General features: G+C 38.3%; 101 protein-coding genes and 1 rRNA gene (1 of these 102 running past the window's edge). 74 read left to right on the top strand and 28 right to left on the bottom strand.

Features of this window, described 5'->3' with window-relative positions:
* Nucleotides 1-170 carry the 3' portion of a hypothetical protein gene (locus tag BUC16_RS06210; protein WP_073368966.1) on the top strand. 784 nt of this gene lie to the left of the window's left edge, so only the last 170 of its 954 coding nucleotides appear in the window; its start codon lies off the left edge, out of view; its stop codon occupies nucleotides 168-170.
* Nucleotides 171-271: 101 nt separating this feature from the next.
* On the opposite strand, the gene BUC16_RS06205 is transcribed toward BUC16_RS06210, so the two are convergent.
* Nucleotides 272-1333, bottom strand: coding sequence for a glycoside hydrolase family 130 protein (locus tag BUC16_RS06205; protein WP_073368964.1), 1062 nt, complete (start codon nucleotides 1331-1333; stop codon nucleotides 272-274).
* A gap of 251 nt (nucleotides 1334-1584) precedes the next feature.
* Here BUC16_RS06205 and BUC16_RS06200 point away from each other — a divergent pair, with 251 nt between their 5' ends.
* The 5 genes from BUC16_RS06200 (at nucleotide 1585) to BUC16_RS06180 (ending at nucleotide 8083) form a co-directional block, all read left to right on the top strand.
* Nucleotides 1585-3447 (top strand): ABC-F family ATP-binding cassette domain-containing protein, encoded by a 1863-nt coding sequence (locus BUC16_RS06200; RefSeq protein WP_073369500.1) that lies wholly within the window; start codon nucleotides 1585-1587, stop codon nucleotides 3445-3447.
* 262 nt (nucleotides 3448-3709) lie between these two features.
* A complete protein-coding gene (locus tag BUC16_RS06195; protein ID WP_073368962.1) occupies nucleotides 3710-5302 on the top strand; it encodes a DUF4435 domain-containing protein in 1593 nt (530 codons plus the stop codon).
* Nucleotides 5303-5476: 174 nt separating this feature from the next.
* Nucleotides 5477-5977, top strand: coding sequence for a YdeI/OmpD-associated family protein (locus BUC16_RS06190; RefSeq protein WP_073368960.1), 501 nt, complete (start codon nucleotides 5477-5479; stop codon nucleotides 5975-5977).
* A 149-nt stretch (nucleotides 5978-6126) separates the two neighbouring features.
* Nucleotides 6127-7080 carry a Fic family protein gene (locus BUC16_RS06185; RefSeq protein WP_073368958.1) on the top strand — a complete coding sequence of 318 codons (954 nt, stop codon included), beginning with the start codon at nucleotides 6127-6129 and terminating at the stop codon, nucleotides 7078-7080.
* 325 nt (nucleotides 7081-7405) lie between these two features.
* Entirely contained in the window at nucleotides 7406-8083 is a 678-nt protein-coding gene (locus BUC16_RS06180) for a hypothetical protein (protein ID WP_141226094.1), read from the top strand.
* Between the two features lie 143 nt (nucleotides 8084-8226).
* On the opposite strand, the gene BUC16_RS06175 is transcribed toward BUC16_RS06180, so the two are convergent.
* Nucleotides 8227-11706, bottom strand: coding sequence for a PPi-type phosphoenolpyruvate carboxykinase family protein (locus BUC16_RS06175; RefSeq protein WP_073368955.1), 3480 nt, complete (start codon nucleotides 11704-11706; stop codon nucleotides 8227-8229).
* 407 nt (nucleotides 11707-12113) lie between these two features.
* Between BUC16_RS06175 and BUC16_RS06170 the strand changes: the two genes are divergently transcribed.
* The 3 genes from BUC16_RS06170 (at nucleotide 12114) to BUC16_RS06160 (ending at nucleotide 14731) form a co-directional block, all read left to right on the top strand.
* Nucleotides 12114-12584 (top strand): FKBP-type peptidyl-prolyl cis-trans isomerase, encoded by a 471-nt coding sequence (locus BUC16_RS06170; protein WP_073368952.1) that lies wholly within the window; start codon nucleotides 12114-12116, stop codon nucleotides 12582-12584.
* Between the two features lie 180 nt (nucleotides 12585-12764).
* The gene (locus BUC16_RS06165; RefSeq protein WP_073368950.1) at nucleotides 12765-14021 is read left to right on the top strand and encodes a BamA/TamA family outer membrane protein; all 1257 of its coding nucleotides are present in this window, start codon (nucleotides 12765-12767) and stop codon (nucleotides 14019-14021) included.
* A gap of 227 nt (nucleotides 14022-14248) precedes the next feature.
* Entirely contained in the window at nucleotides 14249-14731 is a 483-nt protein-coding gene (locus tag BUC16_RS06160; RefSeq protein WP_073368948.1) for an FKBP-type peptidyl-prolyl cis-trans isomerase, read from the top strand.
* Between the two features lie 104 nt (nucleotides 14732-14835).
* On the opposite strand, the gene BUC16_RS06155 is transcribed toward BUC16_RS06160, so the two are convergent.
* Nucleotides 14836-16386 (bottom strand): SDR family NAD(P)-dependent oxidoreductase, encoded by a 1551-nt coding sequence (locus BUC16_RS06155; RefSeq protein ID WP_073368946.1) that lies wholly within the window; start codon nucleotides 16384-16386, stop codon nucleotides 14836-14838.
* Between the two features lie 214 nt (nucleotides 16387-16600).
* Here BUC16_RS06155 and BUC16_RS06150 point away from each other — a divergent pair, with 214 nt between their 5' ends.
* The 3 genes from BUC16_RS06150 to BUC16_RS06140 are packed head-to-tail and all read left to right on the top strand — an operon-like array spanning nucleotide 16601 to nucleotide 19874.
* Nucleotides 16601-18376, top strand: coding sequence for a hypothetical protein (locus BUC16_RS06150; RefSeq protein ID WP_073368945.1), 1776 nt, complete (start codon nucleotides 16601-16603; stop codon nucleotides 18374-18376).
* Between the two features lie 58 nt (nucleotides 18377-18434).
* Nucleotides 18435-19214 (top strand): O-methyltransferase, encoded by a 780-nt coding sequence (locus BUC16_RS06145; protein ID WP_073368943.1) that lies wholly within the window; start codon nucleotides 18435-18437, stop codon nucleotides 19212-19214.
* 30 nt (nucleotides 19215-19244) lie between these two features.
* A complete protein-coding gene (locus BUC16_RS06140) occupies nucleotides 19245-19874 on the top strand; it encodes a carbonic anhydrase (protein WP_073368941.1) in 630 nt (209 codons plus the stop codon).
* A 94-nt stretch (nucleotides 19875-19968) separates the two neighbouring features.
* On the opposite strand, the gene BUC16_RS06135 is transcribed toward BUC16_RS06140, so the two are convergent.
* Nucleotides 19969-20628, bottom strand: coding sequence for a DUF6565 domain-containing protein (locus BUC16_RS06135; protein ID WP_073368939.1), 660 nt, complete (start codon nucleotides 20626-20628; stop codon nucleotides 19969-19971).
* A 329-nt stretch (nucleotides 20629-20957) separates the two neighbouring features.
* On the opposite strand from BUC16_RS06135, the gene BUC16_RS06130 reads away from it, so the two are divergent.
* The 9 genes from BUC16_RS06130 to BUC16_RS06090 all read left to right on the top strand — a co-directional run bounded on the left by BUC16_RS06130 (nucleotide 20958) and on the right by BUC16_RS06090 (nucleotide 31879).
* Entirely contained in the window at nucleotides 20958-21644 is a 687-nt protein-coding gene (locus BUC16_RS06130) for an ABC transporter ATP-binding protein (RefSeq protein WP_073368937.1), read from the top strand.
* Nucleotides 21645-21690: 46 nt separating this feature from the next.
* Nucleotides 21691-22260, top strand: coding sequence for a cob(I)yrinic acid a,c-diamide adenosyltransferase (locus tag BUC16_RS06125; RefSeq protein ID WP_073368935.1), 570 nt, complete (start codon nucleotides 21691-21693; stop codon nucleotides 22258-22260).
* 218 nt (nucleotides 22261-22478) lie between these two features.
* A complete protein-coding gene (locus BUC16_RS06120) occupies nucleotides 22479-22700 on the top strand; it encodes a DUF2795 domain-containing protein (RefSeq protein WP_007138072.1) in 222 nt (73 codons plus the stop codon).
* An 85-nt stretch (nucleotides 22701-22785) separates the two neighbouring features.
* Nucleotides 22786-26133, top strand: a complete 3348-nt coding sequence (gene secA / locus BUC16_RS06115) for a preprotein translocase subunit SecA (protein WP_073368932.1) — start codon at nucleotides 22786-22788, stop codon at nucleotides 26131-26133.
* A gap of 276 nt (nucleotides 26134-26409) precedes the next feature.
* On the top strand, nucleotides 26410-26652 hold the full coding sequence (locus tag BUC16_RS06110; protein WP_073368930.1) for a hypothetical protein: 243 nt from the start codon (nucleotides 26410-26412) through the stop codon (nucleotides 26650-26652).
* Nucleotides 26653-26756: 104 nt separating this feature from the next.
* The gene (locus tag BUC16_RS06105) at nucleotides 26757-28940 is read left to right on the top strand and encodes a TonB-dependent receptor (protein WP_073368928.1); all 2184 of its coding nucleotides are present in this window, start codon (nucleotides 26757-26759) and stop codon (nucleotides 28938-28940) included.
* Between the two features lie 65 nt (nucleotides 28941-29005).
* Nucleotides 29006-30607 (top strand): PepSY domain-containing protein, encoded by a 1602-nt coding sequence (locus tag BUC16_RS06100; protein ID WP_073368927.1) that lies wholly within the window; start codon nucleotides 29006-29008, stop codon nucleotides 30605-30607.
* Between the two features lie 91 nt (nucleotides 30608-30698).
* Nucleotides 30699-31226, top strand: coding sequence for a hypothetical protein (locus tag BUC16_RS06095; protein WP_073368925.1), 528 nt, complete (start codon nucleotides 30699-30701; stop codon nucleotides 31224-31226).
* A 23-nt stretch (nucleotides 31227-31249) separates the two neighbouring features.
* The gene (locus tag BUC16_RS06090) at nucleotides 31250-31879 is read left to right on the top strand and encodes a hypothetical protein (RefSeq protein ID WP_073368924.1); all 630 of its coding nucleotides are present in this window, start codon (nucleotides 31250-31252) and stop codon (nucleotides 31877-31879) included.
* Nucleotides 31880-31950: 71 nt separating this feature from the next.
* Here the strand turns inward: BUC16_RS06090 and BUC16_RS06085 are convergent, their stop codons facing one another.
* Genes BUC16_RS06085 through hutH form a run of 3 tightly spaced genes read right to left on the bottom strand, consistent with a single transcriptional unit; the run spans nucleotide 31951 to nucleotide 35547 of the window.
* A complete protein-coding gene (locus BUC16_RS06085) occupies nucleotides 31951-33303 on the bottom strand; it encodes an inorganic phosphate transporter (RefSeq protein WP_073368923.1) in 1353 nt (450 codons plus the stop codon).
* A gap of 36 nt (nucleotides 33304-33339) precedes the next feature.
* Nucleotides 33340-33984 carry a DUF47 domain-containing protein gene (locus BUC16_RS06080; RefSeq protein ID WP_073368921.1) on the bottom strand — a complete coding sequence of 215 codons (645 nt, stop codon included), beginning with the start codon at nucleotides 33982-33984 and terminating at the stop codon, nucleotides 33340-33342.
* A 48-nt stretch (nucleotides 33985-34032) separates the two neighbouring features.
* A complete protein-coding gene (gene hutH / locus BUC16_RS06075; protein WP_073368919.1) occupies nucleotides 34033-35547 on the bottom strand; it encodes a histidine ammonia-lyase in 1515 nt (504 codons plus the stop codon).
* A 378-nt stretch (nucleotides 35548-35925) separates the two neighbouring features.
* Here hutH and thrA point away from each other — a divergent pair, with 378 nt between their 5' ends.
* The 3 genes from thrA to thrC all read left to right on the top strand — a co-directional run bounded on the left by thrA (nucleotide 35926) and on the right by thrC (nucleotide 40747).
* Nucleotides 35926-38373, top strand: a complete 2448-nt coding sequence (thrA, locus tag BUC16_RS06070; RefSeq protein WP_073368918.1) for a bifunctional aspartate kinase/homoserine dehydrogenase I — start codon at nucleotides 35926-35928, stop codon at nucleotides 38371-38373.
* A gap of 89 nt (nucleotides 38374-38462) precedes the next feature.
* Entirely contained in the window at nucleotides 38463-39383 is a 921-nt protein-coding gene (locus BUC16_RS06065) for a homoserine kinase (protein ID WP_073368916.1), read from the top strand.
* A gap of 74 nt (nucleotides 39384-39457) precedes the next feature.
* On the top strand, nucleotides 39458-40747 hold the full coding sequence (gene thrC / locus BUC16_RS06060) for a threonine synthase (RefSeq protein ID WP_073368914.1): 1290 nt from the start codon (nucleotides 39458-39460) through the stop codon (nucleotides 40745-40747).
* A 180-nt stretch (nucleotides 40748-40927) separates the two neighbouring features.
* On the opposite strand, the gene BUC16_RS06055 is transcribed toward thrC, so the two are convergent.
* From BUC16_RS06055 to BUC16_RS06045, 3 genes are all read right to left on the bottom strand, one after another.
* Nucleotides 40928-41311 carry a DUF3037 domain-containing protein gene (locus tag BUC16_RS06055; protein WP_073368912.1) on the bottom strand — a complete coding sequence of 128 codons (384 nt, stop codon included), beginning with the start codon at nucleotides 41309-41311 and terminating at the stop codon, nucleotides 40928-40930.
* Nucleotides 41289-42083, bottom strand: coding sequence for a HipA family kinase (locus BUC16_RS06050; protein WP_073368910.1), 795 nt, complete (start codon nucleotides 42081-42083; stop codon nucleotides 41289-41291). Before BUC16_RS06050 ends, BUC16_RS06055 begins: the two co-directional genes overlap by 23 nt.
* Nucleotides 42084-42307: 224 nt before the next feature.
* Nucleotides 42308-43153: an NAD(P)H-hydrate dehydratase gene (locus BUC16_RS06045; protein WP_073368908.1), complete on the bottom strand. Its 846-nt coding sequence runs from the start codon at nucleotides 43151-43153 to the stop codon at nucleotides 42308-42310.
* Nucleotides 43154-43274: 121 nt separating this feature from the next.
* Here BUC16_RS06045 and BUC16_RS06040 point away from each other — a divergent pair, with 121 nt between their 5' ends.
* The 5 genes from BUC16_RS06040 to BUC16_RS06020 all read left to right on the top strand — a co-directional run bounded on the left by BUC16_RS06040 (nucleotide 43275) and on the right by BUC16_RS06020 (nucleotide 50832).
* On the top strand, nucleotides 43275-45515 hold the full coding sequence (locus BUC16_RS06040; protein ID WP_073368906.1) for an AAA family ATPase: 2241 nt from the start codon (nucleotides 43275-43277) through the stop codon (nucleotides 45513-45515).
* 259 nt (nucleotides 45516-45774) lie between these two features.
* Complete coding sequence (gcvT, locus tag BUC16_RS06035; protein ID WP_073368904.1) at nucleotides 45775-46857, top strand: glycine cleavage system aminomethyltransferase GcvT; 1083 nt, start codon at nucleotides 45775-45777, stop codon at nucleotides 46855-46857.
* A 123-nt stretch (nucleotides 46858-46980) separates the two neighbouring features.
* Entirely contained in the window at nucleotides 46981-49020 is a 2040-nt protein-coding gene (locus tag BUC16_RS06030; protein ID WP_073368902.1) for a carboxy terminal-processing peptidase, read from the top strand.
* Between the two features lie 5 nt (nucleotides 49021-49025).
* Nucleotides 49026-50060: an LIC11966 family surface protein gene (locus tag BUC16_RS06025; RefSeq protein WP_073368900.1), complete on the top strand. Its 1035-nt coding sequence runs from the start codon at nucleotides 49026-49028 to the stop codon at nucleotides 50058-50060.
* A 61-nt stretch (nucleotides 50061-50121) separates the two neighbouring features.
* Entirely contained in the window at nucleotides 50122-50832 is a 711-nt protein-coding gene (locus BUC16_RS06020; RefSeq protein ID WP_073368898.1) for a YebC/PmpR family DNA-binding transcriptional regulator, read from the top strand.
* Between the two features lie 130 nt (nucleotides 50833-50962).
* Here BUC16_RS06020 and capA read toward each other — a convergent pair whose 3' ends face one another.
* Complete coding sequence (gene capA, locus BUC16_RS06015; protein ID WP_073368896.1) at nucleotides 50963-52003, bottom strand: cysteate synthase; 1041 nt, start codon at nucleotides 52001-52003, stop codon at nucleotides 50963-50965.
* A gap of 72 nt (nucleotides 52004-52075) precedes the next feature.
* Nucleotides 52076-54136: a S9 family peptidase gene (locus tag BUC16_RS06010; protein WP_084546109.1), complete on the bottom strand. Its 2061-nt coding sequence runs from the start codon at nucleotides 54134-54136 to the stop codon at nucleotides 52076-52078.
* Nucleotides 54137-54280: 144 nt separating this feature from the next.
* Here BUC16_RS06010 and BUC16_RS06005 point away from each other — a divergent pair, with 144 nt between their 5' ends.
* Nucleotides 54281-54601, top strand: a complete 321-nt coding sequence (locus BUC16_RS06005) for a YbaB/EbfC family nucleoid-associated protein (RefSeq protein WP_073368893.1) — start codon at nucleotides 54281-54283, stop codon at nucleotides 54599-54601.
* 19 nt (nucleotides 54602-54620) lie between these two features.
* The gene (locus tag BUC16_RS06000; protein WP_073368891.1) at nucleotides 54621-55034 is read left to right on the top strand and encodes a DUF1003 domain-containing protein; all 414 of its coding nucleotides are present in this window, start codon (nucleotides 54621-54623) and stop codon (nucleotides 55032-55034) included.
* Nucleotides 55035-55069: 35 nt separating this feature from the next.
* Here the strand turns inward: BUC16_RS06000 and BUC16_RS05995 are convergent, their stop codons facing one another.
* A complete protein-coding gene (locus tag BUC16_RS05995) occupies nucleotides 55070-56089 on the bottom strand; it encodes a threonine aldolase family protein (RefSeq protein WP_073368889.1) in 1020 nt (339 codons plus the stop codon).
* An 86-nt stretch (nucleotides 56090-56175) separates the two neighbouring features.
* Here BUC16_RS05995 and prfB point away from each other — a divergent pair.
* A protein-coding gene (prfB, locus tag BUC16_RS05990) for a peptide chain release factor 2 (protein WP_141226093.1) occupies nucleotides 56176-57274 on the top strand; the annotation gives its coding sequence in 2 pieces (ribosomal slippage) (nucleotides 56176-56238 and nucleotides 56240-57274; 1098 coding nt in all).
* Nucleotides 57275-57364: 90 nt separating this feature from the next.
* Here prfB and BUC16_RS05985 read toward each other — a convergent pair.
* Nucleotides 57365-58270 (bottom strand): phospholipase A, encoded by a 906-nt coding sequence (locus BUC16_RS05985; RefSeq protein ID WP_073368887.1) that lies wholly within the window; start codon nucleotides 58268-58270, stop codon nucleotides 57365-57367.
* 187 nt (nucleotides 58271-58457) lie between these two features.
* Here BUC16_RS05985 and lpxD point away from each other — a divergent pair, with 187 nt between their 5' ends.
* The 3 genes from lpxD to BUC16_RS05970 all read left to right on the top strand — a co-directional run bounded on the left by lpxD (nucleotide 58458) and on the right by BUC16_RS05970 (nucleotide 61802).
* The gene (gene lpxD, locus BUC16_RS05980) at nucleotides 58458-59462 is read left to right on the top strand and encodes a UDP-3-O-(3-hydroxymyristoyl)glucosamine N-acyltransferase (protein WP_073368885.1); all 1005 of its coding nucleotides are present in this window, start codon (nucleotides 58458-58460) and stop codon (nucleotides 59460-59462) included.
* Between the two features lie 192 nt (nucleotides 59463-59654).
* Nucleotides 59655-61280, top strand: a complete 1626-nt coding sequence (locus tag BUC16_RS05975) for an acyl-CoA carboxylase subunit beta (protein WP_073368883.1) — start codon at nucleotides 59655-59657, stop codon at nucleotides 61278-61280.
* 90 nt (nucleotides 61281-61370) lie between these two features.
* On the top strand, nucleotides 61371-61802 hold the full coding sequence (locus BUC16_RS05970) for a DoxX family protein (RefSeq protein WP_073368881.1): 432 nt from the start codon (nucleotides 61371-61373) through the stop codon (nucleotides 61800-61802).
* Nucleotides 61803-61871: 69 nt separating this feature from the next.
* On the opposite strand, the gene BUC16_RS05965 is transcribed toward BUC16_RS05970, so the two are convergent.
* A complete protein-coding gene (locus BUC16_RS05965) occupies nucleotides 61872-62930 on the bottom strand; it encodes an AMP-binding protein (protein WP_073368879.1) in 1059 nt (352 codons plus the stop codon).
* Nucleotides 62931-62955: 25 nt separating this feature from the next.
* The gene (locus BUC16_RS05960) at nucleotides 62956-63873 is read right to left on the bottom strand and encodes a CPBP family intramembrane glutamic endopeptidase (RefSeq protein WP_073368877.1); all 918 of its coding nucleotides are present in this window, start codon (nucleotides 63871-63873) and stop codon (nucleotides 62956-62958) included.
* A 113-nt stretch (nucleotides 63874-63986) separates the two neighbouring features.
* On the opposite strand from BUC16_RS05960, the gene arsC reads away from it, so the two are divergent.
* The 4 genes from arsC (at nucleotide 63987) to BUC16_RS05940 (ending at nucleotide 68433) form a co-directional block, all read left to right on the top strand.
* Nucleotides 63987-64328, top strand: coding sequence for an arsenate reductase (glutaredoxin) (gene arsC, locus BUC16_RS05955; protein ID WP_073368874.1), 342 nt, complete (start codon nucleotides 63987-63989; stop codon nucleotides 64326-64328).
* 98 nt (nucleotides 64329-64426) lie between these two features.
* Nucleotides 64427-66865, top strand: coding sequence for a TonB-dependent receptor (locus BUC16_RS05950; protein ID WP_073368872.1), 2439 nt, complete (start codon nucleotides 64427-64429; stop codon nucleotides 66863-66865).
* Nucleotides 66866-67038: 173 nt separating this feature from the next.
* Nucleotides 67039-68184 (top strand): saccharopine dehydrogenase family protein, encoded by a 1146-nt coding sequence (locus BUC16_RS05945; protein ID WP_073368870.1) that lies wholly within the window; start codon nucleotides 67039-67041, stop codon nucleotides 68182-68184.
* Between the two features lie 42 nt (nucleotides 68185-68226).
* Entirely contained in the window at nucleotides 68227-68433 is a 207-nt protein-coding gene (locus BUC16_RS05940) for a GldL-related protein (RefSeq protein ID WP_073368861.1), read from the top strand.
* Nucleotides 68434-68508: 75 nt separating this feature from the next.
* On the opposite strand, the gene BUC16_RS05935 is transcribed toward BUC16_RS05940, so the two are convergent.
* Nucleotides 68509-69744, bottom strand: a complete 1236-nt coding sequence (locus BUC16_RS05935) for an ammonium transporter (protein WP_073369498.1) — start codon at nucleotides 69742-69744, stop codon at nucleotides 68509-68511.
* Nucleotides 69745-70022: 278 nt separating this feature from the next.
* Between BUC16_RS05935 and rlmH the strand changes: the two genes are divergently transcribed.
* Together rlmH and BUC16_RS05925 are read left to right on the top strand one after the other, a co-directional pair.
* On the top strand, nucleotides 70023-70496 hold the full coding sequence (gene rlmH / locus BUC16_RS05930) for a 23S rRNA (pseudouridine(1915)-N(3))-methyltransferase RlmH (protein WP_073368859.1): 474 nt from the start codon (nucleotides 70023-70025) through the stop codon (nucleotides 70494-70496).
* A 229-nt stretch (nucleotides 70497-70725) separates the two neighbouring features.
* Complete coding sequence (locus BUC16_RS05925) at nucleotides 70726-71193, top strand: CHRD domain-containing protein (protein ID WP_073368857.1); 468 nt, start codon at nucleotides 70726-70728, stop codon at nucleotides 71191-71193.
* Between the two features lie 150 nt (nucleotides 71194-71343).
* Here BUC16_RS05925 and BUC16_RS05920 read toward each other — a convergent pair whose 3' ends face one another.
* Together BUC16_RS05920 and folP are read right to left on the bottom strand one after the other, a co-directional pair.
* Entirely contained in the window at nucleotides 71344-71955 is a 612-nt protein-coding gene (locus tag BUC16_RS05920; RefSeq protein ID WP_073368856.1) for a hypothetical protein, read from the bottom strand.
* The gene (folP, locus tag BUC16_RS05915; RefSeq protein WP_073368854.1) at nucleotides 71942-72781 is read right to left on the bottom strand and encodes a dihydropteroate synthase; all 840 of its coding nucleotides are present in this window, start codon (nucleotides 72779-72781) and stop codon (nucleotides 71942-71944) included. The genes BUC16_RS05920 and folP overlap by 14 nt, the downstream gene beginning before the upstream one ends.
* Before the next feature lie 87 nt (nucleotides 72782-72868).
* Here folP and BUC16_RS05910 point away from each other — a divergent pair, with 87 nt between their 5' ends.
* From BUC16_RS05910 to BUC16_RS05885, 7 genes are all read left to right on the top strand, one after another.
* Nucleotides 72869-73417: a DUF1599 domain-containing protein gene (locus BUC16_RS05910; protein ID WP_073368852.1), complete on the top strand. Its 549-nt coding sequence runs from the start codon at nucleotides 72869-72871 to the stop codon at nucleotides 73415-73417.
* Between the two features lie 51 nt (nucleotides 73418-73468).
* Nucleotides 73469-74569: a BT_3928 family protein gene (locus tag BUC16_RS05905; RefSeq protein WP_073368850.1), complete on the top strand. Its 1101-nt coding sequence runs from the start codon at nucleotides 73469-73471 to the stop codon at nucleotides 74567-74569.
* A 21-nt stretch (nucleotides 74570-74590) separates the two neighbouring features.
* Nucleotides 74591-74863: a hypothetical protein gene (locus BUC16_RS17575; protein WP_141226092.1), complete on the top strand. Its 273-nt coding sequence runs from the start codon at nucleotides 74591-74593 to the stop codon at nucleotides 74861-74863.
* 133 nt (nucleotides 74864-74996) lie between these two features.
* Nucleotides 74997-75494, top strand: coding sequence for a TlpA family protein disulfide reductase (locus tag BUC16_RS05900; RefSeq protein ID WP_073368848.1), 498 nt, complete (start codon nucleotides 74997-74999; stop codon nucleotides 75492-75494).
* A gap of 60 nt (nucleotides 75495-75554) precedes the next feature.
* Nucleotides 75555-76307 (top strand): triose-phosphate isomerase, encoded by a 753-nt coding sequence (tpiA, locus tag BUC16_RS05895; RefSeq protein ID WP_073368846.1) that lies wholly within the window; start codon nucleotides 75555-75557, stop codon nucleotides 76305-76307.
* A 153-nt stretch (nucleotides 76308-76460) separates the two neighbouring features.
* Complete coding sequence (locus BUC16_RS05890; protein WP_073368844.1) at nucleotides 76461-77624, top strand: phospholipase D-like domain-containing protein; 1164 nt, start codon at nucleotides 76461-76463, stop codon at nucleotides 77622-77624.
* Nucleotides 77625-77825: 201 nt separating this feature from the next.
* Nucleotides 77826-78734 carry a DnaJ C-terminal domain-containing protein gene (locus BUC16_RS05885; RefSeq protein WP_073368842.1) on the top strand — a complete coding sequence of 303 codons (909 nt, stop codon included), beginning with the start codon at nucleotides 77826-77828 and terminating at the stop codon, nucleotides 78732-78734.
* Between the two features lie 88 nt (nucleotides 78735-78822).
* On the opposite strand, the gene BUC16_RS05880 is transcribed toward BUC16_RS05885, so the two are convergent.
* Nucleotides 78823-79257 carry a winged helix-turn-helix transcriptional regulator gene (locus BUC16_RS05880; RefSeq protein WP_073369496.1) on the bottom strand — a complete coding sequence of 145 codons (435 nt, stop codon included), beginning with the start codon at nucleotides 79255-79257 and terminating at the stop codon, nucleotides 78823-78825.
* 99 nt (nucleotides 79258-79356) lie between these two features.
* Between BUC16_RS05880 and BUC16_RS05875 the strand changes: the two genes are divergently transcribed.
* From BUC16_RS05875 to BUC16_RS05865, 3 genes are all read left to right on the top strand, one after another.
* Nucleotides 79357-80121 carry an SDR family oxidoreductase gene (locus BUC16_RS05875; protein ID WP_073368840.1) on the top strand — a complete coding sequence of 255 codons (765 nt, stop codon included), beginning with the start codon at nucleotides 79357-79359 and terminating at the stop codon, nucleotides 80119-80121.
* 25 nt (nucleotides 80122-80146) lie between these two features.
* Nucleotides 80147-81151: an NADP-dependent oxidoreductase gene (locus tag BUC16_RS05870; RefSeq protein WP_073368838.1), complete on the top strand. Its 1005-nt coding sequence runs from the start codon at nucleotides 80147-80149 to the stop codon at nucleotides 81149-81151.
* Between the two features lie 150 nt (nucleotides 81152-81301).
* Nucleotides 81302-83212 (top strand): SPFH domain-containing protein, encoded by a 1911-nt coding sequence (locus BUC16_RS05865; RefSeq protein WP_073368836.1) that lies wholly within the window; start codon nucleotides 81302-81304, stop codon nucleotides 83210-83212.
* Nucleotides 83213-83276: 64 nt separating this feature from the next.
* On the opposite strand, the gene BUC16_RS05860 is transcribed toward BUC16_RS05865, so the two are convergent.
* Complete coding sequence (locus tag BUC16_RS05860; RefSeq protein ID WP_073368834.1) at nucleotides 83277-84401, bottom strand: cysteine desulfurase family protein; 1125 nt, start codon at nucleotides 84399-84401, stop codon at nucleotides 83277-83279.
* 224 nt (nucleotides 84402-84625) lie between these two features.
* On the opposite strand from BUC16_RS05860, the gene BUC16_RS05855 reads away from it, so the two are divergent.
* Nucleotides 84626-85594: a hypothetical protein gene (locus BUC16_RS05855; protein WP_141226091.1), complete on the top strand. Its 969-nt coding sequence runs from the start codon at nucleotides 84626-84628 to the stop codon at nucleotides 85592-85594.
* Nucleotides 85595-85707: 113 nt separating this feature from the next.
* Here the strand turns inward: BUC16_RS05855 and BUC16_RS05850 are convergent, their stop codons facing one another.
* Entirely contained in the window at nucleotides 85708-86259 is a 552-nt protein-coding gene (locus tag BUC16_RS05850) for a DUF8465 domain-containing protein (protein ID WP_073368830.1), read from the bottom strand.
* 447 nt (nucleotides 86260-86706) lie between these two features.
* Between BUC16_RS05850 and BUC16_RS05840 the strand changes: the two genes are divergently transcribed.
* On the top strand, nucleotides 86707-87498 hold the full coding sequence (locus tag BUC16_RS05840; protein WP_073368826.1) for a serine O-acetyltransferase: 792 nt from the start codon (nucleotides 86707-86709) through the stop codon (nucleotides 87496-87498).
* A 1-nt stretch (nucleotide 87499) separates the two neighbouring features.
* Nucleotides 87500-88387 carry a cysteine synthase CysM gene (cysM, locus tag BUC16_RS05835; RefSeq protein ID WP_073368824.1) on the top strand — a complete coding sequence of 296 codons (888 nt, stop codon included), beginning with the start codon at nucleotides 87500-87502 and terminating at the stop codon, nucleotides 88385-88387.
* A gap of 147 nt (nucleotides 88388-88534) precedes the next feature.
* Here the strand turns inward: cysM and BUC16_RS05830 are convergent, their stop codons facing one another.
* On the bottom strand, nucleotides 88535-88945 hold the full coding sequence (locus BUC16_RS05830) for an OsmC family protein (protein ID WP_073368822.1): 411 nt from the start codon (nucleotides 88943-88945) through the stop codon (nucleotides 88535-88537).
* Between the two features lie 198 nt (nucleotides 88946-89143).
* Here BUC16_RS05830 and BUC16_RS05825 point away from each other — a divergent pair, with 198 nt between their 5' ends.
* The 4 genes from BUC16_RS05825 to BUC16_RS05810 all read left to right on the top strand — a co-directional run bounded on the left by BUC16_RS05825 (nucleotide 89144) and on the right by BUC16_RS05810 (nucleotide 92182).
* Nucleotides 89144-89788 (top strand): SGNH/GDSL hydrolase family protein, encoded by a 645-nt coding sequence (locus BUC16_RS05825; RefSeq protein WP_073368820.1) that lies wholly within the window; start codon nucleotides 89144-89146, stop codon nucleotides 89786-89788.
* Nucleotides 89789-89959: 171 nt separating this feature from the next.
* Nucleotides 89960-90445 (top strand): hypothetical protein, encoded by a 486-nt coding sequence (locus BUC16_RS05820; RefSeq protein WP_141226090.1) that lies wholly within the window; start codon nucleotides 89960-89962, stop codon nucleotides 90443-90445.
* An 85-nt stretch (nucleotides 90446-90530) separates the two neighbouring features.
* Nucleotides 90531-91517, top strand: coding sequence for an aldo/keto reductase (locus BUC16_RS05815; protein ID WP_073368817.1), 987 nt, complete (start codon nucleotides 90531-90533; stop codon nucleotides 91515-91517).
* A 224-nt stretch (nucleotides 91518-91741) separates the two neighbouring features.
* Nucleotides 91742-92182 carry a hypothetical protein gene (locus tag BUC16_RS05810; RefSeq protein WP_073368815.1) on the top strand — a complete coding sequence of 147 codons (441 nt, stop codon included), beginning with the start codon at nucleotides 91742-91744 and terminating at the stop codon, nucleotides 92180-92182.
* A 79-nt stretch (nucleotides 92183-92261) separates the two neighbouring features.
* Here BUC16_RS05810 and yidC read toward each other — a convergent pair whose 3' ends face one another.
* The 4 genes from yidC to BUC16_RS05790 form a co-directional block, all read right to left on the bottom strand.
* A complete protein-coding gene (gene yidC / locus BUC16_RS05805) occupies nucleotides 92262-94169 on the bottom strand; it encodes a membrane protein insertase YidC (RefSeq protein ID WP_073368813.1) in 1908 nt (635 codons plus the stop codon).
* A gap of 95 nt (nucleotides 94170-94264) precedes the next feature.
* Nucleotides 94265-95878: a CTP synthase gene (gene pyrG / locus BUC16_RS05800; RefSeq protein ID WP_073368811.1), complete on the bottom strand. Its 1614-nt coding sequence runs from the start codon at nucleotides 95876-95878 to the stop codon at nucleotides 94265-94267.
* Nucleotides 95879-96121: 243 nt separating this feature from the next.
* The gene (gene nifJ, locus BUC16_RS05795; protein WP_073369495.1) at nucleotides 96122-99658 is read right to left on the bottom strand and encodes a pyruvate:ferredoxin (flavodoxin) oxidoreductase; all 3537 of its coding nucleotides are present in this window, start codon (nucleotides 99656-99658) and stop codon (nucleotides 96122-96124) included.
* A gap of 134 nt (nucleotides 99659-99792) precedes the next feature.
* The gene (locus BUC16_RS05790) at nucleotides 99793-100146 is read right to left on the bottom strand and encodes a 4Fe-4S dicluster domain-containing protein (RefSeq protein WP_073368809.1); all 354 of its coding nucleotides are present in this window, start codon (nucleotides 100144-100146) and stop codon (nucleotides 99793-99795) included.
* Between the two features lie 152 nt (nucleotides 100147-100298).
* On the opposite strand from BUC16_RS05790, the gene BUC16_RS05785 reads away from it, so the two are divergent.
* The 16 genes from BUC16_RS05785 to BUC16_RS05710 all read left to right on the top strand — a co-directional run bounded on the left by BUC16_RS05785 (nucleotide 100299) and on the right by BUC16_RS05710 (nucleotide 114990).
* A complete protein-coding gene (locus BUC16_RS05785) occupies nucleotides 100299-102152 on the top strand; it encodes a 2-oxoacid:acceptor oxidoreductase subunit alpha (protein WP_073368807.1) in 1854 nt (617 codons plus the stop codon).
* Between the two features lies 1 nt (nucleotide 102153).
* Nucleotides 102154-103167, top strand: a complete 1014-nt coding sequence (locus BUC16_RS05780) for a 2-oxoacid:ferredoxin oxidoreductase subunit beta (RefSeq protein WP_073368805.1) — start codon at nucleotides 102154-102156, stop codon at nucleotides 103165-103167.
* Between the two features lie 26 nt (nucleotides 103168-103193).
* The gene (locus BUC16_RS05775; protein ID WP_073368802.1) at nucleotides 103194-103544 is read left to right on the top strand and encodes an NADH-quinone oxidoreductase subunit A; all 351 of its coding nucleotides are present in this window, start codon (nucleotides 103194-103196) and stop codon (nucleotides 103542-103544) included.
* Nucleotides 103535-104095 (top strand): NADH-quinone oxidoreductase subunit B, encoded by a 561-nt coding sequence (locus BUC16_RS05770; RefSeq protein WP_073368800.1) that lies wholly within the window; start codon nucleotides 103535-103537, stop codon nucleotides 104093-104095. Before BUC16_RS05775 ends, BUC16_RS05770 begins: the two co-directional genes overlap by 10 nt.
* A 67-nt stretch (nucleotides 104096-104162) precedes the next feature.
* Nucleotides 104163-104624: an NADH-quinone oxidoreductase subunit C gene (locus tag BUC16_RS05765; protein WP_073369493.1), complete on the top strand. Its 462-nt coding sequence runs from the start codon at nucleotides 104163-104165 to the stop codon at nucleotides 104622-104624.
* Between the two features lie 355 nt (nucleotides 104625-104979).
* Nucleotides 104980-106101 (top strand): NADH-quinone oxidoreductase subunit D, encoded by a 1122-nt coding sequence (locus BUC16_RS05760; RefSeq protein ID WP_073368798.1) that lies wholly within the window; start codon nucleotides 104980-104982, stop codon nucleotides 106099-106101.
* Nucleotides 106102-106111: 10 nt separating this feature from the next.
* Entirely contained in the window at nucleotides 106112-107164 is a 1053-nt protein-coding gene (gene nuoH / locus BUC16_RS05755; protein WP_073368796.1) for an NADH-quinone oxidoreductase subunit NuoH, read from the top strand.
* 5 nt (nucleotides 107165-107169) lie between these two features.
* Nucleotides 107170-107646: a 4Fe-4S binding protein gene (locus tag BUC16_RS05750; protein ID WP_073368794.1), complete on the top strand. Its 477-nt coding sequence runs from the start codon at nucleotides 107170-107172 to the stop codon at nucleotides 107644-107646.
* A gap of 4 nt (nucleotides 107647-107650) precedes the next feature.
* Nucleotides 107651-108172 carry an NADH-quinone oxidoreductase subunit J family protein gene (locus BUC16_RS05745; protein ID WP_073368792.1) on the top strand — a complete coding sequence of 174 codons (522 nt, stop codon included), beginning with the start codon at nucleotides 107651-107653 and terminating at the stop codon, nucleotides 108170-108172.
* The gene (gene nuoK / locus BUC16_RS05740) at nucleotides 108169-108486 is read left to right on the top strand and encodes an NADH-quinone oxidoreductase subunit NuoK (protein WP_073368790.1); all 318 of its coding nucleotides are present in this window, start codon (nucleotides 108169-108171) and stop codon (nucleotides 108484-108486) included. Before BUC16_RS05745 ends, nuoK begins: the two co-directional genes overlap by 4 nt.
* A gap of 12 nt (nucleotides 108487-108498) precedes the next feature.
* Nucleotides 108499-110424, top strand: a complete 1926-nt coding sequence (gene nuoL, locus BUC16_RS05735; RefSeq protein ID WP_073368788.1) for an NADH-quinone oxidoreductase subunit L — start codon at nucleotides 108499-108501, stop codon at nucleotides 110422-110424.
* A gap of 12 nt (nucleotides 110425-110436) precedes the next feature.
* On the top strand, nucleotides 110437-111933 hold the full coding sequence (locus BUC16_RS05730; protein ID WP_073368786.1) for a complex I subunit 4 family protein: 1497 nt from the start codon (nucleotides 110437-110439) through the stop codon (nucleotides 111931-111933).
* Between the two features lie 10 nt (nucleotides 111934-111943).
* Complete coding sequence (locus BUC16_RS05725) at nucleotides 111944-113374, top strand: NADH-quinone oxidoreductase subunit N (protein ID WP_073368784.1); 1431 nt, start codon at nucleotides 111944-111946, stop codon at nucleotides 113372-113374.
* 3 nt (nucleotides 113375-113377) lie between these two features.
* Complete coding sequence (locus BUC16_RS05720; protein ID WP_073368782.1) at nucleotides 113378-113704, top strand: hypothetical protein; 327 nt, start codon at nucleotides 113378-113380, stop codon at nucleotides 113702-113704.
* Nucleotides 113705-113805: 101 nt separating this feature from the next.
* Complete coding sequence (locus tag BUC16_RS05715; protein ID WP_073368780.1) at nucleotides 113806-114450, top strand: endonuclease III domain-containing protein; 645 nt, start codon at nucleotides 113806-113808, stop codon at nucleotides 114448-114450.
* Nucleotides 114451-114456: 6 nt separating this feature from the next.
* Nucleotides 114457-114990 carry a 2'-5' RNA ligase family protein gene (locus BUC16_RS05710; protein ID WP_073368778.1) on the top strand — a complete coding sequence of 178 codons (534 nt, stop codon included), beginning with the start codon at nucleotides 114457-114459 and terminating at the stop codon, nucleotides 114988-114990.
* Nucleotides 114991-115080: 90 nt separating this feature from the next.
* On the opposite strand, the gene rrf is transcribed toward BUC16_RS05710, so the two are convergent.
* Nucleotides 115081-115190, bottom strand: a 5S ribosomal RNA gene (gene rrf / locus BUC16_RS05705).
* Between the last annotated feature and the right edge of the window lie 153 nt (nucleotides 115191-115343).

Genomic DNA, 115343 nt, shown 5'->3' with positions numbered 1-115343 from the left:
GAAACCAACGAAAAATAGGGCTGTCATTTCCTTTTCATCAAATCGAAGGAGTCACTACCGAAGACGGCAAACTATTTTATGTGACCAATGAATCCTTCATCAGAAAGCCGTTTGTAAATATTGCCCAACAAATATCTACGGTAGATTTGGGTTCGTTTTTAAAAAATTAGTCTTCTCAAGACAATTAAAAAATTTAAACCATATAAGACATCTAAGGTCATCTAAGTTTTAGCTTGAAAAATATTTCTCAAAATAATCTACTAATATCCCTTTATATTTCCTCGTTAAAACTCAAAGCCGATAAAATTTCCGCAATTGAAAAATGGGCACCGCAAACAAATTCATCTGCAGCTCCGTAATAAACCGTTAACTTGTCGCCGTCTACAATATGTCCGTTGGTGAAAACGACATAACCAAAAAATCCGTTCAATTCGTAATTTTCTGTGGGAACCATTATTGGATCCAGTGTGCGGGCAAGAACTTTTGAAGGATCATCACTATCCATCAAGAATGCCCCCAGACAATATTGGTGTTCGGCATTGGCACCATGATAGATTTCCAGCCATCCTTGTTCAGTCTTGATTGGTGCTGCTCCTGCTCCCACTCTTCCACTGTCCCACATATTCTTTCGGGTTTTCACGATACATTTGTGATTCCCCCAGTGTACACCATCTGGCGATTCGGCTATCCAAATATAATTCCCGCCAATTTGTGGACTTGATGGGCGATGCAAAGCGTAAAATTTATTGTTGATTAATTCCTCAAAAAAGGCACAATCCTTATTATGTGGCGGAAAAATCATTCCTTTGTTTTCAAAAGTTTTCCAGTCTTTCGTAGTGCGCAATCCAACGCCAACACCATTCTCTGAAACTGCCGTATAAGTCAGGTAATAGGTTTCGGCTAATTTGCTTACCCTGCAATCCTCTATTCCAAACTTCTCCAGCGAACCAATACCCATTACTAATGAGTTTTCCAGCGGTTCATAAAAATGAACCCCATCATCACTGCACAACAACCGCAAATGCGAAAGCGTTGTGAGATAATCCAGTCCTTTATACTGAATTACCCGTGGATCACTCGCTATCAGATCGGGATCGTTGAGTGGTATTTCGATGATTTCTATTTTGCCCAACGGATTCATGACAGGAAAAAACACGACGCCTTCCTTCTGCACAACACCTTCCGCTACGCGTACTAAAAGCCACGTCTTTTGTTCATACACAAAAACACCCGGATTCAGCAGGCTGATTATCTGCAATTCACTACTGCTTGGCAGTAAATCTTTAGGCATCAGTAGTGGGTTTTCGGGAAATCGGCGGGCTATATCACTCATAACAAGTTTTTTAATCAAATAAATTTACGCCTTAAAATTATATAAGTAACCCGCTGGGTGCAATTATTTTCAACATATGGAAACAGGGTGAATAAGCATCTTATAAAGATTCAACCAGAACCTGAATGACCTTATATGCCTTATATGGTTCACAAAATAAATCTGCTTTTTTACAAACCCAATTCCGTTTCAAAATAAACTATTTCGTTAATAGTGTTATAAAAGCTTACTTTTGCAAAAAAACTACACTTGTGAATTACTTATCAGTCGAAAATATCTCAAAATCTTTTGGAGAGCGCACGCTTTTTAAAGACATATCCTTCGGAATCAACAAAGACCAAAAAATTGCTTTTATAGCCAAAAATGGTTCCGGAAAAACCACCATTATGAACATCATCAATGGTTTTGACGAACCTGATACTGGACAAGTCGTGCTTCGCAAAAGCATTAGAATGGCATTTCTTTCGCAAGACAATAAATTGCAGGACGAATTGACGATTGAAGAAAGTATTTTCGCTTCGGACAATGAAACTTTGAAAGTGATTCAGGCCTACGAAAAAGCATTGGAAAATCCGGAAGATGAAGAAGCTTACCAAAAAGCTTTTGATGGAATGGACCAGCACAATGCCTGGGATTTTGAAACCCAATACAAGCAAATTTTGTTCAAATTGAAATTGGAAGATTTCAAACTGAAAGTAAAAAACCTTTCGGGTGGACAGAAAAAACGTTTGTCGCTGGCCATCATTTTGATTAACCGTCCCGACTTGTTGATTCTGGATGAGCCCACAAATCACCTGGACTTGGAGATGATCGAATGGTTGGAAAGTTATTTTGCCAAAGAAAACATCACGTTGTTTATGGTGACGCACGACCGTTTCTTTTTGGAACGTGTTTGCAACGAAATCATCGAATTGGACAACGGAAAAATATACCAATACAAAGGAAACTATTCCTATTATTTAGAGAAAAAAGAAGAGCGAATCGCCTCCGAAAATTCGAGTGTGGACAAAGCCCAAAACTTGTTTGTAAAAGAATTGGAATGGATGCGTCGCCAACCGAAAGCGAGAACGACCAAATCGAAATCGCGTCAGGATGATTTTTACGTGATTAAGGAAAAAGCACAAAGTCGCCGTCGGGAGAACAAGGTCGAACTTGAAATCAACATGGAACGAATGGGAAGCAAGATTATCGAGCTTCACAAGATTTCCAAGAAATTCAAGGATCACGTAATTTTGGATAATTTCAGCTTTGATTTTCAACGTGGCGAACGCATCGGAATCATTGGAAAAAACGGAACCGGAAAATCGACTTTCTTGAATTTGTTGACAGGAACCATTCCTTTGGATTCTGGAAAAGTAGTTATTGGCGAAACTATAAAAGTCGGATATTATACCCAAAGCGGAATCAACCCAAAACCGGGACAGCGCGTGATTGACGTAATCAAGGAATATGGGGAATTCATTCCGTTGACAAAAGGCAGATTGATTTCTGCTTCACAATTGCTGGAACGTTTTCTTTTTGACTCCAAAAAACAATACGATTATGTAGAAAAATTGAGCGGTGGCGAGTTGAAACGATTGTATTTATGTACCGTTTTAATCCAAAACCCGAACTTCCTGATTCTGGATGAGCCCACGAATGATTTGGATATCGTGACCTTGAATGTACTCGAAAGTTTCTTGATGGATTATCCGGGTTGTTTGCTTGTGGTGTCGCACGACCGTTATTTTATGGACAAAATCGTGGATCAATTATTTGTTTTCAGGGGTCAGGGCGAAATTGAAACTTTCCCCGGTAATTACTCTGATTTCAGGTCTTACGAAGACAGTGCCGATGTTGCCCAAAAAGAAGACAACAAAGCAGAAAAGAAAGACTGGAAACAAAACAATCCAACTGGAAACCTGACTTTCAACGAGCAAAAAGAATTCCAGAAAATCGAGAAAGAAATCAAGGATTTAGAAAGCAACAAAGCCAAAATTGAACAACTCTTTTCTGACGGAAAAGTAGCCGACGCCGATATTGCTGCCAAAGCCAAAGAACTGGAAAATATCATTAAAAAAATAGAAGAAAAAGAAGAGAGATGGTTTGAGCTGAGTGCAAAAATAGAAGGATAAAAAGCATACCATTTGTCATTTCGACGAAGGAGAAATCTCATTAGTTGCTCTCTATATGTGATTTCTCCTTCGTCGAAATGACACAAAAATACCCCAACACTTTTAGTAGTAATACTGAAATTGTTGGGGTTGTTGTTTTATAAAAATATAATAGTTAGTACAATGATTTGTAATCTTTTATTGCTATTTTAGCAAAAGAAAAGTAACGTTTGTTTGACCAAACCATCCTAAATATTATGATAGATGGGAATTATTAAAAAATATGAGTTATAATATAATTTTTCCTAAAAAAGATGGAACCAGTGGTCAAGAAGTAATTCAAACAGAAAGCAACATTGTTTTAATCGGAGCAAATGGCGCCGGAAAGACTAGGTTTGGAGTATATGTTGAACAATTAGTTTCGTCTAATATGAATGTTCATCGAATCAGTGCACAAAAAGCTTTAAATATTCCCGAATTTGCTCCAATCAAGAATTTGGAGCAGGCTGAAAACGCCTTGAAATTTGGAAATGCTGATTATCCTACCCTACAATATAAAACAACATTCAGATGGGGGAAAGACCCAGCTACTTTTTTACTGAATGATTACGAAAAATTACTTTCACTTTTATTTGCTAAATCATCTGAAAGAGATAGGATACATACACAGCAAACAAGACAGACTCAGACATATATTTCCGTACCAAACTCCCCAATTGATATAATTATTAAGATTTGGAATAGTCTTTTACCACATAGAAACATATCCTTTAATGATGGTAAAATAACCGTTTCTACTTCGAGTGGCGATAACTATCACGGAAAAGATATGAGTGATGGAGAAAGAGTGATTCTTTACTTAATAGGTCAATGCCTATGTGCTCCTTCTAATTCTATAATAATTGTAGATGAACCCGAAATTCATATACATAAATCACTCGTTGACAAACTATGGAATAAAATAGAAGAATTGTCACAGGACAAACTAATTATATATATCACACATGACTTAGAATTTGCAACTTCAAGAACAGATGCTTCCAAATTCTGGATAAAAGAATATAATGGTAAAAACCGCTGGTTATGGCAAGAAATCCCTTCAGATGATAATATACCTGAAAGTTTAATGTTGGAAATCATAGGAAATAGAAAAAATGTAATTTTTTGCGAAGGGGAAATGGGAAAATTAGATTCAACCATTTATCAATTAGTTTATCCAAATTTCCATATTATTTCAAGAGGTGGTGGTTCAAAAGTTATAGAGGCAACAAAAGCGTTTAGGGAGAATACTGAATTACACCATTTAACAGCATTTGGCATCATCGATAGTGACTATAAAGAACAAGAAGAAATTACAATCCTTAGGAAGCATGGTATTTTTACTATTTCTGTTGCAGAAGTTGAAAACCTCTTTTGTATTGAGCCGCTTATAAGAATAATATCTAACCATCTACATTTAGATGCAGATATTAAAGTTAATGAAGTAATTAACTTCCTTATTGATGCACTATCTACTGAATTTAACACGCAAGTATCTTCAAAAGCCGAAAAAATAATCGAGTATAAACTGGGAGCTTTTTCAAAAGAATCAAACTCAGAACAAGGATTAGTAGACGGATTTAACACAACGATTGGCAGAATAAATATTCCTCTTGCATATGAAACAGCTAGAGTACAATATCAATCCGCAATAGACAATAGAGATATAGAACAATTACTTTTATTATACAATAGAAAATCTCTACCAAACCGAATTTCGAGCATTTTTGGCTTAACTAATGGCGAGTATGGTAAACTATTGGTTCGCCTTTTGAAAGGTAATCAACAAAACGAAATTATTACAGCACTTAAAAATTATTTGCCTAAATTAGAATAAAAACTATCGCGACAGATCATATATATAATAGCCACCCAGACAAGCAGAGATTTACTGTACGAAGTCACCCGACTTCGTCCCCAACCGCGCAGATATCTCTTCACGGCGTTAGCGCAGAATTGCATTCTGTGCCCACAAACGAGAGCAGTAAAGAACTACATCACAAAGCTAAAAATGGAACAAAACGAGACTCCACAATTCGAAGCCAAAATCGAAATCATCGGAATAAATCCTTTTGTTTTTGTTCCTGATGCCATTCTTCAAATCATTTTTAAGCAAGCCGGAAAAGACAAAGGATTCATTCCCATAAAAGGCACCATCAATGATAATCCATATCGACAAACGTTGGTTCGTTATAGTGGCGAATGGCGTCTTTACATCAATACCATCATGCTGAAGAATTCGCCAAAACGAATTGGAGAAATCGTGACACTTACCATTACATTCGACCCCGAAAGCCGCGCCATCGAGATGCCGGATGATTTTGCAAAAGCTTTGGCAGCAAACCAGGAAGCCAATCTGGTTTTCGAACAATTGTCTGCTTCCCGCAAAAATGAAATTGTGCGTTATTTGGCCAGATTGAAAACCAAAGAAACTCTTGACAGAAATATTGCAAGAGCCATCAACTTCCTTTTGGGAAAAGAAAAATTTGTTGGAAGAGATAAACCTCAATAAAAATCCAGCTGTGCGAAGTCTCCCGACTTCGTACCCATTCCGATGTTCCATAACAACTTTTTAGAAATTGTTATTAACTAACAATACTCCCAAACAATTGCCATTTCAAATAAAAAACCTACTTTTGATACTATCAAATGACACTATCAATGAAGCCGCCTTACGACATTAGTCCCAAAATATTAAAATTGATTACTGCCATTTCTGAAAAAATTGGAGAAGTCAATGCCAATTATCTGACCAAACAATCGCCTCAATTAAGAAAACAAAACCGAATCAAAACCATCCATTCGTCTTTGCAGATTGAAGGAAACACATTGACCGAGGAACAAATTACCGCCTTAATTGAAAACAAAAGAGTAATTGGTCCCGAAAAGGAAGTATTGGAAGTACTAAACGCCATCCGAGTTTATGAAAAGCTGGAAGATTATAAATTGGATTCGGATAAAAGTTTCTTGAAAGCGCATCAGGAATTGATGCAAGGTCTAATTGAAAGTGCCGGAAAATATAGGAAGCAAGGTGTCGGAATAATGAAAGGTTCGAAAGTGGAACACATTGCACCTCCGTATGAAAATGTTCCGTATTTGATGAAGGATTTATTTGAATATGTGAAAGATTCCGAAGAACTCACTTTAATAAAAAGTTGTGTTTTTCATTATGAAATGGAATTTATTCATCCTTTTCTCGACGGAAACGGCAGAATGGGAAGACTGTGGCAGACTTTAATTTTAATGTCCGAATATCCCGTTTTTGAATTTTTACCATTTGAAACCTTGATTAGCCAAACACAGAATGAATATTACCAAGCCTTGGCGATGAGCGACAAATCGGGAAAATCAACTTTATTTATTGAATATATGTTGGAGGTAATTGATAAATCATTGGGCAATTTACTGAATTACAACAATAGAATTTTGAAAGACATCGACAGACTGGATTATTTTTTAAAACTTGGCATCAAAGAATTTACTCGAAAAGATTACATGAATACTTTCAAGGATTTGTCTTCGGCAACCGCCAGCAGAGATTTAAAAAAAGGAGTTGAATTACAACTTTTTGAAAGCAGTGGAACTCAAAACAAAACAAAATATAGTGTAAAGTAAACTTTAATCATCCTAACCCAGCTGAGCAAAATCTCTCGACTTCGCACCCATTCCTATATGTTTTTACAATTCTCTAAGTTTATTTAGAATTGTAATAATTGCAAATTGTTGTAGCTACAAAGTCGGGAGACTTCGAAGAGCAAATTGCATTCTGTGACCACAAACACAAGCTACAGCCCTAAAAAGTTGTAGCTTTCTGTTTTTTAAAGAAATTTAAAATTATCCGGATTTATCCAATTTGTCCGGATTTCCCTCATTTACATAATCTTGGATATTAGTTTTTATTCATCATTCTAACTTTGAAATGAATTTAAAACTTTTAGCCATGAAAAATATAATTATCCTTTCAATTTGTGCCACATTAATTGGATGTGCCCCTGTTTATTATGTGCCGAATACCCAAAATGTGCCCGTAATAAAAGAAAAAGGCCAAACCAATTTAACTCTTGGCCTCAACGCTTCGGAAAGCACCGACGGATTTGAATTTCAAGGTGCGTATGGATTGACCGACAAAATTGCCTTGCAACTGAATGCCGACAGGGTGAAATCTTCGGAAGGCAGCTCAAATGGTTCTGGTTATTTTGTGGAATTTGGCCCTGGTTATTACAAAAAATTATCAGAACACGTTGTTTTTGAAACTTATGGACTATTGGCCTTTGGTGGTTTAAAATATGAAGAGGACGGTACTAACATTAATGCCAATTTCTTCCGTATTGGCGCACAACCCTCTATCAGTTTTACCAGCAAATACTTTATCGCTTCTTTATCTGGAAGATTGGCCAACCTAAATTACAATTCTGTTAACGGAAATTATTATGACGTTGAATACTTGAAAGCCAATAATTCCTATTGGTTAATCGAACCCGCCTTAACACTGCAAGCAGGCCTTGAGAATGTTAAATTATTCATCCAACTTCAACTCAGCGAAAATCTGACGGACTCCTATTTTTTACAAGATGAAACTCTCGTTTCCATAGGTTTGAAAGTCAACATAGATCCTTAATCGGATGCACGCCAAATTTACGGAACACAGATAGTAAAAATTCACTTTTAGCCGTCAGGCAAAGGATTTTACCATTATTCCAAAAACAAAAAAACGTCCAAGAATCACTTCTTGGACGATTTTTAAATTAAAATCCTTTCGGATTATTTTCTATACAATGGATCGGCTCCGATGGTTCCCACCAAACTGTTGATATAGTCGGGTGAACTGGCCACTTCCAGCATATTTTTCACGTTTTGCAAGCGCGTGTTCAAATCCATTTCTGCAACCAACAAGTTATTTTCGGCATTGGAAATAAAACGCTCCAAATAGCTGATTTGATTGGTGTAGAAATTGATGTCTTTTTGTTGCTTCAATTTCAATCGCTCTTTGTACCAATCGCTGTTGATTACGTACTCTCTTTCGAAATAACTTCTCAATCCGGCATCGCTCATCTCTTTGCCTTCATAAGTCCCGTAAGCCATTATGTGCAACAATATTTTCAATGGTGGAATGGCAGCCTCGATGCTTCCGTCTTCAAAATAACTCAAGGCCACTTTTTGTTGGGCTTCGACAATATTGGCAATTCCATCCACGTAATCTTCGATTCCTTGGAGTTCGGGTTTCAACATTTTCTCGTTGAAAACAGCATTCGGTTCATCAAATAGACGGTTCAAGCACAACAACGAGAAAGTACTCGTGATGCGATACCCCAATCTACTGGCCAATACTTTTTTGCCTTGATATTCAAAATCTTCCAGTTTTTCCAAGGAACCATTGGCAATCAATACTTTTGGATCGCGATCTTTGGCATTTAATCGCGCCCAAATTTCCGGTATTAAAAGACTGATGTCGTGATCTACCTTGTTTTCTCCACCCACATAACCAGCTGCCGTGCTAAAAGCATTGGATTCTGTCAAAATGTGCGACAGCAAGGCATTGTTCAAGTCGGATGTTGGCGTCATCATGTTGAAAGGGCCTTTGGTCAAGGCACCTTCGGAACCGGCTCCTGTAGTCGAAGGCGATTTTCCGGTAAGGCTGCAAATAAAATCCATGAACAATTCAGGGGTTTCCTGATAATGGATTGGATTATAAACCGCCAACGGACGAATGCCCGCTTTTTTGTCTATCGGGTTGTTTCTTCTTCCCGGCAAAACGGCGTTCACCACATTGATGACAGGATCTTCCGATTTAATTTTTCGGTACAAACGAACCCCGACTTCGCCCAAATAACTGGCTTCGGTTTCATCGATAAAAATATTGGGTTCCAAATAACGCGGGTTTTTCGTTGGTTCTCCATCCACGATTCGGGTGTGGGAAGGCAATGAAAAATATTCCTCTTCGTTTGGACTATTGACAATACTTAGAATTAAATCTTTTACAGGCTGCGTATATTTATCATAATTGATGGTATCTTCAAAAATTTCGATAGCATCTTTTTTCGTCAAAAGTTCGTAATTGGTCAAAAATACATTGTCGCTCACGATATCTTTTTCTGCGCCTTTATCGTAGCCTCTTATGATGGCTTCGTCGGGTCTTTGGAACAAATGCGATTCGCAGTTGGCAACCACTTTCAAACTTGGGTTGGTGTATTCGGGATTCAAGTTTTTGAACTGCGCTCTTGGCAAGGTAATGGAAGCCGAAATATCGTCTTCCATCTGGATTTTTTGGCAAGCAGAAAAATCAGATCTCAATTTATTCAACAACCACACCCCTTTTTGGTTGAAGCCGATACGAACGTAACTTCCCACAACAGGCGTGTTGTTGTATTGTAAACCCGTACCGTTTTTGCCGTTGATGATTTCAACCGACATGCAATCTTTCCAGTTCAAGGCAGCATGATCTTGTCGGTACAAACGTTTTACAAACAATACCAACGATCTGATGTGAACCGGGATGTTTTTAATGAATGCGTTAAATTCATCGCTGTTTTCTTCCGAAGGTGTCAATAATTTTACTGCAGAACCCAAAGTTCTTCTTTCGTCCAAAAAGGTTCTTGACGGCGGCAATGAAGCATCACGTTTTTTCCATCTGTTGGAATAATTGTATTCTATGATTTCATCCGCTTTTTTAAAATCTTCGTCAATATCCAAAATATTGAAGGCATTGTACGTAATGGCATTTTGCATCGATTTGGAAATCTCGGACTTGCCACCACCCGAAACCGTGCAAGGTTTATGGCAAAAAACACCTTCTGGGGAAGTATTCACGATTCGCCACAAAGCAATGGCATTGTGTTTTTCCAATTTGAATTTATTTCCCGTTGGATGAACATAGGTTTTATTTGGAGATAAAATCAATTTTTGTTCTGCATTGTCATAATTCCAGGTAATGCTGTTGGTATTGGTATTGATATGCGCATTCTCTGGAATATAAACCAAGTTGGGATATTTTTTGTCCACTGCATAATTCCCCTGTTTTACATCGATTCTGTCGCCCAGAAAAGTTTTCACCTCTTCAAAATTATATTGATTCCCGAATTTCCCTGAAAAAGTGCTTCCATCAACAATGTCGCCCATGACACCTCTAGGATAGGCTATGGCTCCTCCAGAATGTTCTTCTTCCACCAACCCAAATAAATTGGCAGAATAACTGATTTGCGTTTTGATTTCTTTTTTGGAATAACCATAATAGTTGTCGGCAATAATGGTCACGACAACTCCTCTATCGTCTCGGCAAGTCACTTTAAATGCACCTCCGTTATTATACAGTTCATTTTCGTCTTTCCAGCACATTCCCTCACTTTTTTGACGATCCGTAGCGTTATCAAAATGCGGCAAGCCAATATCTTTTTTCTTCAACAAACGCAATTGTGGCGCAAGAATGACACAACCCGTGTGCCCTGTCCAATGTTCCGTATCCAAAGCCGCATCATTTTGGGCCAGATAAGGATCTCCTGCGTTTCCAAAAATATTTTCCACAAAATCCAGGTTACTCACCAAACTTCCAGGCGCAAAAAAGCGAACTTCCATTGATTTTTTTGAAACAACCCCTTTCACTTCAGGACAAACCATTGGTCGCATCAACAAGGAAACGATTAATTTGGCTTTGGCTGACTGATTGGAAGTAAAAGGCACTATTTTCAGTTCCTCTGGAGGACTGAATGCCGCGTTCAAGAAATGGGCAAAAGCAATTTTAGGCACTTCCTTTTTATCCAAAGGCACCGGCAAATTTCCTTCCACAATATGAAAAGTACCAACCGTGGTTCTTTTGTCATTCGTTGGGTTGTTCAAAATCCCTTGCTTGATTCTATAGGAAGTAACATCTTGCCCCTTAAAAGTTTTTCCGTTAGGTGGCAAGCTCAATTCTCTTGCATGACCGCTTTGCGTCAACACCAAAGTATCGTTTGGCAAAACATAAGGCTTGTCGAACTTCAGCTCTTTGAGATAATCATTCAGAAAGTTTTGGATTCTGGTATCGGCTGGTGAAAGATGATTGGACAATAATCGAGATTTTTCTCGAAAACTTTTAATCAAACCGTTGGTCAAGGCTTGAAATTTAGGATTGCAAAATTGCTCTGCAGCATTTTCGTCATCTTGATAAATAGGTTGTCCTAATGAGGCTAATTGAAGATTTATATACTGGACAGTATCTTTTCTACTTTGCTTGATTGGTTCTTGATTGGGGTTAATTTCTGTACTCATCTATTAAAATTAATATAAGGATATGTTTTATACGTTTTTGTGTGCTTGAAAAAATTGGATAAAATTATTTTTCTCCTTACAAAGATGGAGAAAACTGGCTTATAATTAAAGAAAAAAATGCATTAATTTTCAAAAAAATCGTTTTTTTTGAAATCACGTAAATCCAACAAAATCAAATACTGTGTACGCAAACGAGATAGTTTGGAAAAAGATGGACAAAACCTTGAAATCCTATTTTTTTGACAAATAAATCCATTCAAAAACAGCGTAAAAAAATACTCCAAAAAAGAAGTTAAAAAACAATATCTGCATAAACATATTGCGAGGGAATGATTTCAAATCCTGAAAACTTGTTATATTTGCACTTTTTTTAAACATATTTACACATTTTTTAAACACATTCCCCAATGAAACACCTACTATCTTCAATACTGATTTTAACTCTTTTTGTCTCTTGCACCAAAGAAGATTCAACAGCAGTACCCGAACCAGTTGATTACACTGTCCAAAATGAAAAAGAAATTAGCGATTTTATAACCACCAATAACTTAACTGCCCAAAGAAGCGACACTGGCTTGTATTATGTCATCAAGGAACCGGGAACTGGAGCCCAACCCACTGCCACTTCTAATGTAACTGTTGCCTACAAAGCAACTTTTCTCAATGGACAAATATTTGACCAAAGCACTACTGCCGGCATTTCGATAGGTTTGAATCAAGTGATAAAAGGTTGGACGGAAGGTATTCCGTATTTTAAGGAAGGCGGAACCGGAATACTGTTGATACCTGCCCATTTAGGATATGGAAGCTACGCTTACAGAGGTATTCCAGGAGGTTCAGTACTTATTTTTGAGATTAACCTAATTTCGGTAAATTAGAATTAATCCACATTATCAAAACAAAAAAACGCGACAAAATTAATTTTGTCGCGTTTTTTTTGTTTACAATTCGGCAACCTAATAATAAAAACATTTTATCGTTTTAATCAAATACTTACAATGGAATTTTGTTTAGTTTTATAATCTGTTAGAAATACGTCAAAGTATAGACACTCTTTAATGAATTTTACAACTATTTTGAAATCGAGAATCCTGTTACTGCTTATTCTTTTCCTATCTCAAACCACTTTTTCACAGGAAGAGAAAAAAGAAGGCGAAAAAAAACTCCATCTGCGCTCCATAGTTGATTTATTCACAAAAGAAGACACCCTAAAAATAAGCAAACCTGATTCCAAAAGAAAATTAATCGCATTTCCCACATTGGGTTACCAGCCTGCAAATGGTTTCACTTTTGGATTCATCAGCCAATTCAGTTTCAAAATAAAGCCGGAAAACAAAGTTTCATTGTGGTCGGGAGGAGCTTCTTATAGCACGCAAAAACAAGTCCTGACCTATCTAAAAAACAATATGTACATCAACAACGACCGGTTGTTTTTTAGCGGTGATTTTCGATATTATGTTTTCTCGCAATCCAATTATGGCCTAGGAACCAACATTATTCCTTGGGGAACCGAATTCCAAGAATTTGATTTCAATTCCATTGAGCAACCCATGGATTACAATTATTTCAAATTTCACGAAACAGTTTCCTACTATGTCTTTCGTGATTTCTTTATAGGAGCAGGAATTCATTTCGATAGTTATACCGATATCCGTGACAAACTGCTGGATGCTGCCAATAATAAATATACCTATCACTATAATTATTCAAAAAATTATGGATTCAGCGACAAGAATTATGCTGTCAACGGGATGAGTTTCAATATGATTTATGACACCAGGGACAACTTGATAAACACCAATACCGGTTTGTTCTTGAACATGAATTACCGTTACAATCCCAAAACAGATCTTAACACACACCGCAGTGCAACGATATTATTTGAAGGCAGATATTTTTTACCGCTCAGCAAAATCAACAAACAGCACGTTCTTGGTTTTTGGGCTTATGGCCAATTTCAATTAAGAGGCAGGTTGCCTTATTTAAATCTTCCAGCGATAGGTTGGGACCAAAACAGCCGTAGCGGAAAAGGGTATACGCAAGGACTTTTAAGAGGTACAAACCTGATGTTTTTTGAAAGTGAATACCGTTTTCCAATTACCAAAAACCAAATGATCAGCGGAACAGTATTTGCCAATGCCACAACAGCAACCACTACCAGCAAAAACCTTACCTCATTCGAAGCTGTTCAGCCCGCAATTGGAGTTGGGCTAAGAATCCTGCTTGACAAAACAACCTTGACCAATTTCATCGTTAATTTTGGATTGGGACGTGATTCCCAAACCTTCTATTTTAATGACGGCGAAGGATTCTAACACCAATGATTTACTCAATAAACTTAGCAATTTGGCTCTACTGGAAATGTTGTTAATATCTTTATTTTTTACAATCAAGAAAATCAAGAACACTTCGAATCTTAATTTTCTTAATGACCTTAATGGTTTAAGACAAACTATTTTCCAATTTTGAGGACTTGTATTTTTAACAAAAATCACAATCCGTTTTTACTATATTTGCGAACTTAAAAAAATAACCTATTTCCATGAAACATTTATTATCTACCTTAGTGGTCTTGACTCTTTTCATTTCTTGCAACAAAAGCAAAGAAGAGACAAACGAAGTACCAAAAGAAGCAACCGTTGATTGCGTTGCCAAAAACGACAAAGAAATCACCGATTACATAGCCAAAAATAAATTAACCGCGCAAAAAAGCGATTCAGGTTTATATTATGTGATAAACGAACCTGGAACTGGAGCCCAACCGACTGCAACATCAAATGTAACCGTGGCCTACAAAGGGTATTTCACCGATGGAAACGTATTTGACCAAAGCGGTCCTGAAGGAATTTCTTTTGGCCTGGATCAAGTGATAAAAGGCTGGACAGAAGGCATTCCCCTTTTAAAAGTTGGAGGCAGCGGAATTCTTTTTGTACCTGCTCATTTAGGATATGGAAATGACACGATGGGACCTATTCCCGGAGGTTCATCACTTGTTTTTGAAGTAAAATTAGTTTCGGTTAATTAAGCGTATTCGTCCAAAAGGAATTAAATTAAACCCACGATAAAAAATAAAAACCACAACGAAATCAGATTCTGTTGTGGTTTTTATTTTTTCAAAACAATTAAGTTTTACCAGGCAATTGGTCTGTAATCTTTCAAAAATTTCCCGCACCAATGTTTTCCTGTATTGATTCCGTCAAACAAAGGATCCATTACACGAGCAGCACCGTCAACAATATCCAAAGGCGGTTGAAAATCTTGTTCTTCCTGTTTTCTTTTGGCTAATTCTGCGGGATCTTCGTCGGTTACCCAACCCGTGTCCACGGCATTCATGAAAATACCGTCTTTTGCAAGAGTTCCTGCGGCAGTATGCGTCAACATATTCAACGCTGCTTTCGCCATATTGGTATGCGGATGGCGGTCTTCCTTGAAATCGCGGTAGAACTTCCCTTCCATCGCCGAAACGTTAATAATGTGTTTTTTGCCCGTATTGTCTTTCTTCATCACTTCCGAAAGGCGGTTGCATAACACAAAAGGTGCAACCGAATTGACCAATTGTACTTCAATCATTTCGGTAGTTTCGATTTGACCTAATTTTAATCGCCAGCTGTTTACCTTTCGTAAATCTACCTGTTGCAAATCGGCATCAAGTTCTCCTTCCGGAAAAACTTCCTGTGCCACCAGTGCATTATCAAACGAATACGGAATCTGGGACAACTTGGCGGAAGCCCGTAAACCAATTCCGGGTTCCGGTCCGTGCCAGGTTACCGGCATATTCTGATTGGAAGAAGCTCCCGAAGTCAATACTTTCAATTCATCCAAACAATTGGTGTGATCCAATAACAACTCTTGTGCCTGCTGTGGCAAAGTGCCAATCGGACGCTCTTCATTTTCCATCAAATGGGTATAAAAACCAGCAGGGCGTCTCACAGTTTGTGCCGCATTGTTAATCAGGATATCCAATCGCCCGTATTTTTGCTCTATGAAATTGCAGAAAATTTCCACACTCGGAATATGGCGCAAATCCAATCCGTGAATTTTCAGGCGATGTCCCCATTCCATAAAATCCTCTTCCTTGGAAAAACGCAAAGCCGAATCCACCGGAAAACGGGTCGTTGCAACAACTGTCGCTCCACCACGCAAAAGCATCAATGTAATATGATAACCAATTTTCAGGCGAGAACCTGTAATCACGGCAATTTGTCCTTTTACATCGGCAGTTTGAAAGCGTTTGGCGTAATTAAAATCACCACAATCCGAACACATTGTATCGTAAAAATGATGCATTTTAGTAAACTCCGTTTTACAGACATAACATTTTTTTGGCGTTTCCAGCTCCAACTGTTCCTTACTGGCAAGATCATTCAATGCCAACAATTTTGGAGCCACAAAAATACTTGCTTCCCGAGCAGAACGAATTCCTGTTTCTTTGCGAGCTGTTCGGTCTTTCTTTTCCTGTTTGCGTTTGGCAACCGCTTTTCCATCTTTCTTTCTCTTCGCAAACTCATCCCGATCCGGCCGTGAAAATTGTCCCGCTGCTTTGATTAAAGCAATTCGCTGGTCTTTTGGAATTTCAAATATTTGGTCGGTATCGCTGTTCAATTGTGCCAAAACAGCAATGCATCTATCAATTTCTTCCGAACTTATTACAATCTTTTCTTCTATTTCTTCCATCATCATTATAAAAACAGGTTTTTCATTTGCGAAAATACCAAGGTTGCAAAGATAGTGTTTAAAGTGAAGCGTGTAAGGCTTGTATTTTTACAAAACAATTAAAAAAACTCAATTTTACTCGTTTGATAAATTCTTACAAACTTGTTAAAAACTAAAAAATTTAACTCTTATTTATTGCACATACTTTACTAATTTTAGAGATTAAACTTTTTGAAGAAAAATGAATAATATACTAAATTTCAAATTCATTATTTATCCAATTTTTATAATTTTTATAGGAGGATTTGTATATTATAATGCCCCTCCTTTTATTCCAGATTATTTAAGTATTGAAAATTACACAAAAATCTATGAGCTATTTAATTTGATTATTAGTTCTTTGGTTTCTTTTATTGGGATTTACATTACTGTTTCTCTAGTTGCTTATGAATTTTTTAAACAAAAATCAGGAGTCGATTTCCAAAAATCTTTTTTGATAAATCCATTAAGTGCATATTATATCAGTTTTTCGGTATCGACAATTATTGTAGCAATTATATCTAGCATAATAATTCCAACTCAAAATCTATCCTCTCATGAAATTTCGATTGTTTATTTTAATGCAATCCTTTTTATTACAATTATTTTATTCCTTATTCCAGTTGCGTTTAATTTGTTTTCATCTTTAAAACCTGAAAAAATAGCTTCAGAAGAAATTCATAAAATCGATTCTAAGTCAATTTTCATAAACAATAATGGAATTAAAGACATCGATAAATCAGCAGAAATATATGAAAATGACCATTTAATAAAGGTAACTAATATTACAATTGCATTGATTAGTGTTTCTGAAAGTGTAAAAGCACAGTTAATTATTAGGAAAGTAACAATAAAATTATCTAGTCTTATTATTGATGAAGAAAATCTAAAAAGCAAACAGTATATAACAGAACGACTAATATCTTTTTACATCAAAATAATTGATTTTTCTTTACTGCAACCTAATAACGCTGGAATATTAAGAGGTATTTTGAACTCAATTGAAAGTATGTATTTTGATTTAATTGAAAAAAAAGAAACTTCATATCATTATCAGGAATTCCGAGAAAAATTCTTTGAGAGATATATAAATAGACTTTTTAATTATAACAAAGAGGAAGAAATTATTGAATGTATAGAAACAGTTAAAAGGATTATAGAAAATCAGGTAATATCTAATATGCCTGATGATAAAGATATAATTACATTAAATGGATTTATAAAATCGGTTGAAGCTGATTTTAAATTTTCCACTGATTATTCTGAAAAAAACGGTACTGACTCCATACATTGGAGAGAAATAGCTTTTAAAATTTTTAATATATTTTCAATCATCCTTAGCAAATCGATTACATCTAAAAATTCTAATTTAATAAATACCTGTTTTAAAAATTTAGAAGATTTAAGTTTTCAAATTTATACTAAAAAGACAGGAAAATATAAATCAGCTTTTCTTCAAATTAAAATTGCATCAACAATTTCTGACTATACTTATCTCGCTTTTGAAAAAAATGTTTTTGAAGAAGGAAGCGATGCTACAAATATACTATCCTTTCATCTTGAAATTCTTATTAAAAATGAAGCACTTGCTTCAAGAAACGTTTTACAAAAATATTGCTATTTACTAATTAATTTACAAAAGATAAACAAACTAGACAGGCGGTTCTTGGGTGGCATTAATATAAATAATATTATGATTTCGGAAGGGGATTTAGGATATATAGCTAGAAGATGTGCTCACAATTATAATGAAAACACAACTACTCAAAATTGTTTAAATGATTGTATAGAAACTTATATTATTTTGAAAGAATATTATGAATCACATACAAATGATAATTTCGATTTATATATGATTTTAAAAGATAGGTTAAGTGCTATTTTAGAAATTTTGACAAAGATTAAAATTGAAGATAAAAATATTATCAAAAGATTAAAAACTCAAATAAGAAGTTTTAAAACAAAAAAAGATTATTAACTATAAGATTTAAACCAAATTAATTATCGCTTATTTTTTTCAAAAAACACAAAAACCTATGCTCTTCCAAATTAAATCCTATCTTAAATTCCTTTGGCACTCCAAAAACGAACACGCTGTGCATTCGCCGTTTGTGTTTCAATTGATTACCAAATGTTTTTATGACAAGAAACCTAAACCGGAATATGAAATTTTAAAAACCTACCGAAAATCGCTTTTAGAAAATAAAAACACCATTGAAGTCACCGATTTTGGTGCCGGTTCCAAAGTTTTCAAATCAAATACAAGACAAATTAACCAAATTGCCAAAACCGCCGGAATCACTCCAAAACGTGCGGAATTATTGTTTAGAATTACCAATTATTTTCAACCGGACACTATTTTAGAAATTGGAACTTCATTAGGATTAGCCACTTCTGCCCTGGCTTTGGGAAATTCAAAAGCATCCATTACCACATTGGAAGGTTGTCCAAATACAATGGCAATGGCAAAAAATCAATTGCAATTATTGAATGGCAACAATGTGGAATTAGTACTAACCGAATTCGGCGAATATTTACAATCCCAAAATCTAAAATCCAATATCTACAATCTAATATATATAGATGGCAACCATTCCAAAACCGCCACTTTGGAGTATTTTGAACTTTTATTGCCTACAATTACCAACGACACTGTTTGGATTTTTGACGACATTCATTGGTCACCCGAAATGGAAGAAGCTTGGGAAATTATCAAAAAACATCCGAAAGTAACCGTAACGATTGATACATTTCAGTGGGGATTGGTTTTCTTTAGAAGAGAACAACCGAAAGAGCATTTTGTGATTAGAACCTAGATTTGTACCTTTAAAATTCAAATTTGCAATATGGATATCAAAAAAATATTTGAGAACAACCGAAATTGGATTGTCAAACAACTCAAAACAGACGAGAATTATTTCAAGAAACTGTCAAAAGGACAATCTCCCGAATTTCTGTACATTGGTTGTTCCGATAGTCGTGTTTCTGCCGAAGAGCTTATGGGCTTGGAACCGGGAGACGTTTTCGTGCATCGCAATATTGCCAACATGGTTCCCAATACCGACCTCAACTCGATGTCGGTCATTAATTATGCCGTAGTGCATTTGAAAGTAAATCACATCATCGTTTGCGGACATTACGGCTGCGGCGGTGTGTATGCCGCCATGCAACAATCGGATTTGGGTATCTTGAATCCTTGGTTGAGAAACATTCGCGATGTGTACCGAATTCACCAAAAGGTTCTTGACACCATCACCAACGAGGAGGAAAAATATAAAAAATTAATCGAATTGAATGTACAGGAACAGTGCATCAACATCATTAAAACTGCCGAAGTCCAGAAAGCTTACAACGAACGAGATTTGAAAGTATATGGATGGATTTTTGACATTCACAGCGGCAAACTAATCGACCTGAACATCAATTTCACCGAAATACTGAAAGACATTACCAAGATTTACAAAATATCGAATTAAATCAATGTTTGTTTATAAAGCTTAAAAAAAAATGACAGCCATCACTGACCATCATTTTTCCCGAATTAATAATTAACTATTATTTTTTAACCAACTATTCTTTTGCTTCCTTCATTTCTTCCGATTTCGCTCCCATTCGGTTGACTTTCAACATTGGAGCAAATTTGAATTTTAAACCTGCAATTTCCCTGTTGTCTTCTTTGCTAAGACCTTCTTTTTCAACAGTGTTTTTTCTGCTGTCCAAGGCTTCATACATCAACTTGATTTCGTCCCAATCTTCACGGGAATAACTGTCTTTATTGTCTTCGGCAGTATGAATAAAAGTTTGGTACACACCGTGAATATTTCCTGCATTAACCCAATCAAAATTCATGTCGTCTCCAATTTTTCCTTCACCAAACAAGGCATTTCTCAATTGCTGTTTAGAATCCACGACAACAGGAGCAGCTACAACAACCATTTTGGTTCGTATTACTTCATACCTGTCTCTACTCGCGATTATTCTTTCCCTTGCTTTTATGCTGTCTTTTAAATTGGCTAAATTAGCCTCAGCTTCGCTCATTCTCAATTGATAAACTGCATCAATTCCTTCCCAGTTTTTTTGGGCATCTTCAATGGCAACTTTTTCCACTGAATCTACATAAACAACATAACTGTCAACCGCTTTCTCGGCTTGGGCTTCTTTCTCGTCTTTACAAGATGTAAATCCTAAAGCGATTAATGCAACTCCAAATAACCATTTTGTACTTTTCATAATTTTTGTTTTTTTTTAACATTACCCAACAAATCTATATCGAATTGCAGCACATTCAATATAAAACCAAAAATTATGAAACTATTTGAAAAAATTGTGATAACATACTGAAAAACAAGTAAATTACACAAAACACAATTCTAATTATATAAGTACTAAAAACCTGTTTTTGTGTATTAAAAAGTTCGAAATGAAACGAATTTAGATTTTAAAAAAATGTAACAAATTTTAAAAAAAGCCTACTTACCTGTAATTCAAAAGTCTTTTGTACTTTTAAACCAAACTTTAATGTCACGCTGGGCCTGCTAAAGCGGTAAATCTTATATAAAATGTCAAAACCATTAATAAAAATAACCAACATCAAAAGGGATTTTATCCTTGGAAATGAAATCGTGTATGTGCTTAAAGGCATCAATTTAGAAATTAAAAAAGGCGAATACGTGGCACTCATGGGACCATCGGGTTCCGGAAAATCTACCTTGATGAACCTTTTGGGATGTCTGGACACACCTACTTCGGGAACTTACATTCTCAACGGAAAAGACGTGAGCCAAATGCACGATGACGAATTGGCCGACATCCGCAACAAGGAAATTGGTTTCATTTTTCAAACTTTCAACCTTTTGCCTAGAACCACGGCATTGGACAACGTGGCTTTGCCGATGATTTATGCAGGATATTCCAAGGCAGAAAGAAAAGAGAGAGCCACCAGTGTATTGCATCAAGTAAATCTGGCCGACAGAATGGACCACCAACCCAACCAACTTTCGGGAGGACAACGCCAGCGGGTTGCCATCGCAAGAGCCTTGGTCAACAAACCATCAATCATTCTTGCCGATGAACCCACGGGAAATTTGGACAGCAAAACGTCCGAAGAAATCATGAAACTTTTGGAAGAAATCCACGGCAACGGCAACACCATCATTGTGGTAACCCACGAGGAGGAAATTGCGGCCCACGCCAAAAGAATTATCCGTTTGCGTGACGGAATGATTGAAAGTGACACAACAAAGTAATCAGTATTCAGTCGCAGTTGGCAGTTTATAAAATCTTATTATCAAAATGAAAATCTACACCAAAACAGGCGATAAAGGAACCACCGCACTTTTTGGCGGCACACGAGTTCCAAAAGACCACATCCGCATAGAAAGCTACGGCACGGTGGATGAATTAAACTCCTATATTGGGTTAATTCGAGACCAAGAAATCAATCCACATTACAAAAACATCCTGATAGAAATCCAGGATCGATTGTTTACCGTTGGCGCCATTCTAGCCACTCCACCCGAAAAAGAAGTAATGAAAAACGGGGAATTGCGTTTGCAAAAACTCGTAATAACGGAAAGCGACATCGAATTGCTCGAAAAAGAAATCGACACGATGGAAGAAGCACTTCCGCCAATGACGCATTTCGTGTTGCCCGGCGGACACACTACCGTGTCATATTGTCATATATCCAGATGCGTTTGTCGCCGCGCAGAACGTTTGGCGGTACATTTAGACCACAATGAAGCCGTTGCCGAAATAGTAATCAAATACTTAAACCGACTTTCTGACTACCTTTTTGTATTGGCACGAAAGTTGTCCAACGATTTAAACGCCGAGGAAGTAAAATGGATTCCGAGAAAGTAATCAGCTTGCAGATTTCAGGTTACAGAAGGCAGAATTCAAATATTTAGACAACAGATTTACAGCAATTCAAATAGATTTTCCTGCCAACAATCTGAAATCTGTAAACTGAAATCTGCTGTCTGAAAAAACGTTCTTAACTTTAATTAAAAATAAATAAATTTTTACTTGTCTTATTCAGTAAAAAATTTATTTTTGCACAAACCTAAAATAGACAAAAGATGTATTGGACATTAGAATTAGCATCCTACTTAAGCGATGCCCCGTGGCCTGCTAACAAAGATGAACTTATCGACTACGCTATTAGAGCTGGAGCACCATTAGAAGTGGTGGAAAACTTACAGTCTATAGAAGATGAAGGGGAGATATATGAATCAATGGAAGAGATTTGGCCAGATTATCCTACTGACGAAGATTATCTTTGGAACGAGGACGAATATTAAAAAAATATCTCAAGAAAAAAGTCTCAAAAGAGGCTTTTTTTTTGTTTAAATTTACGCACATTATAAAATAAAATACATAAACATTATGAGTTTCATAAATAGCATTATCAAAGCCTTTGTAGGGGATAAATCGCAAAAAGATGTCAAGGCTTTACAACCCTATTTAGCCAAAATTAAAACGTTCGAAAGTGTTCTTGCAGCCTTGTCGAATGATGAGTTAAGAGCTAGAACAACTTTCTTCAAAGAAAAAATAAAAGAGGCTCGTGCCGAGAAAGACGCGAAAATTGCTTCTCTTCAACTAGAAGCTGAAAAAACCGAAGACATCGACAAACGCGAAGACATTTACTTGGCCATCGATGCCTTGGAAAAAGAAGCTTACGAAATCTCGGAAAAAACCTTGATGGAAATTCTTCCGGAAGCTTTTGCAGTGGTTAAAGAAACAGCCAGACGTTTCAAGGAAAACACACAAATAGAGGTAACTGCAACGGCCAAAGACCGCGAACTTTCGGCTACAAAAACCTACATCACCCTTGATGGCGACAAATCGATTTGGGCCAACTCGTGGAGCGCAGCCGGTAAAGCCATCACTTGGGACATGATTCACTATGACGTCCAGTTGATAGGTGGAATGGTGTTGCACGAAGGTAAAATTGCCGAAATGCAAACTGGGGAAGGAAAAACATTGGTGGCCACCCTGCCGCTATATTTGAATGCCTTGACCGGAAACGGAGTGCATTTGGTAACAGTGAATGATTACTTGGCCAAGCGTGACAGCACTTGGAAAGCTCCTTTATTCGAATTTCACGGTTTGACCGTGGATTGTATCGACAACCACCAACCGAATTCCGAAGGAAGAAAAAAAGCCTACGATGCCGACATTACTTACGGAACCAACAACGAATTTGGTTTTGATTATTTAAGAGACAACATGGCGCATTCGCCAAATGATTTGGTGCAACGCAAACACAATTATGCCATTGTCGACGAGGTCGATTCGGTTTTGATTGATGATGCCCGTACACCGTTGATTATTTCTGGTCCAGTGCCGGAAGGAGATCGCCACGAATTTACCGAGTTGAAACCAAAAATCGAAAATTTGGTCAGTCTGCAAAGACAATTGGCGAACGGATTCTTGGCCGAAGCCAAAAGATTAATCAAGGAAGGAAACACAAAAGATGGTGGTTTCATATTATTGAGAGCCTACAGGGCTTTGCCTAAAAACAAGGCTTTGATCAAGTTTTTGAGTGAAGAAGGAATCAAACAATTGCTTCAAAAAACCGAGAACTCCTATATGGAGAACAACAACAAAGAAATGCCGAAAGTGGATGAGGCATTGTACTTTGTAATTGAAGAAAAAAACAACCAAGTAGAATTGACCGACAACGGAATTAAATTCCTTTCAGGCGACACCGACAGCGGATTTTTTGTACTTCCAGACATTGGAACCGAAATTGCCGCCATCGAAAAGAAAAACTTGGAAAAAGACGCTGAAGCCGAAGAAAAAGAAAGATTATTCCAAGATTTTGGTGTAAAAAGCGAGCGTATCCATACGTTGACACAACTTTTGAAAGCTTACACGCTTTTCGAAAAAGACGTGGAATACGTGATCATGGACAACAAAATCATGATTGTAGACGAGCAAACCGGTCGTATCATGGACGGTCGTCGTTATTCTGATGGTTTGCACCAAGCCATTGAAGCCAAGGAAAACGTAAAAATTGAAGATGCCACCCAAACCTTTGCAACGGTAACGCTGCAAAATTATTTCAGAATGTACAGCAAATTAGGCGGCATGACTGGAACAGCCGTTACGGAAGCTGGCGAGTTATGGCAAATCTATAAATTGGACGTGGTTGAAATTCCTACCAACAGAGGAATGGCTCGTATCGACAAAGAAGATTACATCTATAAAACAACCCGTGAAAAATTCAACGCCGTAATCGAGGATGTAACTCAATTATCGAATGCAGGAAGACCCGTGTTGATCGGGACAACTTCGGTAGAAATTTCGGAATTATTGAGCCGAATGTTGAAAATGCGTGGTGTTGTGCACAACGTCTTGAATGCAAAAATGCACAAGCAAGAAGCACAAATCGTGGAAGAAGCAGGAAAACCGGGAGTGGTAACCATCGCTACCAACATGGCTGGTCGTGGAACCGACATCAAATTGACTCCAGAAGTGAAAGCAGCTGGTGGTTTGGCAATTGTTGGTACGGAACGTCACGATTCTCGTCGTGTGGACAGACAGTTGCGTGGTCGTGCCGGTCGTCAAGGAGATCCGGGAAGTTCCCAATTTTATGTTTCTCTTGAAGACAACTTGATGCGTTTGTTCGGTTCTGAAAGAGTTGCAAAAGTAATGGACAGAATGGGATTGGAAGAAGGCGAAGTAATCCAACATTCGATGATGACCAAATCTATCGAACGTGCGCAGAAAAAAGTGGAAGAAAACAACTTTGGTGTTCGTAAACGTTTATTGGAATATGATGACGTGATGAATGCCCAACGTGAAGTGGTTTACAAACGTCGTCGTCATGCCTTGTTTGGAGAGCGTTTGAAACTGGATATCGCCAATATGTTGTATGACACTTGCGACTTGATCGTAAGCGACAATAAACCGAGCAATGATTTCAAAAACTTCGAATTCGAATTGATTCGTTATTTCTCCATCACTTCACCTGTCACCGAAAGTGAGTTCAACAGATTGACGGATATCGAATTGACTGGAAAAGTGTATAAAGCAGCTTTGGCATTTTACACCGAAAAAACAGAACGCAGTGCGAGAGAAGCATTCCCGATCATCAGCAATGTCTATGAAGACAAAAACAACCAATTCGAACGCATCATCGTTCCGTTTACGGATGGAATCAAATCCTTGAACGTGGTTACCGATTTGAAAAAAGCGTATGAATCCAAAGGAAACCAATTGATTGCCGATTTCGAGAAAAACATCACTTTGGCGATTGTGGACGAAGCTTGGAAAAAACACTTACGTAAAATGGACGAATTGAAACAATCGGTTCAACTAGCCGTTCACGAACAAAAAGACCCTTTGCTTATCTATAAATTCGAAGCCTTCAATTTGTTTAGCTCGATGTTGAACGGCATCAACAAAGAAGTGATTTCATTCTTGTTCAAAGGTGATTTACCACAACAAGTTGCTGCACCAGCTATTCAGGAAGCGAAAGAAGTTCGTCAGAAAGAAGATTATACAACCAGTAAAGACGAAATTGTTTCCAGCGAAAGTGCCAATCGCGAAGCTGGACAAACACAACAACGCCAGGTTACGGAAACCATTGTTCGCGATCAACCAAAAATCAACCGCAATGACAATGTAACCGTGAAGCAAGTTGCCACAGGAAATACCGAAACGATGAAATTCAAAAAAGCCGAAAGTTTATTGGCTTCTGGCGAATGGGTTATCGTTCACGAATAAAAAGTATTCGTCACAATTTGCAGACTGCATGAATAAAAAGATTCCTCAATTACGAAAAGTAGTTGGGGAATTTTTAATTTGTGATTTCAATCATAATTTATACCTAAATATTATTCGTAGATTTGCCGTGTAATAAAATCATAAAAGCTGAAACGTTTCTATTCCATACTAATTTCTATTCTGCTGCTGGTGCCTTCACTGGGCAATGTTTTTATTTATTTGAATTTCAAGATACATCAAGAAGAGATTGTAAAAACTTTGTGCATTCAAAGAGAGATGAAAGAAAACAAATGTAATGGACATTGTTTCTTGTCCAAACAACTCAAAAAAGCAGCTGAAAAAGAAAAGAAAGAAACCGAGAATTTAAAAGAAAAACAAGAATTGGTATATCTAAATTCCTTTTCTGAAAATCCTGTTGCACCTTCTTATTTAATCCAAAGCACCAGAATTTCGATTTCCCATACTGGCGAAAAACCAAAATCAATTCCATTTTCCATTTTCCGACCACCACTCGCCTAATTATAAGTATTAGTTTTTCATTTCAACAGTTTTGAAATGCATCTTTTCATTGGATTTAGCCTTTGAAAACAAAACCTATGTATTTATAATTTACATCAAATTAAATGAAAAAAACAGTCCTTACCCTATTGATTTTAGGGCAAGTCACTTTTGCGCAACATAATTCCCAAAATAAAAATACAACGTCTGAAAAAGACAGCACAAAAGTCGAAAATCTGGAAGAAGTTTTTGTGACGGCCAACAGAACTGCCACCTTGCGCAAAGAAACGCCTGTGGCCATCAGCAAGCTAACTGCAAAAACCATCAATGAAACCAAGGCAGTGGCGCTTTATGAAATAGCCAATAAAGTTCCCGGGGTATTGATGGTCAACTTGGGCAATGAACAACACATGATGTCGATTCGCCAACCGATGACCACCAATGCATATTATTTATATCTGGAAGATGGTTTGTCTATTCGACCAATGGGAATTTTCAACCACAATGCCTTGTTGGAAATCAACCAATTCAATCTCCAAAACATCGAGGTGGTAAAAGGACCTGCCTCTTCATTATATGGTCCTGAAGCCGTGGGTGGAACAATAAATTTAATTTCGATAAAACCATCAATTGATCCCGAATTCAAGTTTGGAATCCAAGCTGACCAATGGGGTTATAGACGAATTCAAGCCGCTGGAGGAGCAACCGTGGGCAAAGTTGGTTTTCATGTTTCGGGAATTTCCAGCTTGCAAAAAAATGGTTGGATGACCTTTTCTGATTATAGAAAAGACAACATCAATGCCAGAATCGATTACAACATCAACACCAATACACGGCTGATAAGCAACACGATGTACGGTCAGTATTATTCGGATATGAGTGGTGGCGTAAACGAGACTGATTTTTATAATCGAGACTATAAAAGCACGTCCGACTTTACCTATAGAAAGTCGGATGCTTTGCGCACCAGACTGACATTGGAACACGATTGGAACGACAATGCCGGCAGCTACATTACTGCTTATTACCGTGACAATAAATTAGGACAAAATCCCTCCTACGGAATCAAGTGGAGTCCTACGATAAACCCAACAAAAGCAGCGGGTGAAGTCAATTCCAATAATTTCAAAAGTTATGGAGCCATTGCCCAACACACCCAAAAATTTGATTTCTTGAACACTAAAATTGTTGGCGGAGTACTATACGATTATTCTCCCGTAACCTATTGGGCGTATTTGCTTGAAATGAAAGCCAATCTCAATCCCGGACTTCCCGGAAAACAAACGGTAAATTATTATGAAATTACCGCTGAACGACCTGACGTGAAATTAGCCAATTATTCAGCCGATATTTTCAACAAAGCGGCTTATGCGCAAATGAGCATCAACCCAATTAACAAATTGGTTATAACTGCCGGTGCGCGTTATGATAATCTGAAAGTCAATTACAACAATGCTCTGGACAATTCCACGGGAACAAAAATATACGACAAACCTACATTCAAAGTGGGCATCAACTATAATCCTGCCAAATTTACCGGCATTTACGCCAATTATGCCCAAGGATTTGCTCCTCCCGGAATAACCTCAATTTTCAGGGCCAAACCCGGAACTGGCGGAACAACAGGAAAACCGGCAGAGTTCTATTACAACCTGGAACCGGCAACTTTCAACAACTATGAAATGGGTGGTTGGCTGGCAGTGTTAAACGGTAAATTAATTTTTGATTATGCCGTGTATTACATGGAAGGCAAAAACGAATTATTGAACGTTAAACTACCTGACAATTCAACCGACTATCGTTCTGTTGGAGAAACCAGACACAAGGGAATTGAATTTGGAGGAAATTACAAAATGCTTTCCAACCAACTAAACATCCGCTTTGGAGGCACAGTTGCGGAACACACTTTTATCGACTTCAAGGTTTCGGACAAACCAACGGATGTTTTGCAAAACCTGGATGGAAAAGAAATGCCCAATGCACCAAAATGGTCCGGCAATTCAGAAGTAAGTTATTACCCGAATTGGTTGCCAAAATTCAGGACATCATTGGAATGGCAATCCGTGGGAAGCTATTACCAAGACCAAGTCAACACCGTAAAATATACGGGCTACGATATTTTCAATTTCAGGGCAGGCTACGAATGGAAAGGCATTGAAATTTACGGAAACATAATTAACATTACCGACAAATTATACGCTTACAATGTATCCAGGGGGAATCTAACCACGTCACAACCTGCCTACTTGGCTGCAGCACCAAGAACATTTTTGGTTGGGTTACAATATAATTTTTCGTTCAAAAAGTAATCAAAATTAGCCACAGATTAAAAAGATTTAAAGGATTTAAATCTGTGGCTAAAAATAAAACAACAATGAGCAACATACCAAAAGAAAAAAAATCTTCAAAAAAGAAGGATTCCAAGTTCGTCAAAAAAATCAAGCAAAAAATATACGCTTGGCATCGCATTATTGGGATTATCACGATAATCCCAGTGATATTCTGGACCTTGTCCGGATTAATGCACCCGTTTATGGCTCATTTTTTCAAGCCCACCATCGCCAACGAACGCTTGGAAACAAAACCAATTGACAAAACCCAACTGACACTATCCTTACAAGAAGTTTTAGAAAAAAACAAGATAACCGAGTTCAAGAATTTCAGGATCGTTTCGTTTGACAACACCAGTTATTATCAAGTAAAAACCACGAAAGACGAACTGGTTTATTTCAATGCTTTAACCGCAAAAAAACTGGAAAACGGAGACCAAAAATACGCCAATTGGCTTTCTCGATACTTTTTGGACGACCAAAAAAACACCATCGACAAAACCGAATTCATCACCGAATTCACTTCGCAATACAAATATGTCAACAGATATTTACCCGTTTACAAAACCAGTTTCAATCGCCCGGACGGAATGCAAGTGTATGTGGAAACGGCTTCCAGCAAGCTGGCCACTTACAACCCAAAATCAAGACAAGCTTATATATGGTTTTTCGACACCTTCCACAATTGGGCTTTTATAGATTGGATTGGCAACAACAGCATTCGCATTGTCGTGATGTTTTTGTTTCTTTCCATCATCTTTTTTTCTGCCTTGAGCGGAATCGTGATCTATGGCCTGTTTTGGAAACAATTCAAAAAAACAGATCGGTTGGAGCCCAAAAAAGGACTCCGAAAATACCACCGACAAATCGGAATTTGGATTTCGATATTCACCTTGACCTTTGCTTTTAGCGGTGCCTATCACGCCACCACAAAATGGAATCCGTACATTTTGGACAAAATGGTTTATGAACCAGTTTTCGAAACCAAAGACATCCTGACTCCAAACAATATTCTTGCTTTAGACTGGAATCGGTTGGAGAACACGAGTATCATTGCCTTAAATGACAGCGTTTATTACAGATGTCAATTGGCATTGGCCAAAAGCAAATACGACACAAAACCACATTCAAAATCCGAATCGCATAAAAAAGAAATTCCAAAATCGGAAGTGGTTTACATCAACGCAACAACGAACAAAACAACTCCAAATCTTGATTTGGAATACGCCAAATTCCTGGCTTTGTATTTCAGTGACGATGATGCAAAACCAGCTTGTTGCGAAATGGACAGTAACACGGAAAGCAAGCCGTCAATTGAAAACATTCCTTTGCTGGAAACAAAAGTTATAACCGACTTCGAAAGCCGGGAGTATGGTTTTGCCAACAAACGTTTGCCAGTCATAAAATTAGGGTATGACACACCCGAAGAAACAACTTACTTCATTGAAACATCCACTTCAAGACTGGCTGCAGTCATAGAAAATTCAGACAGGATTGAAGGCTATTCTTTTGCCATCTTTCACAAGTTTTTATTCATGGATTGGGCAGGCAAAAATGTTAGAGATTTAACAACCGTTATAGTTGCATTAGCCATTTTGGTAATTAGCGTGTTAGGTTTAATCATGTTTCTGAAGAGAAAAGATTAAAAAATATACTACTAAAAATTAATCCTCAGCCATCAAAAATAGTTGAGGATTTTTTTTACATTTGGTTTTCAAAAAATCAACTAACTTACTTATGAAAAGAATAATTGCAACATTAACGCTAATTTTAGTTTTAACAACATCAAACAACTATGCTCAAACAACTCTCAAAGAATATAAAATTGGACACGTTGTTTCCATTAGTTTACCTGACTACATGAACAAAACGATTGGTCTAAATGATTCCTCCATAATACAATTTAAAAGTACCGTAAAAGATGTTTATGGCTTTGTCATTGAAGACAATAAAGAGGAATTATTATTGGCAGAACTAAACTACACTTCAATAAATGATTTTTGCGAAGATTTCGCCAAAGATTTTCTAAAAGACGAAAAAAAAAGAACTATTTCATATCCTGAATACCAGAAAAAAGGAGATGTGAGTTTTGCTGAATTTGATGCGACATATTATGATAAAGATGCCAAAACAGAAATATATTATTTGGTTGGAATCGTAGAAACAAAGACTTCTTTCTATAAAATTTTATCGTACACCGGTAAAGAGAACAAAAATAAATTCAAAGCCGACTTCCAAAAAATACTTTATAGTTTAACAGATTAATTAACTACCCATAAACATCACAAATGAGAAAAATAGTTCTAATTCTAACCGCATTATTTTTTACAATAACCACATTCTCTCAAAATTTTGAAGGCAAAATAATGTACACCAACACATACAAAACTAAAAACACAAAAATTACGGATCAACAATGGTCGACAATGCTGGGAGCGACCCAAGAATATTTCATAAAAGGGGGAGATTATAAATCCGTCACAAACGGAACTTTTGTGCAATGGCAACAATACAGCAATACAGACAATAAACTGTACATCAAAATGGCCAATTCCGAAACGCTGCTTTGGAATGACGGCAGCATACAAGGCGACGAAGTTTTAAAAGTGGAAGTCAACAAAAAAGTAATCGAAATTTTGGGTTACAAATGTGACGAAGTGATTTTGACCTGCACAAGTGGCGTACAAAAATATTACTTCAACACCAAACTGTCGGTAAATCCAAAACTGTTCGTCAAGCACAAATTTGGCAACTGGGCCGACTATTTGTCAAAATCAAAATCCTTGCCTTTGAAATCAATAATTGACACGGCTCAATTCACTTTGGAAAGCATTGCAACGGAAGTAAAACCAACAAAATTAGACCCTAAAATGTTTGAACTTCCTGCTGGAGCAAAGACAGCAAAAAGTCCTTATTAAAGACAAATCAGCCAAAAAAAATCCCCTCAACAAAACTGCTGAGGGGATTTTTTGATGAAAAAAGTTTCTATTTAAACAAACAAACTCAGTACATAATAAATAAAGGCGGCCAACAATCCCGAAACAGGAATCGTCAATACCCAAGCCCAAAGCAAACTAACCGTTACACCCCAACGAACTGCCGAAACACGTTTGGTCAAACCAACTCCAATAATCGAACCTGTAATGGTGTGCGTGGTACTCACCGGCACTTTGAAATGTTCCGTGAAATATAATGTCAAAGCTCCTGCTGTCTCGGCGGCAACCCCTTCAAAGGATGATACTTTCGTGATTTTGGAACCCATTGTTTTTACAATTTTCCAACCACCACTCAATGTTCCTGCAGCAATTGCAGAATAACAAGCTAACGGAATCCAAGCAGGCATTTTAAATGCACCATCATCCGAAGGAAGAACAACATCCAGCCAAGCTGGCAAAGTTTCTTGCGCCACGCCACTAGTGTGAATATAAACAGCAACTGCCGCTGCAATGATACCCATTACTTTTTGCGAATCGTTACCCCCGTGACCCAAACTAAAAGCCGCCGAAGACAATAATTGCATTTTCTTCAAAGCCCCATCAGCCTGATGCAAATTTAAGCTGCTAAATATCAAGGCAAATAGTGAAATGGACAATATGATAAAGCCTACCAAAAACCATTTTATGTTGTGCGCCTCAAATACGACACTCCAAAAAACAGACGACTCAAAACGAGGTTCTCCTCCGTCTTTGACAATGGTTTCATAAGGAATCATTTGAGAGTAAATAAAAACAATTGTGCCAATCATTAAAGCGATCGTAAACAACTTGGGCAAAATACTTTTCTTGGAAGCATTCAACAGCCAAATAGAAATTAGATAAGAAGCCATGGCTCCCAATAATGGCGCCAAAACAATAAAGGCAACGATAATCAAAACTCCAGACGGCATGCCTCCATCCTTTCCTGCTTTATACCAACTCACAATATCATACCAGTGGGCAATAGTCCCATCTTCGGCAACATATCCCGAGAAACCGTGAACCACGATGGCGTGGGCAATGGCAGCACCGGCAAAACCTCCAATTAAAGTATGTGAAGAACTGGACGGAATACCCAACCACCAGGTCAATAAATTCCAACAAATGGCCGCAATGACACCGGCAAGTATGACAACAAGATTAATCTCCATCGTATGGGCCGTTTTGGCAACAGTATCGGCAACGCCAAAACCAAAAACCCAATAGGCCAGAAAATTAAAAAAAGCAGCCCAAAGTACCGCTTGAAAAGGCGTCAATACTTTTGTGGCAACAACAGTGGCAATGGCATTGGCGGCATCATGAAAACCATTAATGTAATCAAAGATTAAAGCCAATACTATAATGACAATTAGTAGAGTAAATTCCATAATTTGAATTGAAAAATTGAAAAATTTTCGAAATTATTACGAATGTTTTACAGAAATAGATTCTAAAACACTCGCTACTCTTTTGCATTTGTCGGTTGCCGTTTCCAACACTGACAATACTTCTTTGTATTTGATGATGTTCTTGGCATCGGTTTCATTTTCAAAAAGATCGGCCACGGCTTTATCGTAAACGTTATCCGATTTAGCTTCCAGTTTACTGATTTTGGCACAAGCAGAAGTGATGTTCTTCATTTTTATCAAATCTCTCAACTCTTGAACCGCAGTATCAATATGCTGACAGGCATCCAGATTAATTTCGGTCAATTTTCGGATGGATTTCGTGATCTTGTCCACTTGGTACAAACGCATTCTACTGGCTGCACCATGAAGGTTGTCGGCAACATAATCTATCGAAGTAATCAAGGAGTGAATGTCTTCCCTGTCGAATGGCGTGATGAAGTTTCTACTCAATTCGAGATTGGTGAGACGCGTGATATCTTCCCCTTTTTGTTCTAATTCGTCTATTTTCGAAAAAAGTTCATTTCTTTCTTTCAAGGGAAGATTGACGGCTTCGTGTAAAATGGAAGCTAGTTGAACTAAATTGGCAGATGCTTCCTCAAAAAGCGGAAAGAATTTTTTGTCTTTTGGAACCAAAAATTGAAAAATACTATTTATTGACATTTTATCTTTTTTTATGGAGCAAAATTACTGCTTTATTTTACGCTAATGTTAAGTAATTGTTAACAAATCCTCTTCTATTTCAAAACTGTTCAAAAACGTAATCGTTTTCTCAATATCATAGTGCAAGATTCGATCCTCTTCCACCAAAGGAACTTCCTCTCGATAGGCTTTCAAAAACATTTCGATAAAATCACTTGACTCCAATGGTCTCCTGTATTCAATGGCTTGGGAAGCATTCATCAATTCGATGGCCAAAATACGCTCCAGGTTTTCCATCACTTTCAAGGCTTTTGTCGCGCCATTGGCTCCCATGCTCACGTGGTCTTCCTGCCCATTGCTCGACACGATGCTGTCCACGCTGGACGGTGTTGCCAGCTGTTTGTTCTGGCTGACAATACTCGCGGCCGTGTATTGTGGAATCATCAAACCCGAATTCAAACCGGGATTATGCACCAAAAAGGCGGGAAGATTTCGCAAACCCGACACCAATTGAAAAGTTCTCCTTTCGGAAATACTGCCCAATTCCGCCAAGGCAATGGCCATAAAATCCAGGGCCAAAGCCAAAGGCTGTCCGTGGAAATTCCCTCCGGAAATAATCTGGTCGCTTTCGACAAAAATATTGGGATTGTCCGTCACCGAATTGATTTCGGTCTTGAAAACTTTTTTGACGTAATCAATGGCGTCTTTCGAAGCACCGTGAACCTGTGGAATACATCGAAAGGAATACGGATCCTGAACATATTTTTTTTCTTGGTTGATGATTTCGCTGCCTTCCAAAAATCCTTTCACCCTATTGGCCGTAACGATTTGCCCTTTGTGCGGACGAATAAAATGAATCAACTCGTGGAATGGTTCTATCCTTCCGTCGAATGCCTCCAAGGAAATGGTTCCTATCAAATCTGCCAAATAAGAAAACTTGTTGGCTTTCATCAAAATATGGGCACCATAAGCACTCATAAACTGGGTTCCGTTCAACAAAGCCAAGCCTTCCTTGGATTGAAGCACGATGGGTTCCCAATTAAATTGCTTCAAAATTTCGCTGGAATGGATTCTTTTTCCTTCAAAATTCACTTCTCCCTCACCCAATAACGGCAAGGCTAAATGGGCCAACGGAGCCAAATCGCCGGAAGCGCCAAGCGAACCTTGGGTATAAACTATGGGTAAAATATCATTGTTGTAAAAATCGACCAAACGCTCGACAGTTTGCAATTGAATCCCGGAATGACCATAACTCAAGGATTGAATCTTGAGCAACAACATCAATTTGACAATCTCGGTCGGCACTTCGTCTCCCGTGCCACAAGAATGCGACTTAACCAAATTTTCTTGAAGCTTTGAAAGGTTTTCTTTGGAAATTTTAACGTTGCAAAGAGCGCCAAAACCGGTATTGATGCCATAAATGGGTTTCGTTTTCGAAGCCATTTTCTTGTCAAGATAATCCCTGCATTTTTGAATATTAACCCTCGCCTCATCGGACAATGCCAGCGATTTATGATACGAAACAATTTTTTGCAAGCTTTCCAAGGAAAGAACTTCAGTACTTATATAATGTGTATTATCCATTTAACTACAGGCTTTAGAGAGATCAAAATTCAATAAATCAATATTAAAAAGCAAAATTTAAAGGTTAAATAATTCATATTCTTTTTTTAGCCTAGTGTTTTTTGAAATATTCGCAAAAACAGGACTAAAGGTTTTGTAGTTTTGTAAAAAACTGTACTTTTGAAAAATCAAAATGGCAAACAACAGCAACACATATCACTCTTCGATGACTACCCAAACTTGGGCAGTTTGTGCTATTACCACCACCACTACTACAACTACTACTACCCTTTAGGGGTATACATTTTTACATATAATCCAGTTTTTGTACTTTTTTCTAAATGAAGAGAGTTCATAGGTGTATAAAAACCATTTGCATTTTTAAATAAAAACAACAAAATGAAAGTATTAAAATTTGGCGGAACTTCTGTAGCCAATGCACAAAATATTAAACTCGTTTTAGATATAGTCCTCAACAAAGCAAAACAAGACAAACTGGTTGTGGTTGTTTCCGCTTTTACCAAAGTTACTGATTTATTGGTTCTCGCCTCCCAAAAAGCCGCTTCAAACGACGAAAATTTCAAGGAAGTCGTGGCCGAAATCGAGAAAAAACACCTGGATGCCATCAAGGAATTGATTCCCGTTAGCGAGCAAAGCAGTTCTTTGAGCCACATCAAAAGAATTATCAACCACCTCGAAACCTTGTTGGACGGTTGTTTTCTCCTTGGCGAATTATCCCCAAGAACTTCAGACACCATTTTAAGTTTTGGCGAATTATTGTCTTCCTACATCATTGCCGAAGCCTTCAAACAACACGACAAAAATTACGGTTACAAAGACAGCCGTGAATTGATAAAAACCAACAACAATTATGGCAAAGCTGCCGTGATTTTTGATGTTACAAATGAATTAATTGCCGATTATTTTGCTTCGAATGAAGCGCAAATAGTGGTAATCCCAGGCTTCATCGCCGCAACAAATGACGGAATTGGCACTACTTTGGGACGCGGAGGTTCCGATTACACCGCCGCCATCATCGCTGCTGCCTTGGACGCAACCAAATTGGAAATCTGGACTGACGTAAACGGAATGTTTACCGCCAATCCTAAAATCGTGAAACAAGCCCAACCTATTGCCAACATTTCCTATCAAGAAGCAATGGAGTTGTCGCATTTTGGTGCCAAAGTATTGTATCCTCCAACGATTCAACCGGTTTTGAGAAAAAACATTCCTATTCTAATCAAAAACACTTTCGAACCAGAATCAGAAGGAACATTGATTTCAGATAAAGTGGTATCCAACACCAATCCGGTAAAAGGGATTAGCCATATCGAAAACATTACCTTGATCACGCTGGAGGGTTCAGGAATGATTGGTGTTGCCGGTTCTTCCAAAAGACTTTTCGAAGTGTTGTCACAGGAAAACATCAACGTGATTTTCATTACTCAAGCTTCGTCAGAACATTCTATTTGCATTGGAATTTTGAATTCCGATTCAGAAAAAGCAGAGAATGCCATCAACAAAGCCTTTGCGGTTGAAATTGCCCAAAACAAAATCGACCCTTGCATTGCGGAAACTGACCTTTGCATCATTGCTTTGGTAGGCGAAAACATGAAAAACCACCAAGGTTTGAGCGGTCGAATGTTCAGCACTTTGGGTAAAAACAACGTCAACATCCGTGCGATTGCGCAAGGTGCTTCCGAAAGAAACATTTCAGCGGTCATCAACGAAAGAGACGTCAAAAAAGCATTGAACACGCTTCACGAAAACTTCTTCGAGGAAAACACCAAACAATTGAACTTGTTCGTGATGGGAGTTGGAAACGTGGGTGAAAAATTCATCGAACAAATCAGCCAACAAAAGAAATTCCTGAAGGAAAACCTAAAAATAAACCTGAGAGTTGTGGCTGTGTCCAATTCCAGAAAAATGTTTTTTGACGAAGATGGAATTCCTTTAAAAGACTGGCAATTGCTATTGAAAAATGGAGAAACAGCCGACAAGGAAGCTTTTATTGCAAAAGTAAAAGCACTCAATTTGCGCAACAGTATTTTCGTGGACATTACGGCCAATCAAGAAGTTTCCGAAACTTATGAGCAATATTTGAAACAAAACGTTGCCGTGGTTACCTGCAACAAAATTGCTTGTTCATCGGCTTACGACAATTACAAAAAACTAAAAAACCTTTCCCGTCAATTCAATGCGCCTTTCTTGTTTGAAACCAATGTGGGTGCAGGATTGCCTATCATCGACACCTTGAAGCATTTGATTGCTTCAGGCGATAAAGTGAACAAAATACAAGCGGTATTGTCAGGAAGTTTGAACTTTATTTTCAACAATTTTGACGAAAACAATTCTTTCCACGATGTGGTAAAAGAAGCGGGAGTTCAAGGATTCACGGAGCCTGACCCAAAAATCGACTTGAGCGGCGTGGACGTTGCCAGAAAGATTTTGATTTTAATTCGCGAAAGCGGTTACCAATTCGACATCGAAGACATTGCCAACAGATCATTCTTGCCGGCTGAATGTTTGGCAACAACCAACAACGAAGATTTTTTCAAATCATTGATAAAAAATGCGGCCCATTTCGAGAATTTATTGGCAGAAGCAAAAGCAAAAGATTGTCGTTTGAAATACGTCGCCACTTTCGAAAACGGAAAAGCCAGCGTTGGTTTGGAATTTATCCCGAAAGAAAGTCCGTTCTATAATTTGGAAGGAAAAGACAATATCGTGCAATTTTACACCGACCGATACATTGACCAACCTTTGTTGATAAAAGGTGCCGGTGCCGGTGCAGCCGTTACGGCTTCCGGAATTTTTGCCGACGTAATCCGAATTGGAAACATATAAATAGTTTTCAGTATTCAGTCGCAGTGTTCAGTTTGGAACTGACAAAAAAACTTTGTGTCTTTGTGCCTTCGTGGCAAAAACAATAAATTATGAATGAAATAAAAATATTTTGCCCTGCAACCATTGCCAATCTTTCCTGCGGATTTGACGTTCTTGGATTGTGTTTGGCCACTGCGGGAGACGAAATGATTATTCGAAAATCCGATGTAAAAGGCATTCGCATCACCAAAATCGTGGGTGCGGATTTGCCAATGGAAACCGAAAACAATGTGTCTGGCGTGGCTGCTTTGGCGATGTTGGAAGAAGTGGAAACCGAATTTGGTTTCGAAATCGAAATCTACAAACACATCAAGGCGGGAAGCGGAATCGGAAGCAGTGCAGCCAGTTCGGCCGGAGCCGTTTTTGGAATCAACGAATTATTGGGACGACCTTTTACCCGAAAAGAGTTGGTGAAATTTGCCATGCAGGGCGAAAAGTTGGCCAGCGGAAATGCCCATGCCGACAACGTTGCCCCTTGCCTTTTGGGCGGTTTTACCTTGGTAAGAAGTTCGAATCCTTTAGACATCATCAAAATTGACAGTCCTTCGGAATTGTATGCCACCGTGGTGCATCCTCAAATCGAGTTGAAAACTTCGGATGCGCGTTCGGTATTGAAACAAACCGTTTCCCTGAAAAGTGCCATCACCCAATGGGGAAATGTGGGCGGATTAGTCGCCGGATTATATACGAATGATTACGAATTGATTGGGCGTTCCCTGCATGATGAAATCATCGAACCCGTTCGCAGCATGTTGATTCCCGGTTTTGACTTGATCAAGAAAGCGGCTTACGAAAACGGAGCCTTGGGTTCAGGAATATCCGGTTCGGGTCCTTCTATTTTTGCGTTAAGCAAAGGAAAAGAAACCGCCGACAAAATAGCAAAAGCGATGAGTGCCGTTTATGACGAAATCAATTTGCCTTATGAAATTCACGTTTCGAAAGTAAACCCGGACGGAGTAAGTATATTATAAGAAGTTGGAAATACGATATACGAAGTTAGAAGTGTAAAATCGTATATCAAATATTGTAAATCGTAAATTAAAAAATGAAATACTACAGTTTAAACCATAATGCCCCAAAAGTTTCTTTTCAAGAAGCCGTAATACAAGGATTGGCAACCGACAAAGGATTGTATTTTCCGGAATCCATCACTCCATTAAAGGCTGATTTTTTCGAAAACATCGAGAATTTGAGCAACGAAGAAATTGCTTTTGCAGCCATCCAACAATTTGTGGGCGACGAAATTCCAGCCGAAACCCTGAAACAAATCATAGCCGAAACTTTGTGTTTCGATTTCCCGACCGTGCCGGTTGAAAAGGACATCTATGCCTTGGAATTGTATCACGGGCCAACAATGGCGTTCAAGGACGTGGGTGCACGTTTTATGTCGCGTTGTTTGGGTTATTTCAACAAAGACAAAAAAGACAATAAAAATACCGTGCTTGTGGCTACTTCCGGCGATACGGGAGGAGCAGTTGCCAGTGGTTTCTTGGGAGTTCAAGGCGTGGAAGTCGTGATTTTATACCCTTCCGGGAAAGTGAGCGACATTCAGGAAAGACAATTGACCACCTTGGGACAAAACATCAAGGCATTGGAAGTGGACGGTGTTTTTGACGACTGCCAAGATATGGTCAAAAAAGCATTTTTGGACGAAAGTTTGGCGCACCACAACCTTACTTCGGCCAACTCGATCAACATTGCCCGTTGGTTGCCGCAAATGTTCTACTTTTTCTTTGCCTACAAACAATTGAAATCACAAAACAGGCCTTTGGTATTTTCTTGCCCAAGCGGGAATTTCGGAAATATTTGTGCCGGAATCATCGCCAAAAAATTGGGCTTGCCTATCGAACATTTCGTGGCTTCGACCAACGTGAATGATACCGTGCCAAGATTCTTGGAAAAAGGAAATTACGACCCAAAACCTTCCAAAGCCACCATTTCGAATGCAATGGACGTGGGGAATCCAAGTAATTTCATCAGAATCCAGGAAATGTACAACAACGATTTGGAACAATTCAAAAAAGATTTCTCTTCTTTTTCCTATACCGATGAAGAAACTTTGGAAGCCATGCAATCCATCTACAAAACCGACGGTTACATTGCGGAACCTCACGGTGCGGTTGGCTATCTAGGTTTGAAAAAAGAACTAGAAAACCATCCAACTGCGATTGGAATTTTCTTGGAAACAGCCCATCCCATCAAATTCTTAGATGTGGTAGAACCGGCTTTGAACATTCAATTGCCTATTCCTACCCAAATTGAAAGCGTATTGAACAAAGAAAAAATAAGTACAAAAATCAAGACTTACGAGGAATTAAAAGCGTTTTTGGGATAATAAATCCTGCTTAAAAATATAAACCGCAGATGCACAGATTTTATAATTTGTGAATTTGCGGTTTTTTTTGTGCTCATTTAGGCCACGGATGACACAGATTAAACGGATTAAGCACGGATTTTTTCCTTGATTCCAATGCCATGAGCTTATATGGTCAAAAATAAATTAGTTGTTTTTTAACTACAAAACCAATTCATTAAACAAGCGTTGGGCGGTTTCTTCCAAATCGGTACACAAACCCGTATGAGGCCTGGAAGTTTGTATCGCCGAACTTCGGATAGCGGTCAACCAACGAAAACGAGATGGAATATCAAACTCGCCAATAGGCCCGCCTGCTTTGCCTCCGTGAGCAATTTTTTGAAAAGAGCATAAATTCAATTCCAGTTGTTCCAAATCAAAATCTTCCGAAAACAATACTAATTTTGCTTCATTGACAGCGTAAATCATTTTTATGAATTTCGCTTTTTTGCAAAACAAAATGATGCCCACATTCAGGAATTCTTCCCGTTCTACCCTTGGTACAACGCGAATAACGGCATACTCATATAAGTTTTTCTCTTGCATTTTGGGCTTCATTTATAAAAATTTCTGAATGATTCAATCTAGTCCATAAAAACTGGAAGTAAACGGCTCGGATTTCCTCTGGAGTTTCATCGGTATCTTCCCAATGCAACCAATCTTCTGGAGTATAATTGACAATATCCTGCAGTATTTCTTTGGTCAGCAGCTTTTTAAAAGCAATATCAGTTGCTGATAATTTGCTCGCCTGTGGCAATAAAACGTGGTCTTTTATCAAAGCAAAAGGACTTTGGGCGTGCTTTTCCCAACTGGACCAGGAATGATGAAAATAAAGACAGGCTCCGTGGTCAATCAGCCACAATTCTTTATGCCAGATCAGCATGTTGGTATTCCTGAACGTACGATCCACATTGGTGATAAAAGCATCCAGCCAAACAATTTGTGATGCTAACTCTGGAGATAATTGGGTAACTACGGGGTCAAAAGTAATGGCTCCCGACAAAAAATGAAGCGCCAGATTCAATCCCTGACTGCCTTGCAACAAATCCTGAATTTCTTCGTCACCTTCACTGCGACCAAAGGCTTCGTCCAGATTGGCAAACACCAATTCGGGCATTTTCAGATTCAAGACTCTGGCAATTTCTCCACCTATCAATTCGGCAATCAGTGCTTTTACACCGTGTCCCGCACCCCTAAATTTCAAAACATATTTAAAATCATCATCTGCCTCGGCCAAAGCCGGTAACGAACCACCTTCCCGCAACGGCGAAATGTAGCGCGTAACATTTACAGTTCTTAATTCAAGTGTTTTTTTCATTGTACAACTTTATGAACTACAAACTTACAAATAACAATTTTAAAACTTTAGTTAATCAGGCCACGGATTACGCTAGCTCCGCAAAGTCTCCGACTTTGAGGATGTGTGGATCAGTCTCCGACTGACAAAAACAGCCCACGGATAGCACAGATGAAACGAATCAACACGGATTTTATATATTCAATCCAACTTTAATGACCTTATATGACCTATATGGTTCAAAATCATCCCAAACTCAAATAAGCCTTCCCGATATGATCGATACTGTCCGAAGCCAGGAACGCCTGATAACCCGTTTCCGGCAAGGCGATGTCGGCAGTGAGTCCGTGGAGGTAAACGCCGATTATGGCAGCGTCTATGGGTTCGTAGGATTGTGCCAATAAACTCGTGATCATTCCCGTCAAGACATCGCCGGTTCCGGCAGTGGCCAAGGCGGCGTTTCCGGTCGTGTTTTCATAAATGGTGTCGCCGTCAAAAATCTTGGTGGGAGCACCTTTCATCACGATAACCAGATTGTTCTGTTTACTGAAAGCGATGGTTTTTTCGATTTTCTCGGCATCCGAATCCCATTTGCCGATGAGGCGTTCCAGTTCTTTTTGGTGTGGAGTGAGAATGGTTTTCTCCGGTAAAAAGGACATCCATTGTTTGTTTTGCGACAAAATATTCAAGGCATCGGCGTCGATGACTAGTGGAATTTCGTTGGTTTTCACGAAGCGGTGCAAGGCAGTGTGCGTTTCAATGTCCTGCCCAATTCCGGGACCAATCCCGATGGCTTGGGGAACAAAATCAAAAACGATTCTAGTAATGTATTTTACCGAAATATCCGTCAAGACCATCACTTCAGGATAGGCGGATTGCACGATTTTGTAGCCACATCTTGGAATGAACACCGTGACCAAGCCGCAACCGGTTTTCAAACAGGCTCTGGAGGAGAGTGTCACCGCTCCTATTTTGCCGTAACTGCCTCCAATAATCAAGGCGTGACCTTGAATACCTTTGTGGGTTTTGGCGTAAATGGGTTTGTATCTTTTGAGAATTTCGGACTTGTCTATGGGGATTACTGGCTTCATTGCATGGAATTTGTTCCTTTAAAAATACAAAAATTAAATGATTGTTCTTTGCAGCAATTAATTTTTTATTTATTAGGTTTCTGTAAGGAAAATCATTATGTTTGATTGAAATAAAAAAACTATGCTCGAATCTATAAATATAAAACTGGTAGCATCTTACGATGACACAGGAATTCAAATCACAGGTTTGAAGAAAATAAATTTTATTTATGGAGCAAATGGTTGTGGTAAAACTACCATTTCTAACTTTTTGCATAATCCAGTTGAAGGTAAGTTTTCTAATTGTTTAGCAAGCTGGAAAAATGAGCAATCATTAAAAACTTTGGTATATAACAAACAGTTTAGAGAACTTAATTTTGGCAATGGTAAAATGAATGGTGTTTTTACATTAGGTAAAGCCACTAAAGAAGAAATTGAAGTTATAAGACTAAAAAATGAAGACTTAAAGACTATAAAAGCAACAGGTATTTTAAAAAAGGAAACATTTGACAAACAAGTTATAGCAAAACAAGATTTAGAAATTAAATTCAAAGATGATACATGGGTAAAGATTTACAAAAAACACGAGAAAGATTTTAAAGATGCTTTTGTAGGTTCTCAAAAATCTGAAAGCTTCAAAAATAAATTGTTACAAGAATATGCAGATAATAAAACAGATGTATTAACAATTGCAGAATTAAAATCAAAGTCAAAAACTATTTTAGGAGAAGCTCCTCAAAACATCACACCGATAAGCACTTTTATTTTTGAAAGAATTAATGAAATTGAAAAAAATCTAATTTGGGGAAAAATAATAGTTGGTAAAGCTGATGTAAATATTGCAAAGCTTATTCAAAAATTAAATATAAACGACTGGGTAAATCAAGGTAGAGATTATATTCAAGAAGACACTACTTGTCCGTTTTGCCAACAAGAAACAATAACTGAAAGTTTTAAAAAGCAATTAGAAGATTACTTTGACGAAACCTATTTGGGAGATTTAGCAACTATAAAGTCATTAAAAGAAGAATACATTTTATTAATTGATAATTTAATTAACGAATTAAATACTATTGAAACCAACCAAAAAGAGTTTTCAAAATCCAAACTCAATAATGATAAATATTCTGCTTATCTCAAAACATTAGTCAGTCAAGTTGCAACTAATAAAGAATTCATAAACAATAAAGCAAAAGAACCAAGCAGAAAAGTTGAATTAACTTCTTTAAAAGAACAACTGGATTTAATTTTAGAATTAATAACAGAAGCTAATATTGCTATTTCAGCTCACAATAATATTGTTACCAACTTCACCGTTGAAAAAAACAAACTAATCAGGTCTATTTGGAGATATGTTATTGAAGAATATAAAACTGACATTGATACGTTTGTAAAATCAACCGATGGGATTCAAAAATATATAGATAGATTAAAGGTTGAAGTTGAAACCAAGCGAGAAGAGCATAAAACACTATATGCAGAAATTAAAACATTAAGTAAACAAGTTACTAGTATTCAGCCTACAATTGATGAAATAAATACAACTTTAAAATCGTATGGATTTCACAATTTTGAAATTGTCCCTTCTACGGAAAATGGTTTTTATCAAATTCAAAGAGAAGATGGAACTATTGCCGAATCTACTTTAAGCGAAGGCGAAATTACTTTTATAACTTTCTTATATTATTTACAGTTAGCAAAAGGTGGAAGTTCAGAAGATGATGTAAATATTGAAAGAATTTTAGTCATTGATGACCCAATTTCAAGTTTAGATAGTAATGTTTTATTTTTAGTCAGTACTCTAATCAAAGAAATAATCAAAGAAGTAAGAGCCGATATTGGTAATATTAGGCAAATTATACTTTTGACACATAATATATATTTCCATAAAGAAGTTTCCTTTATTGACAACACATCTAGAAAAGGAGAAAAACCAAATTTTTGGATACTAAGAAAAAATCACAAACATTCAACTATTCAGACGTATTTAGAAAAAAATCCAATACAATCATCTTATGAATTGTTGTGGCGTGAAATAAAAGAATGGGAGAAAAACTCTGGAATAACAATTCAAAATACGATGCGAAGAATTATTGAAAATTATTTCAGTATTCTAGGTAATCGTAGAGATGATTTTTTAATTGGTCAATTTACTTCAAAAGAAGAAAAAGAAATATGTAGATCGTTAATGAGTTGGACAAACGAAGGTTCGCACACAATGCCAGACGATTTATTTATAGAATCTCCAGATGGGACAATTACTAAATATTTAAAGGTTTTTAAAGAGATTTTCCAACATACAGAAAATGCAGGGCATTATAATATGATGATGGAAATTAGTGAAGATATTGTGGAATTAGAAGAATTAGCTCAAGCAAATTAAACCCGACCGCGCAGATTTATCCCAACACGGTTAGCCCCCAGCTAGCGCGAGCGTCCCGCTCGTGAACACAAACACAAACCAATAAATTGCAATTTAGAATGGGCACGAGCGTGACGCTCGCGCTAGCAAAACGTGAGCAACAAATGCGATTGCGTCGTTCCTCGCAATGACGGAACACGGAAAAATGCCCCTCAAAAACCTTTTGCCAGACCGAATAAAATCAATAAATTAGCCGCTTCAAATTTTATTCAAATCCACGATGAAAAATACTGCGCTGACGCACATACACGAGAGTTTGGGAGCCAAAATGCTTCCGTTTGCCGGATACAACATGCCTATTTTATACGAAGGCGTCAATGCCGAACACGAGGTGGTTCGCAATGCCGTGGGCGTTTTTGACGTTTCCCACATGGGCGAATTCTTGTTGACGGGACCCAATGCCTTGGCCTTGATCCAGAAAGTGACCTCGAACGATGCTTCGACCTTGACCATAGGAAGGGCGCAATATTCCTGCTTGCCGAACAACGACGGCGGCATCGTGGACGATTTATTGGTGTACAAAATGAAGGACGAACAATATTTATTGGTCGTAAACGCTTCGAACATAGACAAAGACTGGGATTGGATTGCAAGCCACAACGATTTGGGCGTGGATATGAGCAACCTTTCGGACGATTATTCTTTGTTGGCCATTCAAGGGCCAAAAGCCGTGGAAGCGATGCAGGCCTTGACTTCGGTAGATTTGTCGGCGATTGCCTATTATCATTTTGAAGTGGGTGATTTTGCGGGAATCGAACACGTTATTATTTCGGCAACGGGTTATACCGGTTCAGGAGGTTTCGAGATTTATTGCAAAAACGACGAAGTGAAACAAATCTGGAACAAGGTTTTTGAAGCCGGTGAAGCTTTCGGAATCAAGCCGATTGGTTTGGCAGCCCGCGATACCTTGCGTCTGGAAATGGGATTCTGTTTGTACGGAAACGACATCAACGACACGACTTCGCCATTGGAAGCCGGTTTGGGCTGGATTACCAAATTCACGAAAGAATTCACCAATTCCGAAAACTTGAAAAAGCAGAAAGAAGCGGGCGTTTCCAAGAAATTGGTGGCTTTCGAAATGCTGGAACGCGCCGTGCCGAGACACGATTACGAAATTGTCGATGTTTCGGGCAACTTAATTGGAATCGTGACTTCGGGAACCATGTCGCCATCAATGAATGTCGGTATTGGAATGGGTTATGTAACTACTGAAAACAGTGCCATTGACAGCACTATTTTCATCAGAATCCGAAAAAACGACGTTCCTGCCAAGGTGGTAAAATTGCCTTTTTACAAGAAATAAGAACTGCTGTTTTGCAGAAAAAAAGCAAACCGCAAATTCGCAAATTAAATATCTCAAATAGGTATAAATAATTTGTGAATTTGCGGTAATTTTATTTTAAATTGCATCCTATAAAACATACAAATGAAGAAAATTTCACTCCTACTGCTCTTGACAACCTATTCCCTGTTGGGTCAAAATAGTGCAAAGACTTGTGAAATACTTTCGAAAATAAATGCTTTGATCCAAAGCGAACATTACCATCCAAAACCCGTGGACGACAGCCTTTCGGTCTATGTTTTTAACAATTTCATCGACGGCTTGGACGGCAATCGCAATTTATTTACCAAAATAGAATACGAAAAACTTAGCAAACACAGGCTTTTGCTGGACAATTACATTCTAGGCAACGATTGCTCCTTTATGGACGAATTTGTTTCTGCCTATCAATCGGCTTTGGAAAGAAAGAAAAAAGTTCTCGAAAAAATACAAAACGAAGTCTTTGATTACAATGCCAAGGATACCGTGAAGTTTTCAAAGAAAAGTTTCCCTTTTGAATTAACCTCAACCGAATTTGAACGAGTTTGGAGAAAAAGGGTACGCTTTGACATTCTGGAAGATATTTCGAAACTGGGTTCCAATCTGGATTCATTGGCACCCCATTTTGCAAAACTCGAAAAAACGACGAAAGCCAAAATATTCGAAACCTATTTGTGTAAATTAAACAGCACCTTGAACAGCAAAAAAGGATTGGAATACGATCTTCAAAATGATTTACTGAATATTTTTTGCTCCTATTTCGACCCGCACACCAACTACTTTTCGTTGGATGCCAAAACCAGTTTCATGTCGAGTTTGTCCACAAGCGGCTTGTCGTTGGGACTCAACGTGACGCTGAATGAAAAAGAGGAAATTGTCGTGTCGGAAATTGTTCCCGGCGGCCCGGCAGACAAGACCAAAAAATTTGAAAAAGACGACGTGATCCTGAAAGTTTCCAACAAGAAAGGCGAAGAGTATTTGGTTTCTTGCGCTCCTTTGGAGAAAATTGGAGAACTCATTTTTTCGGATTCCAATGAGCTGATCGAATTGACCATCCAGAAAAAAAACGGAAACATCCTGCCCATCCTGCTCAAAAAGCAAGTGATGAAAGCCACGGCAAATACGGTTTTCAGCTTCATTGCCGAAAAAGAAACCAAAATAGGCTACATCAACATCCCCAATTTCTATTCTGATTTTGACGGCTACAGTGTCCAAGGTTGCGCAGATGACGTGGCCAAGGAAATTACCAAACTCAAGAACGACAATGTGCAAGGCTTGGTCATTGACCTGCAAAACAACGGAGGAGGCTCGATGGAAGAAGCCATAAAATTGGCTGGAATGTTTATCGATTTTGGTCCCGTTTCGGTTTTGGTCAACAACAAAGGCAGGCATACCATCCTGAAAGATTACAATCGAGGCAGTTCCTATTTTGGGCCAATCGTGGTGTTGATCAATGGAAATTCGGCATCGGCAAGCGAGTTTTTTGCAGCCGCGATGCAGGATTACAATCGAGCCATAATTGTGGGGAGCACCTCCTTGGGCAAGGCTTCCATGCAATCCATTCTTCCTTTGGACAGAAACCAAGAGAATTTCGTTAAACTAACGCTTGAAAAATTCTACAGGATAACCGGCGACAGCAACCAAATAAAAGGAGTTGTTCCAGATATCGCGCTTCCCGTGTTGTACGACAGCATCGTTCAGCGAGAAGACAATTATGAAACCGCCTTAAAATATGACCAAATCAAAACCAAAGCGAAGTTTATTCCTTATCGAAAAGACTATTATCCCACTCTAATTGAGCACAGCAATGCGAGATTGAAAAACAATGCCCGTTTCAATGAAATTATTGCGGCAAACGTGGAAATAAATGCGCTTTACAACGATCCAAAAAAACCGCTTCGAGTTGCATTCAAGGATGTTTTCAAGGACATCCACGAAATTGATGCCTTGTGGAAAAAGGTCAAAAAAATAACCACAACCGAGACCAAATGCATCATTTCGAACAATTCTTATGACTCGGAAAAATTGCAGTATGACTCTTTTCAACAGGAAAGCAACACTTCCAAAATTAAAGACCTAAAAACAAATCCTTATTTGGAAGAAGCCGTGGCCATACTAAACGACTTCAATAATTTAAAAAAATAAACTTCATGAAAATCGCCCTGAGTTCGTTCCTGTTTTTCTTTTTGGCAACCATTTCCAACGCACAAGAATTTAAAACTCCCGTTGATTATTTGAATTACATCGGCAAAGAAACTGAAATTATCACTCGCTCCACCTGGAAATACACCACAACGGTTGCCCACACCAAAAACGCCCGAAGAATTGATGCCACTCGAAAATCATTGGTGAAAAGCATCCAAAATGCGTCCAAAAAAATAGAAACCTTGAAAGACGGTTACAAAGGAGACGTTGAATACAAGAACCAAATGCTGGCTTATTTGTCCATTTCGGAGAAGCAAATCAACCAGGAATATGAAAAAATAATCAACATGCAGGAAGTCGCCGAACAATCCTATGATTATATGGAAGCGTACATCATGGCAAGGGATTTGGTCAATGAAAAAATCAATGCAGAAGTCGAGAAATTAAATGCCAACCAAAAAATATTCGCCAATAAATACAACATCCAAATTGGGGAAGACACCAGCGAATTGGCCAAAAAAATGAAAATTTCCAATGAAGTTTTCGAAAATCACACCCAATTGTATTTGATCTTTTTCAAGGTCAATTTCACGGAACTAGGCCTATTGAAAGCCATCGAAAACAATGACATGAGCGGCATTCAACAAAACAGCAATGCCCTGGAACAATATGCGAATGAAGGATTGGAAAAACTAAAAACTTTCAAGGCTTATAAAAACGACATGTCGCTTGTACTTGCCACCAAAAAATCATTGGAATTCAGCAAGAAAGAAGCACTTGAATTAAGCCCGAGCGTGGTTTCGTTCATGATGTTGAACCAGAAATTTCAGGAAAGCAAAAAAACAATGGACAGCAAATCGGCCAGCAGCAGATCAAAGGAAGAAATAGACAACTTCAACAAATTGGTCAACGAAGTGAATAAAGAAGTGGGGAATTACAACAAGACCCTCAACAAATTCAATACAGAAAGAAGCAATACCATCAATAATTGGACTGTAACCGGCGAGAATTTTATTGCCAAATATGTACCAATTGATTAAAAAAAACATTTGAAAAAATAACTAATAACTGTATTTTTGCAGTTCAAAATAATAATTAGAAATGGGAAGAGCGTTTGAGTTCAGAAAAGGTAGAAAAATGAAACGTTGGTCAGCCATGGCCAAAGCATTTACCAGAATTGGAAAAGATATTGTAATGGCCGTGAAAGAAGGCGGACCAAATCCTGAGGCGAACTCCAGATTAAGAGCCGTAATCCAGAATTCAAAGGCAGTGAACATGCCTAAAGAAAATGTGGAACGCGCCATCAAGAAAGCCACGGACAAAGATACCGCCAACTATAAAGAGGTTTTGTTTGAAGGCTATGCGCCTCATGGAATCGCTATTTTGGTGGAAACTGCCACAGACAACAACAACAGGACCGTGGCCAATATCCGAAGCTATTTCAACAAATGCAACGGAACATTTGGAACCCAAGGTTCGGTAGAATTCATGTTTGACCACACTTGCAACTTCCGAATTCCAGCCGGTGGAATCGATCCTGAAGAATTGGAATTGGAATTAATCGATTTTGGAGCCGAGGAAGTTTTTGAAGACGAAGACGGTATCTTGATTTATGCTCCTTTTGGCAGCTTTGGAACCATCCAAAAAGAATTGGAGAATAGAGGGTTGGAAATCCTTTCTTCCGGTTTTGAAAGAATCCCGCAAATCACGAAAAAACTAACCGAAGCCGAGATGGCCGACGTGGAAAAACTAATAGAAAAAATCGAGGAAGATGATGACGTGATGAACGTGTATCACACGATGGAAGAGTAGATTTAGATTGCAGATTTCAGGTTGCAGATTGCAGATTTCTCTCATAAACATAAAAAACTCCATTCGTTTGAATGGAGTTTTTTTATGTCTTATACTTATTTCTGCAATCTGAAAACTGCAGACTGTAAATCTATTTAATAAATTCAATTCTCTGAACTTCTTCTTCATTGATGCTGTCAAAGAAACCTTGTTCGTTCATCCAGTCATCGCTAAATACTTTGCTCATGTAACGAGAACCGTGGTCTGGGAAAATGGCAATTACGTTACTGTCTTTGTCAAACTCTCCTTCTTCGGCATATTGCTTGATGGCTTGAAGAACCGCTCCTGAAGTATAACCTACAAACAGACCTTCTCTTTTGGCCAATTCTCTTGTGGAATGGGCACTTTCTTCATCGGTAACTTTCATGAATTGATCGATAACATCGAAATCGGTAGCCGATGGAATCAGGTTTTTTCCCAACCCCTCAATACGGTAAGGGTAAATTTCTTTATTGTCAAACTCTTTGGTTTCGTGGTATTTTTTCAACACGGAACCAAAAGCATCCACGCCCAAGATTCTGATGTTTGGATTTTGTTCTTTCAAAAACTTTGCAGTTCCCGAAATAGTTCCTCCAGTTCCGCTGCAAGCAATTAAATGGGTTATTCTACCTTTTGTTTGTTCCCAAATTTCCGGTCCGGTAGATTTGTAATGGGCGTCAATATTCAGTTGATTGAAGTACTGGTTGATATAAACAGAACCTTTGGTTTCTTCGTGCAAACGTTTGGCAACACTGTAATAAGATCTTTCATCATCTGCCGAAACGTGGGCCGGACAAACATATACTTTTGCTCCCAAGCTGCGAAGCATGTCAATTTTGTCCTTGGAAGATTTTGAAGTAACTGCCAAAATACAATTATAACCTTTTATAATACTTACCATTGCCAAGCTAAAGCCTGTATTCCCAGAAGTAGTCTCTATAATGGTGTCCCCTGGAGAAAGGATTCCTCTTTTCTCTGCTTCTTCAATTATAAATAAAGCAATTCTGTCTTTAGTGGAATGCCCTGGATTAAAAGCTTCTACTTTTGCGTAAAAATTTCCTTTTAATTCTTCGGTAACTTTATTCAGCTTAATAAGGGGGGTATTCCCTATTAATTCTAAAATATTATTATAAGCGTTAATTTCTTCTTTCATAAAAAAATAGTTAATCAAGGACACTTTTTAATTTAACCTAAAATCCCTGCAAATTTAACAAAAATATTCTAATTAGGTTTCAATTTTTTCTAAATCTAACAAAAAACTATACTCTTTGGCCAATTCCTTGATGGCTTCAAATCTTCCCGAAGCACCTCCGTGACCTGCATCCATGTTTGTATCCAGAAATAAAACGGAATTATCTGTTTTCATTTCCCGGAGTTTAGCAACCCACTTGGCTGGTTCCCAGTATTGTACCTGTGAATCATGCAGGCCTGTCGACACATACATATTGGGATAATCTTGTCTTTTCACATTATCATAAGGCGAATATGACGCCATGTAACTATAATATTTTTTAACATTTGGGTTGCCCCATTCATCATATTCGCCTGTCGTCAAGGGTATCGTTTCGTCCAACATGGTCGTTATTACATCCACAAAAGGCACTTGGGCAATGACTCCGTGGTATAATTCCGGTGCCAAATTCACTATTACTCCCATCAACAATCCTCCGGCAGAACCTCCTTCGGCATATAAATGTTCGGGCGAAGTATATTTTTGTTCGATTACAAATTTGGAACAATCTATAAAATCGGTAAACGTGTTTTTCTTTTTCAACAATTTGCCGTCTTCATACCATTGTCTTCCCAAATCTTCACCACCTCGAATGTGTGCTATGGCGAAAACAAATCCCCTGTCGAGCAATGTCAATCGGGTCGATGAAAACGTGGCGTCCATCGAATGACCATAGGAACCGTAAGCATAGAGCAACAACGGGTTCTTGCCGTCTTTTTTCAATCCTTTTCGGTAAACCACAGAAATAGGCACTTGGGTTCCGTCTTTTGCGGTGGCCCAGATTCGTTCTTCGGTGTAATAGTTTTTGTCGAATTTTCCTCCCAAAACTTGTTGTTCTTTCTTGATTTCCTTGGTTTTTGTTTTCATGTTGAAATCAATCACCGAAGAAGGCGTTGTCATTGATTGGTAGGAATAACGCAAAACATCCGTGTCAAAATCCACGTTAGTAGAAGTATAAGCAGTATAAGTTTCGCTGTCAAAAGGCAAATAATATTCCCCTACTCCACTCCACGGCATAATCCTGATTTTATTCAAACCATTGGTACGCTCTTCGACAACCAGAAATTCCTTGAAAATTTCGATGTCTTCCAACAAAACATCCTCGCGATGCGGAACAACTTCCGTCCAATTTTCTTTGGAAGTGGCTGTTTCCAGGGTTTTCATCAACTTGAAATTCGTGGCTTTGTCCGCATTGGTCATGATGTAAAAACTGTCTCCATAATGATTGATGCTGTATTCCAAACCACGCGTTCGTTTCTGGAAAATCCTGAATTTTCCGTCTGGATTGTCTGCTTCCAATATTCGGTATTCGGTGGTCAAGGTGCTTCCCGATTCTATTGCCAGGTATTTTCTGGACTTGGATTTGGCCACCTCAACATTGTAGGTTTCGTCTTTTTCGAAATAGACCAAAACATCATCGGCTTGTTTGGCGCCTAATTTATGTTTAAAAATTTTGTCGGAACGTAAAGTAACCTCATCTTGGCTCGAATAAAAAATAGTCTTGTTGTCATTTGCCCAAACGGCATTTCCCGATACTTTTTCTATTTTATCGGCAAGAATTTCGCCTGTTTCCAGATTTTTGACTTGAATGTCATAGATTCGTCTTCCAACGACATCAATACTGAAAACCGCCAATTTATTGTCGGGGCTAACGCTCAAACCTCCCAATTGAAAATAAGATTGTCCTTTTGCCATTTTATTGCAATCGAACATAATTTCTTCTTTTGCCGAAAGGCTTCCTTTTTTTCTGGAATATATGGGATAATCTTTCCCCGTTTGAAAACGGGTGATGTAGTAATAACCATTGTACAAATACGGAACCGATTCATCGTCTTCCTTTATTCTTCCCTTCATTTCTTCGAACAATTCCTTCTGGAAAGCCTTGGTATGGGCAGTCATTTTTTTGTAATAGGCATTCTCTTTGTTGAGATAATCAATGACTTCCGGATTTTCCCGGTCGTTCAACCAAAAGTAATTGTCAATTCGCTCGTCGCCGAATTTCTCCATTTTCTTGGGAATAACCTTGGCGACTGGTGGCTGTATTATTTTGGGCATATTGGGGGCTTTCAAATTTGTATTTATAATCCACAAAAATAACACAAGTGACCTTAGAATTTATCATTTTTTAGTTAAAAAATTAAATTGAATATCACCCCATAAAAGAGTAATTTTGCAATATAAATTTAAAAAAACACGACAATGGATTTAATGGGAATGATGGGCAAATTGAAAGAAACCCAACGAAAAATGGAAGAAACCAAACTACGAATGGATTCGGTTTTAATCGACGAACAAAGCAATGACGGCGCATTGAAAGTGACTTTCACGGCCAACGGAAAACTAAAAGCCATCTCCATCGACGACGCCTTATTGGAAGACAAAGAACAATTGGAAGATTATTTGATTGTAACATTGAACAAGGCCATCGAAAAAGCGGCAAAAGTAAACCAAGCCGAATTGGACGCTGTCGCCAAAGTGGATATGCCAATGATTCCTGGAATGGATGAAATGTTCAAATAAAAACTAAACCCTGATTAAAATGAATCATCCAATAAACTGGCACGAAAAACACATTGAAACATTGGGCTTTGGAAGCCGGTTGGCCGATACCGTGGCAAAAGGCATGGGATCCTGGAAATTCATTATTATTCAAACTTTATTTGTAATTCTTTGGATGGGCTTAAACCTTGCCGGCTACATCTATCACTGGGATGCCTATCCTTTTATTTTGCTCAATCTTGTTTTCTCGACCCAAGCTGCTTATGCCGCACCAATTATCATGATGTCGCAGAACAGGCAAAGCGAAAGAGACCGCATTCAAGCACAAGCGGATTATCAAACAAACATCGACGCTAAACAAGAAATCGAAGCTTTGACACTAATCCTCAACAAATTGGACGTGGAGAAATTGGATAAAATTATTGCAATGTTGGAGGAAATGAAGAAAAAATAACGAGTTGTAAATTATGAATTTTAATAATTCATAATTTACAACCTTACCAAGGTTTCCAATACATAACCATGCATTACTTCGCGATAATCCAAATGCGTGACAATACGCAATTTTCCTTGTCCCATCGAACTGATGGCAATTCCTTTCTGTTTTAATTTTTCTATTACAACAGCTTCATTGACATTAGGATGAAGCGAAAAAATCAAAATATTGGTTTCTATGGGTTCTACTTTGGCAACCCAATTCAACTTTTCCAAAACAGCCCCAATTTCCTTGGCACGTCTATGGTCCTCTGCTAATTTTCCAATATTATTGCTTATGGCATACATTCCGGCTGCCGCCAAATAACCTACCTGACGCATTCCGCCACCCAATATCTTTCTAATGCGTAAAGCTTTGTGAATCGTAGCTTTATCGGACAACAAAAGAGAACCTATTGGGGCGCCCAAACCTTTGGATAAACAAACAGAAATAGTATCAAATACTTTTCCGTATTCCTTTGGATTGTCATTGGTAACGACTAAAGCATTCCAAATTCTGGCACCATCCAAGTGAAATTTCAAATTATTGGCATCACAAACTTGTTTAATTTTCTTGAATTCTTCAAAATCATAACAAGCACCACCGCCTTTATTGGTCGTGTTTTCGACACAAACCAAACTCGTGAGAGGACTGTGGTAAAATTCGGGATCATTGATGGCACCGGCAACTTGTTCGGCAGTGATCATTCCGCGATTCCCGTCCAATAGACAGCAGGAAACACCGCTATTGAAAGAAGCTCCTCCACCTTCATAATTATAAACGTGCGACCATTTATCGGCAATCAATTGTTCTCCAGGCTGGGTGTGTACTTTAATGGCTGTTTGATTGGCCATTGTTCCCGAAGGAAAAAAAAGCCCCGCTTCCATCCCAAACATTTCGGCAACTTTTGTTTCCAGTTCAATAACCGTTGGATCCTGTTTATACACATCATCTCCCACTTCGGCCTGAAACATAAAACGCAACATCTCCTGCGTAGGTTTGGTAACGGTATCACTGACTAAATTTATTCGCATTTCTTTTTTATGATAAGTACAGACAAGTGCGACTTGTTCCTTTGTGAAAATTTTCTATTTTTGTGCCACAAAAATAAATATAATTTATGACAACTACCGAACAAATAAAAGGTATTGTGGAGCGCCTTGGTGCGTTGAGGAGGTATCTTTGACGTTGATGCCAAACTAATTGAAATTACCAACGAGGAAGAAAAAACCTTGGCTCCAGACTTTTGGAACAATGCCAAGGAAGCCGAAATCTATATCAAAAATCTTCGCTCCAAGAAAAAATGGATTGAAGATTACAACAAGGCGGTCGAAATGGCCGACGAGTTGCAATTGGCTTACGAATTCTACAAAGAAGGAGAACTTTCTGCAGAAGAATTAGACGAACAATACCACCTTACCCAAAATCATATTGAGTCCATCGAATTCAAGAACATGCTTTCGGATGAAGGCGATAGTTTAAGTGCCGTATTGCAAATTACGGCTGGTGCTGGCGGCACAGAAAGTTGTGACTGGGCCTCGATGATGATGCGAATGTACATGATGTGGGCCGAAAAATCGGGATACAAATTACGAGAACTGAATTATCAAGAAGGCGATGCAGCTGGTATAAAAACCGTGACACTGGAAATTGAAGGCGATTTTGCTTTTGGGTATCTTAAAGGTGAAAATGGTGTGCATCGATTGGTGCGTATTTCCCCTTTTGACAGCAATGCCAAACGACATACTTCATTTGCTTCGGTTTATGTGTATCCGTTGGTGGACGACACTATCGAAATTGAAATCAATCCCGCCGACATCGAAATTATCACCTCTCGTTCTAGCGGTGCTGGCGGTCAGAACGTGAATAAGGTAGAAACTAAAGTACAGTTGACTCACAAACCTTCGGGAATCCAAATTCAATGTTCGGAAACCCGTTCGCAACACGACAACAGAAATCGAGCGATGCAAATGTTGAAATCTCAATTGTATGAAATCGAATTAAAAAAGCAACAAGCCCAACGCTCCGACATCGAAGCCGGAAAGATGAAAATCGAATGGGGTTCGCAAATCCGAAATTACGTGATGCAGCCTTATAAATTGGTCAAAGACGTTCGCACCGGTTACGAAACCAGCAATGTGGATGGAGTGATGAATGGCGATATTGACGAGTTTCTGAAAGCGTTCCTGATGATGATGGGACAGCGAGAGGAAGAATAGTTTTCAGTCTCAGTTTTCAGTTAGCAATATTCAAAATAATTTAGACCCAACAGATTTTTGAAATCCGTCGGGTCTTTTTTTATAGGTAATCTACAACCACTCGATCAGTGAAATACCAAGACCAACGGTAGTTTGAAGATGATTGTAATCTATCAGTGATTCCCCATAACCGTGAGAAACTTGCAAATAGGCTTTTAGGTTGTTTTTGATGGGATAAGACCAGGAAAATTCGGCATTCCCTCTTGGATTGGAATTAAAATTCATGTTGTAACCACCAATAAATGAAAAAACATTTCCGTTTTTGGCATAAATCACATTCAAGTCGCCTCGTCCCATATAATCTGAAATATCGGGATTATCCTCGCCATAGTCGGACATTCCGTACCATGATCGCAAATATACCGTCCAATTTTTTCGTTCAAATCCTGCATGTAGAATAAACCTGTTTAAACTTCTCGAAAAAGGATCACTTTTTCCGTTGGACAAATGATTGAAGGCTATTCCAACCATCTTTGTCTTAAAACCAAATAACCTAAATTTTACCGGAAAATTCATAATCAACTCCGGCTCATAGTTTACCTCCCTAAAAGGACGCGAAAGATCTGTATTGTAAATTTGCCAAAATGATTTTTGAGTATAAGCCACCCATAAATCGGCGTGTCCCCACAAGAAACTTTGCAATACTTTAGTCTTGAAACTCAATTGAAATTTAAGTTCCACATTATCATAATTAAACGCCTCGGGAACGATATATTCAGGGCTGTTATTCTCTGAATGAGGTTGCTCATTGGGATTGCTCGAATATTTTCCAAGCAAGATGTAAATAGGTTTATAGGGAGTTATTAAAAATGTTCCTCTAACGGCCGTGGTGTCCAATTCCCAACGCTCGGTCATGTTCCTTAACTGGGTTTTATTATTGAACAAAGCTTGAATTTGGGCATCTGCAAATGAAGAAAAAAACAACAATAAGAAAGTGAATTTTAATGGCAATTTCATAATATAAAAATCTGATATTCAACAACAAATATATCTATCAGAAAATACGTTGGATTATATATTTATAGTTAATATTTACATAATTCACGCTTTAATATTCCCACTGGAAAGTTAATGCATTAGGAATTGCAATGTAAATTCGCTTTATTTGAAAAATTATATCACATCCCACTTAAGCATTCACTAAATGACCTATACCATTCAAGAAATAAACGAAGTTTTAAAAGGCACTATTGTTGGCGACACTTCCATAAAAATGACCGCTCCAGAACAATTAGAATTGGCCGGTGCTTCGGAAATTTCTTTTATTGGAAACAAAAAGTACGAAAAATATTGGGAATCTTCCAAAGCTTGTGCCGCCATTGTCAACCAAGACATTTCGATTGAGCCGGGAGAAAACAAGGCATTCATCAAAGTACGCAATGCCGATTTGGCCATGTCCCAAGTCTTGGAACTTTTTGCTCCATCTACTCCATCGTTTCCGGCTTCCATTCATCCCTCGGCAAGCGTTGACGAAACTGCCCTGATAGGAAACGGAACCCGTATAGGTGCCGGAAGCTACATTGGTCCAAAAGTAGTGCTTGGCGAAAACGTCACGATTTATCCTAATGTCACCATTCTTGACGAATGCACCATTGGAAAAAACACCATTATTTGGTCCGGTGCCGTGATACGCGAACGTTGTCACTTAGGCAATGATTGCATCATCCATCCCAATGCCACCATAGGTGCTGACGGTTTTGGATTTCGTCCTTGTCCCGAAAGAGGTTTGGTCAAAATCCCGCAAATCGGGAACGTGATTTTGGGGAATGGTGTCGAAATTGGCGCCAATTCTTGTGTTGATAGAGGAAAATTCAGTTCCACCATTTTGGGCGACGGTTGCAAGATTGACAATTTAGTTCAAATTGGACACAACAGCGTATTGGGTAAATTTTGCATTATGGCCGGAAATTCTGGATTGGCCGGTTCCGTAACTTTAGGAAACGGCGTCATCATTGGCGGAAGCGCCTCCATAAAAGACCACACCACCATTGGAGACGGTGCCATTGTGGGTGCAGGTTCTGGTGTTACAGGCGATATTCCTGCCGGAAAAACAATGTTGGGTTATCCTGCTATCGATGCCCGTGATACTTTAAGACAATGGTCCATTTTAAAACGATTGGTTAACGAGTCGAAAAAAAAATCAGTCTAAAAAACAAAAACACACAAACAGCATAACACAGATTCCACATATTTACACGAATTAATTTGTGCAAATTTGTGGAATCTGTGTTTATTTTTAAAAAAAAAGGACCACAATCGGTTTCCCTTGATAATTTTAGGAAGGTGTTAATGAATTTTCGTAATTTAGCGGTCTCTATTTTTAGACCAACACAATTTCATTATGGACCTGAACTTCAATAAAAACGAAGACCACAATAAACTACTTCTTTCTGACTTACGTCAAAAATTTTCCAAAATAAAACTGGGTGGAGGCGAAAAACGCATCCAAAAATTACATTCCGAAGGCAAAATGACGGCGCGAGAACGTATCGATTATTTGCTTGACAATGGAAAATCTATTGAAATAGGCGCTTTTGTTGGAAAAGGAATGTATAAAGAACATGGTGGTTGTCCATCGGGTGGTGTTATTATAAAAATAGGATACATCAAAGGAAAACAATGTATTGTCGTTGCCAATGATGCCACCGTAAAAGCGGGTGCCTGGTTTCCGATTACGGCCAAGAAAAACCTGAGAGCGCAAGAAATTGCGATGGAAAATAGATTGCCCATCATTTATTTGGTGGATTCGGCCGGCGTTTATTTGCCTTTGCAGGACGAAATTTTCCCGGATAAAGAACATTTTGGTCGCATATTCAGGAACAATGCCTTGATGAGCAGTATGGGAATTACCCAAATTTCGGCTGTTATGGGAAGTTGCGTGGCTGGTGGTGCTTATCTCCCCATTATGAGCGACGAAGCTTTGATAGTGGACAAAACCGGGAGTATTTTCCTTGCGGGGAGTTATTTGGTCAAAGCCGCCATTGGCGAAAGCATCGACAACGAAACCTTGGGCGGAGCAACAACACATTGCGAAATTTCGGGAGTTACCGATTACAAAGCCAAAGACGACAAAGAGGCGCTAGACAAAATAAAAAACATAGTCGACAAAATTGGTGATTATGACAAAGCTGGATTTAGCCGAATCAAGGCAGAAAAACCCGCTTTGGCAGAAAAAGATATTTACGGCATTTTGCCAAAAGCTCGAAACGAGCAATACGACATGATGGAAATCATTCATCGCTTGGTGGATAATTCCGAATTTGAAGCCTACAAAGACGGCTACGGGCAAACCATCATCACGGGTTATGCCAGAATTGACGGCTGGGCAGTGGGAATTGTTGCCAACCAACGCAAAGTGGTAAAAACAAAGAATGGTGAAATGCAATTCGGAGGTGTCATCTATTCCGATTCTGCGGACAAAGCCACTCGTTTTATTGCCAATTGCAACCAAAAGAAAATCCCCTTGGTTTTCCTGCAAGACGTCACCGGATTTATGGTGGGTTCCAAATCGGAACACGGTGGAATCATAAAAGACGGTGCCAAAATGGTGAATGCCGTTTCTAATTCGGTGGTGCCAAAATTCACCATAATTATTGGAAATTCGTATGGAGCAGGAAATTATGCCATGTGTGGAAAGGCTTATGATCCTAGATTAATAGTGGCTTGGCCAAGTGCCGAACTCGCCGTTATGGGTGGAACCCAGGCCGCAAAAGTATTGGCACAAATTGAAGCTTCTTCGCTTAAAGCCAAAGGAGAAATCGTGGATGAAGAAAAAGAAAAGGAATTGTTCGACAAAATAAAAGCACGATATGACGAACAAGTTTCTCCCTATTATTCCGCTTCAAGACTTTGGACAGATGCCATCATCGATCCTTTGGACACCAGAACCTGGATTTCGATGGGAATTGAAGCAGCCAACCATTCGCCTATTGAAAAGAAATTTAATTTGGGCGTAATTCAAGTTTAGTTTTCAACTTTTACAGATTTCAACACTTTATTCGTGTTTATTACGTTAAAAATTAGTAACTTAGTGTATCACTTTTAAAACTAATGTATTATGAACAACGTAAAAAGCATGAATAAATGGGCCAATGCGCACACTTATTTTTGGGTAGATTTAGTTCGAATGGCACTTGGAGTTTTTTTGTTCTGGAAAGGTGTCACGTTTATCACAAACATTCAATATTTAGTAGACTTAATATCTCCCTTTGACAAAGCAAGTAGTGGTATGTACGGTATGTTTATCGTTCATTATATTGCTTCGGCACATTTTCTTGGAGGTATCTTGATTTTTTTCGGATTGCTCACCAGATGGGCAATTATTACACAATTACCAATTTTAGTTGGAGCCGTCATCATCAATTTTATGGGAGAAATGCATTCTCAAAACTTACTGTTGTCCTTGGTTACACTCATTATCTGCATTGCTTTTTTGATTTATGGAAGCGGCAAAAATTCGGCGGATTATTTTTTTAAAATGCAGGAATAAACCCCAAATAAAAAAGGGAGAAATTTAAAATTTCTCCCTTTTTTATTTATGCTCGATACCATCATTCATCTATTCGACAGACGACATACTTTCTGTTCTCATAATTTTTCCGGTGGCTGTTTCGTTGAACTTTGGAATAAAAACAATCTCTTTCGGTTTTTCGAATTTGTCCAAAACAGCAAAAACCGAATCTTCAATTACCAAAGGCTCTCCTTCAACATAAAGAACTACTTTTTGTCCAAGCGTTTCGTCCGGTTGTCCAGAAACGAAATAACGTCTTGGAATCAGCGTAGAAAGTTTGTCCTCAATTCGTTCCGGCATCAATTTAACGCCGCCACTGTTGATGATGTTGTCATGTCTTCCTTCCCAACTAAATTTTTTGTCAGAAACTAAATTAACAATGTCATTGGTCACGATTTCATTCTTGCTGATGTTTTTGGCTTTGATGACTAGACATTTCCTTTCATCCGTGTAAATTTTCACGTTTGGCAAAACCGTAAAGGCGCTCTCTCCGATTTTTTTGGCTGCAATATGCGTGATGGTTTCGGTCATACCGTATGTTTCATAAATTTCCATTGGCAATTTCACCAATTCTTGCTCCAAGGCTTTATGAACTTTTACACCACCAATGATTAATTTTTTAATCTTTCCGGCTTTCAGTTTTTCCAAGGAATTTTTGGCTTGCAAAGGCACCATGGCACAAAAATCAAATTCTTCATCAATGGTTTTCAATGGGTCAGAATTAGGCTCCACAAATTTCATCTCCAATCCTAAAATGAAAGAGCGAACAAACATCATTTTTCCAGCCACATAATTGGTTGGCAAACAATGCAACATGGTGTCTCCCGGCTTCAATCCAAAGAAATCTCCCGTTGCCAATGCTGAATCCAACATGGCTTGTTTTTCGATTTTAATCACTTTTGGAGTTCCCGTAGTTCCTGATGTACTCAATTCGATATAGGATTTCTCGTCAAACCAATCCAATAAAAAGTTTCCAATATGTTGCTCAAAAGGTTGACCTTCCTTGATGAAACAATAGGCCACATAGAACATTTCGTCAAGGCTGATGTGATAACCATTCAATTTAAAACGGTTGTGTATGTTTTTGTAAGTTATTGATCTATTCATTTTGTTGTGTTGTGTTGTATTTAATTTATTTGTGTGTATTTGAAATTTCTATTTTGCCTGTAAGCTTTGCTCCCCAGTTAGTCCAATTATACTTTTTAACAAAGATAAATAAGATAATCGGATAGACAATTACAATCGAAACAATCATTTCGTTTAACATATCAACAGGGTTTTCAACTCCCGAATATCTAAAAACGGCATCGGTGTGTATTGCCGAAAAATCGGAGGTGATTAATAAAGCGGCCATTAGATTATTTCCCAAATGAAAACCCAATGCCAGTTCCAGACTTTCGTCCATCAAGGTCATTATGCCCAATAAAAAACCGGTTCCAATGTAAAAAAACATGACACCGAAACCCATTTTGGCCACTTCGGGATTGGCGCTGTGAAAAACTCCAAACAGCACGGAAGTCACCAGCAATGGAAACCATCGATTCTTGGCTATAATTCCAATTTGTTGCATCAAATAACCCCGAAACAAGTATTCTTCAAAACCAATTTGAAACGGAAACAACAGGATACTGATGAGAAACAAAATTGCAAATTTCAACGGATTGAAATTCCATAAAATAGAGGAATTATCGACAGCATAAGAGACAACAAAACCGGCAATGGTCATAAAAACCACCAAGCCAAAAGAAAACAGGATTTTTTTATAATCGACTTTTTCCCTTGAGGTTGTCAACGAAAGTATGCTCCTTTCATGAAGTCCACGAACCAGCAAAAACAACAATGCCAAAAGAAAAACAAAAGGCAACAAGTTCATTAAAAGCGACAAATTATTCGGGAATTCATTCATCTTTTGATACACTTTATCCAAGTCTTCTTTGGACATCAAGAAATACATGATAAAGTTGATTATAAACACTCCCGCTGTCAATATTGTCGTAATCAAGACACGCCACCAAGTATTATTTCCTTTATAAGCTTGAGCTATAAACATTTTAATGATATTGAATTAATTGTTGGCCATTCACTGCCTCCATATTTTGCCCGAAATTAACTTATTTTTTCGTTTATATTCGATTACTTTGCAGAAAATAAATCACTTTTTTAATGATCCAAATTTATCACAATCCTCGCTGCACAAAATCCAGGGAATGTCTTGCTTTTCTTGAAGAAACAGGACAAGAATATGAAATTGTCAAATACCTTGAAAACATTCCCACTTATGAAGAATTAAAGGGAATTATAGAGAAATTGGGCATAAAACCCATTGAATTAGTGCGTCGAAAAGAGAAAATTTGGATAGAAAATTTCAAGGACAAAGTATTGAACGATGAAGAAATTATTCAAGCCATGATTTCGAATCCGACTCTCATCGAAAGACCCATTGTCATCAACGGAAACAAAGCCGTAATTGCGAGGCCTTTAGAGAGCGCCGCAGTTATCCTGTAAGTACATTTTATTGCACTTTAACAGTTTTTTATGATTCAAGGTTTAAACCAAAGGCTGCTTTTGCAATCTTACCTTATCAAAACTATTATTTTAAATCAATGAAAAAATTAAAATCCGTTCTTGTATTCCTTCTGCTTATTATATCATTTTTAGGCTTTTCACAGGGAAGACCTCAAGCTGCCAGAATAAAAATTACTGGAAAAGTGATTGAAAAAGTGAGCAAAAACCCATTGGAATATGCCACTATCACTATTACAAATCCAACATCCCCAAAATCAATCGCTGGTGGAATCACAAATCCAAAAGGAGAATTTGATATTGACGTAACTCCGGGTATTTATGATATTAAAATAGAATTTATCTCATTTAAGCCCATTACAATCAAAGCGAAGGATCTTCAAAAAAGTACCAATTTGGGGCAAATCGCCTTAGAGGAAGATGCTTCACAATTGAACGAAGTAGTTGTTCGTGCCGAAAAATCTTCGGTAGAAATCAAATTGGACAAAAAAGTATACAGTGTCGGCCAAGACATGATGGTAAAAGGCGGAACGGTAAGTGATGTTCTGGACAACGTTCCTTCCGTTTCTGTTGACACCGAAGGAAATGTAAGCTTGAGAGGAAGCGACAACATCCGAATTTTAATTGACGGAAGACCATCCTATGCGGTAAATATTGCAGAAGCTTTAAGACAACTTCCTGCTGATGCCATTGATAAAGTGGAAGTTATTACCAATCCATCGGCGCGATATGATGCGGAAGGTGGTTCTGGATTAATCAACATCATTCTTAAAAAAGGTAAAAATCAAGGTTTTAACGGAACATTCATAGCTTCGGCAGGTATTCCCGAAACGTATGGTTTAACTGCCAACCTGAATTATAAAACCGAAAAACTTAACTACTTTACAACTGCTGGTTACAACCACAGAACAAATGAAGGCGGCGGTAAAACTAATTCTCAATATTTCAATGATGACGGTTCCATCAAAAACTTTTTGGACGAAGATCGCGAGACCGAGAGATCCAGAGAAGGTTTCAATGGAAGAGCTGGTCTTGAATGGACAGTCGCTCCAAATACTTTTTGGACAAATGCCATCAATTACCAAAAGGATAGTGGCGAAAACAATGATTTAATCAAATATAATAATTTTGATGCTGCCCATAATTTCACGGGTTCAACTTACCGCTTGGGTACAGGGGAAAATGGCGGTGAAAATATTGAATATACTTCAAATTTAATCAAAAACTTCGACGACAAAGGACACAAACTTACAGTTGATGGTTCTATTTCAAGAAATACGGATGATAACCAAAGTATTATTACGGGTTCCAACAATTTTAACAATACCTTAAATAACCAGGTTCAAAAGCAAGCACAAATACAGGCCGATTATGTTCTTCCAATAGGAGAAGGAAGTCAGTTTGAAGCAGGATACAAAGGAAATTTTGGTGACTTGAACAATCAATATTACGTTCTTGACGACCAAGGCATAAGAATCGATAATTTATCAAATACTTTAGTGTACAAAGAAAACATCAACGCTCTTTATACGCAGTATGGTTTCAAAAAAAATAAATTCTCTTATTTATTTGGGTTACGTTGGGAAGACACCAATGTCCAAGTAAACTTATTGGACAACAACGATTTCAATACTAAAAAGTACAACAACTTTTTCCCGAGTGCCTTTGTTAGTTATGAAATTTCAGATCAAAGTAACATTACTACAAGCTACAGCAAACGTTTAACAAGACCAAGAGGCCGTTTTATGAACCCTGCGGTAAATTATGCAAGTAATGTCAATATTTTTCAAGGGAATCCTGACTTGGACCCATCTCTAACCAACAAATTTGATTTTGGTTTTATCAAACGTTGGGAAAAAGTAACATTCAATACTTCGGCTTATTTTGAAGACACCAAAGATGTTTTCAGTTTTGTGAGATCTCCTACGGGTGATGAAGTAAATGGAGTTCCGGTTATTAAAAGCCAACCAATAAACTTGGGAAAAGAACAAAAATTTGGTTTTGAATTTACATTAAATTACAACCCATTCAAAATATGGAGAGTAAACAGTAATTTCAATTTGTATAATGTAAAAACAATCGGAGAACACAGCTACACGGATACGCAAGGCGAACTTATAGTTCAAAATCTTGACAACCAAGCCAATACTTGGTCTGCTAGAATTAGTTCAAAACTAACTTTGCCATACAAAATTGACTGGCAGTTGAATGCCAACTACAATGGAGAACAAAAAACCGCACAAGGTAAAAGTTTGGGACAGTTTGGCATGAATACCGCTTTCAGTAAAGATGTGCTAAAAGACAAATCAACAATAGCATTCAATATTAGTGATATTTTCAACACGAGAGTGATGAGATCTTATACGTATCTTGAGCATCAAACATCCTACAGTGAAATGCAATTCCGTAAACGTCAATTCAATTTATCATTCACCTATCGTTTCAACAAACCAAAAGGGGAAAAAGAAAAGAATCCACAGCCTAAAAATGAAGATGGCGGAGGAGAATTCCCTGGATAATAAACATATTTAACAAGGTTGAATTTGCAACCCATTAGTTTCCGAAAAAGACCCTTGAAATTTTACTTCATGGGTCTTTTTGTTTAAAATATCATTGCATAAATTTATCTTGGATTGGTCTGAAACACTATCTTAGCTTTAAATTTATATTGCAAACCCATCAAATTGTAATTATGGCCAACATAATAGTTTTAGGAGCGGGAATGGTAGGCAGTGCAATGGCTGTGGATTTATCAAGAGAATATGCTGTAACCCTGGCAGATTTTAGCAACCAGCGATTGGAGCACGTAAAAAATAAACACCAAGCAATCACAATCTTGCCATTGGACGTTTGCGATAAAATAAAGCTTCAATCTGTTCTTGCAGCTTTTGATTTAGTGGTTTGTGCAGTTCCCGGATTTATTGGATTTGAAACAATAAAAACCGTTATCGAAGCCGAAAAAAATGTGGTTGATATCTCCTTTTTCCCTGAAAACGCACTCGAATTGGATGCACTTGCAAAAACAAAAGGTGTAACCGCCATTGTTGATTGTGGTGTTGCACCCGGAATGCACAATATCATATTGGGTTATCATAATGAAAAACTGAAACTGACCGATTTCGAAACCTTGGTGGGCGGTTTGCCAAAGGTCAAAAAATGGCCTTTCAATTACAAAGCACCTTTCTCGCCAATAGACGTAATCGAAGAATATACAAGACCTGCGCGTTATGTTGAAAACGGGAACATCATCATTCGCGAAGCATTGACTGATTGTGAATTGGTAGATTTTGATAAAGTAGGAACATTGGAATCTTTCAATTCTGATGGATTACGTTCTATATTATTTACGATGCCGCACATCAGGAATATGAAAGAAAAAACATTGCGATATCCTGGCCACGTCGAATATGTGAGAGTTTTGAAGGACAGTGGATTCTTTAACGAAAAGGGAATAATGATAAATGGGACTGAAATTTCACCGATTGATTTTACCAGCAAAATTCTTTTCAACGAATGGAAATTGGGAGAAACCGAAGAAGAACTGACCATAATGCGCGTCACGTTAAAAGGAACAAATAAAAAAGGAGAAACCGAAGAAATCGTGTATAATTTATACGATGAATATTGTCCCGAAACGCAAACCTCATCGATGGCGAGAACTACTGGATACACTGCAACGGCGGTAGCCAATCTGTTTTTGGAAGGCTTGTTTACCGAAAAAGGAATTTTTCCTCCCGAATTAATTGGAAAACACGAATCTTGTTTCGAGTACATTTTAAAGTATTTGAAAGAAAGAAATATCAATTACGAAAAAACACAATCCATACAAAAAGCATAAAAGTGTTTTTTATATTTGCAGCTCCAATAAAATACCAATCTTATGAAAAACTCGCAAATCCTGGTTTTATTCCTAATCGGTGCCGTACTTACCATTATAGGGGCATTATTCAAAATAACCAACGAACGCAAAGATTGGACCAGTTTCTTTCTAATTATTGGAATGACATTTGAAGCCGTTGCCGGTTTTATGTTGCTCCTGAAATTGTTCAAGAAAAAAAACAATACCGATTCTTTTCTGGACAGTTAATTTACAGCGCTTTTATAATAAAAAAGGGTTTCATTCGAGAAGAATGAAACCCTTTTTTATATAACCAAATTTGTATTAGCGTTGCTGTCTAGCCACTTCGCCGTGATGGCTCAAATCCAGACCCAATTCTTGTTCCACATCAGTCACGCGAACAGGAATAAATTTATTGATGATTTTGAATAATAACAACGTAAAAATGAATGCATAACTGGTGGCAAACAATATCGCGGCACATTCTTTGAACAACAGCATGGCATCACCCCCAAAAAACAATCCGTTTGGAATAGCCGAATTAATAGTACTGTTGGCGAAGAAACCCAAACAAATGGTCCCTATTATTCCTCCCATACCGTGTACACCCCATACATCCAATGCATCGTCCCACCCCTTCTTTTCCTTGAATTTTACGGCCGCAAAACAACCAAAAGCGGCAATGATTCCAATAAGAGCCGCAGAATAAATATCAACAAATCCAGCTGCCGGCGTAATGGTGGCCAAACCGGCAACCGCCCCAGTCATTAATCCAATGAAAGTAGGTTTCTTTTTTCCGGTGTTCCATTCGATGAGCAACCAAGTAACCGCGGCAAAAGAAGCTGCAGTGTCCGTATTCAAAAAAGAAGAAACAGTAATGGAATTCACCGCCAATTCACTTCCGGCATTAAATCCGTACCAGCCAAACCAAAGCAATGCGGTTCCAATGGCAACCAATGGAATATTGTTGGGTTCATGCGTCTTTTGCCGGCGACCCACGAAATATACCGATGCCAATGCCGCAAATCCAGCCGTTGCATGCACAGTGATTCCTCCCGCAAAGTCAAAAACTCCCCACTCAGCCAGCAATCCGCCACCCCAAACCATGTGAACGAAAGGGTAGTAAACAAAAATTTGCCAAAAAATAAGAAACAAAACGTAAGATTTAAAAGTCACTCGATTGATAAATGCACCGGTAATCAATGCCGGCGTGATAATGGCAAACATCATTTGATAAGCAATAAAAATATATTCCGGAAAACGTTTATCGGCCGAGTAGAGCGTCGAAGGCGTGATTCCGTGGTAAAATGCCTTGTCAAAATTTCCTATTATCCCATAAAAATCGGAACCCGCATCCATATTTCCACTGAAACAAAGCGAATAACCAAAAGCAAACCAAAGCACCGTTCCAATTCCCATGGAAACAAAACTTTGCATCATAATGCTCAAGATATTTTTGTTGCATCCCAATCCGCCATAAAAAAAGGCAAGGCCGGGAGTCATTAGCATCACCAAACTGGTGGCAAGAATCATAAAAGTGGTTAACCCTACATCTAACATAATGTTATATTTTTTAATTTTTGGGCAAAAATAAACAAATGTCTCAATATTTAATTTACATTTTTCATAAATTTCACCATCTATAATCACAAAAAGGTGGTATCGAACCTAATTTATCACAATTACAAACAACTACCCCATAAAAAAATAGGGGTATCACTAAAATAAAATTATTAAAATTCCTTTTTTCAACTAATTCCACAAAATGACCTAAATAAAGTAGTTCATTATTATTTGATTCTCATTTTTATACCTTTGCCATTATTTAATTCCGCAAGATGAACATTAAACTCATTGCCATTGGCAAAACCGACAATAAAAACCTACAATCGTTAATTGAAGAATATCAAAAACGCTTGTCGTTTTACATCAAGTTCGATTTGGAGGTCATTCCCGACATCAAAAACGTGAAAAACTTGTCGGAAAGCCAGCAAAAGGAAAAAGAAGGTGAACTCATTTTGGCAAAAATAACGCCAACCGACCAACTCATTTTATTGGACGAAAACGGAAAAACCTTTTCAAGCGTTGGCTTTTCAGAAGAATTGCAGAAGAAAATGAATTCGGGCGTGAAGACTTTAGTTTTTGTCATAGGCGGTCCTTATGGTTTTTCGGATACCGTTTACGCCAAAGCCCAAGGCAAAATCTCGCTTTCACTAATGACTTTTTCTCATCAAATGGTACGTTTGTTTTTTATCGAACAATTGTATCGCGGATTCACGATTTTGAAGAATGAACCGTATCATCATCAGTAAACACAATTCGTATTCACTTCATTTAAAGCAATTTACCTACTTTATTACTGCAAAAAAAGACAGTTTCAAAAGTTAATTCTTTCCTAATATCCTGCTCCTTTTTATGAATTAAATCTTAACTTTATTAACCCAAATAAAATCCCAAATCGTAGCTCATCGAATTTAAAAGTTATGAATATAAATACGACTGTTAATAGTTTTCAATTTATCTAACCTTAAAGAATTTATTATGAGACATTTTATTAGAATTTTAGCGATTTTGTTTATTTCAATGGGAATTGTTTCCTGTAATGATGATGATGACCCAGCTCCCAATCCAAACGTGACATTTACCGCGACCTTAAATGGAGCAAGTGAAGTACCTGCCAATACTTCAACAGCAACTGGAACGGCAACACTTACGTACAACACCATGACAAAAATCTTTACAATCACGGTAAATCACACCATTTCAGCTCCCACAAACGGACATATTCATAAAGGTGCCGTTGGAGTTAGTGGCCCTCCCGTTTTTCCTTTTGCCACCTTTACTTCTCCAATAAATTATACAAGTACAGCTCTTGATGCTGGACAAGAAGCCGATCTTTATGCAGGTCTATATTATGTAAACATACACACAGCAGCATTTACAGGAGGAGAAATTAGGGGACAACTTACTAAACAAACCTCTTCAGGAGGAGGTGGCGGAGGTTATTAATATCTGGTCAATCCTTCTTTAACAAAAAAACATCCTTTTATAATGAAAGGATGGCTTTTATGTGTTTTTAATTAAATTCACAGTAAAAATTATTCAGTGTCCAGGCTTAATTTTCAGTTATTTAGATTAAAAAAAAGCTGTTTTCAAAATTTAATAAATAAACTCTTCTTCCGTTTCAATTTTTAAACTTTGTATGAAAATTTCATTCTGAATATAAGTTCCATAACTCATGTTTTTATCAAAACCGAACCTAATCATTTTGTACTCATCATTAAAACTAGTTAAAAAATGTTTTAATTCTTCACGAGTTCCCAAAATTCCATCCACATAAACTTTATTTTTTTTAGAAAAAAACACGATGAAACTAGACATCGGTTTATCCATTTTATAATACACTTTCGTGAATGGTAGAAACGCCATATTCTTGCCAATGCTGTCCGCATAGGAATAATAATTCTCGGCTAATTCGTTTTTGTGGGCGACTTCGTATCTCTTTTTTTCCTGCAATTTCATCACTTCGGGAATAACCAATCGCAAAGGCAATCGCTTGTCGATATTGAGAATCCAATTGGTGGAAATAATGGAATTTTTCCGGTTCACCTCCACCAAAGTGTCTTTTCCCTTGGTCCTGAAAAAAATATAAATCGGCGAATGATCCACTACATTTGAAACGATGCTCACATTGGATTTTGGCAACAAAATATCTTCTTTGTTGCCGCAGGAAAACAACATCAAAAGGATTGCTAAACTAAAATACTTCACTATAATTATTGATTTTATTGAACAAAGCGACACATTCCACGGCTTCCTTGACATCGTGGACCCGAAGAATTTTGGCTCCTTTGGACAAGGCAATAGTATTCAAAACCGTGGTTCCATTCAACGCTTCTTCAGCAGAAGATTCCAATGTTTTATAAATCATAGATTTCCTGGAAACACCAGCCAACAAAGGCAATTCCAATAATTCGAACATTTCCATTTTTTGCAAAACTTCATAATTTTGATCCAATGTTTTGGCAAAACCAAACCCGGGATCGATAATCAAATCATTGATGCCGAGACTTCTCGCTTGAGCCACTCTCTCAGAAAAATATAAAAGCATTTCCTTGACGATATTGTCATAACTGGTCATCTTTTGCATCGTTTGTGGCGTGCCACGCATGTGCATCATGATGTAGGGAACATTATATTTTGCCACAATTTCCAACATATTGTCATCCAGATTTCCGGCCGAAATATCGTTAATGAGGGCTGCTCCGTTTTCGATGCAAACTTGGGCTACTTCACTCCTGAAAGTGTCGATGGAAATCAAGGTTTCCGGATAATATTCCAGAATTAAATTGATGATGGGAACAATTCTTTGCAGTTCTTCCTCTTCCGAAACAAATTCGGCACTGGGCTTGCTGGAATACGCGCCAATATCAATGAATGTTGCACCATCATTCAACATTTTACCGACTTTCGACAGCATTTCACTTTCGCTTTTATACTTTCCGCCATCAAAAAAAGAATTGGGCGTGACATTCAAAATCCCCATTACTTTGGGCGATGTCAAATCTATAAGTTGTCCTTTGCAGTTTATTGTCATTTCAAATCAAAATTCGTTAATATTCCCTATTTCATCCAATAAATATTCCTTATTTTTGAAAAAATTTTATACAAATATAACCAATAAATGAACATCACTTCACAGCAATATGATAGCGTAATTGCAATTTGTCGCTCGCTATTTATCAATAAAATGAAAGATTACGGCAGTGCTTGGCGCATTTTGAGATTGCCTTCCCTGACGGACCAAATCTTCATCAAAGCCCAAAGAATAAGAAGCTTGCAGGAAAATGAAGTTCGAAAAGTAAACGAAGACGAAACCAGCGAATTCATCGGAATCATCAATTATTCGATTATGGCCTTGGTTCAGCTCGAACTTGGCGTTGTGGACCAACCGGACTTGAACGTGGAAGAAGCCACCATTTTATATGATGCCAAAGTGAAACTTACCAAAGAATTGATGGAAAACAAAAACCACGATTATGGTGAAGCTTGGCGCGAAATGAGGGTAAGTTCCTTGACGGATTTAATCCTGCAAAAACTGCTCCGAGTAAAACAAATAGAAGACAATAAAGGGAAAACACTGGTTTCTGAAGGCATCGATGCCAATTATCAGGACATGATTAATTATGCCGTTTTTGCCTTGATATTAATGGACGAATCAAAAAACAAATAAATTCCAAATCAAAAAATTTTTATTTACTTTTTGGACTTTTAAAAAATAACCATGAAAAAAACCATCACTCAATTCTCCAGACTTTTCGTCGGGATTTTATTCATTATTTCGGGATTAATCAAGCTGAATGACCCATTGGGGTTTTCGTATAAATTGGATGAATACTTTAGTGAACCAGTTTTCAACATGCCTTTTTTCGTGCCTTATTCATTGGCGATTGCCTTGTTTTTGGTTATCCTCGAAGTGGTTTTGGGCGTGATGTTGCTCATTGGCTACAAATCAAAACTAACAATTTGGTTGCTGTTGTTATTGATTATCAAGTTTACATTCTTAACCTTCTATTCCGCTTATTATGATGTCGTAAAAGACTGCGGTTGTTTTGGCGACGCCTTGCATTTAACACCTTGGCAATCCTTTTCGAAAGACATTGTGTTGTTGTTTTTTATCCTGATTCTGTTTTTCAATAAAAAATTGATAAAACCACTTTTCGCAAACAATGTCCAAAATATATTGGTTTTGACAAGTATTGCCTTGTGTGCATTTATGGGTTATTGGGTAATCAATCATTTGCCTTTAAAAGATTTCAGGCCTTACAAAGTCGGCACAAATATTAGAACCGACATGTCAATTCCGGATAACGCACCAAAAAGTGTTGTCGAGATGGTTTTTATTTACAAAGTAAATGGCGTGGACAAAGAATTCACCGAAAAAGATTTGATGTCACTTCCTGCTGGGGCCACATTTGTGGACAGAAAAGATAAAGTTATCGTTCAGGGTTACCTTCCTCCTATCCATGATTTCAAACTGGACTTGGAAGGACAAGACAACACTGATTTGGTTTTATCCAAAGAAAAAGCGTTGCTGGTCGTGGCTTATGATTTGGTAAAAGCCAATCCAGAAGCCATGCAAAAACTGGATAAATTGTACAAAGACGCTTCTGCAAAAGGCTATTATGTTGCCGTGTTGACCGGCTCGTCAAATGACGTTGTCGAGTCCTCCAAAAAGAAATATGGACTCAGTTTTGATTTTCTTTCCTGTGATGCAACCGCATTAAAAACTATAGAAAGAGCCAATCCAAGTTTCGTGATTTTAAATTACGGAACTATCAAGCAAAAAGTTCATTACAACGACATTAATGATTTAAATTTGTAATTAGCAACAAACACTTTGTTTATGAGTAGTAGAAAACAGAGAAAAAGGAGAAAACTAATACTAGTTGTAGTGAGTTGTTTTCTTTTTGGCATAGGGTATTATTTTCTCAATGAAGTCTCGACTTGGTTCGAGGTACCATTGGGAGTTACTTTTCATGTTATTTTTGGATGTACTTTAATGGCCTCCTCGGGTATTTATATCGTCTACACCATCAAACGTCTCTATTTCACAAAGAGAGCCAAAAGAACCAAACATATCTATTTGGAAAACAATCCAGATGAAAAAACGAAGTAAATACATTTTACAATTCTTTACAACGACAATAACCTATTACGAAATCGAAATAGTATAAATACCTGAAATAATGCTGTTTACTCTTCCTGAATTTTGGCTAATAAAATGTAACTTTGGGCAAAATTTTTAAAAAATGAAAAAAACACTTATCCTTCTTTTTGCCGTGATAAACTTTTCTTGTTCACAAGCACAGAAGAATTCATTTTCAAAAGAAGCTTTGTCGGAAACTCTTTTGGCAACAAACGGAAGCCAAGTCTCCTTTGAAGACATCCTGAAAAAATACAAAGGCAAAACCCTGCTCATAGAGGTTTGGGCTTCGTGGTGTTCAGATTGCGTAAAAGCAATACCAAAAACAAAAGAACTGCAAGCCAACAATCCAGGAGTAGCCAATTTATTCCTTTCGATGGACAGAACGGTCGAAAATTGGAAAATTGGAATCGAAAAACACGAACTCAAAGGGGATCATTTTATGGCCAACGACCAAATGAAAGGCATTTTCGGAAAAGCCATCGATTTAGACTGGGTTCCAAGATACATCATCATTGACAAAACCGGAAAAATAGTGCTTTACAGAGCCATCGAAACCGACTTTGAAAAGATAAATTCAGTTTTAAAAGAGTTAAACAAATAGTTGTCTGTTTTGACGACAACAACAATTTCAATAAAATAATATAATAATAAAACACACAAAATGAGAAAGAAGATTGTAGCAGGAAACTGGAAAATGCATAAAAATGCAGAACAAACTGAAGATTTATTAAATGAATTAATTGCAAAAATCCCTACAGATATTGATGCGCAAGTAATTGTGGCTCCTACATTTGTCAACTTGGCTTCAGCCGTTGACCACTTGGAGTTTACGTCTATTAGCGTGGCGGCACAAAACATGCACCAAGCGGAAAGTGGTGCTTACACTGGCGAAATATCAGCAGACATGTTAAAAAGCGTTGGCGTGAATACCGTAATTCTGGGTCACTCGGAACGCAGGGCTATTTTCCACGAAACGGATGCCTTGATTGCAAGCAAAGTTGATACTGCTTTACAACACGACATAACCGTTATTTTTTGCTTCGGCGAAGAATTGAAAGACCGTCAATCCAAAAATCATTTCAACATCGTTGAAAACCAATTGAAAGATGGTTTGTTCCATTTAAAAGCCAAAGACTGGGAAAAAATTGTTTTGGCATACGAACCAGTTTGGGCCATTGGAACAGGAGAAACTGCCAGCCCGGAGCAAGCGCAAGAAATGCACGAATTCATCAGGGAAACAGTTCGCAAAACTTTTGGCAGCGATGTGGCCGAAGATGTTTCCATCCTTTACGGTGGTAGCGTGAAACCTGACAATGCCAAAGAAATTTTCTCTAAACCAGATGTAGATGGTGGTCTTATAGGTGGAGCTGCACTTAAAGCCGACGATTTCTTGGCCATAGTGAATGCCATTTAAGAATTCATTTAATTTCACACACAGAATCTCCAATTATGAAAAATAGTTGGAGATTTTTTTTTTGCCCATGCAAACGATACTTCATTAACTTTAAATAGAATTGCGTAAATTTGAGTCTATTGCACTTTATTCAAAAGTGTTAATTCCAAAAAAATGCTGAACAATGACACGACCCTTTCCGAAACAAAACTGATGGAACTCGTCCATAGCGGTGAAGATTATTTTTGTCGTTTAGAACGCATTATTTTGGAATCCCAATCTGAAATCCATCTTCAAACCTATATTTTCGAATACGACAACATCGGAAAAAAAATTGTTGAAGCGCTGAAAGAAGCCGCTTCTCGCAAGGTTAAAATATACATTTTGCTCGACGGTTTTGGTTCGTATTCCTTCCCCAATCGAATACTGGAAGATTTGAGACAAAACGGAATCAACATTCGATTTTTCGCTCCATTCTTGTCGGCCAAATCATTGTACATTGGCAGAAGATTGCATCATAAAATAGTGGTTTCCGATTCAAAAACTACATTAATCGGCGGAATCAATATTGCCGACAAATACCATGGAACAGCAACAAATAAGCCCTGGCTCGATTATGCCGTTGAAATACAAGATGAAAAAATCGGGGCATTACTCTCCAAAATATGTCGAAATATTTATCTCAAGAAAAAACGTGTAAAAAAGGAAAAAACAGCCTCCGTTATGTATCAAAATGAAGCCATATTGGTTAGTGTTCTTCAAAATGATTGGCTGAAAAGAAAAAACGAGATTTATAAAGCCTACATCAAATCTATTGAGAATGCCAAAAATGAAATTGTAATAGTGGGAGGCTATTTTATTCCCGGCAGAAAACTGGTTAACACCCTAAAAAAAGCCGCTGAAAACAAGGTGAAAATCAAGTTGATTCTTTCCGGAATATCCGACTTGAATCTGGCAAGACGCGCCAGTTGCTATTTATATTCCAAATTATTGAAACACAATATTGAATTGTACGAATGGAAAACATCGGTTTTGCACGGAAAAACAGCCATTGTTGATGCAAATTGGACTACGATTGGCTCATTTAATTTGAATAATTTGAGCTCTTTTGCCAGTATCGAATTGAACGTGGAAATCCACTCTGCCGAATTCTCCAATAATTATCGGCAACACCTCATCCAAATTATGGATCAATGCGAAATCATCACTCCCGAATCCCTGAAATTAAGAGATGGCCTTTTCTCCAAATTCATCACTTGGATTTCTTATTGGCTTATACGAATGATCGAAATTACCGTCACTTATTTACCCTATAAACGATTCAGGGGATGGTATTGAAAAATCCACAAAAAGAAGAATAACTCTCTGTAATAAAACCTTTTATTCCTTTTCTAACAAGGCAGAAATGATTAAATTTGAGGGTAAAACAAGCCAAAACAATTACGATTATTTGTGTGTTAAAGAAAAACATACATTTTGAATGTTCGACACTATTATTACACCAATCTTGATAATAATAATTTAGAAAAACATTGTAAAATGGCATTTATAGACTACTACAAAATATTGGGAATAGATAAAACCGCAACGGATGCCGACATCAAAAAAGCATACCGAAAACTCGCCCGTAAATACCATCCCGACCTCAATCCCGACAACAAGGAAGCTGAACAAAAATTCAAGGAAATCAACGAAGCCAACGAGGTATTGAGCCATCCCGAAAATCGCAAAAAATACGATCAATACGGCGAAAACTGGCAACATTCCGAAGAATTCGAAAAAGCACAACAGCAGCGACAATACCAAGGTCGTGGCGGTCAACAAGGAGGATTTGGAGGATTTGGAGGATTCTCCGGTGGCGGCGATTATTCCGATTTTTTTGAATCCATGTTTGGAAGTCGTGCTGGAAGCGGAAGAAGCCGAACAGCGCAATCCAAAGGAGGCGATTACAATGCCGAATTGCATCTTGACTTGAAAGACGTTTACACCACCCAAAAACGGGAATTGACCATCAACGGCAAAAACATTAGGCTTACCATTCCTGCCGGCGTTGAAAACGGCCAAGTCATAAAAATCAATGGAATGGGCGGCGAAGGTCGAAATGGCGGTCCAAAAGGGGATTTGTACATTACCTTCACCATTGAAAATCACACCAAATTCAAGTTGGAAAAACACAATCTTCATTCCATCGTGAACGTGAATTTATACACTGCCGTCTTGGGCGGAGAAATAACCGTCGATACTTTTGACGGCAAAGTAAAACTCAAAGTTTTGCCCGGAACCCAAAACGGCACCAAGGCAAAACTGAAAAGCAAAGGATTTCCCGTTTATAAAAAAGAAGGCGTGTTTGGCGATTTATACATTACCTACCAAATCGTGATTCCCACAAATCTTTCTGAAAAAGAGAAAGAATTATTCGAAGAACTAGCTAAGTTGAGAACCAAATAACTAATGCAGATAATCCTGTTTTGCTTTTTAACATTAGCAAGACTCAAAACCAAATTCAAATCAAGCCTAAACCCACCATATTGCCAAACTAGCTGTTGCCTTTTTTCTCGGTCATTTTGCTTTTCAATTCTTTCGTAACCAGTTTTACAAATTTGTCCTTGTCGTTCTTTGCTTCTTTGATTGTCGCTTTTAACTCGGCTGGCATTTCATAATATTTGTCCGACCAAATGTAAACTTCCATAATTATGGGCAATAAGTCAATCCCTTTTGGCGTCAGTCTGTACAAAATTTTTGCTTTGCTGTCGGGGTGTACAGATTTTTCTATTATTCCATTTTCTTCAAGTCCCTTCAGTCTTGATGCTAAAATGTTCGTTGCAATTCCTTCAGCTGATTTTAAAAAGTCGTTGTAGGTTGATTTTTGAAAAAACATTAAGTCCCTAATGATAAGCAATGACCACTTGTCGCCAAATACGTCAAGCGAACAACTCAATGGGCAGTCTGACCTTTTTTTATTTGCTTCCATAAAATATTTTAAAATTAACTTGCATTTTGAAAGTTGTTTGTATATTTGCACTTGCAATTTGCAAGCAAATATAATTACTTTAATTAAAAAAAATAGAATATGGAATTAAAAAATAAAACAGTCTTAATTACAGGCGGTACTGCTGGTATAGGATTAGAAGCCGTAAACCAATTTCTAAATGAAGGTTCAAAAGTCATTATTACCGGTAGAGACCAAATAAAATTGGATAAAATCAAACAAAAACATCCTATGATAATTGCCATAAAAAGTGATGTTGCAATTGAAGAGGATGCTATTTCACTTTTTCAACAAATTGAAAGATTGGGAGGAATTGACATTTTATACAATAATGCTGGTGTATTAAAATTGTCATCAAATTTGGGAATAAAAAGCGACAGTCATTTAACAGATGCCGAATATGAAATGAATGTTAATTATTTTGGTGTCATTCGTTTAAATAATCTTTTTATTGAGATGTTGAAATCAAAAAAAGAAAGTGCTATTATCAATACAACTTCATTGCTTGCATACGTTCCTTCGGTAAATGAAGCAACTTATTCTGCATCTAAAGTGGCTCTTCGTTTTTATACCGAAACACTTAGAAAACACTTGGAAGTTATGCAAAATAATGTCAAAGTATTTGAGCTTTTGCCTCCTGTAGTGAAAACTGAAATGACAGCAACAAGAAATGATAAAAAATTGACACCCGAAAAACTTGTAAAAGCACTTATTGTTGGTCTGAAAAAAAATCAATTTACCATCAGGGTTGGCGATACAAAACTGCTTTATATTGTCAATAGATTGTGGCCCAAAGTTGCTTTTGGCATTGTAAATTCTAAAGAAAGTTTAAAACAATTACTTTGATCCAATTTCAAAAAACAAATAAAAGATGAAAGCATTTATAGTAAAGAGCTACGGCAAAAAAGAAAAATTGCATTTAACGGATTGGGCTGAACCCACTTTAAAAGAAAATGATGTTTTGGTGCAAGTTTATGCTGCGGGTGTCAACTCGCTGGATTCACTTATTAGAAATGGCGATTTCAAACTGTTTTTACCCTACAAGCCACCATTTGTAAATGGTCACGATGTGGCTGGTGTCGTTACCAAAGTAGGTCCAAAAGTTAGCAAATTCAAAATTGGCGATGAAGTATATTCTCGTCCATCAGATTATAGAGTTGGTACTTTTGCCGAATTCATTTCTATTGATGAAAATGACGTGGCGTTAAAACCAAAAAATCTATCAATGGAAGAAGCTGCTTCCATCCCGTTGGTTGGTTTAACTTCTTGGCAGGCACTTGTCGAAATTGCGAATGTAAAAAAAGGTCAAAAGGTTTTTATTCAAGCAGGTTCGGGTGGTGTTGGCACATTCGCTATTCAGTTGGCAAAATATTTAGGAGCTTTTGTTGCTACAACTACAAGTACAAAAAATATTGATTTAGTAAAAAGTCTTGGTGCTGACCTTATTATTGATTACAAAACCGAAGATTTTGAAACCAAATTAAAAGAGTATGATTTGGTGTTGCACAGCAATAAAGACACAAAAATACTTGAAAAATCTTTACGCATATTAAAATCAGGTGGACAACTTATATCATTAGTCGGTCCACCTACACCTGAGTTCGCAACTGCAATTGGTTTGCCTTGGTATTTAAAATTAGTTACGAAATTGATTAGTTTAGGCACCAAGAAAAAAGCAAAGAAGCTTAGTACAAATTTCGTGTTCTTGTTTATGAGAGCAGAAGGCAAACAATTAGGTGAAATCACAAAACTGATTGAAGCTGGTGTCATTAAACCTGTCATTGATAACGTGTTTCCGTTTGAGCAAACAAATGAAGCATTGTCTTACGTTGAAACAGGCCGTTCAAGAGGAAAAGTTGTTGTCAAAGTCAAGTAGTTTGTCTGCGCAGAGGTTCGGTTAAGTTACTGATGATTTTTTTATCAAACAGCAATCATTAGTAAGATTATTCAAACGTTAAATTATTTATTTTTTGTAGTAAAATTCAAAAAAAATTCTATTTTTGATATGTAATTTAATATTAAAAATATGACAACTCTTATTGATTTTTGGTGGTTACTATTATTGCTTTTGTGTTTGGTTCTTTACAAATTTGTTTTGCGTGTTTTCTTTGGAATGGTAATCGTTCCGGAAGACAGAATTGGTTTGGTAACCAAAAAATTCGTGCTCTTTGGAGCCGAAAAATCATTGCCGGACGGCAGAATTATTGCCACCAAAGGCGAAGCAGGTTTTCAGGCAAAAACATTGGCTCCAGGATTGTATTGGGGAATGTGGCCATGGCAATATGCCGTAAACATGACTCCATTTACCATTATCCCGGAAGGAAATATCGGATTGCTGTTGAGTAAAGACGGTGCCGAAATTCCAACGGGTCGAATTCTGGCCCAAAAAGTAAGCTCCGACAATTTTCAGGATGCCACTTTATTTTTGGACAACGGCGGACAAAAAGGACGCCAGTCGGCATTTATAACAACTGGCTCCTATCGTATCAATACTTTTCTGTTTGAAGTAGTGGTGACTCCACAAATCGTGATTTCCGAAAACATGGTTGGAATCGTGACGGCGATGGATGGCGAACCTATTCCTATTGGACAAATTGCCGGTAAATTCGTGGACAACCACAACAACTTTCAGGATTTTGACCAGTTTTTGAAAAACGGTGGAAATCGTGGATTGCAACCCCAAGTGATGCTTGCCGGTTCCTATTACATCAATTCTTGGGCGATTCAAATTGAGCAAACTCCAATGACCGATGTGCCAATTGGATATGTTGGCGTCGTGATTTCCTATATTGGCGAGGACGGAAAAGACGTGACTGGCGATACTTTCAAACACGGAAATATTGTTTCGAAAGGACAACGCGGAGTATGGATGGAACCTTTTGGTCCAGGAAAATATGCACTTAACAAATACACAACCAAACTGGAAGCCGTTCCTACAACCAACCTGGTTTTGAACTGGGCCGATGCCAGAAGTGAATCCCATAACTTGGATCAAAACCTTTCCACGATAACGGTTCGCTCCAAAGATGGTTTCCCTTTCAATCTGGATGTATCCCAAATTATCCACGTTCCTGCCAATGAAGCGCCAAAAGTAATTGCCCGTTTTGGAAGCATGAACAACTTGGTTTCCCAAGTTTTGGAACCAACCATTGGAAATTATTTTAGAAACTCGGCTCAAGAAAGTGACGTAATTTCGTTTCTTTCGACCAGAAAAGAACGTCAAGAATCTGCCAAAAACCACATTAAAGTAGTTTTGGATGAATACAATGTCAATGCCGTCGACACCTTGATTGGAGACATCGTTCCTCCAGAATCATTGATGAAAACCTTGACCGACAGAAAAATTGCCGAGGAAGAGCAAAAAACGTATCAAACCCAAAGAATGGCGCAAGAACAACGCCAAGGTGTGGAAAAAGAAACCGCCATTGCCGATATGCAAAAAGAAATCGTGAAAGCCTCGCAAAGTGTGGAAATCGCCCAAAGAACTGCCGATGCCACCGTTAAAAAAGCCGAAGGAGATGCCACGAGTTTGAAACTAAACGTAAATGCCGAAGCGGAAGCCACTAAAATGCGTGCCAATGCCGAAGCGGAGGCCACAAAAGCAAGAGCTGGAGCACAAGCCGAAGCCACAAAATTGACCGCCAGCGCAGAAGCTGAAAGAATCTCGAAAACCGGTTTGGCCGAAGCGGAAAAAATCAAGGCGATTGGTCAATCGACTGCCGAAGCTTATCAATTGCAGGTTTCCGCAATGGGTGGCGATAATTTTACCAAATACAAAATCACGGAAGAGATTGGAAAAGGCAAAATCAAGGTGATTCCAGATGTGTTAATTTCCGGAAATTCCGGTTCCGATGGAGGAATTAGTGGACTTTTGGGCATGAAATTAATGGAAATGATGGATGCCAAAAACGAAAAAGAAGAACCTAAAACCAAATAAACCCAATTTAAATTACCAAAAAAAAATCCGCTTTCGGCGGATTTTTTGTTTTTCATATTATTGTTTACATACTTTTCAAAGCTTCAATCAACAAATCGACATCTTCTTTTGAATTGTAATGACTGAAGGAGATGCGCAAACTGGGTTTCTTTAAATCTTCGTTCGAAAGCATTTCTGCCAAAACGTGCGAAGGTCTCGTACTTCCACTTTGACAGGCACTGCCTCGGGAAACGGCAATTCCTTTCATGTCGAGATGAAACAAAATCATTGCGGTTTTATCATCGGAAAAAGGCAGTCGAATGTTTAAAAGCGTGTAAAACCCCTCTTGTATTCCGTTGATTTCAAAAGCAGGAAACTCTATTTCAAGTTGGCTGATTGCATATTTTTTTAATTCGGCTATATGATTTCTTTCTACTTCCAGATTCGCATAGGACAGTTCCAAAGCTTTGGCCATTCCCGCAATTTGATGAATCGCTTCGGTTCCGGGACGCAAACCTTTTTCTTGATCGCCACCAAAAAACAAGGGTTGCAATCCCGAGTTTTTCTTCACATAAGCAAAACCGACCCCTTTTGGTCCGTGGAATTTGTGTGCACTGGCCGTGATAAAATTAACAGGTAAATGCTGCAAATCGATTCTGGCTTTCCCGACTGATTGAACCGTATCAGAATGAAAAAGTGCATTGTGTTGTTCGCAAATTCGTCCTACTTTGTCTAAATTTAAAATAGTTCCAATTTCGTTATTGACGTGTATCAAGCTGACCAAAGTTTTGGTTTCTTGCGAAAGCAAATCCACTAAATCAGTAATGTCAATTTCACCATTGGGCTTCACCGCCACATAATCCACTTGAATATCGTATTCCCTTTGCAAGGCCTGAACGGCGTATAAAACAGCGTGATGTTCTATTTTGCTGGTAATGATTCGCTTTACTTTCAAATCCTTGACCGCTGAGCGAAGTATCCAGTTATTGGCTTCGGTACCACAAGAAGTGAAAATAATTTCTTGAGTCGAAGTATTCAACTGCTTGGCGATGGACTTTCGGGAAAGCTCCAAAATGCTTTTGGCATTACGCCCAAAACTATGCGTTGACGATGGATTTCCGTAATCTTCGGCCAAAACTTTGGACATTTCCTGAACGACTTCAGGGCGAAGTTGCGTGGTGGATGCATTATCGAGATATACTTTTTTCATATATGCAAAAGTAGTTTTTTAGCGGTCATATATGGTATCGCTTTATTTTTTTGGTGTTTATCTCACAACTTTTATTTTCATCGGAGTTCGATGATTATACAATTGCTTCCGCAAACGATTTGTTAATGGCGATTTCATTGGAACAAAGTTATGAAATATCAATTGGCAATTCTCTACTCTCAATTGTCAATTTTTCACTATTTTTGACCCAAATATTTTATACGATGAAAAGAGTTGTCAGTTTGTTGATTTTTGTTTTATTTTTAAACGGTTGTGATGATGGTGATTTAACAATGGAAACCATTGATTTTGAAGATGCCGCAACCCAAAGTTGCACTACCAACAACCTCATCTTTAAACTAAAAGAAAAAGAATCTTTACTGCTTGAAATTCCAGAGACTTCATTTGTAAATGACCCTACTGTTCCTGGAAGTCCAACCCTGATTGATATTGACAATTCAACTAATCGGGTCGTGTACCGTTTTTATAACGGGATAGTTTCTGCAGACAACATCTGCAACACCATTCCACCTGCATTGCCAGCCGTGACGGATCAATGGACTGGAATATCTGGTAAAATACAAATAATCACGACAGCCGTAAAATCGACAAATACAGCCGACAACAGTACCCGAATCACGGGTTACAACCACAATATTGTTTTCAAGAACATCACTTTCGCAAAAACCGATGGAACACAGGTGTATGAAACATTTCCTTTTGGAGATTATGTTACCCCATCTTTGCCATTGCCTTTTGGTTTTGACCAAACACTGGAACAATGTCCAACATCAAAACAACTTTACAATTACGTTAGCAGCGAAGCATTGACCATAGACAACATTGACCCAAGTTTGATTGTAAACGTGGAAACGCCTTTAAACACACCAAGAACAGGATTAATTGGCAACCTTAGAAACATACTTACTTATCGTTTGTATTCCAATGGGGTTCTTACTCCCGGATACTTTTGTGGAACATCGGTTCCGATTCTTCCAGCAGTAAAAGAAGAATGGCGTGGCGTGGAAGGTGTTGCTGGAACTAGTGGAATTATAGAAGTTACAACAATAAAAAATGGTACGACAGCCTACAAACACACCATCGTTATCAAAAAAGCCACTCTAAAGAAAGGCAACAGCGATTTCAGTCTTGGCGACAATTACATCTATGGCGAGTTGACGACAACCAACTAAAATTTAATCGCAAATTCCAACTATATTTTACCGCAAATTAAACTTCCAAACGAAGATTAATTTGCGGTTTATTTTTTGCTTTCAGGTTTTAATTATCAACTTGAAAAAACAAATTATTTGTTGTTTTGTTTGATAAAAACTTCAGTGGCACCCAATCCATATTTTTGATAATTGGCATCTTGGAAAACAATATTATCATACCTGCCCAACAAAAAATCCAGTTCCGATTTTAGTATTCCTTCGCCAACTCCGTGTATGAAAACAATCTTCGGAATGCGATTTCTTATGGCAAATTCAATGTGTCTTTTTGCCGTTTCCGACTGCAAAGTCAAGATGTCATAATTGGACATTCCGCGCTTGTTGGGGACCAATTTTTCAATGTGCAAATCAAATTCGGGAGCTGAAATTTCGTGCTTGTCTTTGCGTTCTTTGACAAAACTTCTCGGTTTTGGAATTTCTTTCTCCTTGGCAATCTCACTTACATTAATTCTTCCGACAGCATTCTTTAAATCACTGGAATCGTTTATTTTAATCAACTCTTTGACAAAAAATGTCATCATAAAACCATCCTCGGTTTCGATGGTAACCTCCTTATCTTTCACCGAAACCACCACTCCATTTATAGCTTCATCCAGAACTGAAACTTTATCTCCTTTATTGAACATTTCCTTCTACTTTATTTGGGTTAACTTTTATCATTTTACAATCCGTTTCCAAAAGTAAGGAACTTTAAAACAACATCATTTGTTATTGAAAAAGTTTCTTCAAAATTTGCAATGAAACCAAAATCAAAACCATCGGATGGAAGAAAACAGGATTTGGCGTTGAAAGAAAAACAAGGACTTTCACTTTCGTTTTTAAAATTAAAATTTTCAAAAAAACAGTCGAATCAATTTCAGAAATCGAAACTGAAACCCTGCTCGACAAAATGAAAAAATCGCCATAAAAAAGTCTGCAAAATAATCTCTTGAACACCATTTCAGAATCCATCATAAGTTATAAAACCAACAAAGATTCTTGCAAAGCTTTCGAATTTATTTCCTTAATTATTGCTTCAATTTCTAAAAACGCCTTACTTTTACGACTTGTACTAACAATTCAACTCTACTATCGTGACAAAAGAACTTATCATAAAAAATATTGCAGCGTTAAAGAGCCATTTTGTTATCAATTACGGCATCAAAACCAAGGTGGAATACTTCACCGAGAAGCTCTTCTATACCCTATTTGACGCCAATGCGCCTTTAGATCAAAGCATCGATGAACTTGAAAAATCATTCAAGGAAATTGCAAAAATTGCCTGCAAAAAACCCGAAGGAATATGCGAGGGCATTTGGGAACAATTTCTGGAAAGACTGCCTTCTGTCCTTGAAAATTTGAATCAGGATGCTGCCTATATTTTAGAAAACGATCCCGCTTCCAACAGTATTGAAGAAGTATATTTGGGTTATCCCGGATTTTACGCCATTGCCATTTACAGACTGAGTCATGAATTGTACTTGTTGGATATGCTGCTTTTCTCCCGATTAATGAGTGAATACGCCCATAAAATCACGGGAACCGACATTCACGCCGGTGCGACGATTGCGTCACCATTTTTTATAGACCACGCCACCGGAATTGTTATTGGAGAAACATCCGTAATCGAGAAACATGTAAAATTGTACCAAGGGGTAACTTTGGGCGCATTGAGCGTTAGCAAAGATATGAAAAACTCCAAAAGACATCCAACGGTTGAGAAAAATGTTTGCATTTATGCCAATGCCACTATTTTGGGCGGAGAAACCACCATCGGAAAAGACAGCATTATTGGCGGAAATACCTGGATTACAAAATCCATTCCGGCAAAATCCATCGTGACCAATACCACCATCACAGAAGTAAAAATTAAAGAGTTAAAATAACATGCAATTTAAAAAATTATTGGATTTGATTGGCAATACGCCTTTGGTGGAAACCGTCAATTTGGTCAAAAACAAAAACGTCAAACTTTTACTGAAACTGGAGGGAGACAATCCCGGAGGAAGCGTAAAAGACCGTGCCGCCTACAACATGATTGCCTCGGCAATCGAAAGAGGGGACATCAAAAAAGGAGACAAACTTATTGAAGCCACCAGCGGAAATACCGGAATTGCATTGGCAATGATTGCCCAATTGTTCAATGTGGAAATCGAACTCGTGCTTCCGGAAGATTCAACCAAAGAACGCACCCAAACGATGCTGGCTTATGGAGCAACCGTTATTTTAACACCGGCAAGTGAGGGAATTATTGGTTCCAGGGATTATGCCGACAAAAAAGTGGCCGAAGGCGGTTATGTCATGCTGAACCAGTTTGCCAACGACGACAACTGGAAAGCACATTACAAAACCACGGGCCCTGAAATCTGGAATGATACCGAAGGAACCGTTACCCATTTTGTTTCGGCAATGGGAACCACGGGCACCATCATTGGAACTTCCACTTACTTGAAAGAAAAAAATCCAGCCATCCAGATTATTGGGGCGCAACCCAGTGACGGCTCCCAAATTCCGGGAATCCGTAAATGGCCACAAGAATACTTACCCAAAATATTTGATGCTTCAAAAGTAGATGTCATTATGGAAGTTTCCGAAAAAGAAGCGCGCGAAATGACCAAACGATTGGCCAAAGAAGAAGGCGTTTTTGCAGGAATGAGCAGTGGCGGTTCAGTTGCCGTTGCGGTAAAACTGGCCGAACAAATTGAATCTGGAGTGATTGTCGCCATTATTTGCGACCGAGGCGATCGCTATTTATCTTCGGATTTGTTTGATTAATACCGGAACTTCAATGGGACGCGGATAAAGCGGACACAACGGATTTACACAGATTTTTTATTAAAAAGGGCATAACCCCTCGATTCAAAACATAAAAAGGCTCGATTGCATACCAATCGAGCCTTTTTTATTGAAAATAAATCAAATTTAAGCCAAACTGGCTTCGGTAGAAATTTCCGTGTCAAATAATTTTGATATAGGGCAATTTTCCTCTGCTTTACTGACCAATTCTTGAAAAGTTTCGTTGGAAATCCCTTTAATTTTGGCACTTACGGTTAGGTGTGAACTTACGATTCTTCCTTCGAGCAGGTTAATATCGCATTTAGTTTCGATACTTTCAATCTCGAAACCGCCCTCGGTGATGTAGGCTGAAAGTTGCATGGTGAAACATCCAGAATGTGCCGCAGCAACCAATTCTTCCGGATTAGTACCAATTCCCTCTTCAAAACGGGATTTGAATGAATATTGCGTGTTTTGCAATATTCCACTTTGGGTAGTCAAGTGGCCGGCTCCTTCTTTAAGCGAACCTTTCCAAACTGCGGTAGCATTTCTTTTCATGTATCTAAAATTTTAATGTTCACCCAAATTTAACGATTTAAAAGTCAATATTTTATCCCATTTCATTTTTTAACTAAATTTTTAATTGGCTTCAACCAATGCTTTTCAGCATCACAATTAATAGGTAATACTGGACGAAATCCTTATTTTTGTTCACTGTCCATTGGCAGTTTCTAAAATACAAAGTCCTTTAATGATATGGCAAACAAATTACAAATGCAGGACTGGCCCTATTTAAAAAAATATCAAAAAGAGAACGCGGCTCTTGAAGTATTGGATTCTGGACAAAAAAGAATCGTGTTTATGGGGGATTCCATAACCGAGTTCTGGTCTGCACTTTGTCCCGATTTTTTTGCCGGAAAACCATACACTAACCGAGGCATTAGCGGACAAACCACGCCACAAATGCTAATTCGCTTCAGGGCCGACGTGATTGCCTTAAAACCCACGATTGTGGTCTTGTTGGCTGGCGCCAATGACATTGCAGGAAACACGGGACCTTCGACATTGGAAATGATACTGGACAACATTATTTCGATGGCGGAACTCGCCAAAGCCAACCAAATCAAAATGATTCTATGCTCGCTGTTGCCTGCATCTGATTTCCCTTGGAAAACGGGTTCTTTTCCCGCCGAAAAGATGGAGACATTCAATACAATGCTGCAACAATATGCCTATGCGAATGAGATTCTCTATCTCGATTATTATGCAGCCATGGTGGATGAAAGAAAAGGATTGAAAGCTGCTTATGCCGATGATGGAGTGCATCCCAATAAAGCAGGATATGAAGTCATGGCGCCGCTTGTGGAAAAAGCGATAGCGAAACTGCTATTATCTAAATAAAAAAGACTTACTATTTCATTTCTACATTAAAGATACTTATGATTACAAAAAATAATTTATATATTACCCAACTAATAAATTTCTAAAATTAAAAGCAACTACTTATTTAATATTATGAACTTAAATAAAAATTTTCAACCAATATAAATTTCACTAAAAAACAAAATGAACATGAAAAAATTAATACTACTGTTACTTTTATTGCAAGGCTCTATAGTTTTTGGACAAATAAAATTTGAGAATAAAAAAATAGCCCTTGTCAACGATATATATTTCAAGACTACAAAGGATAACATTGATTCCTTTATGAAGGAGAAAGGATTCGAAAAAGAAGATGTCGAACAATTAAATGATGGAGAAATAAAAGAAGTATATATTTTTAGTTCTCAAATTGAAAGTATAGAAGTGTACTATACAAAAGCGAACAAGATACAAGGTGTAAGTTGTATTTATGATGGTGTCCCAAATGCTATTTTCATTGAAATGGAGCTTAAAAATAAGGGATACACGGCTAAAATTGTTAAACAGGATTTTGGTGGAGAAACAATAAGCAAGAATGTGTGGAGCAAAACAGGCTCAAAACTTAAATTTATTACTAGTTCAGATGAAAAAGAGAAAATGGGTGTTGTAGCTTTTGGAAACTATGAAGAAGAATGAATGTTTTGTTAAAAATAGAGAATCCATCCAGCAAATTATTCTACTCACCGAAAACATCGAATTATCAAATAAATAATAAAAAAAAATGAACTATAGAAAATTAGGCAAAACCAATTTCAACATCTCCGAAATAGCATTGGGAACTTGGCAAGTGGGCGGAAAATGGGGTTCTCCTTTCAATGACAAAACCGCAGACGAATTAATCAATACCGCCATCGATAGTGGCGTGAATTTCATCGACACTGCCGATGTTTACGAAAATGGATTAAGCGAAACAGCCGTTGGAAGAGTGGTTCGCTCTCGTTCGGAACGTATTTATGTAGCCACAAAATGCGGTCGCCACATCAATCCGCACGTGAATGAGGGTTATCAACCAAAGGTTTTACAAAAATTCGTGGAAGACAGTTTGAAAAGAACCGGACTCGAAACCTTGGATTTAATTCAATTGCATTGCCCTCCAACAGAAGTGTATTACCGTCCCGAAATCTTCGAATTGTTTGACCGTTTGAAAGAACAAGGAAAAATCCAAAACTTGGGTGTCAGCGTCGAAAAAGTGGAAGAAGGACTCAAAGCCATTGAATATCCAAACGTGACTACGGTTCAAATCATTTTCAACCTGTTCCGTCAGCGACCATCCGAATTGTTTTTCAAGGAAGCCCAGAAAAAAGACATCGGCATCATCGCAAGAGTACCTTTGGCCAGCGGACTTTTGACTGGATTATTCGATTCCAAAACCACTTTTGGAGCACAAGACCACCGAAATTTCAACCGAGACGGAGCCGCCTTCGATAAAGGGGAAACGTTCTCGGGAATTAATTATGAACTGGGTTTAAAAGCTGTAGCAGCTTTGAAAGAATTGTTTCCAGAAGCTCCAAATTTGGCACCAATTGCCTTGCAATGGATCCTGGCTTTCAATGAAATAAGTTGTATTATTCCGGGAGCTTCAAAAGCCGCCCACGTTCAATCGAATTTATCGGTTTATGATTTGCCGAAATTGACCCCTGAAAAAATTGCGGCAATGAATGCCATTTACGAAAAATACATCAAGCCGGAAGTACACCAATTGTGGTAATTACTACCATTTTAGTATAAATACGCTCTACTTACTTATCGTCTATTCGAGTGTTTTATTAAAAAATGCGTCAGCTTTTTTTAATAAAATGTATCGAGAACCTTCTATTATAAGCTTCTCGATACATTTTTAGATGGTAAAGCTGTCGCATTACCATCCAAAATTACTCGAAGTGACGGGGTATTTTTTTATTAAAGTATTGATTTGCTAAAACAAAACTCCCAATGTTCAATAAATCTAATTTCAAGGAATGGTTTGATCGGTATAAATATGCCGAATTGGCCGCTACTAGCGCTGCATTGGCGAGTTCCCAATTTAGCCGGATTTTTGATGGATTAACTACTGCTTATTTAATCACTTTTGCCGAATATTTTGCCTTTTATGGCGTTATCGTGTTTCTAGCTTACAAAAAATTGGTGGCAACCAATAAAGCATTGGACAACAACCCTCCTTTAAAAGAAGTGTTGCTTCTATTGCGAAATTTAATCCTGGAATTTGGTTATCCCGCCATTTTGGATTTCTTCTTCATTCGACCGTTTTGCATGTATTGGATGCCTGTTTTGACAGGGAATTACGTTACTGGAATCATCCTTGGCAAAATTACTGCCGATTCTGTTTTTTACGGTCTCGCCATTGTAAATTACGAATGGATTAAGAGAAAATAATTGTGGAGTTGTGTTTGATTCCCTTTAAATAAAAAATTTTGGCACAAAAAAAACTCCCATTTCTGGGAGTTTTTTTTGACTATTTCTTTTTATTTTTAGCTTTTTCGGCTTCGGCTTGTTCCATCACCTGTTGGAGTTTTTGTTGAAACTTGCCTTGTTTTTTAGGCTCTTTCAATTTGTTCTCCTGGATTTGGGCGTGAATCTTGTCAGGATCAACGATGTAGTTTTTAATCACGTACATAATTCCAATGGTAATCACGTTTGAAATAAGGTTGTACAAACTCAATCCAGCACCATAACTATTGAAGAAAATCAACATCATTACTGGCGAAATGTAAATCATCATTTTCATCATCTTGGCCATATCCGGCATTCCTTCTTGTTGTGGAGCCGCCATTTGTTGGTCACCAGAAGTCATTTTCATATAGAAGAAAATCGCAATGGCTGCCAAAATTGGAAACAAACTAACATGACTTCCGTATAACGGAATATGGAAAGGCAATTTTGCAACCTGGTCAAAAGAAGACAAATCGTCTGCCCAAAGGAAACTTTTTTGTCTCAACTCGAAAGCCGATGGAAAAAATTGGAACGAAGCATACATGAACGGAATCTGGATCAAGGCAGGAATACAACCTGCCATCGGATTCACTCCCGCTTTGTTGTACAACTTCATTGTTTCCTGTTGTTTCTTCATTGGGTCTTTTTTGAATTTTTCTCCCAACTCGGTAATTTCCGGACGCAATACTTTCATCTTGGCTTGCGACAAAAATGATTTGTAAGTGATGGGCGACATTGCAATCTTAATCAAAATCGTGAAAATAATGATTGCAATTCCCAATGTTAATCCCATGGTGGTACTTAAAAACCCGAACAATGGAATGAAAATAAATTTATTGATCCATCCGAAAATTCCCCAACCCAACGGTATTACCTTTTCCAGATTTTTGTCGTATGATTTTAATATTTTATAATCTGACGGTCCAAAATACCAGCTCATTTTATAATCTATTTCACCATTATTGAAAGCCAAAGGAACAGTTGCTTTAAATTGTTTGGTAAAAATGGTATCTTTAGTTTCGTCAACAACCAAATTATTCGATTGTAATTTTGAGGTTTCAAAAGGCTTGTCCGTCAATAAAACAGAAGTAAAAAAGTGTTGTTTGAAAGCAATATAACTCAGTTTCACCGGTGTTTCTTCCTTGTCTTGTCCTTGACCCACATAATCCGTTTTTCCTTCTTCATATTCAAAATGAACTTCGGCGTAACGATTTTCATAAGAAACACTTTTCTCGTTTCTGAATGATTTCAAATTCCATTCCAAGTCCAATGGTTTGGCAGTATTCAAAACTTTGTTCAAACCTTGTGAACGAAGGTCAAAACCAACCATGTATTCGTTTGGTTTCAGGATATATTTGTATTCCAAATATTCATTGGCACCCGCCTTCAATTTCATTGACAGCACTTGGTCTGCTCCCACTTTGGTTAAAGTTGGCTCGAAATACAGGTTTTTGGTATCTAAAGTACGATTATCCGTTGTTTGCAACTGAATGTTCAAATCGGCATTGTTGTCTTTTATCAATTCCACCAATTCTCCTGAACCTTTCTTGAATTTTTCGAAGTTTTTCAAGGCAGCTTCCACAATATAACCTCCTTTATTGGCGATTTTCAACTTTACCACTTCGTTTTCGATGGTCGTAAAATCATTTTTTGCAGATGGAAGAGTCGCGGAATAAGCAAATCCTCCCAAAGTTTTTTGCAATTGAACCAATTGGGTTGAATCGCCAGCCACAATGGCCACAGGAGCTGCAACAGCTTTATTGGCAACAACTTTATTGGCATTTTCTGCTTTGGCAAGTTGCTCTTTTTTGGCTTTTTCAGCAGCAATTGTTGCTTCCGAAGGTTGATTTTGCCACATTATCCAAATCAAGATTCCAAAAATCAACACGAAACCTATAATCGAATTGAGGTCTAATTTTTTTTCTTCCATTTTAATTTTTTTATCCTCTCCCCAAAATGGGTTTTTGATGTGTTACTTTATATTAATTATCGTTAGTCCAATTTTGCTAAAAATTGTTACTTAAATTATTTCTTCTTTGCTTTTACGACTGCTGCCACAAAATTAACGAAAAGTGGATGTGGTGTTTCAACGGTACTTTTGTATTCTGGGTGGTATTGTACTCCAATGTAAAAAGGATGGTCTTCCAATTCCACTATTTCGACCAAACCGGTTTCTGGATTGACTCCCGAAGCTTTCAATCCCGCTTTTTCCAATTCGGCCAAATAATGGCTGTTGAATTCATAACGGTGACGGTGACGCTCGGAAATAGTCGTTTTCCCGTAAATCTTGTAAGCCAAAGTATCTGGTTTGATTTCGCATTTCCAAGCTCCAAGACGCATTGTTCCTCCTTTGTCGGTAACCGTTTTTTGGTCTTCCATCAAATTGACGACAGGATGCTTGGTATCAGGATTCATTTCGGTCGAATTGGCATCGGCATACCCCAAGACATTTCTTGAATATTCGATGGTTGCCATTTGCATCCCCAAACAAATTCCCAAAAATGGAACTTTATTTTCACGGGCGTAATGAATGGCTTCAATCTTCCCTTCGATTCCTCTTTCTCCAAAACCTGGAGCAACAAGAATACCGTCCAGACTTTGCAGTTTTTCTTTAATATTTTCAGTATCTATATATTCCGAATGGATGGAAATCACGTTTACTTTGGTTTCATTGGCTGCACCTGCGTGAATAAATGCTTCCAAAATAGACTTGTAGCAATCCTGCATTTCTACATATTTCCCAATCAAACCGATGTTTACGGTGTTTTTAGGCAATTTTAATCTACGCAAGAAAGTATTCCAGTGTTTTAAATCCGGAGCGGCTTTCTTGGGTAAATCCAATTTTTTCAAGGCAACAACGTCAAGACCTTCTTCCAACATCAAATTGGGCACTTCATAAATCGTCGAGGCATCAATGGATTGAATTACGGCTTCTCTTTTCACGTTGCAAAACAAGGCCAATTTATTGCGAATTTCATCCGAGATTTCGTGTTCGGTTCTACAAACCAAGATATCGGCTTTGATACCGCTTTCCATCAAGGTTTTAACGGAATGCTGTGTTGGTTTTGTTTTTAATTCCCCGGCTGCGGCCAAATAAGGAATCAAGGTCAGGTGGATAACAATGGCATTGCTTTCGCCCAAATCCCAAACCAATTGACGAACCGATTCTATATAAGGCAAAGATTCAATGTCACCGACAGTTCCTCCGATTTCAGTGATCACAATGTCAAAATCGCCGGATTTCCCCAGCAATTGCATTCTTTCCTTGATTTCGTTGGTAATATGAGGCACGACTTGAACCGTTTTCCCAAGGAATTCTCCTCTTCGTTCTTTTTCAATAACCGAAAGATAAATTCTACCCGTGGTAACGTTATTCGCCTGAGAAGTAGGAACGTTCAAGAAACGCTCGTAATGTCCCAAGTCCAAATCCGTTTCTGCTCCATCATCGGTCACGTAACATTCTCCGTGTTCGTAAGGGTTTAATGTCCCGGGATCAACGTTAAGGTACGGGTCAAACTTTTGGATTGTTGTTCTATATCCTCTTCCTTGTAATAATTTTGCCAATGAAGCTGCAATAATTCCCTTCCCTAAAGAAGACGTTACTCCGCCTGTAACAAAAATATATTTTGTTTGATTCATTCTATTGTTATTGTAGTTGTTGTGTATGGTAAATATTCGAGCAAAGCAGTTTTGCAAAAACGATGCAAAAATACAATTATAAATCGAGAAAAAACTAATTTGGAATTGAGATAATTTGGAAATTCTTGGCAACTTTGAAATAGGCTATATCTTTTTGATTGTAAATGATAAACAAAAAAACCTACCCAAGATTTTAAATCCCGAATAGGTCTTTCAACTGACTAATTCAAATGCAGTTTCAAATTACATGTCTCTATACAATTCCAATCTTTCCCATTTGGTATGCACTTCTTCCTGGGCTTGATTCAACAAAGTGGCTCCCAATTCAGGATTTTCTTTGACAACCCTGTTGAAACGGGCTTCGTTGTACATAAAGTCGCTCAAAGGAATGCTTGGCTCTTTGGAATCCAGTTTGAATTTCTTGCCTTTTGGTTGTGAAGGATCAAATCTGAAGAGTGGCCAATAGCCGGAATCGATGGCTTTTTCTTGTTGCGAAATGGCATGTTTCAATTCGTAACCGTGTTCGCCGCAATGAGAATAAGCAATAATCAAGGATGGTCCAGGATAAGCAGCCGCTTCTTGAATGGCTCTCAAGGATTGTAAATCCTTGGCTCCCATGGCAATTTGGGCAACATAAACATTACCATAAGAAATCGCTTGAAGCGCCATGCTTTTTTTGCTGGTTTTCTTGCCACCAATGGTAAACTTGGCACTTGCTCCCAGAGGAGTCGATTTCGAAGCCTGTCCACCAGTGTTTGAATACACCTCGGTGTCCATTACTAAAATATTGATGTCTTCTCCTGTAGACAAAACGTGGTCCACTCCACCGTATCCGATGTCGTAAGCCCAACCGTCTCCACCAAATATCCAAACCGCTTTCTTGCGCAAATATTCTGTCAATTGGCTTAATTTTTTGGCATCTTCATTGCCTTGATGTTCATCCAATATTTTCTGAAGTGCTTCAATTTGGGCAAATTTTTCTTTTTTAAGAATTTCATTCTCTTCCGTGTTGTTGATAATGGCTTCCACAAGTTCACTTCCGATGATAGGTTCCAATGTTTTTAATAGGTCAACGGCAATTTCTTGTTTTTTGGTCAACCCTAATTTCATTCCCAAACCAAACTCGGCATTGTCTTCAAAAAGTGAGTTGGCCCAAGCCGGTCCTCTTCCAAATTCATTTTTCTTGTAGGGAGTCGTCGGCAAGTTCCCTCCATAAATGGAAGAACATCCCGTTGCATTGGCAATCATCATGCTGTCTCCATACAATTGGGTAATCAACTTGATATAAGGTGTTTCTCCACAACCAGAACAAGCTCCCGAGAATTCAAATAACGGCTCCAAAAATTGCGCTCCTTTCACATTTGAAATTTGCAATGCGGTACGATCGTAATAAGGTAATTTGACAAAATGTTCCCAATTCACGTTCTCTTCAACATCAACCTCAATTTTCCTGTGCATATTGATGGCCTTGAAGTCTTCTTTCTCTTTGCTTACCGCAGGACAAACCGCAACACATAAATCGCAACCGGTACAATCTTCCGGAGAAACTTGCAAAACATAAGATTCATTTTCTTTGGAGAATGGTCTTCCTATGGCTGGCTCGCTTTTTAAAGAAGTTGGAAAACTAGCGATGTCTTCGTTGGAAATTACTTTGGAACGAATGGCTGCGTGAGGACAAATGGCGATACATTTATTACATTGCGTGCATAATTTTTCGTCGTCCCAAACCGGAATAAAATCGGCAATTCCGCTTTTTTCAAATTGTGAAGTTCCTGTTGGGAAAGTTCCGTCAACTGCAAAAGCGCTTACTGGAAGTTCGTCTCCAAAACCGGCCAATATTTTTTCCAAAACTTCGGTGACAAAACCGTCAGGCGCACCTCGCATTGCCGATGCCAATTGTTTTTCGCTGGATGCCACTTTTGGATAGTCCACTTGAAATAGATTTTCCAATGCTTTGTCCACGGCGTTAAAGTTCATTTTTACCACTTTTTCTCCTTTGTGGGAATAGGATTTTACGATGGCATCTTTAATTTTCTGAATGGCTTCGTCTTTAGGCAAAATCCCAGAAATGGCAAAGAAACAAGTTTGCAAAATGGTGTTGGCTCTTTTTCCAAGACTGGCTTCAAATGCTACTTTGGTGGCGTCAATCACATAAAACTTGGCTTCTTTTTCGATGATTCCTTGTTGAATTTGAATGGGCAATCTTTCCCAAATTTCGTCTTTGGAATAAGGAGAATTCAGCAAGAAAGTACCGCCGTGTTTCAAGTCGGCAGTCATGTTGAATTTTTCGACAAAATTAAACTTGTGACTGGCAATAAAATCGGCTTTGTCAACCAAATAATTGGAATTGATTGGATCTGGACCAAAACGCAAGTGCGATATAGTCTGTGCTCCCGCTTTTTTGGAATCATAAACAAAATATCCCTGCACATAATTATCGGTAGTTTCTCCAATGATTTTGATGGAGTTTTTATTCGCACCAACCGTACCATCTGAACCCAAACCGTAGAACATGCAGTTAATGGTGGTAGCTTTGGTGTCGAATGTGTTGTCGTAATACAAACTTTTGAAAGTCACGTCGTCGTTGATACCAATCGTGAAGTGGTTTTTCGGTTTTTTGTTCAACAACTCGTCATAAATTCCTTTAACCATGGCTGGAGTAAACTCTTTGGACGACAATCCGTAACGACCGGCAACAATAACCGGCAATTCGATTCCACTTTCCACCAATGCAGCCACAACTTCCAAATAAAGAGGATCACCAACGCTTCCTGGTTCTTTGGTTCTATCCAAAACGGCTATTTTTTGGACAGTTTTCGGCAATTTTTCCACGAAGGCGGCTATTGAAAACGGATTGAACAATCGAACCAATATCACTCCCACTTTTTCACCTTCGGCCACCATAACGTCCAAAGCTTCTTTCACGGGACCTTCGGCAGATCCCATAATGATGATTACTCTTTCGGCTTCTGGGTGACCTATATAATCAAACAAATTGTATCTCCGACCAGTGTGTTCGTAGAATTCGTCCATTGTTTCCTGAACAACTCCAGGAACTCTGTCATAAAATGTATTGCAAGCTTCCCTGGCCTGGAAGAACACGTCAGGGTTTTGGGTGGTTCCCCTCAATACTGGATTATCTGAATCCAATGATCTTTTGCGGTGTTCCATCACTTTGTCCTCCGGTATCATTGCCCGGATGATTTCGTCTGGAATACCGTCGATTTTCGAAATTTCGTGTGAAGTCCTGAAACCGTCAAAAATATTCAAGAATGGCACTCTAGTTTTTAATGTGGCCACTTGGGAAATCAAGGCAAAATCGTGGGCTTCCTGAACAGAACCGCCAAACAACATAGAGAATCCTGTTTGTCGGCAAGCCATCACGTCGGAATGGTCGCCAAAGATGGACAATGCATGCGTGGCAATTGTCCTGGCAGCAACGTGGATAACGCAAGGCAATAATTCCCCGGCGATTTTATACATGTTGGGAATCATCAACAACAACCCTTGTGAAGCCGTAAATGTCGAAGTCAATGCACCTGCCTGCAATGAGCCGTGAACGGTACCTGCCGCTCCACCTTCGCTTTGCAATTCAACAATTCTTGGAACATTGTTCCAAATATTTTTTTTACCCTTGGAGCTGTAAAGTTCCGCATGTTCCCCCATTGGCGAAGATGGCGTAATAGGATAAATAGCACAGACTTCATTTGTCTTGTGAGCGATAATGGCAACCGCTTCGTTACCATCACAAATTAATTTTGGAATTTTTTTTGTATTCATTTTGCTAGTTGTTGGCACTATCTTGAATCCGCTACTATTTATTCCATCTGCAAATCACCGATAGCATTAATGTTAAAGATTAAAAAAAGCTAAAAACTTTTTTATTAGAAAAGGGAGTCTAGCTTTATTCCGAATTAGTTTTCACTATATAACCAGGCTTTTTTGTGCAATAATTGTTCTTCTGTTTCTTTGTGATTCACGTCAACAATACAACAATCCACGGGACAAACGGAAGCACATTGTGGTTCATCATGGAAACCTTTACACTCAGTACATTTATCTGATACGATATAGAAAAATTCATCGGAAACAGGATCGTTTTCTGCACTTGCATCAACTTCTGCTCCGTTAAGGGCGCTCACCATTCCTTTTAAAGATGTCCCGTCTGAATAAGACCATTTGGTGTCTGGTTCGTAAATTGCATTGTTGGGACATTCTGAAATACATGCATCGCAATTAATGCATTCGTCTGTAATTACAATAGCCATATTATTATATATTTAATAATTATACGTAAATTTAAATGCCTTTTAATTACTTTTATATGATATAAATCATATTTTATTTTATTTAGTGAAATTATATTTGACTCACTGGATATTGCTCATAAATCAGTTTTAAAAATCTAACACTTTAAATCATGATTGCAACAAAAATAAAAACCCAACCCGAAGTCCTTGAAGCAGTTGTCATCCGATTTGTTGGCGATTCAGGAGACGGAATGCAGTTGACGGGAACCCAATTTTCCGACACTTCAGCAATGTTTGGTAATGATATTGCAACTTTCCCCAATTATCCCGCCGAAATTCGAGCCCCACAAGGAAGTTTGTATGGCGTTTCAGGTTTTCAAGTTCATATAGGCAGCATTGAAGTCAGTACTCCCGGCGACAATGTCGATTTATTGGTTGCCATGAATCCGGCAGCTTTAAAAACAAATCTTTATGCCTTAAAACCCGGACACACCTTGGTTGTTGATATCGAAGCATTCAATAAAAAAAATTTGGAAAAAGCAGAATACACGACAAATCCATTGGAAGATGGAAGCCTCGAAAACTATAGGGTGATTCAAGTTGATATGACATCGCTTACCAAAGAAGCCTTGAAAGATGTTGCAGGATTGGACAACAAAACCATTTCTCGAAGTAAAAACATGTTCTCGTTGGGTATGATTTATTGGATGTACAACCGCTCAACAGACCACACCATTGAATTTTTCAATTCTAAATTCAAAAATAACACCAATTTAATAGAAGCCAATACCAAAGTATTGAATGCCGGTTATTATTATGCCGAAACTTTGGAACTTATTCCCAATTCGTACACGATTTCACCGGCAAAAATGGAAAGTGGCACCTATCGAATTATTATGGGCAATACTGCCATGGCTTGGGGATTTTTGGCCGCAGCCGAAAAATCCGGCTTGGGATTGTTCTTGGGTTCTTATCCCATTACGCCGGCCACCGATATTTTGCACGAATTGGTGAAACACAAACACTTTGGCGTAAAAGCCTTTCAGGCAGAAGACGAAATTGCGGGTATCACTTCGGCAATTGGAGCCGCTTTCGCTGGAGATTTGGCAATCACGACCACTTCGGGTCCAGGATTGGCATTAAAAGGAGAAGCCATTGGGCTGGCCATAATGACCGAATTGCCTTTAGTGATCGTGGACGTGCAACGTGGTGGCCCATCAACAGGGTTGCCGACAAAAACGGAACAATCGGATTTGCTGCAGGCGATGTACGGAAGAAATGGCGAAAGTCCCTTGATTGTCATAGCGGCCAGCACGCCAGCCAACTGTTTTAATTTTGCTTTTGAAGCAGCACGTCTTGCCTTGGAACATATGACGCCTGTCATATTATTGTCGGACGGATACATTGCCAACGGCGCAGCTCCTTGGAAAATTCAAACCGTGGCCGATATGCCTGAAATCAAAAGCAACAAGATTACGGAAATCAAGGAAAATTGGCATCCTTATGATAGAGATGAATTTACCCTGGCCCGCAATTGGGCCGTTCCGGGAACTCCGGGATTGGAACATCGCATTGGTGGATTGGAAAAAGATGCCGTAACGGGCAATATTTCTTATGAACCTTCGAACCACGAAAAAATGACCAAGATTAGGGCTGCAAAAATTGAACGTGTTAAATTCAACATTCCCGATTTGGAAACCGAATTTGCATCCGAAGGCGATTTGTTGGTCATTGGATGGGGAGGAACTTATGGTTCCCTGCATTCGGCGGTGAAACAAATGAATGATGAAGGTTATAAAAATATTGGTTTTGCGCATTTCAATTATATCAATCCAATGCCCAAAAACACGGAGGAAATTTTATCCAAATTCAAAAAAATAGTGGTTTGCGAATTAAACAGCGGCCAGTTTGCCAGTATATTAAAAATTAAGTTCAGCCCATTTGAATTTTTACAATTCAACAAAATTCAAGGATTACCATTTGCCAACGATGACCTAATTCAGAAATTTAAAGAACTAGTATAACATGGAAACAATAGCCGAGAAAAATTATACTCCCAAAGATTTCACCAGTAACCAAGAGGTAAGATGGTGTCCGGGTTGCGATGATTACGTGATCTTGCGTACCATGCAAAAAGTGCTTCCCGAAATGGGCGTTGCCAAAGAAGATGTAGTTTTTGTGTCCGGTATAGGATGTTCTTCCCGTTTTCCGTATTATATGGAAACCTACGGAATTCACAGTATTCACGGCAGGGCTCCCGGAATTGCCACGGGCGTAAAACTCGCCAATCCCAATCTGAGCGTTTGGATTGCAACGGGCGACGGCGATGCCATGGCCATTGGCGGCAACCACTTTATACATATTTTGCGAAGAAATATCGATTTGAACATCATCCTCTTCAACAATGAAATCTATGGTTTGACCAAAGGGCAGTTCTCTCCCACTTCATCAATTGGCCAAAAAACAAAATCCTCTCCTTATGGAAATACCCAACCTCCATTTTCTCCCGGAGAATTGGCTTTGGGTGCCCAAGCGAGATTTTTTGCCAGAGTTGGCGGCAACAGCCCAAAAGAAATGGGACAAATTTTTATTGAAGCCCATAAATTTAAAGGAACTTCCTTGATTGAAGTCTTGCAAAACTGCGTGATTTTTAATGACGGCTGTTTTGACCACGTTACCGATAAAGAAGTGAAAGAAGACAAACAAATTTTTCTGGAACACGGCAAACCAATGATTTTCGGAAAAAATAAAGACAGAGGATTAATTTTAAAAGGATTGAAATTAGAAGTGGTTACCATTGGCGAAAATGGAATCACGCAGGAAGATATTTTGGTTCACAATGCCAAAGAACAAGATCCCACGCTTCACCAAATGTTGGTTCGACAAGAATATCCAATGGCGACGGGAGTGATTCGTAGCTTCAACGATGTTACCTTCGAAGAAAGAGAAAATGCTTTAACGGCACAAGTCAAAGCCAATTCCAGTTTTACCAAAGCAGACGATTTGTTCTTTTCGGGTGAAACTTATGAAGTGAAATAATTAGCAAACGAATAAAAATAATCAATATGGGTTCAGAAGCAATTATAGTTTTTTTGTTGGCAGGAATCGTTTTGGTAGCAGGTGCCAACTTACTATCCAATTTAATTTCGCCAAAATCTGACAATACACAAAAAAGAGAACCGTATGAAAGTGGGATGAACACAATTGGTCCAACTTGGGTACAGTTTAAAGTTGGCTATTATTTATACGCCATTTTGTTTTTGGTTTTTGATGTCGAGGTGGCGTTTTTGATTCCTTGGGCAGTAGTTTTCAAGGAAATTGGGATAGTGGCTTTTTACGAAATTATCATCTTTCTAATAATACTGGGTTTAGGTTTGGCCTATGCCTGGAAAAAAGGAGCATTAAAATGGGAATAAACAACACCCCCGAAATACCTGCAGATTTCCCCGGAAAAGTAATTCCGGCTGGAAATGGGGCGAATGTCATCATAACTTCATTGGACCAAATCATCAATTGGGGCCGAGCTAATTCACTTTGGTCGCTTTATTTTGGAACCAGTTGCTGCGCCATCGAAATGATGCAGACAGGAGCTGCCCGCCACGATTATTCCAGATTTGGATTCGAGGTGGCAAGACCTTCGCCAAGACAAGCCGATTTAATCATAATTGCAGGAACGATAGTCAACAAAATGGCTCCGGTTTTGCGCAGATTGTACGATCAAATGGCCGAACCTAAATACGTGATTGCCATGGGAGCTTGCGCCATTTCCGGAGGCCCTTTCTATTATAATTCCTATTCAGTAGTGAAAGGTGCCGATCACGTAATTCCCGTGGATGTTTATGTTCCGGGTTGTCCACCTCGTCCGGAAGCTTTATTGGAAGGAATGTTGATGTTACAAGACAAAATACGAACTGAAAGCATGAAAAACAAAGTATTCCCTATCGACGGGTTTGATGAAGGACTTTGAGAAGTTAGAGTTAAAGTTTAAAACCTTTTACTTCTAACATCAATAATTGTTTAAAAAACTAATGATCATGATTAACGAAGAATTGCAAAGCTTGATAAGCACCTGGATTCCCGAATTGGAATTCACAGAAGAAAAATCCCAATTTTTAAACATAACGGTTCAACCCGAACATTTACACCAATTAATGTCGCAGTTAAAAAGTAATCCCAAAACCAATTTCAATTATTTGTTTTGCTTGAGCGGCGTGGATTGGGAGGTGGCAATGGGCGTGGTGTATCATCTCGAATCCACTATTCACCGACATTCGATTGTGGTAAAAGTAAAAACTACCGACCGGGAAAATCCAACATTCGACTCGGTTTGCGACATTTGGTACACTGCTGAATTCCACGAACGGGAAGTTTTTGATTTCTTCGGAATAAAATTCAACAACCACCCCAATTTGAAAAGACTCTTCTTGACCGAAGAATGGGATGGATTTCCGCTTAGAAAAGATTACGTGGATGAAATTAACATGGTTATCAAATAATAGAGTTGTTTTTCTTTTGAACCATTAAGGAAATTAAGGTTCATTAAGATCAAAACTTAACTTTCTTAATGGTTTAAAAATGAAAATTTAAGTCCACAAAGAGAACGTTCAAATAATAGAGTTGTTTTTCTTTTGAACCATTAAGGAAATTAAGGTTCATTAAGATCAAAACTTAACTTTCTTAATGGTTTAAAAATGAAAATTTAAGTCCACGAAGAAGACGTTCAAATAATTAAAGTTATTTTCTTTTAGAACCATCAAGATAATTAAGGTTCATTAAGATTAAAACTTAACTTTCTTAATGGTTTAAAAAATGAAAATTTAAGTCCGCAAAGCGGGCATACAAATAAATAAAATGGACGCAACTACCAAAACCAACAATTTTAAATCCGAAGAATATTTCATCAATATGGGGCCACAACACCCGGCAACACACGGTGTTTTGCGCTTGTTGTTGACCATTGACGGTGAAATAATCAAAAAGGTGGAACCTGATTTGGGATACATCCACCGTTCCATCGAAAAAATGTGTGAACGCGACAGCTACCAACAAATCGTGCATTTGACCGACCGAATGGATTATCTTTCTTCACATATCAACAACGAAGCGGTTTGTCTGACGGTTGAAAACGCCCTAAAATTGGAGATTCCGGATCGTGTAAAAGTCATTCGCACCATTATTGCCGAATTGACCCGAATTGCTTCCCATACTTTGTGGTGGGGCGTAATGGGAATGGATGTTGGTGCCTTGACGACTTATTTCTACGGTTTCAGAGACCGAGAAATGATCAACGATATTTTCGAGGAAACTTGTGGCGCCCGTTTGACGATGAACTACAACATTCCCGGAGGATTGATGTTTGACATTCACCCGAATTTTGTAAAAAGAACCAAAGAATTCATCGCCCATTTCAAAACAAAATTACCTGAATACGACACCCTTTTGACAGGAAACATCATTTTCCAAAAAAGGATGAAAGGCATCGGAATTTTGTCCAAGGAAGATGCCATTTCGTTTGGTGCTTCTGGCCCGGTTGGTCGTGGCTCCGGTTATTCTTGCGACGTGAGAAAACACCATCCGTACAGTGCTTACGACAAAGTGACTTTCAATGAAGTCTTGAAAACCGAAGGCGATACTTTTGCCCGTTACCAAGTCCGCGTTATGGAAATGTGGGAATCCCTGTCGATAATCGAACAATTGATAGACAACATTCCCGAAGGAGATTATAAAGTGGCAACCAATGTCGTAATCAAATTACCGGAAGGAGAATATTACCAAAAAGTGGAAACTGCCCGAGGTGAATTGGGCGTTTACATCATCAGTACTGGAACGAAAAATCCGTATCGTTTAAAATTCCGTTCGCCGGGATTCTCCAACTTGTCCTTGTTAAACCACATCGCCGTTGGCGGAAAGATTGGAGATTTAGTGGCAACAATGGCAACATTAGACCTTGTAATTCCTGATATCGACCGATAAAAACAATACTATGAACATCACAAAAAATATTCACGAATGGCTTTTTAGCCTGATGCCGGAAACCACGGCAAGCATAGTGGAAATGGTATTGATAGCCGTTATTTACCTAGCCATTTTTGCAGTTGCAGGTCTGTATTTGGTGTTACTCGAAAGAAGAGTTGCCGCCTGGTTTCAATTGCGTTTGGGTCCAAACCGAGTGGGTTATCAAGGATTGTTGCAAACGATGGCCGATGCCTTGAAATTAGTTTCCAAAGAGCTGACAGTTACCATAAAAGCCGACAAATTCTTGTATAATTTGGCTCCTTATTTTGTTATCGTCACCGCCTTGATGGCACTTTCACTCTTCCCTTTTTCGAAAGAATTTCAAGCTTTTGACATTAATATTGGTATTTTCTTTTTGACCGCCATATCCTCCATTGGAGTTATCGGGATTTTATTGGCGGGTTGGAGCAGCAACAACAAATTTTCCTTGATTGGCGCAATGCGAAGCGGTGTTCAAACCATCAGTTACGAATTATCCGTTGGATTATCCCTCTTGACAATGGTCGTGATGACTGGTTCTTTGCAACTTTCGCAAATCGTCGAAGTTCAAAAAAGCGGCTGGCTCATTGTTCAAGGGCATATTCCTGCCATCATCGCTTTTTGCATTTATATGGTTGCCGGAACTGCCGAAACGAATAGAGCGCCTTTCGACTTGGTCGAAGCCGAATCTGAATTGGGTGCTGGTTTTCACACCGAATACTCGGGAATGAAGTTTGCCTATTTCTTTTTGGCAGAATTTATCAATATGTTCATTATAGCGGCAATCGCGACAACCATATTTTTTGGAGCCTATTTATCTCCTTTTGGAATAACGGAATCCATTCCATTGCTGGGCGTATTTTGGTTTTTGGCAAAAACATTGGCCTTGGTTTTTTTAATGATGTGGTTCCGATGGACTTTTCCAAGATTGAGAATCGACCAACTTTTGGTATTGGAATGGAAATATTTACTCCCGTTGAACTTGATGAACTTGATTTTGATGGCATTAATGGTCTTGCTCGGATTAACCATTAAATTTTAATACTTATGAGTTATTTTTCAGACATATATCACGCAGTAAAATCACTTCTTACGGGAATGAGTGTTACCGGAAAGTACTTTTTGCATTCCAGAAAAGGCGCCATAACCCAGCAATACCCTGAGAACAGGGACACATTGAAAATGTTTGAACGTTTTCGTGGCGAAGTGGTGATGCCCCACGACGAGAACAACATGCACCGTTGCACGGGTTGTCAAAAATGTGAATTGGCTTGCCCCAACGGAAGCATCGAAATTATTTGGGATAGACAAATTGATCCAGAAACTGGCAAAAAGAAAAAAATGATAGACAAACACATTTACCATTTGGGAATGTGCACCATGTGTGGTCTTTGCATTGAAGCCTGCCCTACCGATGCCATCAAATGGGCACAAAATTTCGAAAATTCCGTTTACGACAGAACACAACTCACTAAAGTTTTAAACAAACCGGGATCACGATTATTGCCTGGTGTAGAAGATTAATCTTATGGAAAAAATAATATTTTATATTCTGGCCTTGATAATGATTGTTTTCGCAATTGCGTCCGTAACAAGTCGCCAAATGCTTCGATCCGTTATATACCTGCTGTTTGTGTTGATAGGAATTGCGGGACTTTATTTTCTGATTGATTATAATTTCTTGGCCGCCGTACAATTGACGGTTTATGCAGGAGGAATTATTGTTTTGGTCATCTTCTCGGTTTTGCTGGTACATCACATAGAAATGGAATTGGAAATGGCAAAATTATCCACAAAATTACTGACTGGATTGGTTTGTCTGATTGGGCTTGGTATTTTCTTGTTTACCATTTACTCACATAATTTCAAAGTGGTCGAAAATTCGAAAACCACGTCGGTTGAAGATATTGGAAGGGGACTTTTAAATTACGATGCCGGCGGATTCATATTGCCTTTTGAAGTCATCAGTATTCTGTTGTTGGCCGCCATGATTGGAGCCATCATCATTGGAAAAGGAGAGAAACTAACTAAAAACGACGACACATTATGATAGCCGGAATTAGCATTTACGAAATTTTCACCCTTACCTCCATTCTGTTTTTTATAGGCATTTATGGATTTATTACCCGAAAAAACCTGATTTCGATTTTAATTTCCATCGAATTACTATTGAATGCATCGGCGGTAAATTTTGTCGTCATCAACAAATATTTATATCCGGATGTGCTGCAAGGCGTTTTCTTTTCGATTTTTATTATTGCCGTGGCTGCCGCCGAAACTGCGCTGGCTGTTGCCATAATCATTAATCTGTATCGACAAATCAGCTCTGTGGAAGTGAAGGACACTGAAATTATGAAGTATTAATACCCTGAAAATATGGACATCTCTTACATACTATTTATTCCGTTGATTCCGCTGGCCGTTTTCTTGCTTTTGGGAATCTTTAACCAACAAATCAAACCGGCCGTTTCGGGTTACATTGGTGTTTTGGGCTTGGCTGTTTCGGCTGCTTTATCTTATTATGCCGCTTACCAATACTTTTTCGTGTCCGTAAAAGTAGAAGGTGTTTACCAAACTTTCGTTGAAAAAACCGTGTGGATGAACTTCACCGACACCTTGCACATTGATATGGGAATTTTGATTGATCCCATTTCCGTGATGATGCTCATCGTGGTGACAACAGTTTCCTTGATGGTGCACATTTATAGCCGAGGGTACATGAAAGGAGACGACGGTTATACCAAATTCTTTGCTTTTTTATCGCTGTTTTCCTTTTCAATGCTAGGATTGGTATTGGCAACAAACCTTTTCCAAATCTATATTTTCTGGGAATTGGTGGGCGTTTCTTCCTATTTGTTAATTGGCTATTACTACGCCAAAACTTCGGCAGTGGCTGCTGCAAAAAAAGCTTTTATAGTAACGCGTTTTGCTGATTTTGGCTTCTTGATTGGAATTTTGATAGTGGGTTATTATGCCGGTACTTTTGATTTTCAAACCTTGAATGCCGTCAATCCGGAAGGCGAAGGATTGCTTTTAAATTGGGCTTCTTCCTCCTTTATGGGATTATCCGTAATTACTTGGGCATTGCTTTTAATCTTTATGGGGGGAGCCGGAAAATCAGCAATGTTCCCTTTACACATTTGGTTACCGGACGCGATGGAAGGACCAACGCCAGTTTCGGCCTTGATTCATGCAGCAACAATGGTTGTGGCTGGAGTTTATTTGGTGGCAAGATTGTTCCCGATGTATTATTTCGTTGAGGATGGATTCGCCTTGAATATTGTGGCTTATGTGGGCGCATTTTCTTCCTTGTTTGCGGCAGTAATTGCCCTCACACAAACGGATATAAAGAGAGTGCTGGCTTTTTCGACGATGTCGCAAATTGGTTACATGATGTTGGCCTTGGGTGTTTCCAGTTATAAAGGTCATGAAGGCGTTGGTTATATGGCGTCGATGTTCCATTTGTTCACACACGCCATGTTCAAAGCCTTGTTATTCTTGGGCGCTGGTTCCGTGATTCACGCGGTTCACAGCAATTATTTGAAAGATATGGGCGGTTTGCGAAAGTATATGCCAATTACCAACATCACTTTCCTGATTGCAGCATTGGCAATAGCCGGAGTGCCGCCGTTTGCGGGATTTTGGAGTAAAGACGAAATCTTGGTCGCTGCTTTCGAAAAAAACCAATTGATTTATTTTATGGCACTTTTCGTGGCGGGATTAACTGCTTTTTATATGTTCCGCCTTTATTTTGGAATATTTTGGGGCAAGGAAACCAAATACGAACATACACCGCACGAATCTCCAATTTCGATGACGTTTCCTTTATTGTTCTTGGCATTTATGAGTGTCGTGTCAGGATTTATTCCTTTCAGCGAATTGGTAACTGCCGACAAAGTTGGATTTGAAGGACATTTGGATTACACATTGGCTGCAGTCGCCGTGGGAACTGGTTTGACCGGAATTATTTTGGCCTGGATTTTCTACAAAAAAGAAAATGACTTGGCCGAAATGTTTGCCTATGGATTTGGAATGTTTTACAAATGGACAAGCAACAAATTCTATTTTGACGAAATATACTTGTTCGTCACCAAAAAAATAATATTTGATTTAGTATCGGCACCAATTGCCAAATTCGACAAGAAATATGTGGATGGAACAATGGAAGACATTGGAAACAAAACAGTCCTGATTTCAGAAAAAATAAAAGGACTACAATCTGGAAGGTTACAAGATTACGCCATGTTTTTTGTTTCGGGAGTCGTGATTGTCGCTTTGGTTTTCATCTATTTATGGATATAACAATAAACTAATATGGATATTTTATCACTCTTTGTAATTGTACCCGTACTCACAGTTTTGGCTTTGGTTTTTTCCAAAGGGTTAAAACAAGCACGAATTATTTCAATGGTTGGAAGTTTCATTCAACTCGGAATGGCCATCAACTTGCTTTTTGTTTATTTAAAAGAAAGAGCCGTCAACAAAAGTGTCATGCTTTTTACCCAAGACACGGTTTGGTTTGAAAATTTCAATATCCATTATGCCACTGGCGTGGATGGGGTTTCGGTTACTTTATTATTGTTGACCTCAATAGTGGTTTTGGCAGGCGTCTTTATTTCTTGGAAAACGGACGATTTACCTAAAGAATTTTTCATCTCGCTTTTGGTGTTGGCCACCGGAGTTTACGGATTCTTCATTTCCATCGATTTGTTTACAATGTTTGTATTCTACGAAATTGCCGTAATCCCAATGTATTTGCTGATTGGAATTTGGGGTTCGGGTCCCAAAGAATATTCGGCAATGAAGTTGACCTTGATGTTGATGGGAGCTTCGGCAGTTTTATTGGTTGGCGTTTTGGGAATTTATTTTAATTCCAATGCCGACGGAGGTGCTTTGACTTTCAATATCTTGGAAATTGCCAAAGTGCACATCCCATTCGAAGTCCAAAAATTATTTTTCCCTTTGACATTTATTGGCTTTGCCGTATTGGGCGCTTTGTTCCCTTTCCACACTTGGTCACCCGACGGTCACGCTTCGGCACCAACCGCAGTATCCATGCTGCATGCGGGAGTTTTAATGAAAATGGGAGGTTATGGAGTCTTTAGAATTGCCATATTCTTGTTGCCCTTGGGAGCCATTGAATGGTCTTGGTTTTTCATCATATTGTCGGCCATTGGAGTAATTTATGGAGCCTTTGGCGCATTGAAACAAACCGACTTAAAATACATCAATGCGTATTCCTCGGTAAGTCACTTGGGAATGGTGTTGTTCGCTTTGTTGATGTTGAACAAAACTGCTTGGAACGGTGCGATTTTACAATCGCTTTCCCACGGATTCATGACAGCCTTGTTCTTTGCCTTGATCGGGATGATTTATGGAAGAACGCATACTAGGGACATCACAAAATTGGGAGGATTATTGAAAGTGATGCCGTTTATATCCGTCATTTATGTAATTGCAGGTTTGGCTTCATTGGGATTGCCTGGATTTAGTGGTTTCATTGCCGAAATGAACATCTTCGTTGGTGCATTCCAACACGAAGAAATGTTCTATAGAGTGGCCACCGTGATTTCGGTATCCGCAATTGTGGTAACCGCAGTTTACATATTGCGGGTACTGGGAATTATGCTGATGGGAGAAGTTAAAAACGAAGAGTTTTTAGACTTGCCAAAGGCGACTTGGTTCGAAATAACGGGAATTTTGCTGCTATTGATTCCAATGATTGGAATGGGCGTGGCGCCACTTTGGTTAAGCGACATGACGATGGACAGTCTCCAACCATTTATTCAAGGAGTATTAAATCATTTATAAAATAACGAAAATGGATTTGAACAGCGTTATCGCAATGAGACAAGAAATTTTTCTGTTGGCAATCCTATTATTGCTGATAGTGGGCGAAATTTTTATGCACAAAGACAAAAAAGGAAGCTTGGTGCATTTGGTCTTGCTTTTATTTGGCATTCATGTCATTATAGGCTTTTTTGCCATTGAAGAAAGTAGTTTGTTTGGTGGAATGTTTCGTACCAATACCCTGATTCACTTCTTCAAAAACACACTTAATGTGGGTGTATTTATAGTTTTGCTTCAATCGTCCGATTGGATTCAAGAAAAAATGACACCCTTGAATAAAGGAGCCGAGTTTTTTATGTTGCTCTTTTCTTCGCTTCTGGGAATGTATTTCATGATTTCGGCGGGTGATTTTTTAATGTTCTATATTGGATTGGAATTGTCGACTTTGCCTGTGGCTGCTTTGGTGGCTTGGGAAACCTCCAAAAGAATTTCGAGTGAAGCCGGAGTAAAATTCATTCTTTCGGCAGGATTGGCTTCGGGTGTTTCCTTGTTCGGAATCTCGTTGTTGTATGCCGCAACTGGCTCGATTTATTTCAACGATGTCATTGCCGTTTTAGCATCAACCAACTTGACAATATTAGGATCCATCTTGTTTTTCGTGGGATTGGCATTCAAAATTTCCTTGGTTCCATTCCACTTTTGGACTGCCGATGTTTATGAAGGAGCCCCAATCGGAATTGCCTCCTATTTGTCGGTAATTTCAAAAGGAGCTGCCGTGTTTATTTTGATGATTTTAATGTTTTCCGTTCTAAAACCATTGATACAAGTTTGGGAAAACATCATTTATGTCTTGGCTCTTGCCACAATGTTTATTGGTAATTTATTTGCTTTGCGCCAACAAAACATGAAGCGTTTCTTGGCCTTTTCTTCGATTGCCCAAGCTGGTTTTATTTTATTGGGTTTAATTACGGGAACACAATTGGGAACGGCGACGGTGGTTTATTTTGTATTGGTGTACATATTCTCGAATTTAGCCGCTTTTGGAGTGGTTCAGTCCATTGCGTCACAAACGGGAAAAGAAAACAGGGACGATTATAATGGTTTGTATAGAACCAATCCCAACCTGAGTCTCGTGATGATGTTGGCATTGTTTTCTTTGGCCGGGATCCCACCGGTGGCAGGATTTTTTGGCAAGTTTTTCTTATTTGCGGCGGCGGCAAGCAAAGGGTATTACCTATTGGTTTTCTTGGCGGTTGTCAACGTGACCATCTCACTTTACTATTATTTATTGGTGGTAAGAGCGATGTTCATTAGAAAAAACGAGAATCCAATTCCTTTTTTCAAGAACAAAATTTATATGAAATTGGGACTAATATTCTCCGTTTTGGGTATTTTGGTTCTGGGAATTTACAGCCCATTGTACGATTACATTTTCGAATTAAGCAACGTTTTTAATAAATAAGTTATGGCATCATTAGACGGAAAACATTCATTTGGAAGCATTGGCGAAACAAGAGTCACTTTTGTCGAAAAAGGCGTTGACGAGGGTCGTAGGGATTTCTTGAAACAACTCTTGGAACACAACTGCTTTGAAGTTATAATTGAAGACGAAACCAAAAAAGCAGAAGAAGATCCCCAATTATATACCGTGGCAGTTACCGATATGGTTTTTAACCCCACCATCTGGATTTTCAATCGAAGATTACAAACGCTCGATGGGCGAAAAGTAACCCAAGACTATTGGTTTCAAAGAACTAATGACACAAAACCACAATATTGGAAAAATTCCTAAAAGCAGAAACAAACCATTACTATTTTTATCTTAACTTTATACAGCTAGTTTCCTAATTCAACTGGGAACTAGCTGTATAAAGTTAAGATAAAAACCAAATTATGAATTTATTCGAAGATCAAAATGATTGGGCAGAGAAATTATCTCCAATTCTAACCAAATATAAAGGTCAAAAACACCCACTGGACTACCATAATTTATTTCAGTTATTGGTAATGGTTGTTCTCTCTGCCCAGGATTCCGATGCCAATATCAATAAAATAGCTCCTACCCTGTTTGCCGCTTTTCCCAATATGGAAAGTCTGTCCGTTTCGAATGTGGAAGTATTAATTCCTCATATCTCCAAAGTCAGGAATTTTGGAACCAAAGCCAATTGGCTAATAGAAATTGCTCAAACCATCCAAAAAGACGAAAATATTCCGCTCACGATGGATGGATTGACTGCCCTGAAAGGTATCGGGCGAAAATCCGCCAATGTCATTATGCGGGAAGCCAATGTCCCAATAGAAGGCATCATTGCCGATTTACACGTTATCAGAGTAGCACCCAGAATCGGATTAATCCCGGAATCCAAGGACGGAATTAAAGCCGAAAAGCAATTGATGCAAGTGCTGCCAAAAGCCATTTGGGGAGAAATTGGAATGGCTATTTCGTTTTTGGGAAGAGAGATTTGCAGGCCAACCAATCCAAAATGCGGAATATGTCCAATTCGAGAAAATTGTCAATATCCATTAAAAACGATTTAAAAAAACATGACACGTCCCATTCCGCTTTTCTCATTGGTCATTTTTCCCAATTCAGAACAATCGACTTTGATCAAGTCCTATAAACAAATACTCAAAAATCATATTGGTTGGTTTGGCAGTGCCAATGCTGCGGCACATATTACGGTAATCAACTTTGAAAACGAAGTCTCGCTTCAACTTCATCTTGACCGGATTAGGGAATTCTGCAAGACTGCCATTCCGCAAAAAGTGACTTTAAACGCTTGGAATTCTTTTGGGGAAAGAACCTTTTTCATTACCCCGGATCAAACATCACAAGAATACCTCGATAATCTCATTGTGGATTTACATCAATATTTAGGTTTTAAAATCAAAAATGCTCACGCTCATTTAAGCATTGCACGAGGGCTAGATGCAAAAAAAATGAAAACAGCCTACGAACTGTTTAGAGATACTCCAATTAATTTACAATTTAATTGTGATTCATTTTATCTGAGGAGATTCAACGAGCAGACCAAACAATATTCTGACATTATGGAAAAGATTGATTTTGGGAAATAGTGTGAAATTACCTATTTGAAAATAGCCTAATTATCCCAAACCATTTATAAACAAAAAACCCCATTCCGACAGGAACAGGGTTTTTCAAAAGAAAGGCGACGACATACTCTCCCACATAACTGCAGTACCATCTGCGCAGGCGGGCTTAACTACTCTGTTCGGGATGGGAAGAGGTGAGCCCCGCCGCAATAACCACCTTAAGGTCGTTTTGCAATGGGTATCCCGATTTTTATCGGGACAACATTACACAATATCTTGACATACTGAGATAAAGAAATTCAATAAATTGTCATCCTGTAAAGGATCTAGAAAGTTTCTTCTCCCGACCGAAGTCGGGAGAAAAGGTGTACATA

This window comes from Flavobacterium fluvii (genome assembly GCF_900129545.1).
GTDB lineage: Bacteria > Bacteroidota > Bacteroidia > Flavobacteriales > Flavobacteriaceae > Flavobacterium > Flavobacterium fluvii.
The sequence above is the reverse complement of the archived record's forward strand: the minus strand, read 5'-3'. Positions and strand labels throughout refer to the sequence as shown.

Bases quoted from the DNA above. Each gene is read 5' to 3' on its own strand.
- BUC16_RS05960 (WP_073368877.1), bottom strand. From the start codon at position 63,873: ATGTTTATAGCTCAAGCTTATAAAGGAAATAATACTTGGTGGCGTGTC.
- BUC16_RS17575 (WP_141226092.1), top strand. From the start codon at position 74,591: ATGAGTAGTAGAAAACAGAGAAAAAGGAGAAAACTAATACTAGTTGTA.
- BUC16_RS05865 (WP_073368836.1), top strand. From the start codon at position 81,302: ATGACAACTCTTATTGATTTTTGGTGGTTACTATTATTGCTTTTGTGT.
- BUC16_RS06170 (WP_073368952.1), top strand. From the start codon at position 12,114: ATGAAACACCTACTATCTTCAATACTGATTTTAACTCTTTTTGTCTCT.
- BUC16_RS05870 (WP_073368838.1), top strand. From the start codon at position 80,147: ATGAAAGCATTTATAGTAAAGAGCTACGGCAAAAAAGAAAAATTGCAT.
- BUC16_RS06080 (WP_073368921.1), bottom strand. From the start codon at position 33,984: ATGTCAATAAATAGTATTTTTCAATTTTTGGTTCCAAAAGACAAAAAA.
- BUC16_RS06095 (WP_073368925.1), top strand. From the start codon at position 30,699: ATGAAAAGAATAATTGCAACATTAACGCTAATTTTAGTTTTAACAACA.
- arsC (WP_073368874.1), top strand. From the start codon at position 63,987: ATGATCCAAATTTATCACAATCCTCGCTGCACAAAATCCAGGGAATGT.
- BUC16_RS06000 (WP_073368891.1), top strand. From the start codon at position 54,621: ATGAATCATCCAATAAACTGGCACGAAAAACACATTGAAACATTGGGC.
- BUC16_RS05890 (WP_073368844.1), top strand. From the start codon at position 76,461: ATGCTGAACAATGACACGACCCTTTCCGAAACAAAACTGATGGAACTC.
- BUC16_RS05945 (WP_073368870.1), top strand. From the start codon at position 67,039: ATGGCCAACATAATAGTTTTAGGAGCGGGAATGGTAGGCAGTGCAATG.
- BUC16_RS06030 (WP_073368902.1), top strand. From the start codon at position 46,981: ATGAAGAAAATTTCACTCCTACTGCTCTTGACAACCTATTCCCTGTTG.
- BUC16_RS06125 (WP_073368935.1), top strand. From the start codon at position 21,691: ATGAAAATCTACACCAAAACAGGCGATAAAGGAACCACCGCACTTTTT.
- BUC16_RS06180 (WP_141226094.1), top strand. From the start codon at position 7,406: ATGAAAAATATAATTATCCTTTCAATTTGTGCCACATTAATTGGATGT.
- BUC16_RS05810 (WP_073368815.1), top strand. From the start codon at position 91,742: ATGTTCAATAAATCTAATTTCAAGGAATGGTTTGATCGGTATAAATAT.
- BUC16_RS05830 (WP_073368822.1), bottom strand. From the start codon at position 88,945: ATGAAAAGAAATGCTACCGCAGTTTGGAAAGGTTCGCTTAAAGAAGGA.
- BUC16_RS05970 (WP_073368881.1), top strand. From the start codon at position 61,371: ATGAACAACGTAAAAAGCATGAATAAATGGGCCAATGCGCACACTTAT.
- BUC16_RS05725 (WP_073368784.1), top strand. From the start codon at position 111,944: ATGGATTTGAACAGCGTTATCGCAATGAGACAAGAAATTTTTCTGTTG.
- BUC16_RS06150 (WP_073368945.1), top strand. From the start codon at position 16,601: ATGAATAATATACTAAATTTCAAATTCATTATTTATCCAATTTTTATA.
- BUC16_RS05745 (WP_073368792.1), top strand. From the start codon at position 107,651: ATGGAAAAAATAATATTTTATATTCTGGCCTTGATAATGATTGTTTTC.
- folP (WP_073368854.1), bottom strand. From the start codon at position 72,781: ATGACAATAAACTGCAAAGGACAACTTATAGATTTGACATCGCCCAAA.
- BUC16_RS06010 (WP_084546109.1), bottom strand. From the start codon at position 54,136: ATGCCCAAAATAATACAGCCACCAGTCGCCAAGGTTATTCCCAAGAAA.
- thrA (WP_073368918.1), top strand. From the start codon at position 35,926: ATGAAAGTATTAAAATTTGGCGGAACTTCTGTAGCCAATGCACAAAAT.
- BUC16_RS06065 (WP_073368916.1), top strand. From the start codon at position 38,463: ATGAATGAAATAAAAATATTTTGCCCTGCAACCATTGCCAATCTTTCC.
- BUC16_RS05720 (WP_073368782.1), top strand. From the start codon at position 113,378: ATGGCATCATTAGACGGAAAACATTCATTTGGAAGCATTGGCGAAACA.
- BUC16_RS06110 (WP_073368930.1), top strand. From the start codon at position 26,410: ATGAAAGAAAACAAATGTAATGGACATTGTTTCTTGTCCAAACAACTC.
- BUC16_RS06135 (WP_073368939.1), bottom strand. From the start codon at position 20,628: ATGAAAAGTACAAAATGGTTATTTGGAGTTGCATTAATCGCTTTAGGA.
- BUC16_RS06085 (WP_073368923.1), bottom strand. From the start codon at position 33,303: ATGGAATTTACTCTACTAATTGTCATTATAGTATTGGCTTTAATCTTT.
- BUC16_RS05785 (WP_073368807.1), top strand. From the start codon at position 100,299: ATGATTGCAACAAAAATAAAAACCCAACCCGAAGTCCTTGAAGCAGTT.
- BUC16_RS06105 (WP_073368928.1), top strand. From the start codon at position 26,757: ATGAAAAAAACAGTCCTTACCCTATTGATTTTAGGGCAAGTCACTTTT.
- nuoL (WP_073368788.1), top strand. From the start codon at position 108,499: ATGGACATCTCTTACATACTATTTATTCCGTTGATTCCGCTGGCCGTT.
- tpiA (WP_073368846.1), top strand. From the start codon at position 75,555: ATGAGAAAGAAGATTGTAGCAGGAAACTGGAAAATGCATAAAAATGCA.
- BUC16_RS06120 (WP_007138072.1), top strand. From the start codon at position 22,479: ATGTATTGGACATTAGAATTAGCATCCTACTTAAGCGATGCCCCGTGG.
- BUC16_RS06145 (WP_073368943.1), top strand. From the start codon at position 18,435: ATGCTCTTCCAAATTAAATCCTATCTTAAATTCCTTTGGCACTCCAAA.
- BUC16_RS06165 (WP_073368950.1), top strand. From the start codon at position 12,765: ATGAATTTTACAACTATTTTGAAATCGAGAATCCTGTTACTGCTTATT.
- nuoH (WP_073368796.1), top strand. From the start codon at position 106,112: ATGAACATCACAAAAAATATTCACGAATGGCTTTTTAGCCTGATGCCG.
- BUC16_RS05730 (WP_073368786.1), top strand. From the start codon at position 110,437: ATGGATATTTTATCACTCTTTGTAATTGTACCCGTACTCACAGTTTTG.
- BUC16_RS06025 (WP_073368900.1), top strand. From the start codon at position 49,026: ATGAAAATCGCCCTGAGTTCGTTCCTGTTTTTCTTTTTGGCAACCATT.
- BUC16_RS05815 (WP_073368817.1), top strand. From the start codon at position 90,531: ATGAACTATAGAAAATTAGGCAAAACCAATTTCAACATCTCCGAAATA.
- BUC16_RS05985 (WP_073368887.1), bottom strand. From the start codon at position 58,270: ATGAAATTGCCATTAAAATTCACTTTCTTATTGTTGTTTTTTTCTTCA.
- BUC16_RS06175 (WP_073368955.1), bottom strand. From the start codon at position 11,706: ATGAGTACAGAAATTAACCCCAATCAAGAACCAATCAAGCAAAGTAGA.
- BUC16_RS05770 (WP_073368800.1), top strand. From the start codon at position 103,535: ATGGGAATAAACAACACCCCCGAAATACCTGCAGATTTCCCCGGAAAA.
- nifJ (WP_073369495.1), bottom strand. From the start codon at position 99,658: ATGAATACAAAAAAAATTCCAAAATTAATTTGTGATGGTAACGAAGCG.
- BUC16_RS06040 (WP_073368906.1), top strand. From the start codon at position 43,275: ATGCTCGAATCTATAAATATAAAACTGGTAGCATCTTACGATGACACA.
- yidC (WP_073368813.1), bottom strand. From the start codon at position 94,169: ATGGAAGAAAAAAAATTAGACCTCAATTCGATTATAGGTTTCGTGTTG.
- capA (WP_073368896.1), bottom strand. From the start codon at position 52,003: ATGAAAGAAGAAATTAACGCTTATAATAATATTTTAGAATTAATAGGG.
- BUC16_RS05925 (WP_073368857.1), top strand. From the start codon at position 70,726: ATGAGACATTTTATTAGAATTTTAGCGATTTTGTTTATTTCAATGGGA.
- pyrG (WP_073368811.1), bottom strand. From the start codon at position 95,878: ATGAATCAAACAAAATATATTTTTGTTACAGGCGGAGTAACGTCTTCT.
- BUC16_RS05900 (WP_073368848.1), top strand. From the start codon at position 74,997: ATGAAAAAAACACTTATCCTTCTTTTTGCCGTGATAAACTTTTCTTGT.
- BUC16_RS06050 (WP_073368910.1), bottom strand. From the start codon at position 42,083: ATGAAAAAAACACTTGAATTAAGAACTGTAAATGTTACGCGCTACATT.
- gcvT (WP_073368904.1), top strand. From the start codon at position 45,775: ATGAAAAATACTGCGCTGACGCACATACACGAGAGTTTGGGAGCCAAA.
- BUC16_RS06185 (WP_073368958.1), top strand. From the start codon at position 6,127: ATGAAGCCGCCTTACGACATTAGTCCCAAAATATTAAAATTGATTACT.
- lpxD (WP_073368885.1), top strand. From the start codon at position 58,458: ATGACCTATACCATTCAAGAAATAAACGAAGTTTTAAAAGGCACTATT.
- BUC16_RS05790 (WP_073368809.1), bottom strand. From the start codon at position 100,146: ATGGCTATTGTAATTACAGACGAATGCATTAATTGCGATGCATGTATT.
- BUC16_RS05765 (WP_073369493.1), top strand. From the start codon at position 104,163: ATGATTAACGAAGAATTGCAAAGCTTGATAAGCACCTGGATTCCCGAA.
- hutH (WP_073368919.1), bottom strand. From the start codon at position 35,547: ATGGATAATACACATTATATAAGTACTGAAGTTCTTTCCTTGGAAAGC.
- BUC16_RS05825 (WP_073368820.1), top strand. From the start codon at position 89,144: ATGGCAAACAAATTACAAATGCAGGACTGGCCCTATTTAAAAAAATAT.
- BUC16_RS05875 (WP_073368840.1), top strand. From the start codon at position 79,357: ATGGAATTAAAAAATAAAACAGTCTTAATTACAGGCGGTACTGCTGGT.
- BUC16_RS05935 (WP_073369498.1), bottom strand. From the start codon at position 69,744: ATGTTAGATGTAGGGTTAACCACTTTTATGATTCTTGCCACCAGTTTG.
- secA (WP_073368932.1), top strand. From the start codon at position 22,786: ATGAGTTTCATAAATAGCATTATCAAAGCCTTTGTAGGGGATAAATCG.
- BUC16_RS05850 (WP_073368830.1), bottom strand. From the start codon at position 86,259: ATGTTCAATAAAGGAGATAAAGTTTCAGTTCTGGATGAAGCTATAAAT.
- BUC16_RS05880 (WP_073369496.1), bottom strand. From the start codon at position 79,257: ATGGAAGCAAATAAAAAAAGGTCAGACTGCCCATTGAGTTGTTCGCTT.
- BUC16_RS05775 (WP_073368802.1), top strand. From the start codon at position 103,194: ATGGGTTCAGAAGCAATTATAGTTTTTTTGTTGGCAGGAATCGTTTTG.
- BUC16_RS05975 (WP_073368883.1), top strand. From the start codon at position 59,655: ATGGACCTGAACTTCAATAAAAACGAAGACCACAATAAACTACTTCTT.
- BUC16_RS05950 (WP_073368872.1), top strand. From the start codon at position 64,427: ATGAAAAAATTAAAATCCGTTCTTGTATTCCTTCTGCTTATTATATCA.
- BUC16_RS06005 (WP_073368893.1), top strand. From the start codon at position 54,281: ATGGATTTAATGGGAATGATGGGCAAATTGAAAGAAACCCAACGAAAA.
- BUC16_RS06090 (WP_073368924.1), top strand. From the start codon at position 31,250: ATGAGAAAAATAGTTCTAATTCTAACCGCATTATTTTTTACAATAACC.
- BUC16_RS06160 (WP_073368948.1), top strand. From the start codon at position 14,249: ATGAAACATTTATTATCTACCTTAGTGGTCTTGACTCTTTTCATTTCT.
- BUC16_RS05910 (WP_073368852.1), top strand. From the start codon at position 72,869: ATGAACATCACTTCACAGCAATATGATAGCGTAATTGCAATTTGTCGC.
- BUC16_RS06155 (WP_073368946.1), bottom strand. From the start codon at position 16,386: ATGATGATGGAAGAAATAGAAGAAAAGATTGTAATAAGTTCGGAAGAA.
- rlmH (WP_073368859.1), top strand. From the start codon at position 70,023: ATGAACATTAAACTCATTGCCATTGGCAAAACCGACAATAAAAACCTA.
- thrC (WP_073368914.1), top strand. From the start codon at position 39,458: ATGAAATACTACAGTTTAAACCATAATGCCCCAAAAGTTTCTTTTCAA.
- BUC16_RS05715 (WP_073368780.1), top strand. From the start codon at position 113,806: ATGAATTTATTCGAAGATCAAAATGATTGGGCAGAGAAATTATCTCCA.
- BUC16_RS05855 (WP_141226091.1), top strand. From the start codon at position 84,626: ATGAAAAGAGTTGTCAGTTTGTTGATTTTTGTTTTATTTTTAAACGGT.
- BUC16_RS05710 (WP_073368778.1), top strand. From the start codon at position 114,457: ATGACACGTCCCATTCCGCTTTTCTCATTGGTCATTTTTCCCAATTCA.
- BUC16_RS06055 (WP_073368912.1), bottom strand. From the start codon at position 41,311: ATGCAAGAGAAAAACTTATATGAGTATGCCGTTATTCGCGTTGTACCA.
- BUC16_RS05940 (WP_073368861.1), top strand. From the start codon at position 68,227: ATGAAAAACTCGCAAATCCTGGTTTTATTCCTAATCGGTGCCGTACTT.
- BUC16_RS05780 (WP_073368805.1), top strand. From the start codon at position 102,154: ATGGAAACAATAGCCGAGAAAAATTATACTCCCAAAGATTTCACCAGT.
- BUC16_RS05965 (WP_073368879.1), bottom strand. From the start codon at position 62,930: ATGAATAGATCAATAACTTACAAAAACATACACAACCGTTTTAAATTG.
- BUC16_RS06045 (WP_073368908.1), bottom strand. From the start codon at position 43,153: ATGAAGCCAGTAATCCCCATAGACAAGTCCGAAATTCTCAAAAGATAC.
- BUC16_RS05885 (WP_073368842.1), top strand. From the start codon at position 77,826: ATGGCATTTATAGACTACTACAAAATATTGGGAATAGATAAAACCGCA.
- BUC16_RS06205 (WP_073368964.1), bottom strand. From the start codon at position 1,333: ATGAGTGATATAGCCCGCCGATTTCCCGAAAACCCACTACTGATGCCT.
- BUC16_RS05750 (WP_073368794.1), top strand. From the start codon at position 107,170: ATGAGTTATTTTTCAGACATATATCACGCAGTAAAATCACTTCTTACG.
- BUC16_RS05995 (WP_073368889.1), bottom strand. From the start codon at position 56,089: ATGCGAATAAATTTAGTCAGTGATACCGTTACCAAACCTACGCAGGAG.
- BUC16_RS05905 (WP_073368850.1), top strand. From the start codon at position 73,469: ATGAAAAAAACCATCACTCAATTCTCCAGACTTTTCGTCGGGATTTTA.
- nuoK (WP_073368790.1), top strand. From the start codon at position 108,169: ATGATAGCCGGAATTAGCATTTACGAAATTTTCACCCTTACCTCCATT.
- BUC16_RS06190 (WP_073368960.1), top strand. From the start codon at position 5,477: ATGGAACAAAACGAGACTCCACAATTCGAAGCCAAAATCGAAATCATC.
- BUC16_RS06140 (WP_073368941.1), top strand. From the start codon at position 19,245: ATGGATATCAAAAAAATATTTGAGAACAACCGAAATTGGATTGTCAAA.
- BUC16_RS06020 (WP_073368898.1), top strand. From the start codon at position 50,122: ATGGGAAGAGCGTTTGAGTTCAGAAAAGGTAGAAAAATGAAACGTTGG.
- cysM (WP_073368824.1), top strand. From the start codon at position 87,500: ATGCAATTTAAAAAATTATTGGATTTGATTGGCAATACGCCTTTGGTG.
- BUC16_RS05760 (WP_073368798.1), top strand. From the start codon at position 104,980: ATGGACGCAACTACCAAAACCAACAATTTTAAATCCGAAGAATATTTC.
- BUC16_RS06195 (WP_073368962.1), top strand. From the start codon at position 3,710: ATGAGTTATAATATAATTTTTCCTAAAAAAGATGGAACCAGTGGTCAA.
- BUC16_RS05860 (WP_073368834.1), bottom strand. From the start codon at position 84,401: ATGAAAAAAGTATATCTCGATAATGCATCCACCACGCAACTTCGCCCT.
- BUC16_RS06100 (WP_073368927.1), top strand. From the start codon at position 29,006: ATGAGCAACATACCAAAAGAAAAAAAATCTTCAAAAAAGAAGGATTCC.
- BUC16_RS06130 (WP_073368937.1), top strand. From the start codon at position 20,958: ATGTCAAAACCATTAATAAAAATAACCAACATCAAAAGGGATTTTATC.
- BUC16_RS05820 (WP_141226090.1), top strand. From the start codon at position 89,960: ATGAAAAAATTAATACTACTGTTACTTTTATTGCAAGGCTCTATAGTT.